Annotated in this window: 103 protein-coding genes, 1 pseudogene and 1 riboswitch (1 of these 105 only partly in view); of the genes and pseudogenes, 46 read left to right on the top strand and 58 right to left on the bottom strand. The window is 69.6% G+C overall.

Annotated features, from left to right (window positions below; all coding sequences use genetic code 11):
• The 8 genes from OC490_RS00585 to OC490_RS00550 all read right to left on the bottom strand — a co-directional run.
• Positions 1-341, bottom strand: partial view of a ribonucleotide-diphosphate reductase subunit beta gene (locus tag OC490_RS00585; protein WP_262055759.1) — the start only. It extends 673 nt beyond the left edge of the window; the window shows 341 of its 1,014 coding nt (coding positions 1-341); the start codon lies at positions 339-341; its stop codon lies beyond the left edge, outside the window.
• Entirely contained in the window at positions 341-2,749 is a 2,409-nt protein-coding gene (locus OC490_RS00580; RefSeq protein WP_410098450.1) for a ribonucleoside-diphosphate reductase subunit alpha, read from the bottom strand. Before OC490_RS00580 ends, OC490_RS00585 begins: the two co-directional genes overlap by 1 nt.
• Before the next feature lie 144 nt (positions 2,750-2,893).
• Positions 2,894-2,971, bottom strand: a riboswitch (cobalamin riboswitch).
• A 77-nt stretch (positions 2,972-3,048) separates the two neighbouring features.
• Complete coding sequence (locus OC490_RS00575) at positions 3,049-3,555, bottom strand: GNAT family N-acetyltransferase (RefSeq protein WP_262055758.1); 507 nt, start codon at positions 3,553-3,555, stop codon at positions 3,049-3,051.
• 132 nt (positions 3,556-3,687) lie between these two features.
• On the bottom strand, positions 3,688-5,289 hold the full coding sequence (gene mctP / locus OC490_RS00570; protein WP_262055757.1) for a monocarboxylate uptake permease MctP: 1,602 nt from the start codon (positions 5,287-5,289) through the stop codon (positions 3,688-3,690).
• Entirely contained in the window at positions 5,286-5,549 is a 264-nt protein-coding gene (locus tag OC490_RS00565) for a DUF3311 domain-containing protein (protein ID WP_262055756.1), read from the bottom strand. The genes mctP and OC490_RS00565 overlap by 4 nt, the downstream gene beginning before the upstream one ends.
• 148 nt (positions 5,550-5,697) lie before the next feature.
• Positions 5,698-5,901 carry a YbdD/YjiX family protein gene (locus OC490_RS00560; RefSeq protein WP_262056277.1) on the bottom strand — a complete coding sequence of 68 codons (204 nt, stop codon included), beginning with the start codon at positions 5,899-5,901 and terminating at the stop codon, positions 5,698-5,700.
• On the bottom strand, positions 5,870-8,020 hold the full coding sequence (locus OC490_RS00555) for a carbon starvation CstA family protein (RefSeq protein ID WP_262055755.1): 2,151 nt from the start codon (positions 8,018-8,020) through the stop codon (positions 5,870-5,872). The genes OC490_RS00560 and OC490_RS00555 overlap by 32 nt, the downstream gene beginning before the upstream one ends.
• A gap of 68 nt (positions 8,021-8,088) precedes the next feature.
• Entirely contained in the window at positions 8,089-8,853 is a 765-nt protein-coding gene (locus OC490_RS00550; protein ID WP_019072168.1) for a GntR family transcriptional regulator, read from the bottom strand.
• Between the two features lie 309 nt (positions 8,854-9,162).
• Between OC490_RS00550 and OC490_RS00545 the strand changes: the two genes are divergently transcribed.
• From OC490_RS00545 to OC490_RS00530, 4 genes are all read left to right on the top strand, one after another.
• Positions 9,163-10,449, top strand: a complete 1,287-nt coding sequence (locus OC490_RS00545) for an extracellular solute-binding protein (protein ID WP_262055754.1) — start codon at positions 9,163-9,165, stop codon at positions 10,447-10,449.
• 99 nt (positions 10,450-10,548) lie between these two features.
• Positions 10,549-11,532: a carbohydrate ABC transporter permease gene (locus OC490_RS00540; RefSeq protein ID WP_262055753.1), complete on the top strand. Its 984-nt coding sequence runs from the start codon at positions 10,549-10,551 to the stop codon at positions 11,530-11,532.
• A complete protein-coding gene (locus OC490_RS00535; protein ID WP_262055752.1) occupies positions 11,529-12,392 on the top strand; it encodes a carbohydrate ABC transporter permease in 864 nt (287 codons plus the stop codon). The genes OC490_RS00540 and OC490_RS00535 overlap by 4 nt, the downstream gene beginning before the upstream one ends.
• A gap of 9 nt (positions 12,393-12,401) precedes the next feature.
• Positions 12,402-13,910, top strand: coding sequence for a glycoside hydrolase family 3 protein (locus OC490_RS00530; RefSeq protein ID WP_262055751.1), 1,509 nt, complete (start codon positions 12,402-12,404; stop codon positions 13,908-13,910).
• 90 nt (positions 13,911-14,000) lie between these two features.
• Here the strand turns inward: OC490_RS00530 and nagB are convergent, their stop codons facing one another.
• Positions 14,001-14,786 (bottom strand): glucosamine-6-phosphate deaminase, encoded by a 786-nt coding sequence (gene nagB, locus OC490_RS00525; protein ID WP_262055750.1) that lies wholly within the window; start codon positions 14,784-14,786, stop codon positions 14,001-14,003.
• Positions 14,787-14,974: 188 nt separating this feature from the next.
• On the opposite strand from nagB, the gene OC490_RS00520 reads away from it, so the two are divergent.
• Together OC490_RS00520 and OC490_RS00515 are read left to right on the top strand one after the other, a co-directional pair.
• Entirely contained in the window at positions 14,975-16,045 is a 1,071-nt protein-coding gene (locus tag OC490_RS00520; RefSeq protein WP_262055749.1) for an SIS domain-containing protein, read from the top strand.
• Between the two features lie 357 nt (positions 16,046-16,402).
• Positions 16,403-17,869 (top strand): sensor histidine kinase, encoded by a 1,467-nt coding sequence (locus OC490_RS00515; protein WP_262056276.1) that lies wholly within the window; start codon positions 16,403-16,405, stop codon positions 17,867-17,869.
• Between the two features lie 221 nt (positions 17,870-18,090).
• Here OC490_RS00515 and OC490_RS00510 read toward each other — a convergent pair whose 3' ends face one another.
• Both OC490_RS00510 and OC490_RS00505 read right to left on the bottom strand, forming a co-directional pair.
• Positions 18,091-18,348: a WhiB family transcriptional regulator gene (locus OC490_RS00510; protein WP_006142322.1), complete on the bottom strand. Its 258-nt coding sequence runs from the start codon at positions 18,346-18,348 to the stop codon at positions 18,091-18,093.
• 319 nt (positions 18,349-18,667) lie between these two features.
• The gene (locus OC490_RS00505) at positions 18,668-19,636 is read right to left on the bottom strand and encodes a diacylglycerol/lipid kinase family protein (protein WP_262055748.1); all 969 of its coding nucleotides are present in this window, start codon (positions 19,634-19,636) and stop codon (positions 18,668-18,670) included.
• Positions 19,637-19,752: 116 nt separating this feature from the next.
• Here OC490_RS00505 and OC490_RS00500 point away from each other — a divergent pair, with 116 nt between their 5' ends.
• Positions 19,753-20,211: a hypothetical protein gene (locus OC490_RS00500; protein ID WP_262055747.1), complete on the top strand. Its 459-nt coding sequence runs from the start codon at positions 19,753-19,755 to the stop codon at positions 20,209-20,211.
• Between the two features lie 14 nt (positions 20,212-20,225).
• Here the strand turns inward: OC490_RS00500 and OC490_RS00495 are convergent, their stop codons facing one another.
• From OC490_RS00495 to OC490_RS00485, 3 genes are all read right to left on the bottom strand, one after another.
• Entirely contained in the window at positions 20,226-21,368 is a 1,143-nt protein-coding gene (locus OC490_RS00495) for an RNA polymerase sigma factor SigF (protein WP_262055746.1), read from the bottom strand.
• Positions 21,365-21,778, bottom strand: a complete 414-nt coding sequence (locus OC490_RS00490) for an anti-sigma regulatory factor (protein WP_019058277.1) — start codon at positions 21,776-21,778, stop codon at positions 21,365-21,367. Before OC490_RS00490 ends, OC490_RS00495 begins: the two co-directional genes overlap by 4 nt.
• Before the next feature lie 266 nt (positions 21,779-22,044).
• A complete protein-coding gene (locus OC490_RS00485; protein ID WP_262055745.1) occupies positions 22,045-22,305 on the bottom strand; it encodes a UBP-type zinc finger domain-containing protein in 261 nt (86 codons plus the stop codon).
• A 62-nt stretch (positions 22,306-22,367) separates the two neighbouring features.
• Here OC490_RS00485 and OC490_RS00480 point away from each other — a divergent pair, with 62 nt between their 5' ends.
• The gene (locus tag OC490_RS00480; protein ID WP_262055744.1) at positions 22,368-23,963 is read left to right on the top strand and encodes a Na+/H+ antiporter; all 1,596 of its coding nucleotides are present in this window, start codon (positions 22,368-22,370) and stop codon (positions 23,961-23,963) included.
• Between the two features lie 4 nt (positions 23,964-23,967).
• On the opposite strand, the gene OC490_RS00475 is transcribed toward OC490_RS00480, so the two are convergent.
• Both OC490_RS00475 and OC490_RS00470 read right to left on the bottom strand, forming a co-directional pair.
• A complete protein-coding gene (locus OC490_RS00475; protein WP_262055743.1) occupies positions 23,968-24,873 on the bottom strand; it encodes a 1-aminocyclopropane-1-carboxylate deaminase/D-cysteine desulfhydrase in 906 nt (301 codons plus the stop codon).
• A gap of 48 nt (positions 24,874-24,921) precedes the next feature.
• Positions 24,922-25,512: an N-acetylmuramoyl-L-alanine amidase gene (locus tag OC490_RS00470; RefSeq protein WP_262055742.1), complete on the bottom strand. Its 591-nt coding sequence runs from the start codon at positions 25,510-25,512 to the stop codon at positions 24,922-24,924.
• A gap of 297 nt (positions 25,513-25,809) precedes the next feature.
• Here OC490_RS00470 and OC490_RS00465 point away from each other — a divergent pair, with 297 nt between their 5' ends.
• The 4 genes from OC490_RS00465 (at position 25,810) to OC490_RS00450 (ending at position 29,719) form a co-directional block, all read left to right on the top strand.
• On the top strand, positions 25,810-27,216 hold the full coding sequence (locus OC490_RS00465) for a family 2B encapsulin nanocompartment shell protein (RefSeq protein WP_262055741.1): 1,407 nt from the start codon (positions 25,810-25,812) through the stop codon (positions 27,214-27,216).
• Between the two features lie 113 nt (positions 27,217-27,329).
• Positions 27,330-28,469: a family 2 encapsulin nanocompartment cargo protein polyprenyl transferase gene (locus OC490_RS00460; protein ID WP_262055740.1), complete on the top strand. Its 1,140-nt coding sequence runs from the start codon at positions 27,330-27,332 to the stop codon at positions 28,467-28,469.
• A gap of 295 nt (positions 28,470-28,764) precedes the next feature.
• Entirely contained in the window at positions 28,765-29,361 is a 597-nt protein-coding gene (locus OC490_RS00455; RefSeq protein ID WP_262055739.1) for a GNAT family N-acetyltransferase, read from the top strand.
• 10 nt (positions 29,362-29,371) lie between these two features.
• Complete coding sequence (locus tag OC490_RS00450; RefSeq protein ID WP_262055738.1) at positions 29,372-29,719, top strand: DUF952 domain-containing protein; 348 nt, start codon at positions 29,372-29,374, stop codon at positions 29,717-29,719.
• Positions 29,720-29,723: 4 nt separating this feature from the next.
• Here the strand turns inward: OC490_RS00450 and OC490_RS00445 are convergent, their stop codons facing one another.
• The 12 genes from OC490_RS00445 to OC490_RS00390 form a co-directional block, all read right to left on the bottom strand.
• Positions 29,724-30,488: a VOC family protein gene (locus OC490_RS00445; RefSeq protein ID WP_262055737.1), complete on the bottom strand. Its 765-nt coding sequence runs from the start codon at positions 30,486-30,488 to the stop codon at positions 29,724-29,726.
• 44 nt (positions 30,489-30,532) lie between these two features.
• Positions 30,533-30,949 carry a VOC family protein gene (locus OC490_RS00440; protein ID WP_262055736.1) on the bottom strand — a complete coding sequence of 139 codons (417 nt, stop codon included), beginning with the start codon at positions 30,947-30,949 and terminating at the stop codon, positions 30,533-30,535.
• Positions 30,950-30,959: 10 nt separating this feature from the next.
• Positions 30,960-31,370: a helix-turn-helix transcriptional regulator gene (locus OC490_RS00435; protein ID WP_019072194.1), complete on the bottom strand. Its 411-nt coding sequence runs from the start codon at positions 31,368-31,370 to the stop codon at positions 30,960-30,962.
• Positions 31,371-31,991: 621 nt separating this feature from the next.
• The gene (locus OC490_RS00430; RefSeq protein ID WP_262055735.1) at positions 31,992-32,819 is read right to left on the bottom strand and encodes an enoyl-CoA hydratase/isomerase family protein; all 828 of its coding nucleotides are present in this window, start codon (positions 32,817-32,819) and stop codon (positions 31,992-31,994) included.
• A gap of 28 nt (positions 32,820-32,847) precedes the next feature.
• Positions 32,848-33,588, bottom strand: coding sequence for an SDR family oxidoreductase (locus OC490_RS00425; protein ID WP_315986644.1), 741 nt, complete (start codon positions 33,586-33,588; stop codon positions 32,848-32,850).
• Positions 33,589-33,801: 213 nt separating this feature from the next.
• Positions 33,802-34,239 (bottom strand): VOC family protein, encoded by a 438-nt coding sequence (locus OC490_RS00420; protein ID WP_262055733.1) that lies wholly within the window; start codon positions 34,237-34,239, stop codon positions 33,802-33,804.
• A gap of 351 nt (positions 34,240-34,590) precedes the next feature.
• Positions 34,591-35,523, bottom strand: coding sequence for a bestrophin family protein (locus OC490_RS00415; RefSeq protein ID WP_262055732.1), 933 nt, complete (start codon positions 35,521-35,523; stop codon positions 34,591-34,593).
• A gap of 98 nt (positions 35,524-35,621) precedes the next feature.
• On the bottom strand, positions 35,622-35,750 hold the full coding sequence (locus OC490_RS00410) for a hypothetical protein (protein WP_262055731.1): 129 nt from the start codon (positions 35,748-35,750) through the stop codon (positions 35,622-35,624).
• Positions 35,751-35,964: 214 nt separating this feature from the next.
• On the bottom strand, positions 35,965-37,647 hold the full coding sequence (locus OC490_RS00405) for a relaxase/mobilization nuclease domain-containing protein (protein WP_262055730.1): 1,683 nt from the start codon (positions 37,645-37,647) through the stop codon (positions 35,965-35,967).
• Positions 37,637-38,218, bottom strand: a complete 582-nt coding sequence (locus OC490_RS00400; protein WP_262056275.1) for a MobC family plasmid mobilization relaxosome protein — start codon at positions 38,216-38,218, stop codon at positions 37,637-37,639. Before OC490_RS00400 ends, OC490_RS00405 begins: the two co-directional genes overlap by 11 nt.
• Before the next feature lie 303 nt (positions 38,219-38,521).
• Positions 38,522-39,790, bottom strand: a complete 1,269-nt coding sequence (locus OC490_RS00395) for a DUF3631 domain-containing protein (RefSeq protein WP_410098446.1) — start codon at positions 39,788-39,790, stop codon at positions 38,522-38,524.
• A gap of 539 nt (positions 39,791-40,329) precedes the next feature.
• Positions 40,330-40,524, bottom strand: a complete 195-nt coding sequence (locus OC490_RS00390; RefSeq protein ID WP_262055729.1) for a helix-turn-helix transcriptional regulator — start codon at positions 40,522-40,524, stop codon at positions 40,330-40,332.
• Positions 40,525-40,644: 120 nt separating this feature from the next.
• Between OC490_RS00390 and OC490_RS00385 the strand changes: the two genes are divergently transcribed.
• Positions 40,645-41,148 (top strand): helix-turn-helix transcriptional regulator, encoded by a 504-nt coding sequence (locus tag OC490_RS00385; protein WP_262055728.1) that lies wholly within the window; start codon positions 40,645-40,647, stop codon positions 41,146-41,148.
• A gap of 21 nt (positions 41,149-41,169) precedes the next feature.
• The gene (locus OC490_RS00380) at positions 41,170-42,324 is read left to right on the top strand and encodes a tyrosine-type recombinase/integrase (protein ID WP_262055727.1); all 1,155 of its coding nucleotides are present in this window, start codon (positions 41,170-41,172) and stop codon (positions 42,322-42,324) included.
• Between the two features lie 7 nt (positions 42,325-42,331).
• On the opposite strand, the gene sodN is transcribed toward OC490_RS00380, so the two are convergent.
• Positions 42,332-42,727 carry a superoxide dismutase, Ni gene (gene sodN, locus OC490_RS00375; RefSeq protein WP_019058247.1) on the bottom strand — a complete coding sequence of 132 codons (396 nt, stop codon included), beginning with the start codon at positions 42,725-42,727 and terminating at the stop codon, positions 42,332-42,334.
• Positions 42,728-42,872: 145 nt separating this feature from the next.
• Here sodN and sodX point away from each other — a divergent pair, with 145 nt between their 5' ends.
• Positions 42,873-43,307 carry a nickel-type superoxide dismutase maturation protease gene (gene sodX, locus OC490_RS00370; protein ID WP_262055726.1) on the top strand — a complete coding sequence of 145 codons (435 nt, stop codon included), beginning with the start codon at positions 42,873-42,875 and terminating at the stop codon, positions 43,305-43,307.
• Here sodX and OC490_RS00365 read toward each other — a convergent pair.
• Entirely contained in the window at positions 43,211-43,840 is a 630-nt protein-coding gene (locus OC490_RS00365; protein WP_262055725.1) for a CGNR zinc finger domain-containing protein, read from the bottom strand. The genes sodX and OC490_RS00365 overlap by 97 nt on opposite strands.
• A gap of 114 nt (positions 43,841-43,954) precedes the next feature.
• Between OC490_RS00365 and OC490_RS00360 the strand changes: the two genes are divergently transcribed.
• On the top strand, positions 43,955-44,713 hold the full coding sequence (locus OC490_RS00360; RefSeq protein WP_262055724.1) for a class I SAM-dependent methyltransferase: 759 nt from the start codon (positions 43,955-43,957) through the stop codon (positions 44,711-44,713).
• 6 nt (positions 44,714-44,719) lie between these two features.
• On the opposite strand, the gene OC490_RS00355 is transcribed toward OC490_RS00360, so the two are convergent.
• The 5 genes from OC490_RS00355 to OC490_RS00335 form a co-directional block, all read right to left on the bottom strand.
• Positions 44,720-46,384, bottom strand: a complete 1,665-nt coding sequence (locus tag OC490_RS00355) for an AfsR/SARP family transcriptional regulator (protein WP_262055723.1) — start codon at positions 46,382-46,384, stop codon at positions 44,720-44,722.
• Positions 46,385-46,538: 154 nt separating this feature from the next.
• Positions 46,539-47,201, bottom strand: a complete 663-nt coding sequence (locus OC490_RS00350) for a hypothetical protein (protein WP_262055722.1) — start codon at positions 47,199-47,201, stop codon at positions 46,539-46,541.
• 133 nt (positions 47,202-47,334) lie between these two features.
• Entirely contained in the window at positions 47,335-48,135 is an 801-nt protein-coding gene (locus tag OC490_RS00345; RefSeq protein WP_315986643.1) for an amino acid ABC transporter ATP-binding protein, read from the bottom strand.
• Entirely contained in the window at positions 48,132-49,067 is a 936-nt protein-coding gene (locus tag OC490_RS00340) for an amino acid ABC transporter permease (protein ID WP_262055721.1), read from the bottom strand. Before OC490_RS00340 ends, OC490_RS00345 begins: the two co-directional genes overlap by 4 nt.
• Positions 49,068-49,095: 28 nt before the next feature.
• Positions 49,096-50,055: an ABC transporter substrate-binding protein gene (locus OC490_RS00335; protein WP_262055720.1), complete on the bottom strand. Its 960-nt coding sequence runs from the start codon at positions 50,053-50,055 to the stop codon at positions 49,096-49,098.
• 501 nt (positions 50,056-50,556) lie between these two features.
• On the opposite strand from OC490_RS00335, the gene OC490_RS00330 reads away from it, so the two are divergent.
• The 4 genes from OC490_RS00330 (at position 50,557) to OC490_RS00315 (ending at position 53,900) form a co-directional block, all read left to right on the top strand.
• Positions 50,557-51,780, top strand: coding sequence for an NADP-dependent malic enzyme (locus OC490_RS00330; protein ID WP_262055719.1), 1,224 nt, complete (start codon positions 50,557-50,559; stop codon positions 51,778-51,780).
• A gap of 242 nt (positions 51,781-52,022) precedes the next feature.
• Entirely contained in the window at positions 52,023-52,988 is a 966-nt protein-coding gene (locus OC490_RS00325) for a zinc-binding dehydrogenase (RefSeq protein ID WP_262055718.1), read from the top strand.
• A 133-nt stretch (positions 52,989-53,121) separates the two neighbouring features.
• Positions 53,122-53,331: a helix-turn-helix domain-containing protein gene (locus OC490_RS00320; RefSeq protein WP_019058236.1), complete on the top strand. Its 210-nt coding sequence runs from the start codon at positions 53,122-53,124 to the stop codon at positions 53,329-53,331.
• Positions 53,331-53,900, top strand: a complete 570-nt coding sequence (locus OC490_RS00315; protein WP_262055717.1) for a Clp protease N-terminal domain-containing protein — start codon at positions 53,331-53,333, stop codon at positions 53,898-53,900. The genes OC490_RS00320 and OC490_RS00315 overlap by 1 nt, the downstream gene beginning before the upstream one ends.
• Positions 53,901-54,050: 150 nt before the next feature.
• Here OC490_RS00315 and OC490_RS00310 read toward each other — a convergent pair whose 3' ends face one another.
• Positions 54,051-55,130: a PadR family transcriptional regulator gene (locus OC490_RS00310; RefSeq protein WP_262055716.1), complete on the bottom strand. Its 1,080-nt coding sequence runs from the start codon at positions 55,128-55,130 to the stop codon at positions 54,051-54,053.
• A gap of 1 nt (position 55,131) precedes the next feature.
• Positions 55,132-56,178 (bottom strand): DUF4097 family beta strand repeat-containing protein, encoded by a 1,047-nt coding sequence (locus tag OC490_RS00305; RefSeq protein WP_262055715.1) that lies wholly within the window; start codon positions 56,176-56,178, stop codon positions 55,132-55,134.
• A 204-nt stretch (positions 56,179-56,382) separates the two neighbouring features.
• On the opposite strand from OC490_RS00305, the pseudogene OC490_RS00300 reads away from it, so the two are divergent.
• Positions 56,383-57,227, top strand: a pseudogene (locus OC490_RS00300) (hypothetical protein).
• Between the two features lie 33 nt (positions 57,228-57,260).
• On the opposite strand, the gene OC490_RS00295 reads toward OC490_RS00300, so the two are convergent.
• The gene (locus OC490_RS00295) at positions 57,261-57,443 is read right to left on the bottom strand and encodes a DUF6104 family protein (protein WP_019075209.1); all 183 of its coding nucleotides are present in this window, start codon (positions 57,441-57,443) and stop codon (positions 57,261-57,263) included.
• Positions 57,444-57,658: 215 nt separating this feature from the next.
• Here OC490_RS00295 and fxsA point away from each other — a divergent pair, with 215 nt between their 5' ends.
• The 9 genes from fxsA to fxsT (OC490_RS00250) all read left to right on the top strand — a co-directional run bounded on the left by fxsA (position 57,659) and on the right by fxsT (OC490_RS00250) (position 72,014).
• The gene (gene fxsA / locus OC490_RS00290) at positions 57,659-57,865 is read left to right on the top strand and encodes an FxSxx-COOH cyclophane-containing RiPP peptide (RefSeq protein ID WP_262055714.1); all 207 of its coding nucleotides are present in this window, start codon (positions 57,659-57,661) and stop codon (positions 57,863-57,865) included.
• Positions 57,866-58,048: 183 nt separating this feature from the next.
• Complete coding sequence (locus tag OC490_RS00285; RefSeq protein ID WP_262055713.1) at positions 58,049-59,263, top strand: FxsB family cyclophane-forming radical SAM/SPASM peptide maturase; 1,215 nt, start codon at positions 58,049-58,051, stop codon at positions 59,261-59,263.
• Entirely contained in the window at positions 59,263-60,756 is a 1,494-nt protein-coding gene (locus OC490_RS00280) for an aKG-HExxH-type peptide beta-hydroxylase (RefSeq protein WP_262055712.1), read from the top strand. Before OC490_RS00285 ends, OC490_RS00280 begins: the two co-directional genes overlap by 1 nt.
• Positions 60,757-60,953: 197 nt before the next feature.
• Entirely contained in the window at positions 60,954-63,950 is a 2,997-nt protein-coding gene (gene fxsT, locus OC490_RS00275) for an FxSxx-COOH system tetratricopeptide repeat protein (RefSeq protein ID WP_262055711.1), read from the top strand.
• Between the two features lie 156 nt (positions 63,951-64,106).
• Positions 64,107-64,466 (top strand): CU044_2847 family protein, encoded by a 360-nt coding sequence (locus OC490_RS00270; protein WP_262055710.1) that lies wholly within the window; start codon positions 64,107-64,109, stop codon positions 64,464-64,466.
• Positions 64,463-65,407, top strand: a complete 945-nt coding sequence (locus tag OC490_RS00265; RefSeq protein WP_262055709.1) for an AAA family ATPase — start codon at positions 64,463-64,465, stop codon at positions 65,405-65,407. The genes OC490_RS00270 and OC490_RS00265 overlap by 4 nt, the downstream gene beginning before the upstream one ends.
• Before the next feature lie 7 nt (positions 65,408-65,414).
• Entirely contained in the window at positions 65,415-67,310 is a 1,896-nt protein-coding gene (locus OC490_RS00260; RefSeq protein WP_262055708.1) for a magnesium chelatase, read from the top strand.
• A complete protein-coding gene (locus OC490_RS00255) occupies positions 67,300-68,622 on the top strand; it encodes a CHAT domain-containing protein (protein ID WP_262055707.1) in 1,323 nt (440 codons plus the stop codon). Before OC490_RS00260 ends, OC490_RS00255 begins: the two co-directional genes overlap by 11 nt.
• Positions 68,616-72,014: an FxSxx-COOH system tetratricopeptide repeat protein gene (gene fxsT, locus OC490_RS00250; protein ID WP_262055706.1), complete on the top strand. Its 3,399-nt coding sequence runs from the start codon at positions 68,616-68,618 to the stop codon at positions 72,012-72,014. Before OC490_RS00255 ends, fxsT (OC490_RS00250) begins: the two co-directional genes overlap by 7 nt.
• A gap of 78 nt (positions 72,015-72,092) precedes the next feature.
• Here fxsT (OC490_RS00250) and OC490_RS00245 read toward each other — a convergent pair whose 3' ends face one another.
• The 4 genes from OC490_RS00245 to OC490_RS00230 all read right to left on the bottom strand — a co-directional run bounded on the left by OC490_RS00245 (position 72,093) and on the right by OC490_RS00230 (position 78,806).
• Positions 72,093-75,890 (bottom strand): multifunctional oxoglutarate decarboxylase/oxoglutarate dehydrogenase thiamine pyrophosphate-binding subunit/dihydrolipoyllysine-residue succinyltransferase subunit, encoded by a 3,798-nt coding sequence (locus OC490_RS00245; protein ID WP_262055705.1) that lies wholly within the window; start codon positions 75,888-75,890, stop codon positions 72,093-72,095.
• A 281-nt stretch (positions 75,891-76,171) separates the two neighbouring features.
• Positions 76,172-77,278, bottom strand: coding sequence for a sensor histidine kinase (locus tag OC490_RS00240; protein WP_262055704.1), 1,107 nt, complete (start codon positions 77,276-77,278; stop codon positions 76,172-76,174).
• Positions 77,275-78,015 carry a response regulator transcription factor gene (locus tag OC490_RS00235; RefSeq protein WP_262055703.1) on the bottom strand — a complete coding sequence of 247 codons (741 nt, stop codon included), beginning with the start codon at positions 78,013-78,015 and terminating at the stop codon, positions 77,275-77,277. Before OC490_RS00235 ends, OC490_RS00240 begins: the two co-directional genes overlap by 4 nt.
• A 113-nt stretch (positions 78,016-78,128) precedes the next feature.
• Positions 78,129-78,806 carry a spermidine synthase gene (locus OC490_RS00230; RefSeq protein ID WP_262055702.1) on the bottom strand — a complete coding sequence of 226 codons (678 nt, stop codon included), beginning with the start codon at positions 78,804-78,806 and terminating at the stop codon, positions 78,129-78,131.
• A 131-nt stretch (positions 78,807-78,937) separates the two neighbouring features.
• Here OC490_RS00230 and OC490_RS00225 point away from each other — a divergent pair, with 131 nt between their 5' ends.
• Positions 78,938-79,804: a rhomboid-like protein gene (locus tag OC490_RS00225; RefSeq protein ID WP_262055701.1), complete on the top strand. Its 867-nt coding sequence runs from the start codon at positions 78,938-78,940 to the stop codon at positions 79,802-79,804.
• Positions 79,805-79,965: 161 nt separating this feature from the next.
• Positions 79,966-80,550, top strand: coding sequence for a TIGR03086 family metal-binding protein (locus OC490_RS00220; RefSeq protein WP_262055700.1), 585 nt, complete (start codon positions 79,966-79,968; stop codon positions 80,548-80,550).
• Between the two features lie 161 nt (positions 80,551-80,711).
• Here the strand turns inward: OC490_RS00220 and OC490_RS00215 are convergent, their stop codons facing one another.
• On the bottom strand, positions 80,712-80,930 hold the full coding sequence (locus tag OC490_RS00215; protein ID WP_410098442.1) for a DUF4259 domain-containing protein: 219 nt from the start codon (positions 80,928-80,930) through the stop codon (positions 80,712-80,714).
• Between the two features lie 167 nt (positions 80,931-81,097).
• Here OC490_RS00215 and lon point away from each other — a divergent pair, with 167 nt between their 5' ends.
• Positions 81,098-83,518, top strand: coding sequence for an endopeptidase La (lon, locus tag OC490_RS00210; protein ID WP_262055699.1), 2,421 nt, complete (start codon positions 81,098-81,100; stop codon positions 83,516-83,518).
• Positions 83,519-83,646: 128 nt separating this feature from the next.
• Entirely contained in the window at positions 83,647-84,126 is a 480-nt protein-coding gene (locus OC490_RS00205) for a MarR family winged helix-turn-helix transcriptional regulator (RefSeq protein WP_262055698.1), read from the top strand.
• Positions 84,127-84,156: 30 nt separating this feature from the next.
• Here the strand turns inward: OC490_RS00205 and OC490_RS00200 are convergent, their stop codons facing one another.
• Positions 84,157-84,945: a protein phosphatase 2C domain-containing protein gene (locus OC490_RS00200; protein WP_262055697.1), complete on the bottom strand. Its 789-nt coding sequence runs from the start codon at positions 84,943-84,945 to the stop codon at positions 84,157-84,159.
• Positions 84,946-85,298: 353 nt separating this feature from the next.
• Here OC490_RS00200 and OC490_RS00195 point away from each other — a divergent pair, with 353 nt between their 5' ends.
• The 5 genes from OC490_RS00195 to OC490_RS00175 are packed head-to-tail and all read left to right on the top strand — an operon-like array spanning position 85,299 to position 90,837.
• Positions 85,299-87,986: a nitrate- and nitrite sensing domain-containing protein gene (locus tag OC490_RS00195; protein ID WP_262055696.1), complete on the top strand. Its 2,688-nt coding sequence runs from the start codon at positions 85,299-85,301 to the stop codon at positions 87,984-87,986.
• Complete coding sequence (locus OC490_RS00190) at positions 87,983-88,486, top strand: roadblock/LC7 domain-containing protein (RefSeq protein ID WP_262055695.1); 504 nt, start codon at positions 87,983-87,985, stop codon at positions 88,484-88,486. Before OC490_RS00195 ends, OC490_RS00190 begins: the two co-directional genes overlap by 4 nt.
• Positions 88,483-88,908: a DUF742 domain-containing protein gene (locus tag OC490_RS00185; protein ID WP_262055694.1), complete on the top strand. Its 426-nt coding sequence runs from the start codon at positions 88,483-88,485 to the stop codon at positions 88,906-88,908. Before OC490_RS00190 ends, OC490_RS00185 begins: the two co-directional genes overlap by 4 nt.
• A complete protein-coding gene (locus OC490_RS00180; RefSeq protein WP_262055693.1) occupies positions 88,889-89,530 on the top strand; it encodes a GTP-binding protein in 642 nt (213 codons plus the stop codon). The genes OC490_RS00185 and OC490_RS00180 overlap by 20 nt, the downstream gene beginning before the upstream one ends.
• A 53-nt stretch (positions 89,531-89,583) precedes the next feature.
• The gene (locus tag OC490_RS00175) at positions 89,584-90,837 is read left to right on the top strand and encodes a styrene monooxygenase/indole monooxygenase family protein (protein ID WP_262055692.1); all 1,254 of its coding nucleotides are present in this window, start codon (positions 89,584-89,586) and stop codon (positions 90,835-90,837) included.
• 72 nt (positions 90,838-90,909) lie between these two features.
• Here OC490_RS00175 and OC490_RS00170 read toward each other — a convergent pair whose 3' ends face one another.
• The 4 genes from OC490_RS00170 to OC490_RS00155 all read right to left on the bottom strand — a co-directional run bounded on the left by OC490_RS00170 (position 90,910) and on the right by OC490_RS00155 (position 94,029).
• The gene (locus OC490_RS00170; protein ID WP_262055691.1) at positions 90,910-91,959 is read right to left on the bottom strand and encodes a C40 family peptidase; all 1,050 of its coding nucleotides are present in this window, start codon (positions 91,957-91,959) and stop codon (positions 90,910-90,912) included.
• 103 nt (positions 91,960-92,062) lie between these two features.
• Entirely contained in the window at positions 92,063-92,377 is a 315-nt protein-coding gene (locus OC490_RS00165; RefSeq protein WP_262055690.1) for a hypothetical protein, read from the bottom strand.
• Positions 92,378-92,387: 10 nt separating this feature from the next.
• Entirely contained in the window at positions 92,388-93,035 is a 648-nt protein-coding gene (locus OC490_RS00160; RefSeq protein WP_262055689.1) for a TetR/AcrR family transcriptional regulator, read from the bottom strand.
• 55 nt (positions 93,036-93,090) lie between these two features.
• Positions 93,091-94,029, bottom strand: coding sequence for an AurF N-oxygenase family protein (locus OC490_RS00155; protein WP_262055688.1), 939 nt, complete (start codon positions 94,027-94,029; stop codon positions 93,091-93,093).
• 137 nt (positions 94,030-94,166) lie between these two features.
• Here OC490_RS00155 and OC490_RS00150 point away from each other — a divergent pair, with 137 nt between their 5' ends.
• A complete protein-coding gene (locus OC490_RS00150) occupies positions 94,167-94,994 on the top strand; it encodes a hypothetical protein (RefSeq protein WP_262056272.1) in 828 nt (275 codons plus the stop codon).
• Positions 94,991-95,878 (top strand): ADP-ribosylglycohydrolase family protein, encoded by an 888-nt coding sequence (locus OC490_RS00145; protein WP_262055687.1) that lies wholly within the window; start codon positions 94,991-94,993, stop codon positions 95,876-95,878. Before OC490_RS00150 ends, OC490_RS00145 begins: the two co-directional genes overlap by 4 nt.
• Here the strand turns inward: OC490_RS00145 and OC490_RS00140 are convergent.
• The 7 genes from OC490_RS00140 to OC490_RS00110 form a co-directional block, all read right to left on the bottom strand.
• Positions 95,875-96,393, bottom strand: a complete 519-nt coding sequence (locus OC490_RS00140; RefSeq protein ID WP_262055686.1) for a DUF3291 domain-containing protein — start codon at positions 96,391-96,393, stop codon at positions 95,875-95,877. The two genes, OC490_RS00145 and OC490_RS00140, sit on opposite strands and share 4 nt — an antisense overlap.
• Before the next feature lie 45 nt (positions 96,394-96,438).
• Positions 96,439-97,899, bottom strand: a complete 1,461-nt coding sequence (locus OC490_RS00135) for a penicillin-binding transpeptidase domain-containing protein (protein ID WP_262056271.1) — start codon at positions 97,897-97,899, stop codon at positions 96,439-96,441.
• Between the two features lie 8 nt (positions 97,900-97,907).
• Positions 97,908-99,266: an FtsW/RodA/SpoVE family cell cycle protein gene (locus OC490_RS00130; RefSeq protein WP_262055685.1), complete on the bottom strand. Its 1,359-nt coding sequence runs from the start codon at positions 99,264-99,266 to the stop codon at positions 97,908-97,910.
• A gap of 61 nt (positions 99,267-99,327) precedes the next feature.
• On the bottom strand, positions 99,328-99,837 hold the full coding sequence (locus OC490_RS00125; protein WP_262055684.1) for an SH3 domain-containing protein: 510 nt from the start codon (positions 99,835-99,837) through the stop codon (positions 99,328-99,330).
• Positions 99,838-99,969: 132 nt separating this feature from the next.
• A complete protein-coding gene (locus OC490_RS00120; RefSeq protein WP_262056270.1) occupies positions 99,970-101,139 on the bottom strand; it encodes a sensor histidine kinase in 1,170 nt (389 codons plus the stop codon).
• A gap of 65 nt (positions 101,140-101,204) precedes the next feature.
• Entirely contained in the window at positions 101,205-101,927 is a 723-nt protein-coding gene (locus OC490_RS00115) for a hypothetical protein (RefSeq protein WP_262055683.1), read from the bottom strand.
• Positions 101,928-102,022: 95 nt separating this feature from the next.
• Entirely contained in the window at positions 102,023-102,529 is a 507-nt protein-coding gene (locus OC490_RS00110) for a dual specificity protein phosphatase family protein (RefSeq protein WP_262055682.1), read from the bottom strand.
• Between the two features lie 96 nt (positions 102,530-102,625).
• On the opposite strand from OC490_RS00110, the gene OC490_RS00105 reads away from it, so the two are divergent.
• Positions 102,626-103,429: a nuclease-related domain-containing protein gene (locus OC490_RS00105; protein ID WP_262055681.1), complete on the top strand. Its 804-nt coding sequence runs from the start codon at positions 102,626-102,628 to the stop codon at positions 103,427-103,429.
• Positions 103,430-103,605: 176 nt separating this feature from the next.
• Here the strand turns inward: OC490_RS00105 and ligD are convergent, their stop codons facing one another.
• On the bottom strand, positions 103,606-104,487 hold the full coding sequence (ligD, locus tag OC490_RS00100; protein ID WP_262055680.1) for a non-homologous end-joining DNA ligase: 882 nt from the start codon (positions 104,485-104,487) through the stop codon (positions 103,606-103,608).
• Positions 104,488-104,566: 79 nt separating this feature from the next.
• Between ligD and OC490_RS00095 the strand changes: the two genes are divergently transcribed.
• Positions 104,567-105,595: a Ku protein gene (locus OC490_RS00095; protein ID WP_262055679.1), complete on the top strand. Its 1,029-nt coding sequence runs from the start codon at positions 104,567-104,569 to the stop codon at positions 105,593-105,595.
• A 124-nt stretch (positions 105,596-105,719) separates the two neighbouring features.
• Here OC490_RS00095 and OC490_RS00090 read toward each other — a convergent pair whose 3' ends face one another.
• Positions 105,720-107,483 carry a beta-ketoacyl-[acyl-carrier-protein] synthase family protein gene (locus tag OC490_RS00090; RefSeq protein ID WP_262055678.1) on the bottom strand — a complete coding sequence of 588 codons (1,764 nt, stop codon included), beginning with the start codon at positions 107,481-107,483 and terminating at the stop codon, positions 105,720-105,722.
• Positions 107,484-107,882: 399 nt separating this feature from the next.
• On the opposite strand from OC490_RS00090, the gene OC490_RS00085 reads away from it, so the two are divergent.
• Complete coding sequence (locus OC490_RS00085) at positions 107,883-110,264, top strand: endonuclease/exonuclease/phosphatase family protein (RefSeq protein WP_262056269.1); 2,382 nt, start codon at positions 107,883-107,885, stop codon at positions 110,262-110,264.
• A 221-nt stretch (positions 110,265-110,485) separates the two neighbouring features.
• Here the strand turns inward: OC490_RS00085 and OC490_RS00080 are convergent, their stop codons facing one another.
• Positions 110,486-111,880, bottom strand: a complete 1,395-nt coding sequence (locus OC490_RS00080) for an acyltransferase family protein (RefSeq protein WP_262055677.1) — start codon at positions 111,878-111,880, stop codon at positions 110,486-110,488.
• Between the two features lie 230 nt (positions 111,881-112,110).
• Between OC490_RS00080 and OC490_RS00075 the strand changes: the two genes are divergently transcribed.
• Together OC490_RS00075 and OC490_RS00070 are read left to right on the top strand one after the other, a co-directional pair.
• Positions 112,111-113,745: a chitinase gene (locus OC490_RS00075; RefSeq protein ID WP_262055676.1), complete on the top strand. Its 1,635-nt coding sequence runs from the start codon at positions 112,111-112,113 to the stop codon at positions 113,743-113,745.
• Positions 113,746-113,967: 222 nt separating this feature from the next.
• On the top strand, positions 113,968-115,343 hold a 1,376-nt coding region (locus OC490_RS00070; protein ID WP_262055675.1), incomplete at its 3' end, for a glycoside hydrolase family 16 protein.

Below are 115,343 nucleotides of genomic sequence, written 5' to 3'. Positions count from 1 at the left end.
AGCGTCAGGTAGAACTGGACGTGCACGGCCTCCTCGAAGAGCTGGCGGCTCAAGTAGAGCCGTGCCTCGGGGGAGTTGATGTGCTTGTACAGCGTCAGCACGAGGTTGTTCGCCACGATCGAGTCACCCGTCGCGAAGAACGCGACCAGCCGGCCGATCATGTGCTGCTCGCCCGGGGTGAGCTTCGCGAGGTCGGCGACGTCCGAGTGGAGGTCGACCTCCTCGACGGTCCAGGTGTTCTTGATCGCGTCCCGGTAGCGCTCGTAGAAGTCCGGGTAGCGCATGGGGCGGAGGGTCAGCTCGAAGCCCGGGTCGAGAAGGTTCTTGGCTTCGGTGGTCATTACTGGCAGGCCTCGCAGGACTCGGGGTTTTCCAGGGAGCAGGCGACCGCGTCTTCGTCGGGCGTCAACTGCTGTACGGGGACGGTGGGTTGGGCCTGGGCGGCGCGGGCGATGCGGGTCGCCGGGCGGGAGCGCAGGTAGTAGGTCGTCTTCAGGCCCTGCTTCCAGGCGTACGCGTACATCGAGGAGAGCTTGCCGATCGTCGGCGTCTCCAGGAACAGGTTCAGGGACTGGGACTGGTCCAGGAACGGGGTGCGGGCGGCGGCCATGTCGATCAGGCCGCGCTGCGGGATCTCCCAGGCCGTGCGGTACAGGGCACGGACCTCGGCCGGGATCCAAGTGAACGCCTGCACCGAGCCGTTGGCGTCGCGCAGCGCCTCACGGGTGCGGGCGTCCCACACGCCGAGCTGCTTCAGCTCGTTCACCAGGTACGAGTTGACCTGGAGGAACTCACCGGACAGCGTCTCGCGCTTGAAGAGGTTGGAGACCTGCGGCTCGATGCACTCGTACACGCCCGCGATGGACGCGATGGTGGCGGTGGGCGCGATGGCCAGCAACAGGCTGTTGCGCATACCGACTTGGGCGATACGTTCCCGCAGCGCGGCCCAGCGCTCCGGCCAGGTGAGTTCCACGCCGTAGTGGTCGGGGTGCAGAACGCCCCGGGCCGTACGGGTCTTCTCCCAGGCCGGGAGCGGGCCGTTGCGCTCGGCGAGGTCGGCGGAGGCCTCGTACGCGGCGAGCATGATGCGCTCCGCGATCCGGGTCGAAAGCGCCTGCGCCTGGGGGGAGTCGAAGGGGACGCGGAGTTTGAAGAAGACGTCCTGGAGGCCCATCGCGCCGAGGCCCACCGGGCGCCAGCGGGCGTTGGAGCGGCCCGCCTGCTCGGTCGGGTAGAAGTTGATGTCCACGACCCGGTCGAGGAAGGTGACGGCGGTGCGGACGGTCTCGTCCAGCCGCTCCCAGTCCAGCTCACCATTGGTGACGAACGCGCCGAGGTTCACCGAACCCAGGTTGCAGACCGCCGTCTCGCCGTCGTCCGTGACCTCCAGGATCTCCGTGCAGAGGTTGGAGGAGTGGACCGTGTGGCCCGGCTCGGCGGTCTGGTTGGCGGTGCGGTTGGCCGCGTCCTTGAAGGTCATCCAGCCGTTGCCGGTCTGCGCGAGGGTGCGCATCATGCGGCCGTAGAGGTCACGGGCCGGGATGGTCTTCTTGGCGAGTCCCGCCGCCTCCGCCTTGCGGTAGGCCGCGTCGAACTCGTCGCCCCAGAGGTCGACCAGCTCGGGCACGTCGGCGGGGGAGAAGAGCGACCAGGTGCCGTCCTCGTTCACCCGGCGCATGAACTCGTCCGGGATCCAGTGCGCCAGGTTCAGGTTGTGCGTACGGCGGGCGTCCTCACCGGTGTTGTCCCGCAGCTCCAGGAACTCCTCGATGTCGGAGTGCCAGGTCTCCAGGTAGACCGCGGCGGCACCCTTGCGCCGGCCGCCCTGGTTCACCGCGGCGACCGAGGCGTCCAGCGTCTTCAGGAACGGGACGATGCCGTTGGAGTGCCCGTTCGTGCCGCGGATCAGCGAACCGCGGCTGCGGATACGGGAGTACGAAAGACCGATGCCACCGGCGTGCTTGGAGAGGCGGGCGACCTGGTGGTAGCGGTCGTAGATGGAGTCCAGCTCGTCCAGCGGGGAGTCGAGGAGGTAGCAGGACGACATCTGGGGGTGGCGGGTACCGGAGTTGAAGAGCGTGGGGGAGGAGGGGAGGTAGTCCAGGCGGCTCATCAGGCGGTAGAGCGCGGCTACTTCGTCCAGGGCGCGGGTCGAGTCGTCCTCTGCGAGACCGGCGGCCACGCGCAGCATGAAGTGCTGGGGCGTCTCGATGACCTTGCGGGTGATCGGGTGCCGGAGGAGGTAGCGGCTGTGGAGGGTACGCAGGCCGAAGTAGCCGAAGCGGTCGTCGCCTTCCGTGTCGATCAGCGCGTCGAGGCGGCTCGCGTGCAGCGTCACGAACTCGGCGGTGCGGTCCGCGACGAGGCCCTCGCGGTGGCCCACGGCGACGGACTCGGTGAACGTCGTGACGCCCTGGGAGGCGGCCTCGGCGGCGATGCTGATCGTCAGCAGCCGGGCGGCGAGGCGGGAGTAGACGGGGTCCTCGGAGATGAGGCCGGCGGCGGCCTCCGTGGCCAGTTCGCGCAGTTCCGTCTCGTCCGCGTGCGCGGACCGGCCGCGCAGCGTGGCGGCGGCGACCCGGCCGGGGTCGGCGTCGGGAAGGTCGGCGGTCAGCTCGGTCAGGGTCCGCAGGATCGCGGCGCCGGGACCGTCGGCTCCGGGAACGGCGGTTCCCGGCATGTCGGTTCCGGTCGCGATCGCCTCGTTCGCCTGGGTCGCTGATGCCGGCTCTGCTGGCGCGATGGTCACGGTGGGGCTCTCCCTCGCTCGGCACGGGGCCTTGCGGAGGGCAGACGGCAGCTCACGAGCGCACGGGGCGTCGCGTCCACCGGCCCACTCCACGAGGCCCGGACGTCATGCGCCCTGACCGGGTGGCCGGGCGCGCCGTCGGCAGGTCCTCGGACTGACCAGGCGTGCATATGCACGCAAGTACACCGTTGCGGGACAGTTCCGGATTCGCACCGGATTCCCCTGCGGCGACAGCGAGCATGAGCATACATCTTGTGCCGGGCTGTCGTGGCACCCCCAGATGTTGTGTCGCGGCTGTTTCAGAGCGTCAACTCATAGGTGAGGAGAGTGATGTCGTCGAGCTCCGGCAGGGGATTCCAGTCGCGCTCCGGGGTGCGGGTGAAACCGAGGCGTTCGTAGATGCGGTGGGCGGCACGCATGGTGCGCTGGGTCGACAGGACTACGGCTGTGCAGCCCGCCGTGGCCCGGGCGCGGTCGACGCAGGCGCGGACCAGGGCCTCGCCGGCACCCTTGCCGCGGGCGTCGCGGGCGACCGCGAGCATCCGGATCTCGGCTTCGCCGGGTTGTGCGATGTCGGCCATGGGGCCGCCGGACGGGACGAAGGTCACTCCGCCGAGGAGGTGGACTCCGTCCACGGCTACGAGTACGTCGGCTGCGGCTGCTCGTTTCGCTACGGCTCTCAACTCGCCCAGGTATTCGTCGCTTTCGCCGAAGTCGAGGAGGCCGTCCTGGAGGTAGGCCTGGGCTGTGATCTCGCCGAGGTCGTCGTATTCGGTGGGGATCGCTCGCCGGATGAGGATGTCCATGCGGGTGAGTGTGTACGAAGAACGGGCCACCGAGGGGGGTGCTCTCGGTGGCCCGCTGCGGGTTCGTCGTGGCTGGTCGCGCCCACGCGGCGGAGCCGCAAATTGATACAGCCCCGCGCCCCTTAGGTGGGATCAGTGACTGGCGATCACAGGGAGCTCTTCCTTTACCCCCGGGTCGCCCGCGTCCGCCGTGTAGTCGGCCGGGCTTGTCTCGTCTACGCCCTCTGGTGCCTTCAGCGCCTTCAATGCGAACGTCAGCACCACCGTCACGACGACATTCAGGACGAACGCCGTCAGGCCGATGTAGCCGATCTCACCGATGCCGGGAATCTCCTTGGACGAGCCGCCGAAGTGGTCCTGGGTCGGCGAGGCCACCCCGTAGGCCGCGAGGGTGCCGTAGAGCATGCCCACCGCCCAGCCGGTCAGGAGGGCCCAGCGGTGGAACCAGCGGGTGAAGAGGCCGCCCACCAGGGACGGGAAGGTCTGGAGGATCCAGATGCCGCCCAGGAGTTGGAAGTTGATGGCGACTGTTTTGTCCATCGTCAGGACGAAGGCCAGGGCGCCGACCTTCACCAGGAGCGAGACGATCTTGGAGACCTTGGTCTCCTGGGCCGGGGTCGCGTCCGGCCTGATGAAGTCCTTGTAGATGTTGCGGGTGAAGAGGTTCGCCGCCGCGATGGACATGATGGCCGCGGGGACGAGCGCTCCGATGCCGATCGCCGCGAAGGCCACGCCCGCGAACCAGTCCGGGAACATGTTCTCGAAGAGCTGCGGGATGGCCAGTTGGCCGTTGGTGACCTTGACGCCCGCCGCGATCGCCATGAAGCCGAGCAGCGCGAGCAGGCCCAGCATCAGTGAATACAGGGGCAGGATCGTGGTGTTGCGGCGGATCACGTTGCGGCTCTTGGAGGAGAGGGTCGCGGTGATCGAGTGGGGGTACATGAAGAGGGCCAGTGCCGAGCCCAACGCCAGTGTGGCGTACGTCCATTGGCCGGCCGGGGCGGGTACGAGTCCGCCGGCCCCGGCCGCCTTGAACTTGGCGCCCGCCGCGCTGAAGATGTCGTGGAAGCCGCCGAGCTTGATCGGGATGTAGATGATCGCCACCGTGATCACGATGTAGATCAGCCCGTCCTTCACGAACGCGATCAGCGCCGGCGCGCGGAGGCCTGACGAGTAGGTGTACGCGGCCAGTACGGCGAACGCGATCAGCAGTGGCAGGTCCTTCACGAACCAGTTGGAGTCGGCGCTGCCGCCCACGCCCATGACGTCCAAGACTGCCTGGATGCCGACCAGTTGGAGTGCGATGTACGGCATGGTCGCGAGGATGCCGGTGATCGCCACCGCCAGCGAGAGGCTCTTGGAGCCGTAGCGTCCGCGCACGAAGTCGGACGTCGTCACGTATCCGTGCTTGTGCGACACCGACCAGAGGCGGGGCAGGAACGTGAAGATCAGGGGGTACACCAGGATCGTGTACGGCACCGCGAAGAAACCGGCCGCGCCCGCCGCGTAGACCGCCGCCGGGACCGCCACGAACGTATATGCCGTGTAGAGGTCGCCGCCGAGCAGGAACCAGGTGACCCAGGTGCCGAACGACCGTCCGCCCAGGCCCCATTCGTCGAGGCTGTGCTCGTTGTCGGCCCGGCGCCAGCGTGCGGCCAGGAAGCCCAGGACCGTGACGGCCAGGAAGAAGAAGATGAAGACGCCGAGAGCGACGCCGTTCACGCCGTCGTTCACCGGTTACCTCCGTGGCGGGCGAGCTGGTCGCGCTGCCAGAGCTTGTAGGCGGTCATCGTCAGCGCCGTCGAGATCAGCACCCAGAGCATCTGGTACCAGTAGAAGAACGGGATGCCGATGAACGCGGGATCCGTCTTGGCGTAGGAGCCGACCCAGAGCAGCGCCACGAAGGGCGCCAGCAGGCAGACCGCGATGGCGACGCGGACCGGGGTCACCACCGGTGCGGCCACTTCGGGCGGAACTTCAGGCACATCTGACATTTCGCGGCCGTCCCCTCACTGATCGCCTGTGTAACGCGCAGGCAATGTAGGTCACGGAATCACCGCAGCGAAAGACCCCGTCCGCATATCGTCATGTCGATTTAGTGAAAGCCTGACATCGGTGTCAAAAGCAGGGGTCGGGCAAGGGTCAGCAGCAGCGGAAACCCTGTCGCGGGTCGGCCTCCTGTCGGTCCGTCCGCATCCGTTCGAAGTCCCGCCGGCTCGGGACCTCCGCGTCCGGATGGTCCCGGCGCACGTGTGCGACATAGCGGTCGTAGGCTGATTCGTCGGTCAACTCGCGGACGTACCAGCGCACTCCGCTAGTCGCCCGCCTGAACGCCGACCACAACATCACGCGCCGCCGCCTCCTCTTCCTTCTCCTCCCGGGTCGGGATCAGCCCGGCCGGTGCCACGATCTTCGACTCGACATACGGCGTCTCGCTCAGTGTGGAGAGCGCCGGGCGGCGGACGTGCCGAACGCAGATCCGAAGGGCGTCCGCGATCACGACCACGACCAGCACCGCGAGAATGGCCGAAAGCACCCCGTCCACCGTGGAGTTGGTGACTACGGTGTGCATGTCGTCCATCGACTTGGCGGGTGGCAGTACCTTGCCCGCGTCGATCGCGTCCTGGAAGACGGATCGCTGCTTGAAGAAGCCGACCTTCGGGTCGCTGGAGAACACCTTCTGCCAGCTCGCGGTCAGGGTGACCGTCGCGTCCCAGGCCAGCGGAATCCCGGTGATCCAGGCCCACTTGAGGCGGCCGGACTTCACCAGGAGGGTGGTGCAGACGGCCAGGGCGACGGCGGCGAGCAGCTGGTTGGAGATGCCGAAGATCGGGAAGAGCTGGTTGATCCCGCCGAGGGGTTCGTGGACGCCGACCCAGAGGAAGTAGCCCCACAGCGCGCAGACCAGGGCACTCGTCAGGGCCAGGCCCGGCTTCCAACTCACGTTCTTGAAGGGGCGGTAGACGTTCCCCAGCATGTCCTGGAGCATGAACCGGCCCACCCGCGTGCCCGCGTCCAGCGCGGTCAGGATGAACAGCGCCTCGAACATGATCGCGAAGTGGTACCAGAAGGCGCGCAGACTTCCGCCGGTGACCTTGGCGAAGATCTCCGAGACACCGACCGCGAGGGTGGGCGCACCGCCGGTGCGGGACAGCAGGCTGGCCTCGTCGACGTTCTTCGCGGCCTGCGCGAGGTCGGCGGGTGAGATGTGATAGCCCCAACCGGTCACCACCTGCGAGGCGTTCTGCACGGTCGTGCCGATCGCGCCCGAGGGGGCGTTCATCGCGAAGTACAGCCCGGGGTCGATGATGCTCGCGGCGACCAGTGCCATGATCGCGACCGACGACTCCATCAGCATGGAGCCGTAGCCGATCATCCGGATCTGGGTCTCCTTCTGGATCATCTTCGGTGTCGTACCGCTCGATATGAGCGAGTGGAAGCCGGACAGGGCGCCGCAGGCGATCGTGATGAAGACGAAGGGGAAGAGGGAACCGGCGAAGACCGGGCCGTTGCCGTGCTTGGCGAAGTCGGTGACGGCGGGCATCCTCAGGTCGGGCAGGGCGACCACGACGCCGATCGCCAGCAGGGCGATGGTGCCGATCTTCATGAAGGTGGAGAGGTAGTCGCGCGGGGCGAGCAGGGTCCACACGGGCAGGATCGAGGCGATGAAGCCGTACGCCACCAGCCAGATCACCAGGGTCGAGGGCGCGAGGGTGAAGGTGCCGGCCCAGGACGACTCGGCCACCCAGCGGCCCGCGACCAGCGCGAGCAGCAGCAGGGCCACGCCGATGAGGGAGACCTCGGAGACGCGGCCGGGTCGAAGTACCCGTAGATAGAAGCCCATCAGCAGGGCGATCGGGATGGTCATGCCGATGGAGAAGGTGCCCCAGGGGGAGGAGGCCAGCGCGTTCACGACGACCAGGGCCAGCACCCCGAGCAGGATGATCATGATGGCGAAGGTGGCGAGCAGGGCCGCCGCGCCGCCGAAGGGGCCGATCTCCTCGCGGGCCATCTGGCCAAGGGACCTGCCGTCGCGGCGGGTTGAGAAGAACAGCACCACCATGTCCTGGACCGCGCCCGCGAAGATCACGCCGACGATGATCCAGATCGTGCCGGGCAAGTAGCCCATCTGCGCGGCCAGTACGGGTCCGACGAGGGGGCCGGCGCCGGCGATAGCGGCGAAGTGGTGGCCCAGCAGGACGCGGCGGTCGGTGGGGTGGTAGTCGATGCCGTTGTCGAGGCGTTCGGCCGGGGTGGCCCGGGTGGCGTCGACCTTCAGGACCTTGTACGCGATGAACTTCGCGTAGAAGCGGTAGGCGATGGCGTACGAGCCGAGCGCGGCGGCGACCATCCAGGCGGCCGACACGTTCTCGCCCCGCGCCAGCGCGAGCACGGACCAGCCCGCCGCGGCGACGAGCGCGACGAGGGTCCAGACGACGATGGTTCGGACGTTCGCGGTACGCACCGGGTTGTCCTCCCGTCCATGCGGCGACGGGAGGAACGTAGAGCAACCCGGGTAACTCCGTAAGTCCCCTAGTCCTGTGGGCGCTTGAGTCGCGCCACGAACTTGTACCGGTCCCCTCGGTACACCGACCGCACCCACTCCACCGGCTTGCCCTCCTTGTCGAGGGAGTGGCGGGACAGCATCAGCATGGGCAGGCCCACGTCGGTGCTGAGGAGGCCGGCCTCGCGCGGGGTGGCGAGCGAGGTCTCGATGGTCTCCTCGGCCTCGGCGAGATGGACGTCGTATACCTCGGCGAGCGCGGTGTAGAGGGAGGTGTACTTGACGAGGGACCTGCGCAGGGCGGGGAAGCGCTTCGCGCTGAGGTGGGTGGTCTCGATGGCCATCGGCTCGGCGTTGGCCATGCGGAGGCGCTCGATGCGCAGGACCCGGCCGCCGGTGGTGATGTCGAGCAGGTCGGCGAGGGTGTCGTCGGCCGTGATGTAGCCGATGTCCAGGAGCTGCGAGGTGGGTTCGAGGCCCTGGGCGCGCATGTCCTCGGTGTACGAGGTGAGTTGGAGCGCCTGCGAGACCTTCGGCTTGGCGACGAACGTGCCCTTGCCCTGGATGCGTTCGAGACGGCCCTCTACGACCAGCTCCTGCAAGGCCTGGCGGACCGTCGTGCGCGAGGTGTCGAACTCGGCGGCCAGGGTGCGTTCGGGCGGGACCGGAGTGCCGGGCGGCAACGTCTCCGTCATGTCCAGCAGGTGTTTCTTCAGCCGGTAGTACTTGGGCACACGCGCGGTGCGGACGGTAGCCCCACCCTCGTTCTCCGCACTGCTGACGTCGGTGCTCATGCTCCGCCTTTCCGGCTCCGGACAAGGGTCACTTCGTGATCCCTTCTGTATACCGTCGCGGTCGCTTTTGGTCTAGTCCACAAGGCCAAGTGGTCTAGTGGAGGAGAGTACTCCGGCACGGTTGTTTTCGCTGCCTTCTTACTTAAAGGTTCCTGCATATGTAGGTCCCATAACGGCTGGTCAGGGCGGTTTCGGGAACCCTTGACAGGCTCTGTGGTCTGGTCCAAGCTCCCGGTACTGGTCTACACCATTGGTTCAGGTCCCGGCCCATGGGCGGGAGGTGTGGCAGGCATCCCTGAGGAGGGTGGCGTGAAGCGCAAGCTGATAGCCGCGATCGGTATCGCGGGCATGATGGTCTCCATCGCGGCGTGCGGGGGCAACGACGACAAGAGCTCTTCGAACAGCGGCGCCGACGCCAAGGAGCTGACCGTCTGGCTCACCGTCGACGCGCAGAACAACTGGCCCCAGCTGGTGGCCGCAGCCGACGCGGCCGTGAAGAAGGCGCACCCGGGCGTCACGATCAAGCATGAGTACTACGGCTGGCCGGACAAGAACACCAAGCTCGACGCGGTCCTCGCCACCGACAAGGCCCCCGACGTGGTCGAGATGGGCAACACCGAGATGCTGAGCTACATGGTCAAGGGCGCCTTCGCGCCGGTCGACCCGTCCAAGTTCACCAACTCCTCCGCCTGGCTCGACGGCCTCAAGGCCTCGGTCACCTACGACGGCAAGACCTACGGCGTCCCGTATTACGCCGGTGGCCGCGTCGGCAACTGGCGTTCGGACATCGCCGCTTCGGTCGGCATCAAGACGCCCCCGAAGACGTACACCGAGCTGACCGCCGACCTGGACAAGATCCAGAAGAAGGAAGGCGACAAGTTCAGCGCCTGGTACCAGCCCACCCGTGACTGGTACGCGGCCATGTCCTTCGTCTACGACGCCGGCGGCTCCATCGCCGCGGAGTCCGGCGGCCAGTGGAAGGGCAACCTCTCCTCGCCGGAGTCCATCAAGGGCCTCACCGAGTTCAAGAACGTCATCGACAAGTACATGCACGGCGACAAGACCAAGGACGAGTCCGACCGTTACATCGTCTACGGCCAGGGCAAGGCGGCCATGATCTTCGGCGCCGCGTGGGAGGGCGCGAGCGCGGCCGACCCGAAGGCGGACAAGACCGGCGGCAAGCTGAAGACCAGCCTCGTCAACTTCGTGATGCCCGGCCCGTCCGGCAAGAACATGCCCGTGTTCCTGGGCGGTTCGGACCTGGCTGTCCCGGTCAAGTCCAAGGCGCAGGCGCTCGCCGCCGAGTGGATCAACGCCTTCACCGGTCCCTCCGGCCAGAAGGGCCTGATGGCCAAGGGCAACCTGCCCAACAACAAGACCGACCTCGCGACGCTGAAGAACGACCCCGCGACGGCGGTCCCGGCCACCGCGGCCGAGTCCAACTGGTTCGTCCCGATGGCACCGGGCTGGGGCCAGGTCGAGAAGGCGCAGGTCCTGCAGACCATGCTGCAGAACATCGGCACCGGCAAGCAGTCGGTCGAGGACGCAGCCAAGGCCGCGGACACCGCGATCGACAAGGTCATCAACACCAAGTGACCTGAGGGTGGGGCCCTGTTGGACACCTCAGGTGTCCTCGGGGCAGGGCCCCGCCTCACGTACGGCCGTACGACCTGAGGGACCGCTGAGGAGCGCGCGATGAGTGCCGACACAACCACCCCTGCCAAGGTGCCGCCGCCGCGGCAGGCGCCCCCACCGCGCGTCTCCGACGCACCCCGCAGACGGCGGACGGCGAACGGGGCCGGGATCCCCTGGCTGCTGCTCGCCCCCTGTCTGCTCATCCTCGGCCTGGTCATGGGCTATCCGCTGGTCCGCCTGGTCACACTGTCCTTCCAGTCCTTCGGACAGTCCCAGCTGTGGGGCTTCAAGCCCGCCGACTGGATCGGCTTCGACAACTTCTCCGGGATCCTCGGCGACGGCGAGTTCTGGGGCGTCGTCGTCCGCACCATCGTCTTCGCGGCCGGCTCGGTCGTCTTCACGATGGTCGCCGGTATGGCCCTCGCCCTGCTCCAGCAGAAGGTCTCCGGCTGGCTGAAGACGCTCATCAACATTGTCCTGGTGGCCAGTTGGGGCATGCCGGTCATCGTCGCGACCACCGTCTTCAAGTGGCTCTTCGACACGGACTACGGCGTCTTCAACGCCCTGCTCAGCAAGCTCCCCGGCGTCGACATGGTCGGCCACAACTGGTTCGCCAGCGGACCGCAGGGCCTCCTCGTCATCATGCTGCTGGTGGTCTGGGGCGCGGTGCCCTTCGTGGTGATCACCCTCAGCGCCGGACTGACCCAGGTCCCCCAGGAGCTGGAGGAGGCCGCCCGCCTCGACGGCGCCGGTGCCTGGGGCGTCTTCCGGTACGTCACCCTGCCCATCCTCAAGCCGATCATCGTGATGCTCACGACCCTCTCGGTGATCTGGGACATGGGCGTCTTCCCCCAGGTGTTCGTGATGCGCGGCGGCCACCCCGAGCCCGACTTCCAACTCCTGAGCACCTACTCGTACGACCGCGCCTTCGTCGTCAACGACTACGGACAGGGTTCCGCGATAGCCCTGGTCACGGTGGTGCTGCTGCTAGGAGTCGTCGCCGTCTACATGCGTCAGATGCTTCAGATCGGAGAGGTCGAATGAGCGCGCTCACGACCGACGCGCCCCGCAGGCCGACCGGGGGGCGCAAGAAGTCCAAGCTCGGCTGGAACCTCGTCGGCCTGCTCGTCTTCGTCGTCGTCGGCTTCCCCCTCTACTGGATGCTCGACACGGCGTTCAAACCGGCCAAGGACGCCATCGACCCGGACCCGAGCCTGCTGCCCACCGGCATCACGCTCGACAACTTCCGCCGGGCGCTGGACATCGCCGACTTCTGGGGCCCGGTCGGCCGCAGCCTCATCGTGTCCCTGTCGGTCGTCGTGATCGGCATCGTCGTCGGCCTGCTGGCCGCGCTCGCCATCTCCCGCTTCGCCTTCCGCGGCCGGAAGATCGTGATCGTCGGCATCCTCGCGGTCCAGATGGTCCCGCTGGTCTCGATGATCATCCCGGTCTTCCTGCTGCTGAACGACCTCGACCAGTACGACAAGCTCTCCGGCCTGATCATCACGTACCTGACCTTCATCCTCCCGTTCACGGTGTGGACCCTGCGCGGCTTCATCGTCAACATCCCGAAGGAACTGGAGGAGGCGGCCATGGTCGACGGCTGCTCCCGCACCGGCGCCTTCATCCGCGTGGTCTTCCCGCTCCTCGCCCCCGGCATGGTCGCCACCTCGGTCTACGGCTTCATCCAGGCCTGGAACGAGTACCTGTACGCCCTGATGCTGCTCAGCCAGGAGCACCAGACGGCGACCGTCTGGCTCGGCAACTTCACCACCAAGCACGGCACCGAATACGCCCCGATGATGGCCGGCGCCACGATGATGGCCGTGCCGATCGTCGTCCTCTTCCTCCTCGTCCAGCGCAAGATGGCCGCGGGTCTGACCGCCGGCGCTGTGAAGGGATAACGCCAACCGATGACGACATTCGCCAGCGGTACAGACACTCTGACGCGCGACGCCCTCACCGTCCTGCAACCAGGATTCCCCGGCACCACGGCCCCCGACTGGCTGCTGAGGCGCCTCGGCGAAGGCCTGGCCTCGGTGGGCCTGTTCGGCCGCAACATCGCGTCACCCGAGCAACTGTCCTCCCTGACCGCCCAGTTGAGGGCCGAACGGGACGACGTGCTGGTCGCGATCGACGAGGAGGGCGGCGACGTCACACGCCTTGAGGTGCGCACGGGCTCCTCCTTCCCCGGCAACCACGCACTCGGTGCGGTCGACGACGTGGACCTGACGAGGGAGGTGGCGTACGAACTGGGCCGCCGCCTCGCGGAATGCGGCGTGAACCTCAACTGGGCCCCGTCCGCCGACGTGAACTCCAACCCCTCCAACCCGGTCATCGGCGTCCGCTCCTTCGGCGCCGACCCCGAACTGGTCGCCCGCCACACCGCCGCCTACGTCACCGGCCTCCAGGCCGCGGGCGTCGCCGCCTGCACCAAGCACTTCCCGGGCCACGGCGACACGGCGGTCGACTCCCACCACGCGCTGCCACGCATCGACGCGGACCCCTCCGTCCTGGAGCGACGCGAACTCCTCCCGTTCCGCGCGGCCATCGCCGCCGGCACCCGCGCGGTGATGAGCGCCCACATCCTGGTCCCGACCCTGGACCCGGACCACCCGGCCACCCTCTCCCTCCGCGTCCTGACCGACCTCCTCCGCGGCGAACTCGGCTACGACGGCCTCATCGTCACCGACGGCATGGAGATGCAGGCCATCGCCGCCACCTACGGCATCGAACGCGGCAGCGTTCTCGCGATAGCCGCAGGCGCCGACGCGATCTGCGTGGGCGGCGGCCTCGCGGACGACGAGACGATACGACGCCTGCGAGACGCGCTGGTGAGGGCGGTCCGCGCGGGCGAACTCCCGGAGGAACGCCTGGCCGAAGCGGCGGAACGGGTACGGGGGTTGGCCCGCTGGGCGGCCTCGGCATCGGCCTCCGCTTCGGACGACGGTGTCGCTCCCGCAGCGGACGTGACGCGCGTCGACATCGGTCTCGTCGCCGCCCGCCGCGCCCTCACGGTCACCGGTGCCGAAGGCTTCACCCCCCTCACCGAACCGCCCTACGTCGCTCTCCTCGCCCCCGTCGCCAACATCGCCGTCGGCGACGAGACGCCCTGGGGCGTGGGTGTGGAGCTGACCCGGCTGCTGCCCGGTACCGAGACAGGGAGCTTCGCCGGGGAGGCCGCGGGGGACGCGGTGCTGGAGGCGGCGGGGGCGCGGCGGGTCGTGCTCGTGGTGCGGGACGAGCACCGGCATCCGTGGATGGCCGCTGCCCTCGACACCGTGCTGGCGGCCCGGCCCGACACCGTCGTGGTCGAGATGGGGGTACCGCAGGCCCCGCCCCGAGGCGCCCTCCACATCGCGACGCACGGCGCGGCCCGAGTCTGCGGCCGTGCGGCGGCGGAGGTCGTCGCGGGGGAGTGACCTCAGGTGATACGCCGGTGCCGGGCCCTCCACGAGGGAGCCCGGCACCGGTACGTACGCGCGAGGAACCCGCGCCTCAAGTTCCGCGTCTCAGATCCCCTGCCAGTCGGGCTTGTTGACGAACGTGTGCCGGAAATAGTCCGCGAGCTTCAGCTTGGACGCGGCCCCCTCGTCCACCACGACCGTCGCATGCCGGTGCAACTGCAGCGCCGACGCCGGGCACACCGCGGCGACCGGCCCCTCCACGGTCGCGGCGACCGCGTCCGCCTTGCCCTCGCCGGTCGCCAGCAGCACCAGGTGCCGCGCTTCCAGGATGGTGCCGATGCCCTGCGTGATGACGTGGTGCGGGACCTGACTCATGTCACCGTCGAAGAAACGCGCGTTGTCCACCCGCGTCTGCTCGGTCAGCGTCTTGATCCGGGTCCGCGAGGCCAGCGACGAGCACGGCTCGTTGAACCCGATGTGCCCGTCGGTCCCGATGCCCAGTATCTGCAGGTCGACCCCGCCGGCCTCGCCCAGCGCCCGGTCGTACGCCTCGCACGCCGCCTGTACGTCCTCGGCCGTTCCGTCCGGCCCGATGAACGAGTCCATCCCGACCCCGAGCGGCTCCAGCACCTCACGGCGCAGCACCGAGCGGTACGACTCCGGGTGCTCGGCGGGCAGCCCCACGTACTCGTCGAGCTGGGCGATCCGCGCCCGCGAGGTGTCCACGGCGCCGGCGCGGACCTTGGCCGCCAGCGCTTCGTAGATGGGCAGTGGCGTCGAGCCGGTGGCCACGCCCAGCAGGGCGTCCGGCTTGCGCCGGAGCAGCTGTGCCATGGCCTCGGCGATGAGCTCGCCGCCCGACTTGGCGTCCGGAACGATGACAACTTCCACGCTGGGCCTGCCGTTCTGAAGTGAGCCATGTGGTTTAGACCAATCGAGGCTCAATCTAACAGAATCGGGTCCGGCCGCCCAGGTGATCCCCGTCCCACCACCCCGCGCGGGCGGCCTCGTGGAAGAGGGAGTGAAATGGACCCGACGGACCGCCCTCGCCCTTCCCCGCGCACCTCCGGAGGACCCGCATGACCGCCACGACACCGACCCCCGAGAACGACGTACCGGGCCGGATCATGGCCCGCGAAACGGCCGAACAGCCGGCCGTCCTGCGCCGCATCCTGGAGGAGGGCGCCCCGCGCATCCGGCAGGTGGCCCAGGACGTGGCCGCCCGCAAGCCCCGTTTCGTGCTGCTCACCGCCCGCGGCACCTCCGACAACGCCGCCCTGTACGCCAAGTACCTCCTGGAGATCCGCCTCGGCCTGCCCTGCGGACTCACCTCGATGTCGACCACCACGGCCTACGGCGCCCGCCCCGATCTGACCGACGTCCTCGTCGTCACCGTCAGCCAGTCCGGCGGCTCCCCGGACCTGGTGGCCTCGACCCGCGCCGCCCGCGAGGCCGGCGCGATCACCGTCGCGGTGACCAACAACCCGGACTCGCCGCTGGCCGCCGTCTCCGAGTACCACATCGACATCATGGCCGGCCCGGAGAAGGCCCTCCCCGCGACCAAGACGTACACGGCCTCCCTTCTCGCGCTCTATCTCTTCGTCGAGGGCCTGCGCGGCGGCGACGGCGCCGCGGCCAAGGTGCTGCCCGACCTCGCCGAGCAACTGCTGGCCCGGCAGGACGAGGTCCGCACCCTCGCCTCCCGCTACCGCTTCGCCGAGCGCATGGTCATCACCTCGCGCGGCTACGGCTATCCCACCGCCAAGGAAGCCGCTCTCAAACTGATGGAGACCAGCTACATCCCCGCCCTCGCCTACTCCGGCGCCGACCTCCTGCACGGCCCGCTCGCCATGGTCGACAACGTCTCCCCGGTCATCGCGGTCGTGACCGACGGCAAGGGCGGCGCCGCCCTCCAGCCCGTGCTCGACCGGCTGCGCGGCCGGGGTGCCGACCTCGTCGTCATCGGCCCGGCCGGCCAGGTCGAACAGGCCTCGGCCGGTTTCGTCCTGCCCGTCGAGGGCGTCCCCGAGGAACTGCAGCCCATCCTGGAGATCCTCCCGCTCCAGCTCCTCGCCTACGAGGTCACCATCGCCCGAGGTCAGGACCCGGACGCGCCCCGCGCGCTGGCCAAGGTGACGGAGACGCGCTGAGCGCCCATGTACCGGCCATGGAAATTCCCATGACCAATCAGTCCCGCACAGGACCCGACACGGTTAGGCTTTCCAAAAGTCTTCAAGGCATGGACACCGAATGTGGTCTAGTCCACAATGTGTTACGGCGTAAGCCTCCGTCTTCCCCGCACAGGAAGGCGGACCGAGGAACCGGAGCTCTCTGCCCTGACTGCCCCGGGTCCTCATCCATCGGCCGATCGGGACCGCACACCCCGTGGCCGTTGCTGCTCCGGGCTGCGGTGCCGAGAGGGCTGAGGGTCCCTCTCAGGCGCCGCGGCCCGCGGGTGTTTTTAGGACAGGTACAGACCGGCGGGTACGCTCGCAGACGTGCCCTCCATGAACGAACTCGTACGCCAGCACACCGCACTCGACGACTCCGACCTCGAGTGGCTCCACCTGCTGGTCTCGGAGTGGCAGCTGCTCTCCGACCTCTCCTTCGCCGACCTGGTCCTGTGGGTCCCCACGCGCGACGGCACCCGCTATGTCTCCGTCGCCCAGATGCGGCCGAACACCGGCCCCACCTCGTACCAGGACGACATGGTCGGCCACCTCGTCCCGCGCGGCCGGCGCCCCATGCTGGACGCTGCCCTGGACGAGGGCCGGATCGTGCGCGAGGGCGACCCGGAGTGGCGCGAAGAGGTCCCTGTCCGCGTCGAGTCGATTCCGGTACGACGGGACGGGCGCGTCCTGGGAGTCATCGCCCGCAACACCAATCTGCTCACCGTGCGCACCCCGAGCCGCCTCGAACTCACCTATCTGCAGAGCGCGTCGGACCTGGCGCAGATGATCGCGGCCGGTTCCTTCCCGTTCCCGAACCAACTGGTCGACATGGACGCCTCGCCGCGCGTCGGCGACGGACTGATCCGGCTCGACGGCGACGGCATCGTGCAGTACGCCTCGCCCAACGCGCTGTCCGCCTACCACCGGATGGGTCTCGCCACCGACCTCGTCGGCCAGCACCTGGGCGTGACCACCGCCGAACTCGCCCCCACCCGGGGCCCGGTGGACGAGGCGCTCGCCAAGGTCGCCAGCGGCTGGGCGCCGCGCGAGTTCGAGATCGAGGCGCGTGACGGTGTGATCCAGTTCCGGGCGATCCCCCTCAAACCCAAGGGCACCCGCATCGGTTCACTGGTGCTGCTCCGGGACGTCACCGAACTGCGGCGCCGAGAGCGGGAGTTGATCACCAAGGACGCGACCATCCGGGAGATCCACCACCGGGTGAAGAACAACCTCCAGACGGTTGCCGCCCTGTTGCGTCTGCAGGCCCGCCGGATCGACTCCGAGCGCGGCCGGGAGGCGCTGGAGGAGGCCGTACGACGGGTCGGTTCGATCGCGATCGTGCACGAGACGCTGTCCCAGAACCTGGACGAGCGCGTGGAGTTCGACGAGATCGCCGACCGGGTGCTCGCGATGGTCGCCGAGATCTCGCCGGGCAAGGTCACGGGCCGGCGCAGCGGTCGCTTCGGAATACTGGATGCCGAGGTCGCCACCCCGCTCTCCATGGTGCTCACCGAGATCCTGCAGAACGCCCTGGAGCACGGCTTCCGCGAGGGCGAGACCGGCACGGTGGAGGTGTCGGCGGTCCGGGGCGGCACCTCGAAGGACGCCCGCCTTCTCGTCACGGTCCAGGACGACGGCGTGGGACTCCCCGAGGGATTCGACCCGCACACCTCGGGCAACCTGGGCCTGCAGATCGTACGGACCCTGGTGGAGGGCGAGTTGGGTGGCACGTTCGACATGGTGCCGGGGCCGGAGCGGGGGACCCGGGTGATCCTGGATGTGCCGGTGCAGGCGCACAAGTGACGTACGGGGACGGGGTGTTCGGAGACAGCTTCGGGGACAGCAAAGAGCCCCGGATCATCAACTGATCCGGGGCTGCTCGCTCGTTGCGATGGGGGTCCCCCCGGTTCGAGCGAAGTCGAGAAGTGGGGGAGCATCGGGGGTACTGCGCGCTGCGGCTCGGGGGCGGGAGATGCGTACTCGCTGTACGCGCCGCCAAGCTCAGGCTGTTAGCAGGGTGGATGTCAGGCGGAGGCCTGACGGGCCCGGTTGCGAGCGGCGCGGCGCTTCATGGCGCGGCGCTCGTCCTCGCTGAGACCACCCCAGACGCCGGAGTCCTGGCCGGACTCGAGCGCCCACTGCAGACACTGATCCATAACGGGGCAGCGACGGCAGACGGCCTTGGCTTCCTCGATCTGCAGCAGCGCAGGACCGGTGTTGCCGATGGGGAAGAAGAGCTCGGGGTCTTCCTCGCGGCAAACGGCGTTGTGACGCCAGTCCATGGCTGCTACCTCTCCTTGGTATTACGTGCGGGTTGCTTGTGAATGTGAACGCTTTCACGAATCCCTCAACAAGTGAAGGGCCGTACGCCAGGTTCACTGGCGGGGTCCTGTGGATTGAAGAGGGGTTCCGGTGATCCGTGGAGGCCGGTGTTGCGGGCCGTCTCGATCGCCACGTAGAGACTCGCAAACCTCAGCGGCGGATACAACCCCTTCTGGAAAGTTTTTTTTGATTCCTCGGTGTCGACTAGGTCACAGCCGTACTTCCATGGGGTGGATCCTGGTCTAAACGTTCGAGTGAAAGGACTTCAGCCCTTTCTGCTCACACAATCACACGCAGTGCACGGCGTACGCCTGTGAACGTCACGCTCGTACGCAGTCCGAGGTGGTCGCCGTCCATCTGGAGGGGCAACGGGGCCTTCGAATGCAAGGTGAACTCGCTCAGGTCGTGCAGAGCCGCAGCGTGCTTGCCATGGGGTCCGCGTTCGGGGGACGAAGTGAGCAACTGGGTGCCATACCGGGCAACCGCGGCGCTGGACAGACGGGTGAGACCGAGTACGTCGAGGCCTTTATCGAACGACGCCTTAGGTGACGTGTACATCGGGCGATTGCCGAGATACGTCCAGGGCGAGGTGTTCGAGACTATGGCCACCACGAGATCCGTGACCGGATCCTCCCCGGGCTGCTCCAGCGTGATCGTCCCGTGCCGGCGGTGCTGCTCCCCGAGGAACTGCCGGACCACCTGGCGCACGTACAGCGCGTGCGTGGACTTCTTGCCCTGTTCCCGCTGCTGTTCGACCCGTCCGACCACCCCCGCGTCGAACCCGAGCCCGGCGTTGAAGGTGAACCAGCGCGACGGCACGGACTCGTCCTCGGTACCGGGTGTGCCGGAGGTCAGCCCGAGCCCGACCGTGCGCTCACTGCCCTCGCGCAGGGCGTCGAGGATGGCGCCGGTGGCCTCCACGGCGTCGTTGGGCAGGCCCAGGGCGCGGGCGAAGACGTTGGTGGAGCCGCCGGGGACCACCGCGAGGCCGGGCAGGCGCTCCGGGTCGGGGCCGGTGTGCAGCAGGCCGTTGACGACCTCGTTGACGGTGCCGTCGCCGCCGAGGGCCACCACCAGGTCGACGTTCCCGCTCTCCGCCGCCTGCCGGGCGAGGTCGCGCGCATGGCCCCGGTACTCCGTGGTGACGGCCTCCAGCTTCATCTCGCTGGCGAGCGCGTGGAGCAGGACGTCGCGCGTACGTGCGCTTGTGGTGGTTGCCGCCGGATTGACCACGAGAAGTGCACGCATGAGTTGCAGCGTACCTACTGAGGGGTACTCGTCCCATACCGAGGTAGGGGTTGGGTAAGAGGAGACGGCGTGAGCCTGAACACCTGGGGCCGTTTTCCGAGGGCTACCCTTCTGGGGTGAGCGCTGAGCAGACCCCCGCCCCGGAGACCGACGGCCCCGACGGACCCCGTCCGCGCCGGCTGACCTACGCGGCGGTCCTCGTCGCGCTGGAGGGTCTCGCGCTGGCCGTCGGCGGTGTGTGGATGCTCGTCCTGGGGCTCACCGGCGACCCGGACGACCGGCAGCAGGCCATGACCGGAGGCGTGACCCTGGTGGTGCTCGCGCTGCTGCCGCTGCTCGCCGCGCGCGGACTGCTCGGCCGGCGCGGCTGGAGCCGGGGTCCCGCCGTGATCACGCAGATCATGGCGCTGCCCGTGGCCTTCAACCTGCTCAAGGCCGACAGTGTGGCCATCCCGGCCGGGATCGCGCTCGCGGTGGTCGCGGTCGCCTCGCTGGTGCTGCTGGTGAACCCGGCGACGACACAGGCCCTCGGAATCCGAGGGCCCGGTCGTCGTGCCGAAGAGCCGAAGAGCTAGCCTCCGGCCCGGTCCTACTCCTCGACGAGGAGCTTCTCCCGCAGCTGGGCCAGTGTCCGGGCCAGCAGCCGGGACACGTGCATCTGGGAGATGCCGACCTCCTGCGCGATCTGCGACTGCGTCATGTTGCCGAAGAAGCGCAGCAGCAGGATCCGCTTCTCGCGGGGCGGCAGGTCCTCCAGGAGCGGTTTGAGCGACTCGCGGTACTCGACGCCCTCCAGGGCCTCGTCGTAGGCGCCCAGGGTGTCCGCGACCGCCGGGGACTCGTCGTCCGTGTCCGGGACGTCCAGGGACAGCGTGGAGTAGGCGTTCGCCGACTCCAGGCCCTCCAGGACCTCCTCCTCCGAGATGCCCAGCTTCTCGGCCAGCTCGTGGACCGTGGGGGAGCGGCCGTGCCGCTGCGAGAGCTCCGCCGTCGCCGTGGTCAGCGACAGACGCAGTTCCTGGAGCCTGCGCGGGACGCGCACCGCCCAGCCCTTGTCACGGAAGTGCCGCTTGATCTCGCCGACGACCGTCGGGGTCGCGTACGTCGAGAACTCGACACCGCGCTCCGGGTCGAAGCGGTCGACCGACTTGATCAGGCCGATGGTGGCGACCTGGGTCAGGTCGTCCAGCGGCTCGCCGCGGTTGCGGAAGCGGCGCGCGAGGTGCTCGACGAGCGGCAGGTGCATACGGACCAGCCGGTTGCGCAGCTCCGCGTACTCGACGCTGCCGTCCCTGTACGTGCGCAGCTCGATGAAGAGCGCGCGCGCTCCGCTGCGGTCCTGGGGGTCGTGCCGGGTGCTCTGCACACTCTGCACGGCTTGCGCGCCCGCCACGTCGTCCCGCTCGTGCTCGCTCATCGCCTGGTCCGTCGCCCTTCCCCGAGCTTTCGCCTCCTCCCCCACGCTCGACTGAGTCGGAGCGGGGGAACCCCCGGCAACAGGGGAGACCCCACCAATACGCACGGCACCGTCCTGCTCACGTTGACCGTCGTCCATCACACCGGCCTCCGAGGGTTCGTCCTCCGGATGCGGCCGAGCCTGCTCGGGGATTCCGCCGCAGGGCACCAGGGGGCCGGCGTCCGCCGTACGGCTTGTTCCGCCCGTGCCGCCCTCGGCCGGCAGCTCCCGTGTGCCGCGCTCTTCGTCCCGCACCGGCCCGTCCCCGTTCCTCACGCCGGCCCGGGTCCCGCGCCGCGCTGTTTGTAGAGGCTGATCGAAACGGTCTTGTCCTCGTCGACTGCCGATGAGACCTTGCCCGCGAGGGCCGAGAGCACGGTCCAGGCGAAGGTGTCGCGTGCGGGGGCGTGACCGTCCGTCGTCGGGGCGGAGACGGTGACTTCGAGCGAGTCGTCCACAAGGCGGAAGACACAGCTGAGCACCGAGCCGGGCACGGCCTGCTGGAGCAGGATCGCGCAGGCCTCGTCCACCGCGATGCGGAGGTCCTCGATCTCGTCGAGGGTGAAGTCCAAACGGGCTGCGAGGCCGGCCGTGGCCGTACGCAGCACCGACAGGTAGGCACCCGCAGCCGGCAGCCGGACTTCCACGAAGTCCTGGGTCGCGGGCTCGCCTGCGATCTGGGACACCCTCACCTCCAAGGTGGTACAAGCTCTTTCGGGGGCCCAGGGGTCGCCCCCCGGGGTAACGCGATACTTGGTTCAGCGGTGACGCTACCGCGCTCTGAACTTTCCTGTCCCCGGGACCCCAACCCCATGCTGTCACTCATAGTAAACCTACGGATACGCTCCGTGGCTAGGGGTCCTGCGGGCCCAATTGGGAAGAGCGCGCGCCGGGTTGACGTACCCAGACGTCAGACGGTCGAACCGTCGAAACCGGCGGTCGGATTACGGGGTCACAGGAGTACGTGGTCGACGAAGCACCAACGCCAGCTTTCCCCGGGCTCGAACGTCCGCATCACCGGATGCCCGGATTCCTTGTGATGTGCTGTCGCGTGGCGCAGGGGCGAGGAGTCGCAGCAGGCGACATGGCCGCAGTAGAGGCAGAGTCGCAACTGCACGGGGTGGGTGCCGGCCGCCAGACACTCGAGGCAGGTCTCGCTCTGGGGCCCCGGTTCGGGGAGCGGCAGCGCGTCGGCGTGCGTGCACTGTTTCATGATTGCCAGATTACGACGGCTGTGCGGTTGGCCGCGCGGAAAAACGAGGGCGGGCGAGGACGATGGACGTGATGCCACTGCTGTTGCTGGTGGCGGGAAGTGCCGTGGTGGCCGCCGCGGCCCGGCGCACCCCCGTGCCGGCGCCGCTGCTGCTGGTCGCGGTCGGGCTGGCCGTCTCGTACGTCCCGGGGGTCCCGGACTACACCCTGGACCCGGACGTCGTACTGCCGCTGCTGCTGCCCCCGCTGCTGTACACGTCGGCCACCGACAGCTCGTACCTCGACCTGCGGGCCCAAGTGCGGCCCGTGGCGCTGCTGTCGGTGGGGTACGTGCTCTTCGCCACGTTCGTCGTCGGCTGGGCCGCGTACGTGATCGTGCCGGGGCTGCCGCTGACCGCGGCGCTGGTGCTCGGCGCGGTGGTGGCGCCGCCGGACGCGGTCGCCGCGACCGCGGTGGCCCGCCGGGTCGGACTGCCCTCGCGGATCACGACGATCCTCCAGGGCGAGTCCCTGCTGAACGACGCCACCGCGATCACCGCCTACAAGGTGGCCCTCGCGGCGGCGGTCGGCGAGGGCGCCACCTGGGCCGGCGGGATCGGGGAATTCCTGCTAGCGGCCGTCGGCGGTGTCGGTGTCGGGCTCCTGATGATGGTGCCGATCCACTGGCTCCGCACCCACCTCAAGGAGGCGCTGCTGCAGAACACGCTCTCCTTGTTGATCCCGTTCGTCGCCTACGCGGTCGCCGAGCAGGTGGGCGCCTCCGGAGTGCTCGCCGTCGTGGTCGTGGCGCTCTATCTGGGCCACCGCGCGTGGGAGGTCGATTTCGCGACCCGCCTCCAGGAGGAGGCGGTGTGGAAGATGGTCGCCTTCGTGCTGGAATCGGCGGTGTTCGCCCTGATCGGACTGCAACTGCCGGTGGTCCTCAAGGGACTTGGCGAGTACCGGGGCCTGGACGCCGCCCTGTACGCGATCGCCCTCTTCCTGGTGGTCGTAGCGACCCGCTTCGTGTGGGTGTATCCGGCGGCCTTCCTGCCGCGCATGTTCTCGGCGCGGATCAGGGAACGCGAGGACAATCCCACCTGGAAGGGGGCGATGACCACCGCGTGGGCCGGTATGCGGGGCGTGGTCTCGCTGGCCATCGCCTTCTCGATCCCGCTCACGGTGCACGGCGGCGACCCGTTCCCGCAGCGCAACATCATCCTGTTCCTGACCTTCACGACGGTGATCGGGACCCTGGTGGTGCAGGGCCTGAGCCTGCCCCCGATCATCCGGCTGCTGAAATTCCCCGGCCGCGATCCGCAGGCCGAGACGCTCGCCGAGGCCAATGCCCAGGCACAGGCCTCCCGGGTGGCCGAGAAACGCCTGAACGCCCTTCTGGAGGACGAGCGCAACGCCCTGCCGCCTCCACTGGCCGACCGGCTCCGCGAGGTCCTGGAGCGCCGCCGCAACGCCGTCTGGGAGCGCCTGGGCGCCACCAACCCCGTCACCGGCGAGACCGTCGACGACACCTACCGCCGTCTGTCCCGGGAAATGATCAGCGCCGAACGCTCGATGTTCGTGCGGCTGCGCGACGGCCGCTACATCGACGACGAGATGCTGCGCACCCTGCTGCGCCGCCTCGACCTGGAGGAGGCGGCGGCCTATCGGGAGGCGGCCTAGAAGATCACGGGAACGGCCGCCCGGTGACGACCGCCGTGATCGTCGTCCCGCGCGGGAAGGCCCCTTCGCCTGCCAGGACAACAAGTCCGTACAGCGACTTGGCGACATAGAGACGCTCGACGGGCAGACCGTGCCGGTCCTCGAAGTCCTCGGCGAAGGCGTCGAGTTCGGCCGGCACGCGCGCGTAGCCACCGAAATGGAAGCGCTCGTCCAGCGACCAGTCGCCACGCCGACCACCGAAGGCCCGCTCCTGGAGGGCTGTGATGTCGGCGTTCAGGAAGCCGCCCTTGAGGACCGGGATCCCCAACACCCGCTGGTCGGGGGCGAGTCCGGCGGCCAGCCCGGCCAGTGTGCCGCCGGTCCCGCAGGCGAGGGCGACCACATCGACGTCGGCACGCGCGCGCAGTTCCTCGCCCAGAGCCCGGCAGCCGCGCACGGCAAGGGAGTTGCTGCCACCCTCGGGGACGACGTACGCGTCCTCCGCGTCCACCTCGCGCAGGATGCCGGCCAGCGCCTCGGGCTCGCCCTTGCGCCGGTACGTCGACCTGTCGACGAAGCGTAGGCGCATCCCGTCGGCCGCGCACCGGGCCAGGGACGGGTTGAGCGGGCGGTCCGCCAGCTCCTGGCCGCGGACCACGCCTACCGTGCGCAGACCCAGGAGGCGGCCCGCGGCGGCGGTGGCGCGCAGGTGGTTGGAGTAGGCGCCGCCGAAGGTGACGACCGTACGGCCGGCCGCCGCCGCGAGATTGGGCGCGAGCTTGCGCCACTTGTTGCCGATCAGGTCCGGGTGGATCAGGTCGTCCCGCTTGAGCAGCAGCCGGATGCCGTGCCGGCCGAAGCGCCCGTCCGTGATCTCCTCCACCGGCGACGGCAGCCGCGGCCGTAGGGCGGCGAGGTCGGGGCTGGTCACGGCACCATTGTCACCCGGGTCGCCCGCGGCATGCGTGTCCCCCGGGGGTCACTTCAGCCGCTCGCCGACCCGATCGCGCAGCCAGTCCATCGTGAACCCGCGCGGGTCCACCTTTCCGGGCTGCCACTCCAGGTGCCCGATCACCGACCGCTCCGTCCAGCCGTGGTGGCGGCAGATCGCCGCGGCGACCTTCTCGATCGCGTCCAACTGCTCCTCGGGCCAGGGGTCCTCGCCGTCTCCGAGGTTCTCGCACTCGAAGCCGTAGAAGTGCCGGTTGCCGTCGGTGTTGGCCTCGTTGTCGTGCGGCAGCCTCTTCTCGGCGATCACCGCGCGCAGTACGTCGTCGTCTCCCAGGCCCGCGTGGTTGGCGCGGCCGTAGCCGACCAGGTGGACCCTGCCGTCCTTGGTGATGACTCCGTGGCAGAGCGGGCCGGGCAGGTCCTCGCGGCCCTCTCGGCACAGCTCCACCGTGTGTGCGCTGCCCTTGGTGACCGTGTGGTGGATCATCACGCCGTGGACGGGCCCCCACGGGCCCTTGTGGTTGCGGTTGTGGTGCTCCCAGTCGCCCACCTCGACGACCGTGACGCCCTCGTGTCGCAATGCGTCCAGGAACCTGCCCGCGGACATGGGTGGGGCCATGGCCCCTCCTTCGTGCTGTGCGACGGCCGACGTGCACGGCCGCCTGTTATCGCCGCTTGTACCGAAAAAATCCCGGTAAGCACGACTTGTTCGCACAGCGTGCGAGCCGATCCGGACAACGGCGGCCCCGGCCGCAACTCGAACAACATTCGACGTAAACAGCCCCCGTGCCCAGCACCTGAAGATCCATTCCCGCTCTTTCGGGTAATACCACCGGCACGCTGAGTGAGAAAGGCTGGTGCGCGAGAACGAATGCCGGGCGCACAGGCCCGGCATGAATGGGGAGGGCATTTCTCTATGTCGGTAGGCGAAGAGGTCCGCGCGGAGCAGAACAAGCCGCAGCAGAGCCTTGGCACGGCGGCTGCGCGGAACCTGGCCACCACCACGAAGTCCGCACCGCAGATGCAGGAGATCAGCTCCCGCTGGCTCCTGCGCACACTGCCGTGGGTGAACGTGCAGGGTGGCACATACCGGGTGAACCGACGGCTGAGTTACTCCGTGGGCGACGGCCGGGTGACATTCGTGAAGACCGGCGACCGCGTCGAGGTCATTCCCGCGGAACTCGGCGAACTGCCCGCGCTGCGGGACTACGAGGACGAGGAGGTGCTCTCGGAACTGGCCGTCCGCTGCCGGCAGCGCGAGTTCGCCCCGGGGGAGGCGATCGCGTCGTTCGGCAGCCAGGCCGACGAGGTGTACCTGCTGGCACACGGCAGGGTGGAGAAGGTCGGCACGGGCCCGTACGGCGACGACACGGTCCTCGGAGTCCTCGCCGACGGCGCCTACTTCGGCGACCAGGGACTCCTCGACCCGGCAGCCATCTGGGAGTACACGGCCCGCGCGGACACCGCCTGCACGGTGCTCGTGCTGGCCCGCGGGGACGTCGAGCAGGTCGCGGAGCGCTCTGACACCCTGCGCGACCACCTCACGCAGCTGCGCGCGATCCCCGAGCAGCGCACCAACAAGTACGGCGAGAAGGCGATCGACCTCGCCGCGGGCCACTCCGGTGAGCCGGACATCCCGCACACGTTCGTCGACTACGACGCCCGGCCGCGCGAGTACGAACTGAGCGTCGCCCAGACCGTCCTGCGCATCCACTCGCGTGTGGCCGATCTCTACAACCAGCCGATGAACCAGACGGAACAGCAACTCAGGCTCACCGTCGAGGCGTTGAAGGAGCGCCAGGAGCACGAGCTGATCAACAACCGCGAGTTCGGCCTGCTCAACAACTGCGAGTACGACCAGCGGCTCCAGCCGCACGACGGGGTACCCAGCCCGGACGACCTGGACGAGCTGCTCAGCAGGCGGCGCGGCACCAGGATGCTCCTCGCCCACCCGCGCGCGATCTCCGCGTTCGGCCGCGAGCTCAACAAGCGCGGACTGGTCCCGGAGTCCATCGAGATCGGCGGCAACCGCATCCCGACCTGGCGCGGAGTGCCGATCTACCCGTGCAACAAGATCCCGGTCAGCGACCGGCGGACCACCTCGATCATCGCCATGCGTACCGGCGAGGCCGACCAGGGCGTCATCGGCCTCCAGCAGGCCGGCATCCCGGACGAGATCGAGCCGAGTCTGTCGGTGCGCTTCATGGGCATCAACGAACAGGCGATCATCAAGTACCTCGTGACGGCCTACTACTCGGCGGCGGTCCTGGTGCCGGACGCCCTCGGCGTCCTGGAGAACGTCGAGATCGGCCGCTGGAGGTGACGTTTCAGCAGCTGGACGCGGTGTCCCCGCCCTTCGGGGCGGGTACACCCCGGTCACATGTGCCCAGCCGCAGTGGAAACGCCACCGTCCGCGGACTCTCCGAGGGGGACCCCATGGCCGAGTTCAGGGCGGAGACACAACAGCGCGCCGACGGGACGCAGTCGGCCGACGAGGCACAGCCGGTCGCGACGCAGCCGGATGACGGAACAGGGACGAGCACACCGCCGGCCGACGGGCACGAGGCGGCGGTGATCCTGGCGGAGGCCCGGACGACCGTCGATCCCGAACTGCGCTCGGCGATCGACTCGCTGCCCGGCTCCATGCGCCGGGTCGCGCTCTACCACTTCGGGTGGGAGCACGCGGACGGCACCCCGGCGGCGGGCAACGCCGGCAAGGCGATCCGCCCCGCCCTCGTCCTCACCGCCGCCACCGCACTCGGCGGCGAACGGGCACGGGCGGGCGCGCTGCGGGCCGCCGCGGCGGTCGAGCTGATCCACAACTTCACACTGCTGCACGACGACGTGATGGACCGGGACACCACCCGCAGACACCGGCCCACCGCGTGGACCGTGTTCGGCGACCCCGACGCGATCCTCGCCGGGGACGCGCTCCAGGCGCTGGCGCTCCGGCTGCTCGCCGAGGACCCGCACCCGGCGGCCTCGGCCGCCGCGGCCCGGCTCGCGGACTGCGTCGTCGAACTGTGCGCGGGCCAGCACGCGGACACCGCCATGGAGCAGCGCGCCCCCGGCGAGGTCACCCTCGACGAGGTGCTCGCCATGGCCGAGGCCAAGACCGGCGCGCTGCTCGGCTGCGCCTGCGCGGTGGGCGCGCTGTACGCGGGAGCGGATGCCGAGGACGTCGAGGCGCTGGACGCGTTCGGCCGCCAGGCAGGGCTCGCCTTCCAGCTGATCGACGACGTCATCGGCATATGGGGCGACCCCGGCCGCACCGGCAAACCCGCCGGCGCCGACCTCGCCGTACGCAAGAAGTCGCTGCCCGTGGTCGCCGCGCTCACCTCGGGCACCCCGGCCGCCGTGGAGCTCGCCGAACTGTACGGAATGCCGTACGAGGAAGGGGACTTGGAGCGCACCGTGCTCGCTGTGGAGCGGGCGGGCGGCCGGGACTGGGCGCAGGCCCAGGCGGCCGACCGGATGGCGCGGGCCGTGCAGGAGCTGGCCCGGGCGATCCCGGACCCGCAGGACGCGGGCGGTCTGCTCGCGCTGGCCGAGTTCGTGACCCGGCGCAGCAGTTGAAGACTCCGGAGCCCTCGGGAACCGTGCGGCCCTGACTCCGCACGGCCACCGGGCTCCGGACCGGCGGGTCCCGCGCATCCCCACGGTGCGCGGGGCCCGCGCACCCCTTTTTTGAGGCTCGGTTCGCCTCCGGGGCGCCAAAGCCTGTGTCGAGAGTCCGACCGTGCTCGACCCTTCGGGCCTCCGCGCGCTCGAACTCTCGACACAGGCGCGCCCCTTCGGCTCACTCGCCCGTGAGTACCGTTAGTCTCAACACCCGTTCAGGTGACGGTGGTTGAGAGCTAAGGGGCGGGACATGGGCGTGGCGATACGGGCGGCCGGCGAGGACGACCGGGAGCTGGTCGTCCGACTGCTGGACGACGCGTTCCAGGACGATCCGGTGAGCGGCTGGATCTTCCCCGACGCCGAGTACCGTCGTGCGACCCACCACAGACTGATGGCCGCTTTCACGGATGCCGTGTTCGCCGACGGCCGTATCGACCTGGCCGAGGACGGCGCGGCCTGCGCGCTGTGGCTGTCCATGCCGCCGGAGGCGCACGCGGCGGACGGCGAGGACGAGGCCGTGGCGCTGCGGGAGTTCGTGGATCCGGACAACGAGCGGGTCGAGACGATCGTCCGGCTCATGGAGGAGGGGCATCCCACCGGCCGGGCCCACGAGTACCTGTGGATGATCGCCGTGGCACCGGGCCGGCAGGGCGAGGGCCTCGGCGCCGCGCTGATCCGGCACGTCCTGGAGCGCTGCGACCGCGAGGGCCTGCCCGCGTACCTGGAGGCGAGCAGCGAGCGCAGCACCAAGCTGTACGAGCGGCTCGGCTACGCCTTCACCGACACCGCCCTCGATCTTCCGGACGGCCCGCGCATGTACCCGATGTGGCGCGAACCGAGGTCGTAGCGTGGGGCCCATGTCCGAAAACGAACCCACCGCCGTCACCGTCCTCCACATCACCGAGCGCGCCCTCTGGGACGCGGCCCGCGAGCGCGGCGCCTACGAGTGGTCGACCCGTGGCCGCACCCTCCAGGAGGAGGGCTTCATCCACTGCTCGACCCGCGCCCAACTCCCGCGCGTGGCAGCCTTCTTGTACGGCTCCTACGACGGCCCTGACGACCTGGTGGTCCTGGAGGTGGACCCGGAACGGCTCGGCGCACCGCTGAAGTACGAGGCGCCGGAGCCGGGCGGCGAGGAGTTCCCGCACATCTACGGGCCGATTCCGGTGGACGCGGTGGTCGGCGTGGAGGCGTGGGCGGGATGAGTCGCTAGGGGCGGCTGGGCAGCCCGCCGGTCTCCGGGTCGCGGCCGGTCAGGCAGTAGACACCGCCCGCCGGGTCGCGCATCACGGTCCAGTGCGTGCCGTGGGACACGGCGGTCGCGCCCAGCCGCTCGTGCCGTTCCTTCACCGTGTCGATGTCCGCGCAGGCCAGGTCGAGATGGGCGGAGGCGGGGCGCTCCTCGCCGAGACGCTGGAGCAGGATCCGGATCGGCAGGCCGGGCGGGGGCTTGAGCACATGGAACTCCGGGAGCGCACCGCGCAGCGACGCCCACTCGGGCAACAGGGCGCTCCAGAAGGCGACTTCGGCGTCGTAGGAGCCGGGTCCGATGTCGAGGGACACCTGGTCGAGGCGGCTGCCGTCCACGACGGGCGGCCGTACGGACTCGCCGTGCCAGGGGGCCGCGCAGAACAACTGCCCTGCGGGGGACCGGAGTACGGCCCAGCCGCCGTGCTCGTGCCCGTGCTCGGCGACGGTGTCCGCGCCGAGCGCCAGCGCGGACGCCACGAACGCCGGCACGTCCTCGACGGAGAAGTCGAGATGAGCCCCGCCCGGGCCCGACGCGACCCCCTGGACCTTCACGCAGGCGTCGGCCCCCTCCGCCACGAGGGTGACGAACTCCCCGTCCTCACCGCGCGGTTCGGACAGCCGGGTGTCCGTGACGGCCGTCCAGAAGTCGCGGGCGGGGTCGAGGAGCGCGAGCGGGCGGTCGACGAAGGCGTAGGTCCAGCGGATGCCGGCGGGGGTGCTCATGGCGTGATCGTAAGCCGGAGGGCGCGGTCGGCCCTCCGGGATATTCACTCCCCGCTTCGCTCCATGAACCGCAGCATGTTTCCGGCCGGGTCCCGGAACGCGCAGTCGCGGACACCGTACGGCTGGTCCGTCGGTTCCTGGACCACCTCGGCACCGGACTCCTGGACGCGGGCGTAGAGGGCGTCGCAGTCGGCGGTGGTGAAGTTGACCCCGCGCAGGGTGCCCTTGGCGAGCAGTTCGGCCATGGCCTGCTTGTCGGCGGGGGAGGCGTCCGGGTTCGCGGCCGGCGGCTCCAGCACGATCTCCACGTCCGGCTGCAGCGGCGACCCCACGGTCACCCACCGCATGCCCTCGAAACCGACGTCGTTACGGATTTCCAGCTCCAGCACGTCGCAGTAGAAGGCGAGGGCCTTGTCGTGGTCGTCGACGGCGATGAAGCACTGACGGAGTTTGAGATCCATGCAGCACAGGCTAGGGCCGGAGGGGCGGTCCCGCCCGGTTCGGGCGGGTGAAAGTGCGGGCCACGCAGGACGGGATCACCGCGCCGGCCTCGTGGGAGCGGGCGCGGTAGGCGCTGGGGGTCTCGCCGACCAGTTCGGTGAAGCGGGAGCTGAAGGAACCGAGCGAGGTACAGCCGACGGCCATGCACACCTCCGTCACGCTGAGGTCGCCGCGCCGCAGCAACGCCTTCGCCCGCTCGATCCGCCGGGTCATGAGATAGCTGTACGGCGTCTCCCCGTACGCGGCGCGGAAGCTCCGCTGGAAGTGGCCCGGCGACATCAGCGCGGTCCGCGCGATCGAGGCCATGTCGAGCGGCTCGGCGTACTCGCGGTTCATCCGGTCGCGGGCCTGGCGCAGCCGTACGAGGTCTTCGCGATTCACGGGGTCAAGGATGGCACGGCGGCGGCCGCCGGGGGCTGGTACGGCTACCGCGGGAAGAAGTCGAGCACCGGACGCCCGTGCGTGCGCATCAGTTCGATCACCTGTGCGTGCACGGCGTCGTCCTCGATGACAGCGGTCGGAAGTGCCGTACGAGGAAGGGGCCCCGCCGGCGAACCGGCAGAGCCCCTTCCTCGTGCCTATTGACCTGCGATGGTGCACCGATCGCCGGTCGGGCCGGGCCGACTGGGTGTCAGGCCTTCTTGGTCTCCTAGTAATGGGCCGGGTCGGTGACCTGCGAGGATCTTTCCTGTGGGGCGCTGACCTGGCCTTTTGGTGATTGGTGGCGATGGGGTGCGACGGTCTTTGGCGGGTGTCTTGCGGACTGTGTGCGGACCAGGGCTGATTCAAAGTCCTGGTGATCGTGCTGCGCTGCTGCTCAGGGGATCTGCAGGAGGTCCAGGGGCGCGTGAAGGGCTTGTAGGAAACGTGGCGGAGTCCGGCGGCGATGCTGTAGTGGCCGTGGTTCGCCGGGGGTGTTGATCGCCAGGTTGCGCAGGGCGGTCGTGTTCTCTGGTCCGCGTCCGGTGGCGGACCTTGGAGGCGTCCTCGCGGTAGGGGGTGTCACGGCTGCCGCAGCCGCCCGATCGCGGTGCCGAGGTCGGTCTCGATGCCGTCGGGCTGCTGCAGGCCGTTCTCCAGCAGGCGTTGGACGAATGGCCGGTGTTCCGGGCGGCCGGCGGTGGAGAAGTACGCCTGGAGGCCGGGCACGAATTCGCTGTCCTCGGGCAGGGTGGCCACATCGACCAGTTTCTTGATTCCGGTGATGGCCACCTTGTCGAAGGCTGCGATGCGGCGCGCGAACGTGTCGGTGAAGTCCTCGATCTCGGCATCCGGGATGAGGCGGTTGACGTAGCCGTACTGGGCGGCGAGGTCGGCGGGAATGTCGTCGCCGCCGAGCAGGATCTCCAGGGCGCGGCCCCGGCCGACCAGCCGTCCGAGTCGGGCCATAGGTCCGCCGCCGGGGACGGTACCGACACCGACCTCGAACTGGCCGAGGACCGCCTTCTCGGAAGCGAAGCGGATGTCGGTGGCGAGCACGAACTCGCTGCCCGCGCCGCGGGTACGGCCGCGGATCTCGGAGATCGTCGCCGCCGGAAGCTTGCTGAGCCGTACGAAGTTGTCCAGATACGGGTGCAGGCCGGTCGGTCCCGGACGCATCCCCGCCACCCGGGCGTTGTCGGCCTTGAAGTCCCAGTGGGCCATGAAGTAGCCGGGGGTGTCGCTGCGGAAGACGACCACGGTGAGGTGCGGGTTGGTCTCGATGCGTTCGACGAGCGCGCCGAGCTGGTCGAGCGTGTCCGGGTCCAGCAGGTTGACCGGGCCGTTGTCGAACGTCACGCGCCAATAGGAGGGGGAGACTTCGGTGACGTGAAACTGCTCTGCGGTCATGTCGGCTCCGTTGGTCTTGGTTTGTTCGTCAGGAGACGAACTGCTGCCCGCCGTCGATGTCGTATGTCGCGCCGGTCAACGCCGTATTGACCATGAGGTGGACGGCCAGCGCTGCAACGTCCGCCGGTCCGACGACGCGGCCGATCGGCAAGGTCGCGCGCAGCTCGGCGCGGCGTTCCTCGATCCGGTCGCCCAGCAGGGAGGCCGAGAGCGGAGTGTCGACGAATCCGGCCGCGACGAGGTTGACGCGTACCGGTGCGAGTTCGAGTGCGAGGGCTGCGGTGAACGGAGGCAGTGCGTTGGTGGCGGCGGAGGCGGCCCCGAGACCTCGGCCGACGCGCCGTGCTCCGGTGCCGCCCATGAACACCAGGCTGCCTCCGGGTCTCACCCGGCCGACGGCGTTGCGCGCGACTTCGAGTTCCAGCACTGCGTGATCACTGATCGCGTCCCGTACCTCTGCGGTGCTCATTTCGAGCAGCGGCCCGTAGCTCGGGGCGCCGGCCGTCACCATCACGTGGTCGACCGGGGCCGGCAGGTCTTGGAAGAACCTCGCCAAGGCCGTGGGATCGGTTGCGTCGAACGCCTCGGTGCGCTGCGTGCCGAGCTCTGTGGCCGCGCGCTCCAGTCGGCCGGGATCGCGGCCGACAAGGATGAGCTCGGCGCCCTCGGTCCGGGCACGCTTGGCCGTCTCCAGCCCGATGCCGGCGCTACCGCCGATGACAATGACGGTCTGGCCGAGCAGTTCGGGCTTGCGCGCTGGGATTGTCACTGCCGAACTCCTCCTATACATCCCGGTGTCGGGTGGCCGCTCGTGTCGGCAGCCTTTCGACGCCTCCCGCACCGCGCGGAGAACGCGCCACGCAGACCGCTTTAGGACCTGCACTGTGCCTTGGCCATGGTCCTGCGAGCTTCGACCGCCCGGCGCAGGGCCGCCACGCGATCGTCCGTGCAGTCGTATGTCGTGGGCATCGGCCTGTCCTTGTCAGCGGCCGGGCAGGCGCGTCTTGATCTCCTGGAGCAACCAGCCGTTGCCGTCCGGGTCACTGAACGACACGAAGGAACCGTAGTCCGCGTGCTCGGGAGCCGGTCCCTCCACGCGTCCCCGGGTCCCGGCGTGGTGGAAGACGCCCGTGATGTCGTGGAACACCTCGCTCACGTCCACTCCGCGTTCGACGAGATCCGCCCGGGCCGTGTCGATGTCGTACACGGAGAGCTGCAGTCCCTGTGCCGAGCCGGACGGGGCCGAGGTCACGCCCTCGCCGAAGATGATCGAGCACAGGGAACCCGGCGGGGTGAACTGCACCACCCGGTAGCCCGCTTCGACGGCCAGGTCGGCATCCAGGCGCCAGCCGAGCGATCCGTAGAACCGCGTGGCCCGGTCAACATCGGAGATCGGCAACATCACGACTTCTAGTCGCATCTCACCGGCTTGCACCGGAGGCGTTCCGGTGCTTCCGGCGGGTCCCGATTCCACGCTGCCCATCTCTACCTCCAGTGGTCGATGGCCACCCAGAACTCACGATTCCCAAGTTCTGCAGGAGACACTCCGTAGTCGCCGACACGCCTCCCCGGGACTGCGAACGCACCCCACACCATGAGAACCGCCCCCACCGGTGCCCGCAAGTCGGGGTCTGGATCGCCCCTCAGGGACCGGAATTGGGTTCTGCCGCGGTCCAGGGCCGGGAATGCGAGAGGTCCGAGACTGTGGGCGGCGTCTCCGGCCAGCGGCCGCATCCGGTGTGGGCCAGCAGGACCGAGCGGTGGTTCACCATCACCAGAGGTATCCGTCGACGGGCACGGCTTTGGCCGGGCGATCCGGGACGTCGACGAGCTCAAGCAGGTCACGTTCGAGGTTGATGGCCAGGGCCGTGATGGGAACATCCTGGACGCGGTTGGCGAACGGTTCCTCGTTGGCGGCGCCAACCCGTTCGATCAGCCGGAAGTACAAGGCGATCAGGAGCGTGGTGGGAATCACCAGCCACTGGTGGGCGGGTACGACGCTGATAGTCGCGAACGGGAAAACCACGACATAGCAGTGGACGAACACACGACTGAGGTAGTCGTGCGGCCGGGGGATCGGGGTTGCGCTCATGCGTTCCGCGAGTGCCTGCTGGACGGACAGTCCGGCCAAAGCGGTCTCCAACTGGAAGTTGTCCAGACCGGCGAGGATTCCGGCGGCATAGCCTCGGAAGATGGCCTGGCTCTGCAACCGGGCCAGGACGGCGGGCCCATTGTCGGCGGCGAGGACAAGGCCCGCCTCGTCAGCCGGCAGGAGGCGGGTGAGCTCGGCCGTGGCGTCCTGTTGGCGCAGCTTCCGGGCCAGGCTGTGAGCCCAGGCTGCCTGGCGGACGGCCAGGTCACGTTGCCAGGCGTGGACGGCGTCGGATGCGACGGACCCCTGGGCGACCTTGGCATCGGTGAGAGACCGGGCGACCCGGATCAGGGTGCGCGACAGACCAGTGATCTGGGCCCAGATGGTGCTTGCTTCCCACCAGCGCTGGTAGGCGGTATTGGCGCGGAACGCGAGCAGGATGGCCAGAGCGGTACCAAGAACAGTGGCGACCAAAGACGGCAGCGCGAGCCAGGAGATTTCGGCGACGTCGACCAGCAGGTACGCCGCAGTGGCGCTGATCGCGGCAAGCAGCAGATCGAATCGCACATACGGCACGGTCCGGCGGAAGTTGAACGATTCCTTCACGATCACCGAATCAGCCTACGCGCCTGAAGGTCAGGCCGCCCGAGGTCGGGCGTCGGTGATGTACAGGGCGTTACAAAGCCTCTTGGTCTTGTGAGCGTCGCTGGTCAGGCGATGCCCAGGAGGGCGAGCGGGCCGGTGAAGGGCTCGTAGGAGGTGTGGCGTAGGCCGGCAGCGTTGTTGCTGTGTCCGGCGTCGCGGAGCGTGTTGATCGCAAGGTTCCGCAGGGTAGCCAAGCCAATGACTGCCGGAGCGAGCCATTGACTGCAGGAGGAGAAAAGGTCGGCGACCGGGAGGGTAAAGGGCGGCCGCCGCATGTCGGCGATTACGACGGCCGCCCTGTGCGAGGACTCGCGTCTTCGGTCGGCGCGAGAGCCTCGCGAGGGACGGGCCTTCAAGGTCACTTGCCTCGGCGGCATCCTCGTCTGCCGCCGCTGAGGGCCGACTCCCTTATCGGTGTCGGCTGCGTTCCGTTGGCCGTTCGCTCACCGCCGTGGGTGTGGGCTGTGGTGCTGGCGTGGCTGGTCGGGTGCTTCGACTGCGTGCCGCCTGAGCTCGCTTGTTCGGCTGGACGGTGATGCGCCAGTTGAGAACTTCGGCGGGCTGTCCGGCGGTATCGAGTTCTCGTTGGGCAGCGACTTCGGCCAAGAGATGCCGAGGGTTGTGGCCGGCGGTCTCGGCGCGGGCGAGGGTCGTGGTCAGGGCCGGCCAGGCGGGGTCGGTGAGGATGCGGTCGGCGTGGTCGGGGAGGGCTGCGCGCAGGTCTTGCTCGAAGCGGCGGACGGTGACGGTGCGTGGGGCACGTCGGGTGAGATCCGCCAGTACCGGCTCGCCGGCCTGCTGGTAACCCGCCTGCAGATGACGGAAGGCTTCCTCGGCTGCTGCCGCCTGCTGCTCGTGCCCGCGTTGCTCGTGCCAATTGGCAGCGGCGCGCGCCAGATGGAGGGCGGCGAAGATCAAGGCGATGGCGAGTCCGCCAGGATCGTGTGTGGCGTAGGCGAGTTCCTTGGCGGCCTGGCGCAGCGCGCTGGCGGCCTGGTGGTCGGCCCGGATCGCCGAGCGTCGGGCGCGGTTGAACGCCCTTGCTGCGGCTCGTAGTTCGACCTGGTGCGGGCCGTGGGTGGCGAGGGCCAGGTTGTGGAGCGCGTCGCCGAACGCATCCAGGTGGCCCTGGGCCATGGCGTCGTCGCCCGAGGCGAGGGCGGCGTGGGTGTGGCGGATGGCGGTTTCGACGCGGTGCCATGGTTCGACCGGGTCCGCCACCAGCTGGGGGCGGTCGAACAGATCCTGGGTGGGGAGGCGTTCGCACAGGCGGTTGTAGGACAGGTCGGGGGCGAGGCTTGAGCCTCCGTACCAGATGGGTTGGCCTCCGGTGGTGTCGCCAGGGGCGGCGAGGCTGTACCCGGTCACCTCACCGGTCTCCGGGCCGATGCGCGGCCTGACCTGGATACCGAGAGAACGCAGCACGGTGAAGTACTCGTCGATGCTGCGTACGGCGGCGGCGACCGCGTACGCCTGCTCGCGCAGCCACTCGCGCGCGGTCTGCTCCCGGCCCTGGCGCTCGGCCTTGGCCCGCTCGGCGCCAGTGGGCGTGCGCGGTGCGGTGAGGTCGCCGGACTTGAGGCGGCGCAGCCCGAACTCGGCCTCGATCTTGCGGCATTCCCGCTGTGCCCGCCAGCCGTCGCGGTTCGTGCGGGGGCGGCGGCCGTCGGCGCGGATGGTTGTCGCCAGGATGTGGATGTGGTCGTCGGCGTGCCGGACCGCGATCCACCGGCACGCCTTCTCGTCGCCGTCAGGGGCGATGCCCGTGGCCGCGACGACACGGCGCGATACTTCGGCCCACTCGGTGTCGGTCAGGTAGCGGTCGCCGGGCGCGGTGCGTACGGGGCAGTGCCACACATGCTGCGGTGGCTTCCTACCGCCCAGCTCGCGCGTGCGCAGGTCCACGTGGTGGTCCAGGCGCCGGGCGAGCCGGGTGTAGGTGGCCTCGGGGTCGCGGCCGGGATCGGGGGCGCCGGCCATGTCCCAAGCAGCGACGATGTGCGGGTCGGTGTGCTCGTCGCGCCGCCCTTTGCTGAAGAGGTAGTTGATCAGGCCGAGCGTGCTGGAGCCGGTGGAGACGTCAGGCACCATCCGCAGTGCCCTCCGTCAGAAGCCGGTCGATCAGCCGGTAGCTGCTCTCGACCGTCCGCGCGACGCCGGCCAGAACGGCCTCGGCTTGCTCGGGAACGGCGCCTCGGTGGATGGCTTCGGTGATCTGGTTGAGGTTGTTGCCGACGCGGTTCAGCGCAGTGGTGTGCGCCTCGATGGCCTCGATGAGAGGGCGATCGGGATCGTCCTCCGGGCTGCCGACCAGGCCCGCCTTGCCCAGGGCGACGGCGAGGGCGGCATCGCCGACGAAGCCGGCGAACTTCTGCCCGCGTCGCTCGGCCTCCTCGGCGATGATGCGGACCGCGGTCGGTGTGAAGCGGATGGTCTTGTCCTGGTCGCGCTTCTCGGTAGTGCGCTTGCGGTTCAGCAGCACGGGCAGCGCAGGGGCGTCGGGTTCGCGCCAGGAGGGCTTCTCGATGACTGCTGGAGCATCGACGGGTGGCTCGTCGGGTGCGGATGCGGACGTGGAGTCGGCGATAGGCGCGGCATCGGGCGCGACGATCCCAGTCCCCAGCTCGGGTGCCCGCTGGCGCCCGGCCGCCTCCTCCGCCACCCCCGGGGCGGAGGCAAGCGCGGACGAAGCCTCGTTAGAGGCTCGTTCGCTCCAGCTTGCTGCTGGTCGACGGCCTAGGCCGAACAGGCCCCTGCGGCGGCTGTGGTTGTCGTGCATGGTCGTGCTCCGGGTGTGTGCGCGGGGCTGTGTCGTACTCCGTCGCGTCCGTCGCATGCCTGGTCAGCACAGGTACGGACACGGACGCAGGTACGGAGAGATCCGTATTGGCGAGGAAGTCCGTCCCCGCGCTGACCTGCGCGGGGACGGACGCGACGGAGTGCGACGAGCCCAGGGGAAGGTGGGTTAGCGAGCGAGCTTGGGGCCCGCGATGCCGCCGGGCGGGCCAACAGGCAGGGTTCCCCGCGGGACGGCGGGCGACTGGCCCTTGGCTGGAGGTGCCGGTGTGACCTCGTGCGTGGGCGTGGTGACCTGTTGGGTGGGGTCCGGGCAGTAGCGGGCCCAGGCGTCGAGGAACCGGTTACGCATGTACGCCTTGGCCTGCCTGCCCCCCTCGAAGCGGTAGTTGGCCGGGCTGATGTTGAAGTCCCGCAGCAGATTGGCCAGGTGGTAGGCGTTCAGGCCCTTGGTGCCGTACTCCGCCCACGGCGCCTCGGCGTCCACGGTGAGCTCCTGGACCAAGTCATGGGTACGCAGGGCCTCGGGGTTGTCCCGCTCGGCGAAGACACGGCGGATGTCGCGCAGCAGCCGTGTCTTGAGGGTGGTCTGCTCGTCCTGGACGACCTCGTTGCGGGTCATTGCCACACAGGCCGCCCGAGCACTCGTGGGCCAGTGACCGCCGGCCATGTCGGCGACGATGACCAGCGGCTCCCAGGTATCCGCGGCCCGGTCCTCGACCGGCATCCGTGGCACCAGGCGGGCAGCGGTGGCCTGCAGTGGGGTCAGCCACGCGGCCAGCTTGTCTCGCAGCGTATTCAATTCCGGTACGGCGTACCGTGACCGGAACGGGGTGACCTTCTCACCGGGCTTTCGCTTTTGCATGCGGAGCACGACTGCTCGGTCCGTGATCGTGTCGGGCAAGTCGCCGATCGCGGCCAGCGCGGCCATGGCGAAGGTCGGATACGGGGTCGGCTTGTGCTCCGGACCGGAGATGCGCCAGGCGGGCCGGTTGCGCTGATGTCCGGCGTTCAGCAGGCCGCGCAGTTCCTCGTTGTCGCCCGCCTTGCTGAAGATGGCGTCGGCCTCGTCCACCAGGAGCGTGCGCGGGTTCTTGCCGATGACGCGGAAGAGCACCGCCGTGGACATGTTCACCGTCATGATCGGCTGGTGGACGGTCTCGTGGAGCACGTCAAGGACGCGGGACTTGCCGCACCCCTTGGTCGGCCCGACCACCGCCAAGCGGGGAGCGTGCTGCAGCGCGGGCTGGATGTGGGTGGCCGCCACCCACAACGTCACCGCAATCAACGCCTCCTCGCTGGGCAGCACCGCGTACTTGGCGATCGCCGACCGCAACTCGTCAAGCAGTGCAGCACCGTCAGCAGCCGACTCGATGCCGGTGCTTTCGTGATCTCCGGTGCCCAGCCTGCCATCGGGGACCGCGATCTCCTGATGCACGGTCCCCTCGGTGGGACCGTCGGTCCCCGGCGGCCGACGGGGACCGCGATCACGGTCCCCATTGCGGTCCCCTGGTGTAACTCCCTCGTCTTGGGGACCGGTCCCTGTTTTCGCCCCGCTGGCCTGCAGGTTTCCAGCGGCTGTGGATATCGGGACCGTGGCTTGCGGGGACGGGGGCTCGGGCGCCTTGTGGGGACGGTCCCCAGCCGCTGCGTCAGCCGGGCGCTGGTCCCCGTGTGCTCCCGCGTCCGCCGATTGCTGTGTGGTCCCCGTAGCAGGTGACCGTGTGTCCGTCTGGTCCCCGCGGTGCCAGGGGATGCCTTCGCCGGGGACCGCGGTTGCGGGCCAGGCAGTTGGGGATGCGTTCGTGGCGGGGGACGTAGGGTCCTCCATGGACGTTCCTCTCAGGCGAGGGGAGGACGGGCAAGGTCCAGCCCCTCGCCGGCTTGTTCGTTCAGGGATGGGCGAAGTGCGGGGACTCTCCGGCCCTTGGCGTTGGCGCGCCGAGGGCCGTTTCCGTGTCCGGGGCTCTCGTCGGCTCAGGAGGCCAGACCCCACTCGCCCCGGCTGTCGTTCAGCGCGCGCTCGTAGCGCAGCAGCTCGGCCTCGGCGTACAGCACCCGCTTGCCGATCTTGATCCCGCGCGGGCCTTTCTCGATCTGGCGCCAGTAGCGGACGGTGCTCTCGGCTGTGCGGTAGCGCTCGGCGACCTCGGCGGTGGTCAGGTATCGCATGCGTTCCTAATCGACTAAGTGGCGTTCCTATCTGCATAAAGTGTGCCCGACGATCGCCGGTTAACCAAATCGGATAGCGTGCGTTACAATTGGGATAGTGATGATCGTGATGGAGGTTCGATGGCAGGCGACAAGGTCGACGGTGGTGAGGTGCCGCTGCTCTACAGCGAGGGCAACATCGCCGCTCGCGTGGCGCTGGAGCGCGAGGTCAGGGGATGGAGCACGACGGAGCTGGCGGACCGGGTGTCCAAGGCCGGCGTCAAGATGAACCAGACCGCGGTCTGGCGCATCGAGAACGGCACCCCGCGCCGCCGCATCAACGTCGACGAGGCGCTCGCCTTCGCCCGCGTCTTCGAGCTGCCCCTCGAAGAGCTGATGTCACCGTCGCTGGAAGGGCTTGATCTCGACAGCAGACGGCTCGTTCAGGAAGCCGTCGAGGCGTACTACGAGACACGCGACGCCGAAGACCGCCTGCACCACGCCGTCGTCGGCATCGCCGAGCACATTCAGGGTCACCCCGACAGCTCACGAGCCATCCATGAGCAGTGCCTTCGCCTGATGGGCGACGAGCGCGACGCGCGCACCCTCACCGAGCACATCGAGGGCGGCGGCAACTACCGGTAACCAACCCAAGGGAGAAGCCACTTGGCCAACATTCAAAAGCGCCCCAACGGCAAATGGCGGGCCCGCTACCGCGACCTTGACGGCAAGGAGCACGCCCGCCACTTCGACCGCAAACTCGACGCCCAGCGCTGGCTCGACGAGGTCACGGCCAGCGTGGTCACCGGCCTGTACGTCGACCCGCGCGCCGGCAAGATCTCATTCGAGAAGTACGCGACGAAGTGGGAGGGCGAGCAGATCGCCGGTGAGGCGGGCACCCGTATCACCGACAACGCCCTGCGGGTTCACCTGATACCCGCGCTCGGCTCCTACGCGATGGCGTCCTTGCGCCGCAGCCACATCCAGGCCCTCTTCAAGAAGCTCTCCGAGCAACTGGGTCCCGGCAGCGTACGCAACGTCTACGACGTCCTGGTCCGCGTCATGACGGCGGCCGTCGAGGACAAGGTCATCGCCGTGACCCCCTGCAAGCGGATCACGCTTCCGTCCATGCCCGACGAGGAGTTCACTCCGCTCACTGTCGCGCAGGTCGAGGCGATGCTCGGAGCGATGCCGCCGTACATCCGAACGGCGATCGTCGTCCTGGCCGGATCGGGCTTGCGGATAGGCGAGTTGCTCGGCCTCAAGCTCTCGGACGTCGACTTCAAGAGCGGCACGATCCGCGTCGAGCGCCAGCGTCTCCAGTCCGGCCTGATCGGTCCGCCGAAGACCGGCAAGTCCCGGCGTACGGTCCCGGTCGGCGAGGTCGTTACGGACGCGCTCCTCACGCACCTCGCCGCACGGCCCTCGAAGGAGTGGCTGTTCACGATGGAGGAGGGCGAGCCCCTCAACTACCGTCGCTGGAAGACCGAGTGGAACTGCGCCCGCAAGGCGCTCCAGGCGGCGGAGAACGAGGCAGCCGAGCGCGCGGGGCGCAAACCCGTCGAGCTGCCGCACATGGTGACCCACGACCTGCGCCACTTCTACGCCTCCGCCCTCATCGCCGGCGGAGCGAGCGTCAAGCAGGTCCAGCTCGTCCTCGGCCACGCGTCCGCCGTCATCACGCTGCGGATCTACGCCCACCTGTGGCCGGGCGAAGAAGACCGCACCCGGACCGTCATGGACGCCGTTCTCGGCGGCCTGCGGACCGGGTGCGGACTGGGAGACGCTGCAACGAAAGAAATCGCAGGTCAGAAGGCATGAGTAAAGATCAAGCCTTCTTGGTCTCCCAGAAAATCTTGTCGATCTGGGCGATGTAGTCCAGCGCCTTCTGGCCCGTCGCCGGGTCGGTGGACGCCTTGGCGGCCGAGAGGGCCTTCAGGGTGTCGTTGACCAGCTGGTGCAGCTCCGGGTACTTCTCGAAGTGCGGGGGCTTGAAGTAGTCGCTCCAGAGCACCGAGACGTGGTGCTTCGCGAGCTCGGCGCGCTGTTCCTTGATGACGATGGCGCGCGCTTGGAAGTGCGGGTCGTCGTTGGCGGCCATCTTGTCCTGGACGGCCTTCACCGACTCCGCCTCGATGCGGGCCTGGGCCGGGTCGTACACACCGCAGGGCAGGTCGCAGTGCGCGCTGACCTTCACCTTGGGGGCAAACAGGCGGGAAAGCATGGAGCGTTCCTTCCTCGTGATCGTCTTCTCAGGTGGGACATTACTCCCTGGAGAAGCTGATTTCGCGAGTGCCCCCATGGGCTTAGGACAAAAGTCCGGGGTCGGACTCAGACTGGTGGAGGATAGGACCGGGGAGGTGCCGGGGATGCCGGAGCTGTCGCAGGAGACCGAGCGCGGGAGGGCCGTACTGCCCTTCGGGACGGCCGAGGTGACCGGGCCGTCCATGGTGCCGACGCTGGTCCACGGGGACTTGCTGGTGGTGCAGTACGGGGCGCGGATCAGGCCCGGGGACATCGTCGTGCTGCGGCATCCGTTCCAGCAGGACCTGCTGGTCGTCAAGCGGGCCGTGGAGCGGCGGGACGGCGGGTGGTGGGTGCTCGGGGACAACGCGTTCGCCGGTGGGGACAGTACCGACTACGGCGCCGTGCCCGAGGATCTGGTGCTGGGCAGGGTGCGCTTCCGGTACCGGCCGCTCAAGCGGGATCAGCGTTCGCCGTTCGCGCTCGCGCGCTGGGTGCTCTCGGCCGCCAGGCCCGTCCTCTCCGACCGGTCGGCCTCCAGGCGCTTCCGGGCCCGGTAGGCGGCCACGTTGGCGCGGGTGGCGCAGCGGTCCGAGCAGTAGCGCCGGGAGCGGTTGGTCGAGGTGTCCAGGTAGGCGTTGCGGCACGGGGGCGCCTCGCACAGGCCCAGGCGGTCGACGCCGTACTCGGTGAGGTGGAAGGCCAGGCCCATCGCCGCGATGGCCGCGTAGCCGGCGGTCGCGTTCGACGGGTGGTCCGCGAGGTGCATGTGCCACAGCGGACGGCCGTCCTCGTCCCGGAAGTTGTGCCCGGAGATCTGCGGACTGACCGGGAACTCCAGGAGGAGTGAGTTCAGCAGGTTCACGGAGAGGGTCTCGTCGCCGTCGTCGGCCGCCTGGAAGACCGCCCGCAGCCGGCCCCGGACCGAACGGAAGCGTGTGACGTCGGCGTCGGTGGCGCGGCGGGCCGCCTCCTTGTTGGTGCCGAACAGGTCCCGTACGGCCTCGACCGAGGTCAGGACGTCCTTGCCCCGGGCCGGTTCCTCGGTGTTGACGAGGCGTACGGCGTAGTCCGAGTAATAGGCCAGTTCCACTTGTAGTCCTTACGGAGGCGCTCTATGGTCGTGGATGCGGTCGGGTAACAGCTGATCGTGCTTCCAGGGTATTACGGCAGTGGAATTGTGACAGCGCGTGGACAGGGGGTCCTCATGACGACCGGTGTCGGAACCGACTGGCAGTCCTGGCAGGAGAGCTGGGACCGGCAGCAGGAGTGGTACATGCCCGACCGGGAGGACCGCTTCCGGATCATGCTCGACATGGTCGAGGCGAGCGTCGGACCCGAGCCACGCGTCCTCGACCTCGCCTGCGGCACCGGCAGCATCACGGCCCGGCTGCTGGCCCGCTTCCCGAACGCCACCAGTACCGGCGTCGACCTCGATCCCGCCCTCCTCGCCATCGCCCGCGGCACCTTCGAGGGCGACGAGCGGGTCTCCTTCGTCACGGCCGACCTCAAGGACCCGCAGTGGACGAGGAAGCTGCCGTACGACTCGTACGACGCCGTCCTCACCGCCACGGCCCTGCACTGGCTGCACAGCGAACCCCTCGCCAACCTCTACGGCCAACTCGCCGAACTCGTCCGCTACGGCGGCGTGTTCATGAACGCCGACCACATGATCGACGACAGCACGCCGCGGATCAACGCGATCGAGCGCACCCGCAGCCGTGCCCGGATGGAACAGGCCCAGCGGAACGGCGCCCTCGACTGGGCCGAGTGGTGGCAACTCGCCGCCCAGGACCCCGTTCTCGCCGAACCGACCGCCCGCCGCTTCGAGATCTACGGCGCCCACGCGGACGGTGACATGCCCTCGGCCGCATGGCACGCGCGCGTGCTGTGCGAGCAGGGGTTCGGGGAGGCGCGGGCGGTGTGGTGCTCGCCGTCGGACACGTTGTTGCTGGCGCTGAAGTAGGTCTGCCTATCCCCTGGTCTCCAACTTCGGCCGCCGCGCGGTCAGATGCGCGACGAATGCCCGGGTCGGCGCCAGCAGCCGGAACCTTCGGCCGGCCGGCGTGTCCAGCGAGTGCACGAACGACTGCTCCACGAGCGCGGCCAGTGCCTGCAGCGCGCAGCCGGGGAGGAGATACGGTTCCGCCGCGGCCTCCACGTCGGACAGGCTGAACACCCCCTCCGTTTCGGCGAGAAGCCGCAGCAGTTGGCGCTCGTGCGAGCAGAGGCGGGCGTGATCCCGGCTGAGGGCGGACGTGAGGGTGTCCTGTCCGCGCGCGTCGGCGGTGTGGGGCAGCAGGCAGTCCAGGCCCGTGTCCAGCCGGTCGGCGAGCTCCGGGAGGGAGAACACGCGCAGCCGGGCCGCGGCGAGTTCGATGGCCAACGGCAGTCCGTCGAGGCGGCGGCAGATTCTCGCCACCAGCGCGGGGCGCGGCGCCGTGGTCCGGGAGCCGGCCGTCGCCTGTACGGCCCGCTGCACGAACAGCCGGGTGGCGGCCGTCTCCTCGCTCGCCTTCGGAGTGGGCAAGGGGCTCAACGGCCACGTCACCTCTCCGCTGATGCGCAGCGGAGAGCGCGAGGTCGCCACCACGGTGCTGCCGGGCCGGGAGAGCAGACCGCGGGCCAGGGCGGCGGCGTCGGGCAGGTCCTCGCAGTCGTCCAGCACGAACAGCGCGCGCGGCCCGGTGCCGGGACCGGGCGGTACGGCGGGGAGGGCCGTACCGGCCGCGACGGGGCTGACGACGGTCACCCCGCCCGGGAAACCGGCGGTCAGCGTGCGCGCGGTGTCCAGCGCCAGTGCCGACTTGCCGCAGCCACCGGGACCGGTGACGGTCACGAGCCCTCCGCGGAGGGCGAGTTCGCGGAGTTCGGCACGCTCGTGATCCCGGCCGACCACGGTGACATACGGCCGTACTCCCCTCCAGGGGGTTTCCACGGCCGTCGCGGCCCACCCCGTACCGGCATCGGCCGCCGCGAGGATGCCGCCGTGCAGCGCCCGCAGTTCCGCGCAGGGCCCGACCCCGAGTTCACCGTCGAGGAAGGTGTACAGCTCCTGGTACGCCTCCAGCGCCTCCTTGTCGCGACCGCACCTGTGGAGGGCCGTCATCAGCCGGCCCCACCGGCCTTCACGGAACGGTTCGGCCCGCACCAGCCGCCTGAACTCGGCGACGACGTGGGTGTGTTCACCGGCGTCGAGGTGCGCGTCCATGAGTTCGTCCTCCGCCGACAGGCGCAACTCCCGCAGCCCGGCGGTCGCGTCGTGCAGGGGCTCGGTCAGCTCCAGTGTCTCCAGGACGTCGCCCTGCCACAGGTCCAGTGCCGCCGTGAAGCAGCGCACTGCATCCCGCGGCCGACCCGTGCGCGCCGCCGTCCGGGCCTCGCCGACGAGCCGTTCGAAGACATCCGCGTCGAGGTCGTCCGGCTCGACGAGAAGGCGGTAGCCGTCATGTGTCGTGATGAGCCGGGAGGCGCCCAGGAGCACGCGCAGAGTCGAGACGTAGGCCTGCAGATTTGCCCGGGCCGACGGCGGTGGTGTGTCTCCCCACAGTGCCGCCGTCAGCTCGCGGGTGGAGACGGTACGGCCGTTGTGCAGCAGCATGGCCGCGAGCAGGAGACGGGGTTTGCGGCGTTGCAATGCAAGCCGTTCCCCTGTCTCCGTACACACGCGCAACTGTCCGAGTATCCGGTATCTCACCGTAGAACACCCCCGTGTTCAGCATCTTGTGCACACTAATACACAGGGGAGTCCGTCGTTCCGCCTTCTGGTTTACCAGTCGACGGATCCTTTGCTAACTGAAAACCTTCACGCAGACGTTGAGTGCTTTGCTGAACCCGTCGTCCTGGTTGCCGAGGACCACCCGGGCGGCCACGTCGTCCTTCAGGCAGATCTCCTTGTGCCCCGGGTAGGGCCTGGCGTCCAGGGTGCTTCCCGGCTTGAAGGCGACGGTGGAGTGCGTGTTGTTCTGGATGTAGTAGTGGCCCTTCCGGTGGAACGAGGACGAGGCCTTGGCCGCCTTGATACGGCCGCACGTCTTGGTCGGCGTCAGACCCACGGCGAACGGCGTGTTGACCGTGATGGCCGTGTGGACGTTGCACCCGTGGTCGTAGATGTACTGCGACATCGTGGCGCTGTCCACGTTCCGGTACGCCGCGTGGCCGCCGTCGCACTTGCCTCTGACGATCATCTTCAGCTGGGGGTTGCCGAGCTTGAGCTGGTCGATCCAGATGTCCTTGCGGCCGGTGTTCGGCTGTTTGAGCCACCAGCGGTACGACATCTTTCCGGTGATGGTGAGCGTGACGCACCGGCCCAGAGGCGAGGACCAGGCCGAGAAGCCGCCGCTGTACGTCTTGGTCGTCGTGTGCTTGGTCACCGCGTTCGCCTGGGTGTTCACGCCGACGACCATCGCCAGGGCCAGTGGTACGACTGCGAGGAACCTCTTCTTGACCTTCACGCGGGTCTCCTTCACGGAGAGAGGGCGGCTCTTTTCGGTCGCCGGGCGACAGCGATGGTCGCGCCGGAAACTACACACTCCGCCATGCGGATCTGCATGGCGGAGTGAAGGGCGCAGTCCCACTGCGTGAGGGTCAGAGCACCTTGGAGAGGAACGACTTGGTCCGCTCCTGCTGCGGGTTCATCAGGACCTCGCGCGGGTGGCCGGACTCGACCACCACGCCGTCGTCCATGAAGACCAGCGAGTCGCCGACCTCGCGGGCGAAGCCCATCTCGTGGGTGACGACGATCATCGTCATGCCGTCCGCCGCGAGGTCCCGCATCACGTCCAGCACCTCGCCGACCAGCTCCGGGTCGAGCGCCGAGGTCGGCTCGTCGAAGAGCATCAGTTTGGGCTGCATCGCCAGCGCCCGGGCGATCGCGACGCGCTGCTGCTGGCCGCCGGAGAGTTGGGAGGGGTAGTGGCCGGTGCGGTCGCCGAGACCCACGCGGTCCAGCAGCTGCTGCGCCCGTTCCCGCGCCACGGCCTTGGTCTCGCGCTTGACCTGGACCGGCGCCTCCATGACGTTCTCCAGCGCCGTCATGTGCGGGAAGAGGTTGAAGCGCTGGAACACCATGCCGATGTCCCGCCGCTGCGCGGAGACCTCCTTCTCCTTCAACTCGTAGAGCTTGTCGCCCTGTTGCCGGTAGCCGACGAGCCGGCCGTCGACGTACAGCCGCCCGGAATTGATCTTCTCCAGGTGGTTGATGCACCGCAGGAAGGTGGACTTGCCGGAGCCGGACGGGCCGACCAGGCAGAACACCTCGCGGGGGTTCACCTCCAGGTCGATGCCCTTGAGGACGTGCGACAGTCCGAACGACTTGTGCACGGCCTCGGCCCTGACCATCGGGTGGCCGCCGGTGCCCGGGGCGATGTCCTTGGCGAGACTGGTCATCGGGCCACCTCCGGGCGGCGGAACGAGCCGAACATGCGGAGGTACTTCCGCATCCGCTGCAGCGGGGTCGGCGGCAGACTGCGGCTCGAACCGCGGGCGTAACGGCGCTCGACGTAGTACTGCACGATGCTGAAGACCGTGGTCAGGAACAGGTACCAGATGCACGCCACGAAGTACATCTCGACGACCGCCAGCGAGGTGCTGGAGATGTCCGTGGCCTTCTTGATCAGCTCGGGGAGCTGGACGGCGTAGGCCAGGGACGAGGTCTTCAGCATGTTGATGAACTCGTTGCCGGTCGGCGGGATGATGACCCGCATCGCCTGCGGGAGGACCACCCGGCGCAGCGTCTTGCTCTGCGTCATACCCAGGGCGTGCGACGCCTCCGTCTGGCCCTCGTCGACCGACTGGATGCCGGCCCGGACGATCTCGGACATGTAGGCGGCCTCGTTCAGGCCGAGCCCGAGCAGCGCCGTCAGGACCGGCGTCATCACCTGGTTCATCTCGTCCTTGTAGAACCCGAGGTTCAGGACGGGGAAGACCAGCGCGATGTTGTACCAGAGCAGCAGCTGCACCAGGACCGGGGTACCGCGGAAGAACCAGATGTAGAACCAGGCCACGGTGCTGGTGACCGGGTTCGACGACAGCCGCATCACCGCGATGACGATGCCGAGCACGACGCCGAGGACCATTGCGAGCACGGAGATGTACAGCGTGGTCCAGGCGCCGGCCACGATGCCCGGGTCGAAGAGATAGTCGGGGATCACGCTGTAGTTGATCTTCGCGTTGGAGAACGCGATCCCGATCAGCACCAGCAGGCCGATGATCACGACCCCGGCCACCCAGCGGCCGTAGTGGCGGACCGGGATGGCCTTGATCTGCTCGGGCGGTACCGAGGGTGCGGGTGGCGGAACCCGGTCGGAAATCTCAGTCACGGTGACTGCCTTTCAGCGTCGCGCGGGATCAGGAGCCGCCGTTGATCTTGGCCTCGGTGACCGCGCCGTCCGTGACGTTCCACTTCTGCAGGATCTTGGTGTACTCGCCGTTCTTCATGATCGCGGCGAGCGCGGCCTGGAGGGCGTCGCGCAGCTGGGTGTTGGTCTTGCTGACGGCGATGCCGTACGGGCCCGCCTCGATCTGGTCGCCGACGACCTCGAAGTCCTTGCCGCCGCTGGAGGTCTTCGCGTTGTAGGCCGCCACCGGGAAGTCGTTCAGGTCGGCGACGGACGCGCCCTGCTTCAGACGCAGCAGCGCCTCGGGGTCGGTGTCGAAGGTCTGCAGGCTGATGGCCTTCTTGCCGTCGGTCGTACACTTCTTGCTCTGCGTCTTGGCGATGCCCTCGGACGTCGTGCCCTTCTGCAGGGCCACGACCTTGCCGCACAGGTCGTCGAGCGACTTGATGCCCTTCGGGTTGCCCTTCTGGACGAGGATCGACGTACCGGCGGTGAAGTAGTCGACGAAGTCGACGCCGTCGCCGACCTTCTTGCCGGTGTCCGAGTTGATGCCGTCCTGGCGGGCCTTGGTGTCGTTCATCGCCGACATGAGCACCTGGAAGCGCTTGGCCTGGAGGCCCACGATCAGGTTGTCGAACTTGCCGTTCTGGAACTCGAACTTCACGCCGAGCTGCTTGCCGAGCGCGTCCGCGATGTCCGGGTCGATACCGACGGCCTTGCCGTTGTCCATGTATTCGACCGGCGGGTATGCGATGTCCGAGCCGACCTGGATGACACCCGCCTTGCGGATGTCGGCGGGGAGCTTGCTCGCGAGCGGGGCCGAGGACGACGGCGACTCGGAGCTGCTGCTGCTCTTGTCCGTGTGGTCACCGCAGCCGGTGAGCAGCAGGGTGCCGGCGACCGCGATCGCACCGACCGCTGTGAGCCGGGTGTGCGCGGCGGTCGTACGACGGGTGAAGCGTGCGGTCATGGTGGGTTCCTCCGGCGGGATGGATGGCGGTGCCGACGGGTCGACGAGAACACACACCTTCGGGTGTCGCGACCTCGTGTGATTAGGGCATCTTGCCATTCGGACTGAACCATTCAGGGGACTACCCATGTCAAAATCGGATAACGGGTGAACCCCGAATCGCATCAGGTCGGTACATCAGGACGCCCTGATCGCGGACCATCTGCTGGAATCACTCCTTCCGGCCGGAAGATCTTCGGTATGTCTCACGATGTGATCGATCATCGTTCCGCCCTCGGCCGACGAGATGTGACCTTGCGCCTATTGGACTCGTCCTCGGTGCCGTCCGTCCGGTAAGAAGGTTCTTTACACCCCTCATCCGGGGCTCAGGGCGCGTGTGCGGCGCGCCCGTCGCGCAGGTGCTCGTACGCATCAACTCTCTGGGCCCTGCGCGGTGCCCGCCCACCCCTCACCAGGGAGTGGCCACCCTCAAATCAATGAAGACCTAAGGGGTAAGACAAAGTGGCAGCGGAGATCGTCAATCCTCGCAGCGACAGCAGTACGGATCAGGACGGCGGGGCCGAGCCCCTCGATTCCTTCGATCCTGCGTTCGCGCTGCACCGCGGCGGCAAGATGGCCGTGCAGGCCACCGTGCCGATCCGTGACAAGGACGACCTGTCCCTCGCATACACACCCGGCGTCGCGCGCGTGTGCACCGCCATCGCGGAGCAGCCGGAACTCGTCCACGACTACACCTGGAAGTCGTCCGTGGTCGCCGTCGTGACGGACGGTACGGCGGTGCTCGGACTCGGTGACATCGGTCCCGAGGCCTCCCTCCCCGTCATGGAGGGCAAGGCCATCCTGTTCAAGCAGTTCGGCGGCGTGGACGCGGTGCCGATCGCGCTGGCCTGCACCGGCGTCGACGAGATCATCGAGACCGTGGTGCGCCTCGCGCCCTCCTTCGGGGGCGTCAACCTGGAGGACATCTCGGCGCCGCGCTGCTTCGAGATCGAGCGCAGGCTCCAGGAGCGGCTCGACATCCCGGTCTTCCACGACGACCAGCACGGTACGGCGATCGTGACGCTCGCGGCCCTGCGGAACGCGGCGAAGCTGACCGGGCGCGAACTGGGCGACCTGCGGGCCGTCATCTCCGGCGCGGGCGCGGCCGGGGTGGCCATCGCCAAGTTCCTGCTGGAGGCCGGGCTCGGCGACGTCGCGGTCGCCGACCGCAAGGGCGTCGTCTCGCGTGACCGGGACGACCTCACGCCCGTCAAGCGGGAACTCGCCGAGCTCACCAACAAGGCGGGGCTCTCGGGGACGCTGGAAGCGGCGCTGGAAGGCGCCGACGTCTTCATCGGTGTCTCCGGCGGTACGGTCCCGGAGCCGGCGGTGGCTTCCATGGCCGAGGGCGCGTTCGTCTTCGCCATGGCCAACCCGGACCCCGAGGTGCACCCCGATGTGGCGCACAAGTACGCGGCGGTCGTCGCCACGGGCCGGTCCGACTTCCCGAACCAGATCAACAACGTGCTGGCGTTCCCGGGCATCTTCGCGGGCGCGCTGCAGGTGCGGGCGTCTCGGATCACCGAGGGGATGAAGATCGCGGCGGCCGAGGCGCTGGCCGGTGTCGTCGGCGACGATCTCGCCGCGGACTATGTGATTCCGTCACCGTTCGATGAGCGGGTCGCGCCTGCGGTTACGGCGGCTGTTGCCGCGGCGGCGCGGGCGGAGGGTGTTGCCCGCAGATAGGTGCGTTTGGCCCCGTCCACTTGGGCGGGGCCATTTTCTTTGCCCACCCGCCCGCCCGTTCGGGTGATTGAGGGGTGGGCGTTTCCTGTGGGTGGCTCGGGTTCGCCGACGGCTGCGGGTCGTGGCGGCTTGACCTCTTTTCCCGTCGCAGCCCCCGGGAACACGGCAACCTTGCGCAAGAGGGCATGTGTCACACCGCCCGGTAGTTCCCTGGCCAACCGGCGGAGCCTATGGTCAAGGTCATGTTCGCCGTCTACGCCGCCCGAATCGACCGCGACCAGCCGCTCTCCGGCCTTGAGTTGGGGGAGCGCCCCGCCCCCGAGGCCCGGCCGGGCTGGAGCACCATCGATGTCAGGGCCGCCTCCCTCAATCACCATGACCTGTGGTCCCTGCGCGGCGTGGGCCTCGCCGAGGACAAATTGCCGATGATCCTCGGCTGCGACGCCGCCGGCGTCGACGAGGACGGCAACGAGGTCGTCCTGCACTCCGTGATCGGCCAGACCGGCCACGGCGTCGGGCCCAGGGAACCCCGTTCCATCCTCACCGAGCACTACCAGGGCACCTTCGCCGAGCAGGTCGCCGTACCGACGTGGAACGTGCTGCCCAAGCCGAAGGAACTGTCCTTCGCCGAGGCCGCCTGTCTGCCCACGGCCTGGCTGACGGCGTACCGCATGCTCTTCACCAACTCCGGGGTACGACCCGGCGACTCGGTGCTCGTGCAGGGCGCGGGCGGCGGTGTCGCCACGGCCGCCATCGTGCTCGCGAAGGCGGCCGGGCTGCGGGTCTTCGCGACCAGCCGGGACGAGGCCAAGCGGAAGCGGGCGCTCGAACTGGGCGCCCTGGAAGCGGTGGAGCCGGGGGCTCGGCTGCCGCAGCGCGTGGACGCCGTCATCGAGACCGTCGGCGCGGCCACCTGGTCCCACTCGGTGAAGTCCCTCAAGCCCGGCGGCACGCTCGTCATCTCCGGTGCCACGAGCGGCGACCGCCCCTCGCACGCCGAACTGACCCGCATCTTCTTCCTCGAACTCAAGGTCGTCGGTTCGACCATGGGCACCAAGGACGAGCTGGAGGACCTGCTCGCCTTCTGCGCCGCGACGGGTGTCCGCCCGGTCATCGACGAGGTACTCCCGCTGGACCGGGCCCGCGAGGGCTTCGAACGCCTCGACTCCGGCGGCCAGTTCGGCAAGATCGTGCTCACGAACGGCTAGCGGGCTCCCTTTCCTTCGGTTCTGTTCCACGGCTTTGCGGCCGGTCCGGTTTCTCGGGCCGGCCGCAGGCGTTTACCGGCACTATCCGTCAACTTTGGTTGACATGCAGGGCGTGTCAACGTAGGTTGACATCATGACCGAAGCAACGGATCTCGCCGAGCGCGCGGGTGACCGTGATCCACGGGTCGGCCTCCGTGCCGTCTCCGCGCTCCGCAAGCTGGTGGAGCAACTGGAGGCGGTGCAGGTGCGCAGTGCGCGCAATCAGGGCTGGTCGTGGCAGGAGATCGCCGCGGAACTCGGAGTCAGCAGGCAGGCCGTGCACAAGAAGTACGGGAGGCAGTGATGTTCGAACGGTTCACGAAAGACGCCCGCGCCGTGGTGCAGAGCGCGGTGGAGCACTGCGAGCGGTCAGGGTCCGGTTCCGTCGAGGCCGCACACCTGCTGCTGGCACTCCTCGACCGCGAGGGCAGCCGGGCCTCCTTCACCCTGACCGCCCTCGGTCTCGCTCCCGAAGAACGCAAGGAGTCCGTACGGCAGGCTCTGGGCGACGCGCGCCGACGTGCCGGGCTCTCCCAGGCCGAGGCCGACGCGCTTGCCGGGCTCGGCATCGACGTCTCGGAGATCGTGGCCCGGGTCGAGGAGGTGCACGGTGTCGGGGCGATGTCCGGCGACCGCAAGGGTGGGGAAGGGTGGTCGGGCCGCCGTACCTTCGGCCGGGGCGCCAAGAACGTCTTGGAGAAGGCCCTGCGCATCGCCGCCGCCCACCACGACCGGCACATCGGCGACGAGCACTTCCTGCTCGCCCTGACCATCCTCCCCGGCGTGCCGGGCGAGGTGCTCGCAGCTCACGGCGTGACCCACGAGGCGGCGACGCGGGTCCTGTATGGCGGGGGAGAGGCGAAGGCGGGCTAAGGGGCGGAGACGGGCGGACGGTTAGCGGTTAGCGGTTAGCGGTTGGGGGCTGAGGGCTGAGGGCCGAGGGCAGGGTGGCGCGGAGCGGGGCGGGCGCCAGGGCCTTGTGCCCGGCGCCCTGCCGCAGTGCGGTGCGGTGCGACGGCCGGCTCAGGCCCGGTGGCTGCCGCGCAGTATCGCCCCGATGTGTGCCGCCGCCGCGGACAAGTGGCGGCGGGTGTCGCGGAGTTGGTCCTCGGTGACACCGCGGTCGCGGGCCGCGTCACGGATGTCGTCCCGGAAGCGGTCGAGGAGCCGGTCCAGATCGCGGGCCGGGTCGCCGGTGGACTCCTCGTGGGCCCAGACCGGTTCGTACTCCGCGGGGAAGTCCTCCGGAGTCCGGCTGTACTCCGGTGCCGACGCCCCCGGTGCCGGTGCCGGTGCCGACTTGCCCGTACCCGGCCGCCCCCCGAACCCGAAGTCCTTGCCGAACTCCTTCCCGAAGTCCCCGAACTCCTTTGCCAGTTCGGTCAGGCTCTCCCGTACGCCCGTGGGCCAGTCGCCGCGCGCGAAGTGGTCCTGCGCGTGCTCCTGGACCTGGCGGCCGATGCGCTGCATCTCCTCCTGGGCCTGTGCCCACGCCCGCGCCTGGGCCTCCTTGGCCTGGCGCCGAGCCTGCTGGGCCTCCTCGCGGGCCCGCCGGCTCTCGTCCTTGGCGCGCCGGGCCTGCTCCTTCCACTCCTGCTTGGCGCGGCGCATCTCCTCCTTGGCGGCGCGCCACGACTCCTTGTCGCCGAAGTCCGTGAAGTCCCCGGCGGCGCCTTCGTGTTCGCCGCTACGAGCCCGCGCGCTGCCGGTGCCCCGCCGGGCCTCGGAGGCCGCCGCGCGCATCTCGCGCCGCAGGTCGCCCGCAGCGCCCCGGACATCGGCCCGGATCTCGGCGGCCAACTCGGCGACGGACTCGCGGATCTCCAGCTCCAGGTCGGCCAACTCGCCGCTGCGGTCGGCCAGTTCGGCGCGGCCGGCGTCCGTGATGGCGTACACCTTCCGGCCGCCCTCGGTGGTGTGGGTGACCAGGCCCTCGACCTCCAGCTTGGCCAGGCGCGGGTAGACCGTGCCCGCCGACGGCGCGTACAGCCCCTGGAAGCGCTCCTCCAGGAGGCGGATCACCTCGTAGCCGTGACGGGGGGCCTCGTCCAGCAGCTTCAGCAGGTAGAGGCGGAGGCGGCCGTGGGCGAAGACGGGAGGCATGTCAGAGCACCTTCTTGTCGGTCGTACCGTCGGCCGCGGCGCTGCCGGAGGCATCGTCCGGGCCGGAAGCGGAATTGTCCCCCGAGTCGCCCTGAGCCCCGTCCACAGGGGCACCGGTCACGTCGTCCTCAGCGCTTTGTCCGATGGCCCGACCGCTGTCCTGCCTGCTGTCCTGCCCCTTGTCCTGCCCGCTGTCCTGGACGGTGTCTTGAAGGCTGCCCCGGAAGGTGTCCTCCTCTTCCTCCGCCGCCGGGCGGCGCAGCAGGGCGATCGAGCCGGAGACGGTCGTGGCGCGCAGCTTTCCGGTGCCCGCGCCGAGGCGGCCGGTGATCTTGTGGGCGCCCCACTGGCCGTGCACCCGCAGACCGTCGAAGGCGTTGGAGATGGAACCGCTCGCCGTGTTCGCCTCGACGTCCGCGTCCGCCGGATGGGGCAGGCGGATGGCGATCTCGCCCGAGACATTGGTCAGCCGGACCTCGGTCGGGCCGTCCGGGTCGAGGTCCACGATCATGGAGCCGCTCACCGAGTCGGCGCGCACGGAGGGCCCCGAGCCCTCGACGACGGTGAGGTCCCCGGAGACGGAGTGGAAGCGGAGGTCGCCGGTGACGGCTTGGGCCTCCAGGTTCCCCGAGACCGTCTCGGCGCGGACCGGGCCGGAGAGGCTGACGAGGGTGGTGTCGCCCGTGACGCCCCGCACCACGGAAGGCCCGCTGATCCCGGAGACGACGGCCGCTGCGCCGACCACCCCGACCTCGACGCGGGTGCTCGCCGGAACGGCCAGGGAGACCACCGCGCTGCGCCGCCAGCCCTTGCGGTCGAGCCACTTCAGGAAGCCCTTCCAGGGCAGGTCCTCGTACGCCACCGTCAAGGTGCCCTGCTGCTGGGTCACCACCAGGGGCGGCCCGTCGATCTCGGAGATTTCGAGGCGGGCGGAACCCTCGTCCGTCCCCACGACGTTCACCGTTCCGTTGACGATGCGTACATGGAGATCGCTCACGGGCTCGTCGAACGTGAGCTTCCTGGGCTCTGCGACGGACCACTCGGACATGATGCAGACCTCCTCGGTCGAACCGGACGGGACGGGATCGGACACAGACGGGATCGGATATGACGCGCCATATCGCGTCTTCCGTGAAACACGATATATCGTGGATGCGGAAAGTCAAGGCACTCGTTCGGGTGGCCGTCGGGGTGGCCATCGCCGGACGCCGAACAACCGGCGAAATTGGGCATATTGCCCTAGCGTGTGACCATGCCGACGGAGAAGCCCCAGGCCGGACACCGCACCGGTGCCACCCCGGGCGCCCTGCTGCTCTGCCGGGCCGAACCGGAGTCCGTCGCCCAGGCGGCCCACCCGCTCCACGAACGCATGCTGCTGACCCGCGCGGGCGACGACTGGAGCGTGCTCGTCCCCGAGGGCAAGCCCTGGCTGCACGGCGACGAACCGGTCGACCGCGTCCTCACCGGCTGGGCCGCCGCGCTCGCTGTCGGCGCGCCCTGGCCCGTGCTCGCCCTGTGGTGGGATGCCGACCACGCCGGTTACACCCTGGCCTCGGGCTTCCGCCGGCCCGTCGGCTATGTCTGGCTCGCCGACGGCACTCCCGCCGGTGAGGACGAGGCGATGCGTACCTTCGCCGCCCGCCTGGACCTGGACCCCGTACTGGATCTGCAGTCCCTCGACCACCTGACGAAACCGGACCCCAAGGCCGACGCCCGCACCCGTCTGCGCGGCCTGTTGGCTGTCCTCACGCGCGCGGGAGTGGCCCTTCCGGCGGGCCTCGTCCCCGGCGAACCGGCCGACCGCCTCCGCGAGATCGCCCGCATCCGCCCGGACGCCCGGCAGATCGAGCGGTCGGGCTGGCGGGAGGCGGTCCGCACAGAACTGGAAGCGGTCGACAACAGCCGCCTGGGCCCCTGGCTCCCCTGGTCCGGCACCCCCGCGGCACGCGCCATGTCCACGGCCCAGCTGACCGCGGGCCTCCCGCTCACGCCTGGGGCCTACGACGCCGTAGCGCGGGCTGGACCTTCGCGGGGGCACTGCTCCTGGCCCAGGGGGCGCTGGGCATCGCCTACGAGCTGGCCCGCCCGCGCGACTGACAGCGGGCGCGGAACCGGCCGTCGTAGGAACTACTACTCGTCGTCGTCCTCGTCGTCCAGCCGCGCCAACCAGGTCGCCAGGCGCTCCACCGGGACCTCGAAGTCGGGGTTGAGGTCGACGAACGTCCGCAGCTGCTCGGCGAGCCACTCGAAAGTGACCTCTTCCTCGCCGCGCCGCTTTTCGAGCTCTTCGATGCCTCGGTCGGTGAAGTACACGGGGGAATCTCCTGGAAGTGGGCCTCGGGCCACGGTTCGGTGGACCTCCAGGTTATGCGGGATCGGCGCGGCGGCCGACGGCCCCGCCGCATCCGGCGCGCAGGCAGCCCGCTGCCGGGGTATGCCCTATGCGAGGAAGGGACGGCGGGGGACCGGGTGCGCGCCGGCAAAGGCTGCCGAGCGGGACGCAGGCGACGAGGTGAGGGGGCAGGGTGATGGCGGAGTCAGAGGCCAGTACGCCGGACGGCGAGGAGCCGTCTCCGGGGCACCCACGGGACGCGGAACTGCCGGACCTTCTGGCAATGGGGCTCGCGGAGTTGAGGACTGTGCAGCACCCGATCCTGGCCGAGGTGCTGGCGGACCTCCGGGAGCGAGCGACGGATCCGGACGAGATGTTGTGGGGGTTCAACAACGCTTTCTGAGCGGTGAGCTGGGAGTGGCGAGCTGTGTGTGGAAGCGGGTTGTCCGGAGCCACGGTTGTCCCATGCCGGGTTCCGGCCGATCCACCGGCCGAATCGGACACCTTCGAAGGGGCCGGGTTATGTGCGGGAAGGCGCCGGGAAAGGCGTCTCGGGCGGCTTGCACTACGGCAATGGGGGGCCTGAGTGTCTGAACACGTGACTCTGGCGCGGGCTCCTTTCCCCTTCCGGCAGTTCGTGGTGAAAGTCCATGGCCGGTGCAACCTTTCCTGTCGCTACTGCTATCTCTATGAAGGCCCTGATCAGACTTGGCGCGACCGTCCCTCCGCGGCCCTTCCGGAGGTCCTCGATGCCACCGCGTCCCGTATCGCCGAGCACGCCGCACAACACCGGCTGCGGGCACTGTCCCTGGTGCTGCACGGCGGTGAGCCGCTGCTCGCGGGCGCGGAGAGGCTGGCCCGGTTCACCGAACGGGTGAGGACGGAGGCGCCGGGAGGGTGCACCGTTCATGCCACTGTCCAGACCAACGGCACGCTTCTGACCGCGCGACGTGTCGATGTACTCGCCCGGCACGGCATCCGCATCGGCCTCAGCCTCGACGGGGGTCTCGCCGCCCACAACGCGCGCCGCGTCGACGGTGCCGGACGGCCGTCGTGGCCCGCGGCGGTGCGCGGTGCGCGGCTGCTCGCCGAACGCTGCCCGGAGTCGTATGCGGGAATCCTGGCCGTGGTGGATCCGGTGACCGAACCCGTCGAGTGGTATGAATCCCTGCTCGCGTTACGTCCGCCGGTTCTCGACCTCCTGCTGCCGCACGGGAACTGGTCGGCTCCGCCGCCCCATCTCGGGCCGAAGACGACGGTTGCGGATCGGGTCACGACCCCCTACGGGGACTGGCTGTGCGCCGTTTTTGACCGCTGGTGGGGAGCGGGGCGCAGGGAGACGAAGGTGCGGCTCTTCGAGGAGTGCATCGCTCTGCTGCTGGGGCTGCGGGCGGGTACGGAGTCGTTGGGGCTGGCGCCTTTCGATGCCGTTGTCGTGGAGACGGATGGTTCGATCGAGCAGATCGATTCGCTCAAGTCGGCGTACGACGGGGCCGCTCGTACCGGTCTGGACGTCTTCCGGAACAGCTTCGACGACGCGCTCGGTCATCCTGGTGTTGTTGCGCGGCAGGCGGGGGCTGCTGCGCTGGGGGCGGAGTGCCGGGTGTGTCCGTTGTTGGAGGTCTGCGGGGGTGGGCACTACGCCCATCGCTATCGGGCCGGGTACGGCTTCGCGAATCCCTCGGTGTACTGCGTTGACCTGCAGCGGTTTATTCGGCATGTCGCCGGGCGGGTGGCTGGGGCGGCGACCGCGCCGAACGCGGTTCTCACCGGAACGTTCGTCCCACAAGGAGCCACCTGATGATCTCATCGGCGCTCTCCGAAGAAGCCCTGCGCGAACTGGGCCACACCGGGGGCGGCCCCGACACGCTCGCCCTGCTCGTCCGGGACCAGCACAATCGCCGGCTGCTCCTGCTGCGCACCGCACTGGACGCCGTCGAGACCGCCGACGCGACGGTCTGTCCGTCATCGGTTCGGGCCCGGCTGCGGGAGGACTGGGCTCGGCTGGAGGCGGCGGACGGGACGGGTGTGGGGGGCGGCGATGCGGAGACGTGGCCGGGGGCCGGCATCCGGGGCTCGGCCGCGCTGGACCGGCTGCTGTATCCACTGGTCGGGCCCTGGGCGCGGAGCTGCCTGCGTTTGCTGGACGGCACGGCGGTGGACGGCACGCGCACGCCGCCTGAGGAACGGGTACGGCTCCTGGGACGCGACCTGGCCCATTTCAGTGCCATTGCCGCCGCTGCGGCGGCCCGGGCCGGGGTGTCGTTCACGGTGCGCCTCACGGCGCGGGACGGGGTGCTGGCGCTGCCGTCTCTCGGGGCGTTGCGGACGGTCGAATCGGGAGATGCGTCCGTTGAACTCACTGTCCAGGAAGGGCGGATGACGCTTTGTCAGTCCAGGGCGGCGGATGTTGTCGTCCGTTGGGGACACGACAGCACGACCACGTGGTCCGATGCACTCGCCTGGAGCGCGGCGCGCACTCTGCCCGGTCTGTTGCCCGGGGGTGCTCCGGTGTCACTCGATGACTTCGATCCCTACCGCAGCTCCGGTCGTGAGCTGCGGCACCGTGATTTGAGCGGTCCGGTGGTCGTCGACGCGGCGCAGCGGGCGCGGTGGTTGCACTCGTGGTCTGGGACCGCCTCGTTGCTGCGGCTTGGGGGTGAGCGTCGGCTGGCGGAGGTCGTCGCGATGTTGCGATGTCTGGTACCACTCGCTGTTCCTGTTGCCTCGCGTACGACCTCGGTTTCGCAGACTGACGGACCCGGCAGTTGCAGCGGGACTCGCAGGGAGGCCTTTGGCGCCGTTCTCAGCAGCACCCCGCCCACTCCTGCAGCTCTCGCCGCGACCCTGGTGCATGAGATTCAGCATGCCAAGTTCGCCGCGCTCAGCGAGATGGTGCAGTTGCACCGCGCGGGTTCTGAGAAACGGTACTTCGCACCGTGGAGGTCTGACCCGCGGCCGTATGACGCGTTGTTGCACGGGGTGTACAGCCACTTGGCACTTGCGGACTTTTTCCAGCGATGTGCCCGGGCGGACACCGTCGCACCTGCGCAGCGAGACTCGGCGTGGGAGAGGCACGCGCGCCATCGAGAGCAGGTGAGAGCTGCCCTTCCCTCGATCGACGCATCCGACGCCCTCACTCCCCCCGGGCGCTTCCTGGTCGACATGATGATCGAAGAGTGGACGCGTCTGGACGCGGACCCGCCCCCGAAAGAAGCACGCGAGGAAGCCGAGAAGTATGTCGACCGGATGCGTAAGGCATGGGTACGGACGCACTCTCTGGTAAGTGGGTGACGCGGCGTGACAAAAGCAGCGCCGTCCTCGTTCCGCCGCATGGAAGATCAACAAGAACGACGGGGATGGACCAGAACGCTGTGGAGCCGTGCCGGTGCCGCACGACTCCACTGGTGCCGAAGGCGCCCTGTTCCACTGCCATGCCCGCCCCTACACTCACGCCCGGGTACCAGGTGCCCGACGGGGGAGGTCGCAACATGTCTGGGACTCGCACGCCAGTTGGACCGGTCGGCGGGCGTGCGGTCAAACAGACCGTCACGATCAGCTTCGCCGGATTCAACCGGGCTTGGGCTGCGTGGATCGGGGACCGGTTGGAGCGGCGTGGGCACCGTGTCGTGTTCGCGCGGTGGGATGCTCCGCCGGAGATTCCGCTCGTCGATCTGCTGGACTCCCTGAAGCTTGCCCCTGGGCGGGTTCTGATCGTCGTCAGCAAGTGGTACTTCCAACTGGGACCACGCACATACGAAGAGTGGAACGCTGCGCTCCGGCAGGTCGTGGCTCCTGATCCGGTGAAGTTCGCGGCGGTGTCGGTCAGCAATGATGCGATGCCCACCGCCACCGCTGTCCTCGCTGCCATGGACCTGAGCAACGTGGGGGCGGACGAGGCCGAACGGCGTCTGCTGGACCGGCTCGACATGCTCGGCGAACCGTTGATCGAGTCCGCCGATGGTGCGCGGCGCGGTCCACGTTTTCCGGCGGCGATGCCTGAGGTGTGGGGTGGGGTGCCGCGCCGCAACACCCGTTTCACGGGACGTGAGCCGCTGCTGAACGACGCGTATCACCTCTTGCGCGATGCCGAGCCGGGAGCGGGAGTGCTGGCCCTCTATGGCATGCCGGGCGTGGGCAAGACCCAGCTCGCGGCGGAGTACGTCTACCGCTTCGGGCCTGAATACGACGTGGTGTGGTGGGTCAACGCCGAGTCGCTGGCGGCCTATCGGCGTCGCCTCGCAGAACTTGCCCCGAGGCTTCGCCTCACCACGGGCGCCGACTACGGCGAGCGGTTGCGTGCAGTGAGGGACGCGTTGCGTCGGGGTGAGCCCTATAGCCGCTGGTTGTTGGTTCTGGACGGTGCGGACGAGCCCGGCCAGATCTCGAACCTGGTACCCACCGGGCCCGGCCACGTCCTGATCACCTCGCGGAACCAGGCGTGGAGTGAGCACAACAGTCAGTTGATCGAGGTGCCGGTCTATCTTCGTGACGAGTCGGTGGCCTTCATCCGCCGCAGGGCCCCGCGCCTGACGGACACCGATGCCAACCAACTCGCCGAGGCACTGGGGGACCTCCCTCTGTTGCTGGACCAGACGGCGGGTTGGCTCAATGACTCGGACTTGTCGGTCCCGGACTACATCGCGCAGTTCGAGAGCGGCTTGGCGGTCCGAGGGGACGCCCCGAGTCCTTTCCAGCGGGCCTGGGCGATCTTGCTTCAGAAATTGCGGCAAACCGTTCCCGAGTCCGTCGACCTGCTGCGGTTGTGCACGTTCTTCGCGCCGGGCTTCATTCCTGTGGGATTCCTTAGGGAAATGCCGCTGGAGGAGATTCCCGAGCGGTTTGCCGGCCTGCTCGGCGATCCCGCGCTGTGGACCAGAGCGATCGACCAGTTGCGCCAGTACTCGGTGATTCGCCTGGAGTCCCACGAGACAGCCATTGACGAGGATACTTTCCCCAGCCAGTCCCTGTACCTGCACAGGATGGTGCATCAGATCGTGCATCAGGGAATTTCCGACGAGGACAGCCGCCTCTTCGTCGACATGGTGCGACGGGCTCTGGTCGCGGCCGATCCCGGGCGTCCCGACGACACTCGGCTGTGGGACAAATACGCGGAGATCGCGCCACACCTCAAGGATGCGGATGTGCTCGCGAGCGAAGACCGTCAGGTCCAAAAACTTGTCCTGAACTGTCTCCGCTACATGTACAGCTCGGGTGAGTACACGGCAGGACTCAAGCTCGGCGAGCGTGCCATGGATGCCTGGCGGGAGCTATTGGGTGAGGGCCATCCTCGTTTCTGGGAATTGGCTCACCACTACGCCAACCTGCTTCGGGGGGTGGGCGATTACCAGAACGCGGAGGCGGTCGGGCGGGCGGTTATCGAAACGCTCAGAGGCCAGAACAGGGGCCAGGGGCTGGAGTATGTGCGCGCAGCCAATGGTATCGCGGCCGACCTGCGCGGTCTCGCTCGCTATCAGGAAGCTCTGGAGCTTTCTGAGTGGCTGGTCCTGGCATGGCGCGATCTTCTTGGCGAATCAGATCGGCAGACGCTGAATGCGCAGAATAATCTGGCGGTCTCACTGCGTCTTCTTGGCCGCTATGAAGCGGCCTTGGAGATGGATCGGAGAACGCTGGAATTGCGTCGTGAGGTCTTGCGAGCGGCGCATCCGGAAACGCTCTGGTCGGGAGTTAGCTACGCCACCGATCTTCGTCTCTTGGGTCAATACTCCGAAGCCCAATCCATCCTGACGGACAACCTGCGCGAATTGCGCAGAATTCTAGGAACTGACCATACTGTGACGCTGACGGGAGAGCACAGCCTGGCGATGTGCCTGTACCGAGGTGGCGATCGGGGCCAAGCGGGACAATTGCTCGGCCGGGTTTTGGAGCGTGCAGAGGTAGTGTTGGGAGAAACACACCCGTGGGCGCTGGTCTTCGCCGTCAGCCAGAGCTGCTTCACTCGCGAACACGGTGACATGGACAAGGCGCGAGAGGTCAGCGAATCAGTCTTGGCGCGCTATGAATTGGCGCATTCGGAAGGGCATCCCTTCATTGCGGGATGCCGGTCCAACCACTCCCTGATTCTCAGCAACGTCGGAGAGCGAGACCAGGCCCACTCGTTCGCCGAACAGGCCCTGGCAGAGATGACCGCAGCGGTGGGGGAACACCATCCCTGGACCTTGGGTTGCGCCATCAATGCCTCGTTCGTTCGGAACCTGTCCGGCGACCCGGAGTCGGCCGCAGAGTTGAGCAGGGCGACGGTCTCGCGAGCCATCGAAACGCTGGGCCGCACTCATCCCCTGACCCTGTCGGCCCGCGTCGCTCTCGCGGCCGATCTCCGTGATCTGAGGAACCGACAAGAGGCGGAAAAAATTGAACAGGAAGCGTTGTCGGATCTGTCGGGAACCCTTGGTTCTCAGCATGTTCACACGGTCGCGGCCCGTTCTCGGAAGCGCCCTTACTGGGACTTCGAGCCCTGGACAGTGTGAAAGCACCAAGGCATCCCCCGCCACGCATAACTCTTCGAGGGTCGGGGAATGACCCAGTTCTCTCTCAACTACCGCACGCAATAAGAGAGTTCGTCAGGGGGACGTGTGGTGATTCTGGTGGGGCCCGTTCCGGAAGGTGCTGACGGGCCCATTCCCGTGGAAGTTACGTCGGACCTTGTCGACGGGCCCCTCGACGGCCTCGACGCCATCTACGCCGACGAAAAGACCAGAGACGGTTCCGCCCGCCGAGTCGTCCAAGTCGCCCAGGACGCCTACACCGAAGGCCTGGATCTGGCCCGGCGGTGTGCCGCGCAGGCCGTCCGGCGGTTCGGGGAGATGGCGGACGATCTGCGGCCGGACGAGATCGAGTTGCAGTTGGCGATCAAAGTGGACGCAGGTGTCGTGGCGTTGGTCAGGAGCGGGGCCGAGGCGCAGCTCCAGGTCACCTTCAGGTGGCGGACTGCCGGCGCCTCCGGAGTGGCGTTACCGGGCAGCGGAGGGGGAGCCGACTCGTGAGCCGGGCAACAGAGGGCGTGCACATCCTGCCGTACAGCCGTGTCGTGGGGCAGGACGATCTCAAACTGGCGCTGGAACTCAACTACGTGGAACCCCGCATCGGCGGTGTGCTCATGGCCGGAGCACGCGGGACGGCCAAGTCGACCCTCGTACGGGCCTTCGCGCTCATGGTGCACGAGGAGTTACCGGTGACCCTCCCCATCAACGCGACCGACGACCGGGTCGTCGGCGGCTGGGAGTTGGACGCCCTGATGCGGGGCGAGGCCCGTCCGCAGCCGGGGTTGCTGGAAGAGGCCGCCGAGAAGGGGCTGCTCTACATCGACGAGGTGAACCTGCTCGACGATCACCTGGTCAACATCATTCTCGACGTCGTCTCGACGGGGGTGTTGTCCGTGCAGCGGGAGGGGCTGGCCACAGCCAAGCAGTTGTCCTTCGGTCTGGTGGGCACGATGAACCCCGAAGAGGGTGGTCTGCGGCCGCAGTTGCTGGACCGGTTCGGGCTCATGGTTGCTGCGAGTCAGTTGGACACGGACGCGCGCCACAGGACGATCCGGACCGTGCTCCACTTCGAGGAGGAGCTGACCCGGAAGGAATCCGTCTGGCGGGACGAGGCGGAACGGGACGACAGCACACGGCGGGACCGGCTGGAGGGGGCGAGGGCGCGGGTGTCCGGTACGCAAGTCCCGGACGAGGTCGTCCGGTTGTGCGCGCAGGCCGCCGAACGCGTGGCAGCCGTCGGCCAGCGCGGCGAGATCGTGGCGACCCTGGCGGCCCGTGCACTGGCCGCACTGGAGGAGGCGGAGGAGGTGTCGCCCGGTCATCTGTTACGGGTGCTGCCCATGGCCTTTCGGCACCGTCGGCCGGAGACCGCGCACGGCGGCACCTTCGAATGGGGGCCCGAGGACGAGTCCCGGGTCAAGGACCTCTTCGACGCGGCCTGAGGGCATCATGTCCACCGAGCCGTCCAACAGGACCGACGCGCCTGTCCAGAACGCTCCTGCACCACCGGAGGCCGACGAGCTCGCTCTGAGGCTGTGCCGTGCCCTCGTCTGCGCAGCCGTCGACCCGGCGCTGACCGGTGTGCTGCTGTTCGACCTGGAACCCCAGCTGCTCGACCCGGTGACGCGTCTCTTCGGCCGGATCCTGGCGGGTGCTGGGCAGCCGGCACGTCCCCCCGTCATGCTGGGGGCCACGAGCCGGGACGAGGACCTGTGGACGCGGCCCGTGCTGGTTCAGGAACCCGACGGCATCTCGTTCCGGATGGAGCCTGGCCCGCTGATCGAGGCCGACGGTCGCTCCGGGGTACCGCCGGTGGTCGCGGTTCCGGATCTGACCCGGCTGAGCGTGGCCGGGATGCGGGCAGCCGTTCAGTTGCTGGGGGCCGAGGTCGCTGTCGTCGAATACGCGGGACTGCGCCGCAGCGCCAGGCCGCGGGCCCGTTGGCTGGCCCTCTGCCGTTCTGCCGACGCCGGGCGACCCGCCGGTCATCTGCTCGACAGGTTCGCCATCAGACTGCCCGTCTCCGGACTGCGGCTGCCGGCGGACACCGGCCGGCTGCTCGCGGTGCTTCCCCCAGGCTGGTTGGACGCCGCCCGGGATGCCCAGGTGGCCCCGGTGGAGACCGCCGCGGTCGGCGACGATGCGCTGGCCCGCGTGTACGAGTTGCTCGGGCCGGAGGGGAACATCCGTAGGGAACTCTCCCTGGCCAGGCTCGCACGTGCCCTGGCCACGCTCGACGGTGAGCGGGTGGCCACCGTCGGCCACTGCGATGCGGCGGCCCGGCTCATGGGGCTGGCCGTGACTGAGGTGCCCGCGGAGCCGACCGGCGACGAAACGAGTTCGGAGCTTCCGCCGCCGCGCCCGGGCAGGCGGCCACAGGGAGACTCCGGAGAACGACGGCAGCCGGAACAGGACAAGAGGCACCGTCCCGAGGGCGGCCAGCCGCTGCTGGAGTCCGAACCCGCCGAGGGCGTCGGGGCGGGACGCGGCGGTACCCAAGCCGTCCTCGCCACCCCCTACCCCGAGGACGAGGCCGACGAGCTGCGCGAATTCGCGCCCCTGCGCAGCCCCTGGCAACGTACGGCGGGACCGGCCTCCCTGCGCGGAGTGGTGATCGGCACCCGGCGGGCCACGGACCTGAGCGACCTCGCGCATGTGCGTACCGTCCGGGAGGCGGCCGTACATCAGCGCATCCGTCGCACGGAGCGGTTCACGGTCTCGCCCGTGGACCTCCACAGCCACGTACGCTCCGGCTCGCCCGAGCACCTCCTCGTGCTGCTCCTCGACCACACCTGCCGGGCCGACGACTGGGACTGGCAGGACACCCTCACGCCGTTCCTGGACTGGGCGTACACCAGGCGCGCCGCGGTCCAGGTCGTCGAGGTGGGCAGCGCGGAGGCCGACGACGAACTGCGGGCGGAGTCCTTCGCCGCCCGCAGCGTTCTCGACCCGAGGATCGTGCCGGCCCTGCAGCGGTCGCCGGGCCGGGCCAGCCCGCTCGCGCACGGCGTCGAGCAGGCGTTGCAGGCACTGCGCCGGTCCTTCCGCCAGCACGACAGCAGCCTGTCCGAGGCCTGGCTCGTGGTGGTCACCGACGGCAGAGGCAACGTCCCACTGCACGTCAGCCGCACCGGACGCCTGACCGGCCCGGTGGGAGCGGAGGGCGTGGAGGACGCCCTGCGGGCAGCGGCCGGCGCCGGTGCCATGGACCGGACGAGGCTGCGCGTCGCTGTCATCGACGCGAGGCGGGAGCCCTACGGGGATCTGCCGTTCTCGCTGGCGGACGCGCTGGGCGGAACGGTGCTCGCGCCGGTGCACGGGGAAGGAGTTGCCGGTGAGCGGTGAGCCGCCGCGCGCCGCGCGCTGGCTTACGGGCACGGGGACCGCGATACGGCGGGCCGCGTTCCCCGGGCTGCAGGCGGCGGCGAGGCGTGAGTCGGCGGCCGTGCTGCAGTTCCGCCGCCCGTCCGGTCCGCCTTCGGGAACCGGCAGCGGTCAGGCCCGGCCCTACGAGCGTCTGGAGGACGGCTACGCGGTGCTCCGGGTCATCCGTACCGCGGGCTACGACAGCCAGGACGGATACCAACTCCAGGGCTGGTGCGGTGAGTTCACGGTGACCTGCCGGACCGGACCGACCCGCCTCGTGGCACCCGGCGTCACTCTCGCGACCATCAGGCAGACCGGGGAGTTCCCCTCGGAGACGCTGCGGGGCATCCAGCTCTGGTCCGGAAACCAGAGCGAACTCGCCGGCTGGATCAACCGCATCCGCGAGCGGCACGGCGACCGGTTGCGCCTCATCGTGTGGGACGACACCGGGTTCGAGCTGCCCTGGGAGTTGTTCTGGGTGCCCGCCGACGAACGGCACGGCCTGGCCGGCGGGTTGCTGGGAGCCCTGCTCGTCCTGGCGCGCTGGACCACCGTCCACGGTGTGTCAGAGAGCCTGCCCCAGGAAACGGGGGACTGCCACGGGCGAGTCCTCGCCTACCTGCACGAGGACATGACCGCCGACGGCGGGGTCTTCGTCCCCTACGCGCATCAGGTGCACGACACGATGACGCCGTTCCTTCAGGCCCTCGACCTCCCGCTGCCCGACGAGCGCACCGGTCTGGTCTACATGGGCTGCCACGGCACGTACGGCGAAGCCGTCATGCGGCTCAGCCTCGGCGACCGGACGTGGGCGGAGTTCAACACCCGGGACATGCACGTGCTGCGCGAGGACCGCGCGCTCGTCTGTCTCAACGCCTGCCACTCAGGTCGCTTCGTCCACAACCGGCTCCAGGGCGAGACCGCGCTGCGCGGTTTCGCCGAACTCTTCCTGCGGAAAGGCGCGGGCGGCTGCATCGTCACCGCCGGGGAGGTCGGGGACCAGGAGGCCAGGGGGATGGTCCGCCGGCTGCTGCACGAGGTCGCCGCCCACCCCGACCGTCCCGTCACGGAGACCCTGCGGGACTTCCGGGCCCGCGCGGTCGAGGACTTCGGCACCCTGGCGGCGATCCCGACGACGCGCAACGATGACGGGCAGGTCGACAAAGTCGGGCAGAAGCGAGTCCTACGGCTGCTTTATGCGTTCATGTTCCACTACTACGGGCATCCGCTCACCACACTGCGGCTCGTCGCCGGCAATGGGCACACTGCCTGGGGAGGGGGCCCATGGTGAACCTCGACGAGCACCCGCTGCTGATCGAACCGGTCGTGGCCTGGCCGCAGGTGGCCGAGACGGAGTGCGACTACCTCGTCACCGTCGATCTGCGCGGCCCGCTCCCGGAGACGCAGGACACCGCACCGAACTGGCCCTACCCGGAGGAGGAGTTCACCTTCACCGTCGCACTCGACGGCTCCCCGTACTTCGTGTGCACCGCACTGGACGAACCGAGCGTCGTCCTCCATCGGTTCGGCGGCACGTACGGCCCCGCGTACTTCAGGGTGTCGACCGGCCGGGCCACCGGCCACGGCGCACTCTGGCTCACCGTCAGCAACCAGTGGGGCGTGCCCGTGCGCAAGGCCGAACTGCGCTCCGAGATCAGGGAGCGCGATCCGGGGCGGGCACCCGCGGCACGACTGGCCGAGGTGGCGCGGGAACGGGCCGCCCTCGCCCGGGCGCCGGAGCGGTCCGGAGACATTCCATGGATTCAGGACCGACCGGGCGGCAAGCGCCCCGTCACCTTCCTCTCCGGCGCGCCACCGGCCGAAAACACGTCACCGGGTCCGGAACAACGGCCCCTGCGCACCGGACGGCAGACCATCACCATCAGCTTCACCCCCTTCGACCAGAGCTGGGCCAACTGGATCGGACACCGCCTCGAACGGCGCGGACACCGGGTCGTGCTCCAGCGCTGGGACCCGCCGCCGGACGCCTCCCTGGAGGAGTCACTGCGTGACCTGCTGCTGGCCCCCGGTCCGGTGCTGCTGCTCCTGAGCGACCAGTACCTCCGGTCCGGGGCGCACACCGGTGCGGAGTGGCACTGGGCCCTCCGCGAGGTCGTCGTCCCCGAGACCGAGCGCATCGCCGCCGTGTCGGTGGCTCCTTCTCTCCCGTCAATGGTGGCTCTCGACTCCGTCAGCCTGCACGACGTGAGTTCTGACGAGGCAGAACGCAGGCTCCTGAACCGGCTCGCACTGCCCGCCGACCCCGACCCGGCGTCCACGGCCGACACCGACGACGGTCCGCCCTTCCCCGTGCACACCCTTCGCGTGTGGGGCAGGATCCCGGAACGCAATGAGCGGTTCACCGGGCGGGCACCCCTGCTGAACACTGCCTACGAACGGATCCAGCGCGCGGGCAGGGTCACCCTCTGCGGCCTCTCCGGAGTCGGCAAGACACAGCTGGCCGCCGAGTACGCCTACCGTTTCGCGTACGGATACCACGTCGTGTGGTGGATCAACGCAGGCAGTCGCGCCGCCTTCCGACAGGGGCTCGCCGACCTGGCGCCGGCGCTCGGGCTGCCGACCGGGACCGACTACGGCGAGCGCCTGCGCGCGGTCCGCGAGGCCCTGCGCAGGGGAGATCCCTACCCGCGCTGGCTGATCGTCCTGGACGGTGCCGACGACCCGAACGAGGTCCAGGACCTGGTCCCGACCGGACCGGGCCATGTGCTCATCACGTCCTGCAACCAGGAGTGGGGTGCGCACAACAGCACGCTGGTGCAGGTGCCCGCCTACGACCGCTCAGAGTCGGTCGACTTCATCCGCCACCGCGCCCCACGGCTGACCGATGACGACGCCCGTCAGCTGGCTGAGGCGTTGGCCGACCTACCGCTGGTTCTCGACCAGACGGCCGGATGGCTGGACGAGTCCGGCATGCCGGTGGCGGAATATCTGGAACTCCTGGCCGGGGACTTCTCCGCGGACACCCGGGTCGCGGTCTCTCCGGACTTCCCGATGACTTTCCGGGCTGCCTGGACCGTCCTGCTGGAACGGCTCCGCGCGGCCTGCCCGGACTCTGTACTGCTGCTGCGGTTGTGCACCTTCTTCGCACCGGACGCCGTCCCCCTGCGGCTGCTGCGGGAGACTCCTGTCGACGATCTGCCACCCGTGGTGGTCAGGCTGCTCACGGACACGAGCCGTTGGGACAGTGCCGTCGAGCAACTCACCACCTACTCGGTGGTGCGCGTGGAACACCCCACGCAGGACCCGTCGAACGAGATCCTGTCCATGCACCGGATGGTGCACCAGACGGTCCGTGACGACATACCCCCCGAGGAGTACGGAGAACTCGCCGACGTGGCCTGGCGAACCCTCGCCGCCGCCGATCCGAGTTTCCCGGGCAAGGCACACGCATGGCCGCGGTACGCCGAGTTCGTCTCGAACCTGGAGTACGCGGACGTCCTGTCCCGAGATGCCCCCGCCGCACACCAACTGGCCCTCAACTGTCTGCGGTACTTGTACCTCTCAGGTGAGTACGAGACCGGCATCCGGTTGGCCGAGCGGGCTCTGTCCGTCTGGGAGCGATTCCAGGGCGAGCACCCGGACTTGCATTGGGAGCTCGGCCATCACTACGCCAACCTGCTGCGGGCCGTGGGCGACTACCGGAGCAGCGAGATCGTGAACCGGGCGGCGACGGAGCAGTTTCGCTCCGTGGGCATGGCGACGGATCCCCGGTACCTGCGTGCTGTCGGCGGTCTTGCGGCCGACCTGCGAGCGCTGGGCCGCTATGAGGAAGCCCTCGATCTGTCGGAGAAGGCGCGCGAGGGTTACCGAGAGCTTCGCGGTGAACTGCATCCCGTCACGCTGTCGGCCGACAACAACGTGGCGGTCTCGCTGCGGCTGCTCGGCCGCTACGGCGAGGCCGCCGCCATTGGTCGGGACGCGCTGCGGGCCCGCGAGCAGGTTCTCGGACGTGACCACCTCAGGACCCTGCATTCAGAACTCCAGTGCGCCACCGACCTGAGGCTCCTGGGCCACTACGAAGAAGCTGAACGCCTGCAGAGCACGAATGCGGCCCGCCACCAGCAGATCATGGGCGACGGCCACCCCCAGACGCTCGAAGCGCTCTACCACCTAGCGCAGTGCCAGTACCGGACTGGTGGCATCGAGCACGCGGGAGCGCGTTTCACCGAAGTGCTGCACAGAAGCGAACGTCTCAGCGGCAAGGACGCTCCCCTCACCCTGCTGCTTGCGGTCGCCCACTGCTGCCACGAACGTGAGCACGGCGACGTGGACCACGCCCGACGCCTGAGCGAGTCCATCGTCGACAGATACGAGACTCTGCTCGGTCCCGACCATCCATACGCGGCCGGAGCCCGGGCCAACCACGCCCTCATCCTCCGCAGGGTGGGTGAGCACAGGCAGGCACACGCCCTCGGGGAGCGGTCACTCGCCGACATGACCCGCGCCGTTGGACAGGCCCATCCCTGGACGCTCGGCTGCGCGGTGAATGTCGTAGCCGGCAGCCCGGACCGCGAGGAGATGCTCGCCGGACTCGGCCAGGAGACGGTGGCCAACGCAACCGCGAGTCTCGGCGCCGACCACCCGCTCACCCGCACGGCACAGGCAGCCCTCGACGGTTCCGACGACCACCCTCACTGGAATTTCGAGCCGCAGACCACCTGAGGGAGAAAAGCCCCGAAGGGCCGCCCCCGGATTTCTCCGGCGACGGCCCCTCGGCAGATGTCACTGCGATGTCGAGACCTAAGCCTCGAACACCTCCGTAACCAACTGCTCCTGCTCAGCCTGGTGCCGCTTCGCCGAGCCCACCGCCGGAGACGACGAGTGCGGGCGCGAGATCCGCCGCAGCCGCTCCCCGTGAGGAACATCCGCGCCGACCGCCAGGTCCAGGTGGTCGATCAGGTTGAGGGCGATGAACGGCCAGGCGCCCTGGTTGGCCGGCTCCTCCTGGGCCCACAGGTACTTCTCGACGTTCGGGTACTTGTTGACCTCCGCCTGGAGCTCGGCACCCGGCAGCGGGTACAGGCGCTCGACGCGGATGATCGCCACGTCCGTGGTGCCGCGCTTGGCGCGCTCGGCCTCCAGGTCGTAGTACAGCTTGCCGGTGACGAAGACGACCTTGCGGACGGACGCCGGGTCCGTCACCGTCTCGTCGCCGATGACCGGGCGGAACTGACCTGTCGTGAACTCCTCCGTCTTCGACGCGGCGGCCTTGAGGCGCAGCATCGACTTCGGGGTGAAGACGACCAGCGGCTTGTGGTGCGGGTTGTGCACCTGCCACCGCAGGAGGTGGAAGTAGTTCGACGGGAGGGTCGGCATCGCGACCGTCATGTTGTTCTGCGCGCACAGCTGGAGGAAGCGCTCGACGCGGGCCGAGGAGTGGTCCGGGCCCTGGCCCTCGTAGCCGTGGGGGAGGAGCAGGGTGACGCCGGACGTCTGGCCCCACTTCTGTTCCGCCGCCGAGATGTACTCGTCCACGACCGACTGGGCGCCGTTGACGAAGTCGCCGAACTGCGCCTCCCACATCACGAGCGCGTCGGGGCGGGCCAGCGAGTAGCCGTACTCGAAGCCCATGACCGCGTACTCGGAGAGGAGCGAGTCGTAGACGTTGTAGCGGGCCTGGTCCTCGGCGAGGTACTGGAGCGGGGTGTAGTCCTCGCCCGTCTGGCGGTCGATGAGGACCGCGTGACGCTGGCCGAACGTGCCTCGGCGCGAGTCCTGGCCGGAGAGGCGGACCGGGGTGCCCTCCAGCAGCAACGAACCGATCGCGAGCGTCTCGCCCATGCCCCAGTCGATCGTGCCGTCCTCGACCATCGTCGCCCGGCGCTGCAGCTGGGGCAGCAGACGCGGGTGGACGTGGAAGTTGTCCGGGATGTTGACCTGGGACTCGGCGATCCGCTTGACGACCTCCGAGGAGATGGCCGTGCTGACCGCGACGGGGAACTCCGCCTGCGGGTCCGACATCGGCGCCGCGCCCGGCTGGGCCGTCGCCTCGCGGACCTCGGTGAAGACCTTCTCCAGCTGGCCCTGGTAGTCCTGGAGGGCTTGTTCGGCTTCCTCAAGGGTGATGTCGCCGCGACCGATCAGGGACTCGGTGTACAGCTTGCGCACCGAGCGCTTCTTGTCGATCAGGTCGTACATCAGGGGCTGGGTGAAGGCGGGGTTGTCCGACTCGTTGTGACCGCGGCGGCGGTAGCAGATGAGGTCGATCACCACGTCCTTGTTGAACGCCTGACGGAACTCGAAGGCCAGGCGGGCCACACGGACCACGGCCTCCGGGTCGTCGCCGTTCACGTGGAAGATCGGGGCCTCGATCATGCGCGCCACGTCCGTCGCGTACATGGAGGAACGCGAGGACTCCGGGGCCGCCGTGAAGCCGACCTGGTTGTTGATGACGATGTGGATCGTGCCGCCGGTGCGGTAACCGCGCAGCTGCGACATGTTGAGGGTTTCCGCCACCACGCCCTGGCCCGCGAAGGCCGCGTCACCGTGCAGGGCGAGCGGGAGGACCGTGAAGTCCGTGCCACCCTTGTTGATGATGTCCTGGCGGGCGCGGACGATGCCCTCGATGATCGGGTCGACCGTCTCCAGGTGGGACGGGTTCGCCGCGAGGGTGACCTTGATCTGCTCGCCGTCCAGGCCGGTGAAGGTGCCCTTGGCGCCCAGGTGGTACTTCACGTCGCCGGAGCCGTGCATCGACTTCGGGTCGAGGTTGCCCTCGAACTCCCGGAAGATCTGGGCGTACGACTTGCCGACGATGTTCGCCAGGACGTTCAGACGGCCTCGGTGGGCCATGCCGATGACGACCTCGTCGAGGCGCGACTCGGCCGCGCTGTCGATGACCGCGTCGAGGAGCGGGATGACCGACTCGCCGCCTTCGAGCGAGAAGCGCTTCTGGCCGACGTACTTCGTCTGCAGGAAGGTCTCGAAGGCCTCCGCCGCGTTCAGGCGGCGCAGGATGCGCAGTTGCTCCTCGCGCTCCGGCTTGGAGTGCGAGCGCTCGATGCGGTCCTGGATCCACTTGCGCTGCTTGGGGTCCTGGATGTGCATGAACTCGATGCCGGTGGTGCGGCAGTAGGAGTCGCGCAGCACGCCCAGGATGTCGCGCAGCTTCATCAGGGACTTGCCGGCGAAGCCGCCGACCGCGAACTCCCGCTCCAGGTCCCACAGGGTGAGGCCGTGCTCGGTGATGTCCAGGTCGGGGTGCTTGCGCTGGCGGTACTCCAACGGGTCGGTGTCGGCCATGACGTGGCCGCGGACCCGGTAGGAGTGGATCAGCTCGAAGACGCGGGCGGCCTTCGTCACGTCGTTGTCGTGCGACGCGTCGATGTCCTTGAGCCAGCGGACCGGCTCGTACGGGATGCGCAGCGCCTCGAAGATCTCGTCGTAGAAGCCGCTCTCGCCGAGCAGGAGGTTGGCGACGATCCGCAGGAACTCGCCGGAGGCGGCGCCCTGGATGACCCGGTGGTCGTAGGTCGACGTGAGCGTCATGACCTTCGAGATGCCGAGCTTGTTGAGGGTGTCCTGGCTCGTGCCCTGGAACTCCGCCGGGTAGTCCATGGAGCCGACGCCCATGATGACCGACTGACCGGGCATCAGACGCGGCACCGAGTGGACGGTGCCGAGGCCGCCGGGGTTGGTCAGGGAGACGGTGACGCCGGTGAAGTCGTCCATCGTCAGCTTGCCGTCGCGGGCGCGGCGGACGATGTCCTCGTAGGCCTGCCAGAACTCGAAGAAGTTCAGCGTCTCGGCCTTCTTGATGCCGGCGACGACGAGCTGGCGGTCGCCGTTGGGCTTCACCAGGTCGATGGCGAGACCGAAGTTGATGTGCTCCGGCTTGACCAGGGTCGGCTTGCCGTCCTTCTCCTGGAAGGAGTGGTTCATCGACGGCATGGCCTTGATGGCCTGCACCATCGCGTAGCCGATGAGGTGGGTGAAGGAGATCTTCCCGCCCCGGGCGCGCTTCAGGTGGTTGTTGATGACGATGCGGTTGTCGAAGAGCAGCTTGACCGGGACCGCGCGCACGGACGTGGCCGTGGGCACCTCGATCGAGGCGTTCATGTTCTTCGCGACCGCGGCGGCGGGGCCGCGCAGCGTCACGTATTCGGGGCCACCGGGGGCCTCGGTCGCGGGCTCGGCCTTCTTCGGCTGGGCGGCCGGAGCCGGGGCTACGGCCTTCACGGGGGCCGGAGCAGCGACCGGAGCCGGAGCCGGTGCCGGGGCGGGAGCGACAGCTGCGGGCGCCGGCGCGGGAACCGCCGGGGCTGCGGGCGCCACCGGAGCGGCCGGGGTGGAGGTCCCTGCGGCCCCCGCGGCCGCAGTACCCGCCGAAGTCGAGGTCGGGGCGGCAGCCGCGCCCGGCTTGTAGTCGGCGAAGAAGTCCCACCAGGCTCGGTCTACCGAGTTCGGATCCTGGAGGTACTGCTGATAGATCTCGTCGACGAGCCACTCGTTCGGGCCGAACGCCGCCGCGGGATTCTTACCCGCGGCTTGGTCGGACTCTGTCGAGATGGTCGAGTTACTGGGGGACTGTGACGACACGGCGGCAACCGCCCTCTTCCGCTTCACAAGGTGATGGACAGCGGGAATTAAGGCTACGCCCCCATGACCACGAAGGTCAGGTCGGGCCGGTCCATCGTCGTGTAAGTCACACCGGAAAGTGTGTTTCGGGGGCCGAAATGGCGGGAAACAAGCGTGGTTCCGCTACAGAGGGGGCGTCTTGGTGCGGGCCGGGCGCGCGAACGGCGCGGGCCTCTGCCTGATCACACGTGTCCGTCAGCGCGGACCGCCGTGGATCTTGTGGCTCCGGGTCGAACTTTACGTCAACTCGGCACGGATGAGAGTCCCGGAAGGGTGACGATAATCCTGCAGCCACGGTCGGATTCGGCCACGCCGATCCGGCCGCCGTGCAGGTCCACCGCCCAGCGGGCGATCGCCAGGCCGAGGCCCGTACCGCCGTCGCTGCCGGGTCCGTGGGGCGCGCTCACCGCTCCCCGGTTGAACCGCTCGAAGATGTGCGCCCACTCCGCCTTCGGGATGCCGGGCCCCTCGTCCAGGACCTCCAGCTCCAGCGACTCCGGCAGCACCCCGCGCCGTGCCTTGACCGTCACGCGCCCGTGCGCCGGGCTGTGCTTCACCGCGTTGTCGATCAGGTTGGCGACGACCTGGTGGATGCGCTCCGGGTCTGCGAGCGCGGTCAGCTCCGGCGGGGACACGTCCAGGTGCAGATGCACGTCCGTGCGCGTGTGACTGCCCGAGCCGGACGCGATGCCGGCGCGCGCCGAGGCGACCATGTTGGCCTCCTTGAGCACGCCCGAAAGGTACGGCCACACCTCGAAGCGGCGCGTCTTCAGCGGTACGACGCCGTTGTCCAGGCGGGAGAGGTCCAGCAGCGTCTCGACGAGCCGCCCGAGCCGCTCGGTCTGCTTCAGGGCCGTCCGCATGGTCTCCGGGTCGGCGGCCGAGACGCCGTCGACGACGTTTTCCAGTACGGCGCGCAGACCCGCGATGGGGGTGCGCAGCTCGTGCGAGACGTTCGCGACGAGTTCCTTGCGCTGGCGCTCCTGGGCCTCCAGCTCGTCGGCCATGACGTTGATCGTCTCGGCCAGGTCGCCCAGTTCGTCGCGGCGGTTCTCACGCACCCGGCGGGTGTAGTCGCCGCGCGAGATGGACCGGGCGACCGTGTTCATCTCGTCCAGCGGCGCGGTGAGCGAATGGGCCACGAACTGCGTTATCAGCAGTGTGGCGATCATCGAGAAGACCGTGATGAAGCGCAGCTCCGTCGCCGTGCGCATGGCGATCATCATCAGCCCGGTGGTGATGAGCACCGAGATGACGACCAGTGCGCCCAGTTTGGTCTTGATCGAGAACGGGCGTACGCCGCCCCAGGGCTCCCCGGGGCTCCTCCGTGACGTCGGCCCGCCGCTCATGGCGTCGGAGTCTCCAGTGCGTAGCCGACACCGTGCACCGTGCGGATCCGCTCGGCGCCGATCTTCCGGCGCAGCGCCTTGATGTGGCTGTCGACGGTGCGGGTGCCGGAGGCGTCCGCCCAGTCCCACACCTCGGCGAGCAACTGCTCGCGGGAGAGCACGGCACGTGGGGTGTTCGCCAGGCACACCAGCAGGTCGAACTCGGTGGGCGTGAGATGCACGTCGTCGCTGCGCACCCGTACCCGGCGCTGCGCGTGGTCGATCTCCAGCTCGCCGAGGCGCAGGATGCCCGAGCGCGGGGTGGAGGCGGCCACCACGGCACGCTCGACGCGGCGCAGCAGGACGTGCACCCGCGCCGCCAACTCCCGCATGGAGAACGGCTTGGTCATGTAGTCGTCGGCGCCGACCCCGAGCCCGACCAGCATGTCGGTCTCGTCGTCGCGCGCGGTGAGCATCAGCACCGGCACCGGGCGGGCGGCCTGCACTCGGCGGCAGACCTCCAGGCCGTCGAAGCCGGGCAGCATGATGTCGAGGATCAGCAGATCGGGCTGCCAGGCCTCGGCGGTGTCGACGGCCGAGGGCCCGTCGCCCGCGGTTTGCACGAGGAATCCCTCGGCGCGCAAACGGGCCGCGATGGCGTCGACGATCGTCGCATCGTCCTCGACCACGAGCACCCGGCGCTGTGCGCCCGGCGTGGCCGTGGCCGTACCGTTGTGGGAGGTGTGTGTCTGCTCCATCGCCCGCCCCTGAAGTGTGCTTTCCGGAACCAGTGGGGTGATCCCATGACTGCGCTTGACGCTTGAATGATCCGCGTCAGGGAAGCAGGGTACGGGCAGTCACGGCGCCTTTGCTATCCAGGTCGGACGGCGAGGTGCACGACGTCGGGAACTCCTCGGGCAACGGGGATCTCTTCGGTACGCACCTGCTGGAACCCGGCATTCCGTAAGGTTCGCTCAAATTCCGGAGAGGGCTGTGCGGACCATACGGCGAGCACCCCGCCAGGCCTCAACACCCTTGCACAGCTTGCCAGTCCGGCCGGTGAGTACAGGTTGTCGTTGCTGTCGGTGACGGTCCAGCCGGGCCCGTTGTCGATGTCGAGGCAGAGCGCATCGAAAGTGGCGCAAGTCTCATTGACGAATGCGACCAGGTCCGTTTTCAGAATGTCGGTCCGCGGGTCGGCGAGAGCGGACGCGGAGAGCGCCGACAGCGGTCCGGAGCGGTGCCATTCGACGATCGCGGGCTCGCGCTCCACGACCGTGATCCGGCCCCAGCGGGGGTCGGCGGCGGCGTGCGCGAGCGAGAAACCCACGCCCAACCCGCCGATCAGCACGTCCGGTTGGGGGCGGCCGTCCAGCGCGGCGTACGCGGCGTCGACCAGCAGCCGCTCCGAGCGCCCGTCGGAAGTGTCCATCAGGAAGCACCCGTTGGCGATGATCTGCAGCAACTCCCCGTGCCGGCGCAGCACCACCTCGCCGTAGGGGCCCTCGCGACGGTCCAGGACAAGGGGAGTGTCGTACGCGGTGGTCATCCGCGCACGCTACCCGCGGACGCGTAAGAAAGCTTTCGGGTTGCTATGAATCGGCTCTCGCGTGGCGTCGGTCATAGACAGCGGCAGGTGGGACGGCGAAGGGTGGGGTGAAACGGAAGGAGCCCCTCACGGTGGAACGGACCGCGACGGCCGATACCCAGGTCTCCGCCACGCCTTCGGGCGCAACTTCGACCGAGGTGGACTCCCCTCTGCTGGACGCGATGCCGAGACAGCGGGAAGTGCTGGAAACGGCCTGGGAGTTGAGCTGCCCCGCGGTGTCCCTCTCGGCGTCCACCCCGGCCGTTCCCCGCGCACCGCGAGTCCCGGCCGCACTGCGCCTCCTCGCCCCCTGGCGGCTGCTGCCCACGCCCACCGGGACGCCGTTCACCTTCGGTTACGCGACGCTGCTCGTCGTCACCTCGCTCATCGCGCAGTACGCCGATCCCACGCTGGTGAGCCAGCTGCACCAGGCCTCCAGCACCGATGTCACCCACCTCCTCCGCGACCCGTTCCTCGTGCTGGTCGCCAGTGCGCTGTGGATCGTCGGCGGGGTGCTGTCGCCGTACGCGTTCCTCTTTCTGCTGGTGCTGACCGCGCTGGAGCGGCGGATCGGCGGAGTGCGGGCCGCCGGGGTGTTCCTGACCGGGCACATCCTGGCCACGCTCGCGACCGAAGGCACCGTGGGGCTGGCCGTGCTGGCGGGACATCTGCCCGACACCTCGCTGCACCGCCTCGACTACGGCATCAGCTTCGGCGTCGCCGCGAGCACGGGAGCGTTGGCCGGTCTGCTCAGGCCCTGGCTCGGGCTGCCGTTGCTCGCCCTGTTCGGCTGGACGCTGGTCACGGACCTGATGGCGTTCACCGACCCCATGACGAACTGGGGGCATCTGATCTCGCTCACGATAGGCGTCATGACCTGGCCGTTGATACGGCGCTGGCAGCGGGCCGAGCGGCTGGCTCGGTTCGGGATCGCCCGGGTCGGGGTTGCCCGGCTCTGACTCCCCGCCCGGCCGGCCGGCCGGGTCGAGGCGGGTGGGCGCGATGTCGACGTGACCGGTGGGACGGTCGTCGGAGGTGCCCCCTGTCGAAACAATGTCGTTGCGCGGGGTGTGGCAATGGTGTCGACAGCCGAGCGCGGTCCTGGACGGGGGAGGTCCCAGTGGCGGATACGGGTGCGGAGACGATCGCGGTACGGCGGATCGAGCGGGCGATCGCGGCAACCGGCCTTGTGGTGGCGGGAGTTGCCGAGGACCAGTGGGCGAACCCCACCCCGTGCGCGGAGTGGGACGCCCGAGCCGTCCTCAATCACACAGTGGGCGGGATGCGCATCTTCGCCGCCGAACTGAACGGCACCGATCCGGGCGCCGAGCACGAGTCCGACTGGCTGGGCGGGGATCCCCGGGGCGCGTACGCGGAGGCGTCCGAGACCGACCGCGCGGCCTGGAACCGCCCCGGCGCCCTCGACGCCACCGTCCACATCTCGCTCGGCGCGCTGCCCGGCCCGATGGCCGCGCTGATCCACTTCACGGAGGTCTGCGTCCACGGCGTGGACCTGGCGGTCGCGACGGGCCAACAGGCTGTGGTGGACGAGGAGTTGTGCGGGGAACTGCTCGCGGTGATGCACGGCCTGGGCGGCTTCGACGCGTACCGCGTGCCGGGCGTCTTCGGTCCCGAGGTCCAGCCCGCGCCCGGGGCGGCCCCGCACGGGCAGTTGCTGGCCTACTTGGGCCGCAAGCTCGCCTGATCCGGTCGGTACGTCTGAAGTGCGCGGATGAACATCTCCGCGGGAGAGCGCGGGAGGCAGGGGCGGGTGGTCGCCGGCCCACCCGGCCGGAGGGGACCCTCTCCGTAAAAGCGTGACACTTCCATTGTGGGTGTCACACTTTCGCGACTCGCCCTCCGTGTTCACCCCGGCTCGGTCAGAACGCGGTCGAGGGCCCGGAGGGCGAGGGCGCGCAGACCGGTGAGGTCGGGGACGGGCTCGTCCCGTCCGTAGTGGGGGTGAGCGCGCTCGCCGCCGGGGCATTGCCCGGCGACCGGGGCCGCTGCCGCGACGCCTTCGTCGCCGATGTCCGCGTCGAGGTGGTCGGTGGTGTCGGCCGCCCGGACGGGGGCGTCCCGCACCGAGCCCTGACGCGCGTCCGGGAAGCCCCCGCCCCGTTTCCGTGTTGACCTGCACTGAGGCGGGCCCGCTATCGCTGATCGCTCACGGCGAACAACCGGTGGGGAACAATCGAAGACGCCCAAGCATTGAGTCGGCATAGCTCAACTTGACTGCCTAAGGGGAGATCATGGCTTCGACGTCCACACCGCTCACCCTGCCCGTGCTGCCGCTCGACGACGAGGTCGTGCTGCCCGGAATGGTGGTTCCGCTGGACCTGAACGACACCGATGTACGCGCCGCTGTGGAGGCCGCCCAGGCCGCCGCCCGGTCCGAGCCCGGAAAGCCCAAGGTCCTGCTGGTGCCACGCATCGACGGGACTTACGCGAGCACGGGTGTGCTCGGCACGATCGAGCAGGTCGGCCGGCTGGCCGACGGCGACCCGGGCGCGCTGATCCGCGGCCGTAGCCGCGTGAAGATCGGCGCCGGGACCACCGGTCCCGGTGCCGCGCTCTGGGTCGAGGGCACCGCGCTCGACGAGAGCCTGCCCGAACCTGTACCCGGCTCGGTGACCGAGCTGGTGAAGGAGTACAAGGCGCTGGCCACGGCGTGGCTGCGCAAGCGGGGGGCCTGGCAGGTCGTCGACCGCGTGCAGGCCATTGACGACGTGTCCACGCTCGCCGACAACTCCGGTTACTCACCTTTCCTGACCACTGAACAGAAGATCGAGCTGCTGGAGACCGCCGACCCGGTGGCCCGCCTCAAGCTCGCCACCCAGCACCTGCGCGACCACCTCGCCGAGCAGGACGTTGCCGAGACCATCGCCAAGGACGTGCAGGAAGGCGTCGACAAGCAGCAGCGCGAGTTCCTGCTGCGCCGCCAGCTCGAAGCCGTCCGCAAGGAACTGCGCGAGCTGAACGGCGATTCGGCCAAGGACGGCGAGGAGTCCGACGACTACCGGGCCCGCGTCGAGGCCGCCGATCTCCCCGAGAAGGTCCGCGAGGCCGCGCTCAAGGAGGTCGAGAAGCTGGAGCGGTCCTCCGACCAGTCGCCCGAGGGGTCGTGGATCCGCACCTGGCTGGACACCGTCCTCGAACTGCCGTGGAACGAACGGACCCAGGACGAGTACGACATCCAGGGCGCCAAGGCGATCCTCGACGCCGAGCACGCCGGTCTGAACGACGTGAAGGAGCGCATCACCGAGTACCTGGCCGTGCGCAAGCGGCGCGCCGAGCGGGGCCTGGGTGTTGTGGGTGGCCGACGCGGCGGTGCCGTACTGGCCCTCGTCGGTCCGCCCGGTGTCGGCAAGACCTCGCTCGGCGAGTCCGTCGCGCACGCGATGGGCCGCAAGTTCGTGCGGGTCGCGCTCGGCGGTGTGCGGGACGAGGCGGAGATCCGCGGTCACCGGCGTACGTACGTCGGTGCGCTGCCCGGCCGTATCGTCCGCGCCATCAAGGAGGCCGGGTCCATGAACCCGGTGGTCCTGCTGGACGAGATCGACAAGGTGGGGTCCGACTACCGGGGCGACCCGGCCGCGGCCCTGCTCGAAGTCCTCGACCCCGCGCAGAACCACACCTTCCGCGACCACTACCTGGAGGTCGAACTCGACCTGAGCGATGTGGTGTTCCTGGCGACGGCCAACGTGCTCGAAGCCATCCCGGAGGCGCTGCTCGACCGGATGGAACTGGTCCGGCTGGACGGTTACACCGAGGACGAGAAGGTCGTCATCGCCCGTGACCACCTGCTCCCGCGCCAGCTGGAGCGGGCGGGGCTCAAGGACGACGAGGTCGTCATCGACGAGAGCGCGCTGCGCAAGCTCGCCGGTGAGTACACCCGTGAGGCGGGCGTCCGCACCCTGGAGAGGTCCGTCGCCCGGCTGCTGCGCAAGATCGCAGCGCAGCACGAACTGGGCGAGCGGAAGCTGCCGTTCACGGTGACCGACGCCGACCTGCGCGGGCTGATCGGCCGCCCGCACCACGTGCCCGAGTCCGCCCAGGACCCGGCGGAGCGCCGCACGGCGGTCCCCGGTGTCGCCACCGGCCTCGCGGTCACCGGCGCCGGCGGTGACGTCCTCTACGTCGAGGCGTCGCTGGCCGACCCGGAGACGGGCGCGGCGGGTCTGACCCTGACCGGTCAGCTCGGTGACGTGATGAAGGAGAGCGCGCAGATCGCCCTGTCGTTCCTGCGCTCGCACGGAGCCGAACTGGAGTTGCCCGTCGCCGACTTGAAGGACCGGGGCGTGCACATCCACTTCCCGGCGGGTTCGGTGCCGAAGGACGGCCCGAGCGCGGGTGTCACGATGACGACGGCCCTCGCGTCGCTGCTCAGCGGCCGGCTGGTCCGTACGGACGTGGCGATGACCGGTGAGGTCTCGCTGACCGGCCGGGTCCTCCCGATCGGCGGGGTGAAGCAGAAGCTGCTCGCCGCGCACCAGGCGGGGGTCACCACGGTGATCATCCCGAAGCGCAACGAGCCCGACCTGGACGACGTCCCGGCCGAGGTCCTGGACAAGCTCGACGTCCACGCGGTGACGGACGTCCGCCAGGTCCTGGAGCTGGCCCTGTCGCCCGCGACGAACGGCGCGACGTCGGAGGTTCCGGTGGCGGCGTGACGGACGCCACCGGTCAGGTGAAGGCCCGGGTCCCTTTCACGAGGGGCCCGGGCCTTCGTCGTACGTAGGTCCCACCCTGCGAAATACTGGCGAAACTGCGGCGACTTTCACGATCAGGAAAGCAGACCATGGGTGCTGATGTGCACAAGGACGAGGACAGAAGTGACAGCGGGATTCCGGATCCCGAATACCTGTCCCTGGAACGCGAGTTGACGTTCCTCTTGCGGCGGGCCCGGGCCAACCAGGGCGAGATGGCCCGTGAGGTCCACCCCGACCTGGAGTCCGCCGCGTACGGCCTGCTGGTCCGGCTGGAGGAGTACGGCCGGCAGCGGGCCACGGAACTGGCCGCCTACATCGGCGTCGGCAAGGCCACCATGTCCCGCCAGCTGCGCGCCCTGGAGGAGCTGGGCCTGATCGCCCGCGAGCCCGACCCGGCGGACGGCCGCGCCTGGCTGGTCGACCTCACCGACGAGGGTTGCCGCCGGGTCACCCATGTCCGCGAGGCCCGGCGCGAGCGCTACGTCAGCCAGCTCTCCCACTGGGACCGCCGCGAGGTCGCCGAACTCGCCCGGCTGCTCCACCGGTTGAACGGCGTCATGGAGAAGTGAGTCCCAAGCGGAAGCTGCGGAGGTAGCGGCTCACAGCTCGACGTACACGACCGTCGCGTCGTCGTGCGTCTTGCTCCGCCGCAGATACGTCCGCGTCTCCGCGTCGGCCCGCTCCAGCGCCCGCACCCGGCGCACCAGCTCCGCCGCCCCCTCCTTCTCCACGAGGGCGAAGCACTCCGCCCAGTCGCCCCGGCCGAACTTGTCCACCCACCTCGTCGCCCCGTCCGTCAGGGCGGCGAGGGCGCGGACCCCGGTGCGGGGAAGCGTGCCCGTCACCGCCCGTTCGGCGACCGAGGGATCGGCGGCGGCCGTGAAGAAGCCGCCCTCCTTGTTACGGAGCGTGGCGTCGATCAGCTCGTCCGTGGCCAGGGCGGCGCGCGGCAGCCGCGACAGACGGTCGTCCAGTACGGCGGTCACCTCGCCGGCCGGGGAGTCGACCAGCAGGGCGGAGTCCGAAAGGACCAGATATTCGATCTCACGCGGGGACCAGCGGGCCAGCACCACGGTTGCCTGAGGGGTGCGTGGGTGAGAAAGGTCACAGGTGGTGGAGTGGGCCTCGGATGTTCGGAGGATCGCCCGGGAGAGAATCTCCGCCAGCGTCAGATCCCGGCAGGAAACGGTCAGTTCGGTCAGCGCGCCGCCCAGCCGCGCGGTGTACCAGGGCACCGGATGCAGACAGCCCGTCTCCCCTCTCGGTGGGGTCACGCCATCCAGGACGATCAGCGAACCGCCCTGTCCCGAGGCCGGGAGGCCGACGCTCGCGAAGTCCTCGTCGGGGCGGTCCGGGTCGCCGGGTTCCGACACAAGTTCCGTACGCATTCGGCCAGTCTGCACGACCTCTTCACAGGCCCTGCCAAAGGTTGGCACTGGTTACCGAATCAGCGCAGTCATGCAGGTCAGACGCCTGGTTTGGGCTGGAATGGATCACTCCGGGAATGCGTGGCGGCGAATCCTGCCAAAGCCCGCCGCTCACGTCCAACCGGCGCTGCCCACAAGGCCGTAGGACGGGCCGACGGAACTTGCCCGCCAACTCCCCGACGGGGTTCACTCCTTCGGGTGGCGGCCCGGATGATGCGCGACCGCTGCCCACCGGCACTGGGAGGGTCGCCGTACCGGGATGACGGAGCGTCACCCGGCCCCATGGGTATCACGAGTCAGGAATGCGAGCACCGGTGCAGAAAAAGCGGCCTCGGCGCACTGCCAAGCAGACGGCCCCTCAGGGGGGCGCCACCGGTGCCGTCACACCCGACCCCGCGGGCAAGGGGCGCAGCACCCACGTCCGCAACCGGCTCATCGTCGCCGTGGCCGTCGTGGCCGCCGCCATCGCCGCGGCCGGTGTCCCCTCCCTCATCACCGCCTCCGGCCAACTCCACGACTCCCAGGACCTGGTGACGCTCGCCGAGCAGACCCAGGACGCCCTGTCGCTGGCCCACTCGCTCGCCGACGAGCGCGACGAGGTCACCTCGTACATCGCCGCCGGGCGCCCCAAGTCCCGGGCCCCCGACGAGGACCGCAGCGCCCGCGTCGACCGGCAGGTCGAGGAGCTGCGCGCCGACACCGACATCTCCGCCGCGCTCCGCTCGGACCTCGACGACGTCGCCGCCGTACGACGGGCCGCGCTCACCGGCCAGAGCAGCGCCCTGGAGGCGCACATCGCGTACTCCGGCGCCATCACCGAACTGCACCGGCTCGCCGAGCAGTTGGCCGAGCAGATGCCGCCGCGGGCCGGGTCCGGCGCCTACGCGCTCGCCGAACTCGACGCCGCCGTCCAGCAGGCCGCCGCCGCCCGCGGACTGCTGCTGGCCGCACTGAACGTGCCGACCAGCACCACGACGGTCATCAGCCCCATCACCGGTCTCCCGGTCACCGAGACCACCTCCACGAGCGCCCAGACCAAGCAGCGCGACGCCCTCAGCGCCGCCGCCCAGCAGGCCCGGCTGCGCTCCGACGCCGCCCTCGCCGACTTCCGCGACTCCGCGACGAAGACCGCCCTGGCGGGCTACGACTCCACGGTCACCGGACCCGAGGTCAACTCCGCCGAGAAGTACCTCGCCTCCCTCACCGACCAACCCACGCTGTCCGACAGCGAGTTGGACACCAGCACCAAGAAGCTCGACGCGGCGCTCTCCGCCCGCGTCGACCTGATGCGCGGCGAGGAGTCGGCCCTCTACGAGCGCCGCTCCAAGGACCTCGCCCAACTGCGCGACGACGACGTCAAGGCGCTGGAACTGCGCGTCGCGATCCTCGGCGCCCTCATGCTGCTCGCCGTCGGTATCGCCACCGCCATGGCCCGCACCCTCACCCGCCCGCTGTCGGTGCTGCGCCGCGGCTCGGCACGGCTGGCCGGCGCCGAGGACCCGGCGGCCGAGGAAGCCATCAAGTTCACCGGCCGCAACGACGAGTTCGCCCAGGTCGTCCGCTCGGTCAACTCCCTGCACGCACACGCCGTCGCCCTGCACGAGCGGATCGCCACCCTGGAGGCCGACCGCAAGCACCTGGTCGGCCAGCGCCAGCGGATGGCCGACGCCCGCGAGGAACTCCGGGCCGAAGTCACCGACTCCAGCGACCAGTTGGAGCGCCTGCGCACCAGCATCGGCGGCACCTTCGTCAACCTCGCGCTGCGCACCCTCGGCCTAGTGGAGCGCCAACTCGCCGTCATCGAGGGCCTGGAGGAGCGCGAGCAGGACCCCGACCGGCTCTCCACCCTCTTCAAGCTCGACCACTTCGCCACGGTCATGCGCCGGCACAGCGAGAACCTCCTCGTCCTCGCCGGCACCGAACACGTCCAGCAGCACGCGGGCCCGGTCCCGCTCGTCGACGTCGTCCGGGCGGCCGTCAGCGAGATCGAGCGCTACGAACGCGTCCGCATCTCGGCACTCCCGCCGCACGCGCACGTGGCGGGCTTCGCGGCGGACGACCTGAGCCACCTCCTGGCCGAACTCATGGAGAACGCCAGCTCGTTCTCCCCGCCGGACGCCCCCGTCGAGATCTCCGGCTGGCTCCTGGAGAACGGCGAGGTCATGCTCTCCGTCCAGGACGAGGGCATCGGCATGACCGACGACCGCATGACCCGCCTCAACACCCGCCTCACCGAGTTCGACCCGGACTCGCCCTACGACCAGGAGGGCGAGGAGGGTCTCGGCCTCGGCCTGTACGTCGTGGCCCGTCTGGCCCACCGCCACGGCGTCCGCGTCCAGCTCCGCGACCAGAAGCAGGGCGGCATCGCGGCGGTCGTGGTCCTGCCCGGCCCGCTCCTGGCGGCGGCCCCGATGACGGCCGTACCGACGTCCTCACCGGCCGCCGCGACCACGCACTCCTACTCCCTGCCCGGCGCAGCCGCCGAGGCCAACTCCAACGTCCTGCACGCCCGTTCGAAGCCGGACGAGGATCCGCTGGTCGCGCTGGCGGAGAAGGCGGTACGGGAGACCCCCGCCGAGACGACGATGGAACTCCTGCTGCCGCTGGCCGCCGACGGCGAAGGCGCCCCACAGGGGCCACCCGCGCCCGACGACGAGAGCCGCACGGGCGTTGCGGGTGGGAGCGAAAGCAAGGCCGACGGCGAAGCCGAGGCCGAGCACACGCGGGCCGACGAGGACCCCGTCACAGCCAAGGGCCTCCCCAAACGCACCCCCAAGATCACCCAACCCGAACAGGCCCCGCGCAAGCGGACCGGCACTGTGGACGCCGAAGCCCTGCGCCGCAGACTCGGCGGCTTCCGCGCCGGAGCCTCCGCCGGCTATCGGGACGTAGAAGCGGAGATCGCCGAACGGACCGGCCAGAACCCGGTCCCGGCACCCCGCGGCACGACCGCACCATCCGAAGAAGCCACGGGGGGCACCGTCGAGGAGGCAAGCAGTTGACCGCGCCCAGTACCTTCGGACTGAGCAGTGAAGCCCGCAACCTGCACTGGCTGCTGAGCAACCTGGTCGAGGAAGTGTCCGGCATCCAGTCGGTCGCGGTCGTCTCCTCCGACGGCCTGCTGCTCCTCTCCTCCGACCCCGACCGCAACGAGCAGGCCCGGGAGTCCCTCGAGGCCAGGCGCACCGGCCCGCGCGGCTCCTCCGCCGACCTCGCCACCATCGTCTCCGGCATCGGCAGCCTCACCATCGGCGCCTCCAAGCTGATGGACTCCGGCCCGGTGAAGCACACCATGGTCGCGATGGAGGAGGGCAGCCTGTTCGTCATGTCGATCAGCGACGGTTCGCTGCTCGGTGTGCACGGCTCCGCGGACTGCGACATGAGCGTCGTGTCGTACCACATGGCGCTCTTCGTCGGCCGCGCCGGACATGTGCTGACCCCCGAACTCCGCAGCGAACTGCGGAAATCCCTGGAAGACGCGTCCGCGGAGAGTGCCCGATGAACGGCGGCGGCAGCGGCAGTACGCCGAACAAGCTCCCCGTGCGCGGCGGCGACCGCAAACCCGCCCGGGTGCGCCCCTACTCGCTCACCGGGGGCCGTACCCGCTTCGGCCATGTCCTCCTGGTGGAGACCTTCGTGGCGGCGCTCGAAGCCCCCGAGGAACGCAAGGAGTTGACGAACGGTTCGCTCAACACCCGGGTCATGCCGGAGATGCGCGCCATCGTCGAACTCTGCCGCCGTATGCGCACGGTGGCCGAGATCGCCGCGCTGCTGAAGATGCCGCTCGGTGTGGTCCGCGTGCTCCTGAGCGATCTCGCGGACCAGGGAAAGATCCGTGTGTACGGAACCGGGACCGGTCACGGCCCGGGCCGTCCTGACCGCGCTCTGCTGGAAAGGGTGCTGAGTGGACTCCGTCGTCTCTGACGCCGCCGCCTACGGCGTCTCCCCGCTCCTCGACGACGAGGAGCAGCCGCGGGCCTGGCAGTTGGACCGCACCCGCGCACCGGTCGCCACGAAGATCGTGGTGGCCGGTGGTTTCGGCGCCGGCAAGACCACCATGGTCGGCGCCGTCTCCGAGATCCAGCCCCTCCAGACGGAGGCGCTGATGACCGAGGCCAGCGAGGACACCGACGACCTCACGGGCACCCCGGAGAAGACGACCACCACGGTCGCCATGGACTACGGCCGCCTCACCCTCGACGACGACCTGGTGCTCTACCTGTTCGGTACGCCGGGCCAGCAGCGGTTCTGGTTCATGTGGGACGACCTGGTGCGCGGCGCGATCGGTGCCGTCGTCCTTGCCGACACCCGCCGCCTCAAGGACTGCTTCCCCGCGCTGGACTACTTCGAGAGCTGCGGTCTGCCGTACGTCGTCGCGGTCAACCACTTCGTCGGCAGCGAGCGGTTCGACCCGGAGGATGTGCGGGAGGCATTGACGATTCCCGCGCACATACCTGTAATGATCATGGATGCGCGGCGGCGGATCTCGGCCATCGAGACCCTGCTCGCACTCGTCGCCCACGCGCTGGACGTCACCCCCGAGTAGCCGCCCGAGCAGTCCTCAAGCCGCCGAGACCCGACCAAGGAGCCACCACCCGTATGCGGAAGATACTCGTCGTCGGAGCCGGCCAGTCCGGGCTCCAACTCGCCCTCGGACTCCAGTCGCACGGGTACGAGGTCACCCTGATGTCCAACCGGACCGCGGACGAGATCCGCACCGGACGGGTCATGTCGACGCAGTGCATGTTCACCACGGCACTGGGGCACGAGCGCGATCTCCAGCTGAACTTCTGGGAGTCCCAGGCCCCGAAGATCGAAGGACTCGGCGTCTCGGTCGCCGCGCCCGGCTCGCACGACCCGGGGCCGACACAGCGCGTGATCGACTGGGTGGGCAGGCTCGACGGGTACGCGCAGTCGGTCGACCAGCGGGTCAAGATGGCCGGCTGGATGGAGACGTTTGCCCAGCGCGGCGGCCAACTGGTCATCCACGGCGCGGCGGTCGGCGACCTCGACTACTTCTCCCGTACGTACGACCTCGTCCTCGTCTCGGCGGGCAAGGGCGAGTTGGTGTCGATGTTCGGCCGCGACCCGGAGCGCTCCCCGTACACCGAACCGCAGCGCGCGCTCGCGGTCTCCTACGTCCACGGTCTGGGCCCGCGTCCGGAGCACCCGGAGTACGACGCCGTCCGCTGCAACCTGGTGCCCGGCGTGGGCGAGTTGTTCGTCATGCCGACGCTCACGACGTCCGGCCGCGCGGACATACTGTTCTGGGAAGGCATACCCGGCGGGCCGTTGGACGTCTTCAACGGCGTCAAGGACCCGGGCGAGCACCTCTCCCTGACCCTGGAACTCATGGAGAAGTTCACGCCCTGGGAGTACGACCGGGCGCGGAACGTCGAACTCACGGATGCCGGCGGCACGTTGGCCGGCCGCTACGCGCCCACTGTTCGTCATCCGGTGGGGCAGCTCCCTGGTGGTGGGCTGGTCCTGGGGGTGGCTGATGTCGTCGTCGCCAACGACCCGATCACCGGGCAGGGCTCCAACTCCGCGGCCAAGTGCGCCGCTTCGTATCTCGCGTCGATCCTCGAACACGGGGAGAAGGAATTCGACGGGGACTGGATGCACGCGACGTTCGAGCGGTACTGGGACACCGCGCAGCACGTCACCAAGTGGACCAACGCGATGTTGTCTCCGCCGCCGGAGCACATCCTCAACCTCATTGGTGCGGCTGGGCAGTTGCAGCCGGTGGCGGATCGGTTCGCCAACGCGTTCGACGATCCGGCGGACTTTGAGAACTTCTTCTATGAGCCGGAGAAGACGGGGGCGTACCTGGCTTCTGTGGCCGGGGCCTGATCGCCGTTCGGGGTGTGGTGAGTCGGCGGCTGCGGGTCCGTTGTGGCTGGTCGCACAGTTCCCCGCGCCCCTTCAGGGCGCCTGGTCCGGGCGTACGGCTCCCAGGATCGGGTAGCTCGCGATCGGCGATACCTGGACCTTTTCCCCTGTGCGCGGGGCCTGGACGATTTTTCCGTCGCCCAGGTACATCGCCACGTGCGTTGCCTCGGGGAAGTAGATGACCAGGTCGCCGGGGCGCAGTTCGGCGAGCGGGATTCTCGGCAGCTGCGCCCACTGCTCTTCGCTGGTCCTGGGGATCGGGGTGCCCGCGTGGCCCCATGCCTCCGACGTCAGGCCCGAGCAGTCGTACGTCTTGGGGCCCTCCGCTCCCCACTCGTACGGCTTGCCGATCTGTTGGACGGCGTAGCGGAGGGCTCGGTCGCCGGAGCGGGAGGGTTCGCGGTCGTCGGTGCCCAGGGCGCCCGAAGTGACCAGCTGCTGCTGCGCCTTGTCGACGTCGGTCTTCTCGAAGGCTGCCAGCGCGGTGAGTTGGTCGGGGGTGAGGGCGGTGAGGAGCTTCTCGACGTCGGCCAGACGGTTCCGTACGTCGTCGCGGTCCTTCTTCTGCCGTGCGGACAGGGTGAGTTGGGTGTCCAGGGCCTTGCGGGCCGCGCGGGCCAGGCCGTCGTTCTTCTTCTCGCTGCCGAGCAGCCGGCCCACCGTCTCGGCCCGCTCCCGCGCCAACTGGCCGATGACATGGCCCTCGTCGAGCGCGTGCTGCGGATCACGGGCGAGGAGCAGTCGTACGTACGGGGAGATGGCCGTGCTGTTCTGGTACTGCTCGCGGGCCAGCCGGCCGGCCGCGCCTCGGCTGTCGTGCAGGGTGAGGCGGGCGCGGGCCAGTTCGGAGTCGAGACGGTCGACCTCCGTGCGCTGCTTCGTCAGCTGCTCCTCGGTGGCGTTGTACGTCTCCGTGGCCTGCTCGGCGTCCCGGTACAGCGTCTGAAGGTCCGTCAGCAGCTCGGCCACGGGCCGCTGTCCGGGCGGCTGCGGATCGGGTACGGCCGCGGCGGGCAGCGGTGCGAGGACGGTGCCGGCCGCCACCGTCGCCGTACAGACCAGACGCAGAAGCCTTCCTGACACGTCATCACCTCCGGTGCGCGGCGGCACTTCCGCCCCGCATCGTGAGCATCAGACGGGGGCGCCGGGTCCGCGCGCCGGGTGTGCGCGGTTCGGCGCAACCTGGTCACCCGTGGGTGTCGTCCGGCTTGCCGCCCGGCGTGGCGTCTGGTGCGGGGTCCGGTTTGGACCAGGGCCAGCGCAGGCCGCTGCCGCGCTTCCCCTCCGGATCGAACTCGTACTTCCAGCCCTTGGGCAGACCGAGCCGCTTGCTGTGGGCGCGGGGGACCCGGCGGTAGACGAGGATCGTGGGCGGGCCACCGGCGTCGTCGGGGACCGGGATGCGGTAGGTCTTCGGCGGGTTCCCGGTGGGGCCGACCAGCACCGGCAGGGAACGCCCGTCCATGGGGCCGCCCTCGAACGGGGTTTCTTCGCTCTTCACGGGATCAGTGTCAGGCATCCGTCGCGAGGGCCCGGACAAGCTCGGCGGTCTGCGGGTCCCGTCGGGCCGTCACCGACAGCACCGCCGCGAACTGTTCGACCAGCCAGTCCCGCAGCTCGTCGGCGGGCGGCTGCTTGTCCTCGTCGAGCCAGATGAGGGAGGCCGCCTCGACGGCCGTGATCCACATCCGTACGGTCATCCGCAGCCGTGGGCCCGGTTCGGTGACGCCGAGATGGCTGAGGATGTGCACGGCGGCGGCCCGCCGGACCCCGTCCACGATGGCCGTCGTACGAGACGTCTCCACCACGCTCCCGCCCTGGAGCAGCGCGCTGAAACCGGCGTCGTGCTGGTCGACGAAGCCGAGGTAGCGGTCGAGGGCGCGGGAGAGACGGGGGAGGAGGGGGCCCTCGCGCGGTTCGTCGAAGCACTGCTGGAGTTCCTCGGCGGCGGAACGCAGGGCGGCCTCGTAGAGCTGCTGCTTGCCGCCCGGGAAGTACCGGTACACCAGGGGGCGCGAGACGCCGGCTGCCTCCGCCACGTCGTCGAGGGACACCTCTTCGGGCGCGCGGTGCGCGAAGAGGGTGAGGGCGGCTTCGAGGAGCTGGCTGCGGCGTTCCTCGACGGTGAGACGGCGGTAGGCGGGCGCGGCAGGGGGCATGGGTGCAGGGTAGTCGGGCGGGCGCGACCAGCCACGACGCACCCGCACTGTGAACTCAAGCGAGCAACCCCGAGGCTCTCCACAACCGTCGCCCAACACCCCGCAGCACTCCGATGTCGTCCAAGAAGTCGGTCAGCTTCTTCGACCCGTTCTGCATGACCTCCCGCCGATGCCCACTCGCCCGCACCTGCGCCACCGCCTCCCGCCGGTCGAGCCCCACGTTCGTGTACACCTCGGGATTCACGAAGGCGACGGAGAAGACACGGGCGAACTCACCGGACGTGACCCGCGTGAACTCCTGCGACCACCGCGGCGCGGTGACCATCTGCCGCCTCAACTCCTCCCGGGCGTACCGGACATGACGCGCCTCCTCCACCACATGGATGCGCGTCACCCCCCGCACCAACGTCTGCACCCGCTCGTCCGGAAACGTCAACCTCTGCATCCAGTCGAGGACTTCCTCCCCGAGCAGCGTCGCGGTGAAGGAACCGGGCGTGGTGGAGACCGTCTTGAACAGTCGCCCCAGGTTCTGGTGGGCCCGGCTCACCGGATACCAGGGCGCGTCCCCACGGGAGATCAGCCGCGCGAACATCTTCGAGTGCCGGCACTCGTCCTCGATCTCGGTGAGCGCGTAGCGCACATGCGCACTGGTCGCCGCCTTGTCGTAGATGTGCCGGACGAGCAGCTGCATCAGGATCAGCTCGAACCAGATACCGAGCGAGGCGAGCGCCGCGGCCTCGTGCTGTGAGAGCAGGATCCGCTGCTCCTCGCCCATCCGCTTCCACAGCGGGGTGTCGTACAGCGACACCAGTTCCGGCGGCCAGAACCACTTGCCGTCCTCGAAGGGCGCGTCCCAGTCGAGTTCCTTGTCGGGGTCGAAGGAGTGCCTGGCGGAGGAGGCGAGCAGCCGCTCGGCCACCTGCTCGCGGTCCTTGAGCAGGCCGAGCGCGTCGCGCAGCCCGTCGACCGCGTCGGCTTCGGTCAGGGTCGTCATGGTTCTGCCACCTCGCACGTCGGTGTGTTACCCGGGGTCACATCCTCCGAAGTCTTATGAGACTGCTTGTCAGCAAGCTCGTCAATCCCTCTGCTCGCAAGTTCTGCATATCCCGCATGTACGGTGCTGTCGTGTCCATGCCTCCGCCGCCGCAGCAGCCGCCGTATCCCCAACAGCCGCAACCCCAGCAGCCGTACCCGCAGCAGTACCCTCAACAGCCGTATCCCGCGCAGCAGTTCGGGCCGCCGCAGCAGCCCTACGGCCAGCCCCCGTACGGTCAACAGCCCTACGGCTGGGGTGCTCCTCCGCCCGCGTTCCCGCCGCCCGCGAAGAAGCGCGGGATCGGGTTCGTGCTGGGGATCGTCGGTGGGGGGCTCGGCGCGGCGGCGGTGGTCTTCATGGCCGTGGTGCTGACGGTCGGAAGCCAGTCCGCCACCCGGTTTCCCGAGGCCGACTTCGTGCTGACCCTGCCCAGGACGCTGGTCGACGGCCGTTTCGAGCTCGCGGACAACCTCTCGGACACCGAGGGGCGGAAGATCGAGCAGGAGGCGGACGGTTCCTGGGACGCCAAGGACACCGTGGGTGTCGTCGGCACCTACACCCTGAACGGCGACGCGACCAAGGGCACGTTGGTGCTGTCGGGGATGTACGGCCGGTTCAAGAACACGGACGAGGCCCGCGAGGGCATGTTGAAGGGCACCGGTGAGGTGGACGGGGTGACCGTCGCCGTACCGCCCAAGGACTTCACCGAGGGCGGGGTCACGATCTCCTGCGAGGTGGTCAGCCAGAAGAAGCTCAGCGTCACCGTCACCTATCCCGCCTGTGCCTGGGCCGACGGCAACACCGCCGCCGACGTCGCCTGGACCACTGCGGAGACCCTCACCCAGGACCCCTCCGACGTCGACCTGGCACTCTCCGCGAAGATGACCCTGCAGGTCCGTTCGGAGACGAGGAAGGCCAAGTGACCCCGGCCCGCCGCAGTTTGGAGGGTCTCGCCCTGGGCGACGCGTTCGGCGAACGCTGGTTCCCGATCTTCCGTGAACCCCGCCGGGCCTACGACGAGGTCCGCGCCCGGCGCACCCCCGAGGAACCGGCGTGGCACTGGACGGACGACACGGCGATGGCCCTCGGTATCCTCCGGGTGCTCGACGAGCACGGGGAGATCCGGCAGGAGCCCCTCGCCCGGGCCTTCGCGCTCGGCTACGACGCCGATCCGGCCCGGGGATACGGCTACGGCATGCACCAGTTGCTGCCCGTGCTGCTCCAGGAACCGCACCGCTGGCGGGAGTTGGCGCGCGAGCTGTTCGACGGCCAGGGCAGCCTCGGCAACGGTGCCGCGATGCGCGCCGCCCCGCTGGGCGCGTGGTTCCACGACGACCTCGACCGTGTCGTGACCCAGGCGACCCTGTCCGCCGAGGTCACCCACGCCCACCCGGAGGGCATCGCCGGCGCGGTCGCCGTGGCCGTCGCCGCCGCGCTCTCCGTGCGGCGGGAGCTGACCCTGGAGGCGGTGGCGGCGCGGACGCCCGACAGCGCCGTGAGGGATGGGCTTGTACGGGCCGTCGAGGTGCCGTTCGCCACCGAGCCGTGGCGGGCCGCCGACCTCCTCGGCAACGGTCAGCGCATCCGCGCCGACGACACCGTCCCCTTCGCCGTCTGGTCGGCCGCCGGGCACCCGGACGACCTGACCTCCGCCCTGTGGACCACCGCCGAGGGCTTCGGTGACGTCGACACCACCTGCGCCATCACCGGCGGCATCGTGGCGGCCCGGACGGGACTCGACGGCGTGCCGCAGGACTGGCTGCGCTGCCGCGAGCCCCTGCCCGGCCCCGGGATCCAGACCGACTAGACCGAACAGCCCAGCCCCTCAGGGATGTCGACCGGTGCGGTCGGCTCCGCGCCCTGGGGCGGGAACGACGTCCGCAGGGTGAACGCGTACGGGGTCGGGCCGTGGGCGCGGAGGTGCAGGACGCGTTCCTCCGCCTCCGCGACCGTGGGGCGGTGGCCCGCCGGGACCCACCACAGGGCGACCATCGCCTCCCGCATCCGCTCGAACCACTCGCGGCGGCGGGCCAGCAACTCCCGGTGCTGCCCTTGGTACATGAACGCGGTCAGGGTGTCCGTGTCGCGCCACACCGACATGTTGATGATCAGCCAGTCGTCGCCGAGTACGGGGACGTCGGTCGCGTTGCCGGAGTCGGACTGGAGGCGCCACACAAAACCCTCGGCCTTGTCGACGACGGCGTTCACGGGGTCGAGGGCGTCCACGAAGTCCTTCAACTCCGGGGAGTCCAGAGGGAATTGGAGTCTGCCGATGTTGACCTGGGCGAGTTCGTACGCGGGTACTGTCAACGGCTCAGTCATGAACCGAACGATAGGTCGGGCGCCCGTGCCGTGACACCCCCCGTCTCACAGGCCGAGCACCGCCTCCATCACCGCCTTCGCGATCGGCGCCGCGTCCCCGCCCCCGCTGATGTCCGAGCGGTCCGCCGACGCGTCCTCCACCACCACCGCGACCGCCACCTTCGGCTCCATGTCCCGCTCACCCTGCGCCCAGGACACGAACCAGGCATACGGCGTACCGGAGTTGCCGATGCCGTGCTGCGCGGTGCCGGTCTTGCCGCCGACCGTGGCACCGGGGATCGCCGCGTTCGTGCCGGTGCCCTCGGTGACCACGTCTTCCATGAGTTCCTTCATCTGTACGGCGGTTGCGGGATGCATGGCCTGGCGGACGGGGCGGGACGACCCGGCCGTCGACACCGTCTCGCCGCCCCGCCGTGTCGTGCGCTCCACGAGATACGGCTGCCGTACCTGCCCCCCGTTCGCGACAGCCGCCGCGACCATCGCCATCTGCAACGGCGTGGCCCGCGTGTTGTACTGGCCGATCGACGACAGTGCCAACTGGGCTTTGTCCACCGAGGTGTCGAAGGTGCTGGGGGAGACGGAGAACGGGATCCGCACGCCGGTGTCGTTGAAGCCGAACGCCTCCGCCGTGCCGCTCATGTTCCGCACGCCGACATCCACGCCCAGCTTCGCGAACACCGTGTTGCACGACCACTCGAAGGCGGAGCGCAGCGGCGCGTCCGCGCAGCCGTCGCCCTCGTTCGTGAGGGTCGTCGAGGTGCCGGGCAGCGTGTACGGGTCGGGGGACTTCGTCGCCGCGTCCAGGTCCGTGACCAACCCCGCGTCCAGCGCCGCCGCCGCGGTGACCACCTTGAACGTCGAACCCGGCGGATACGTCTGCCGTGCCGCCCGGTTGAGCATCGGCTTGGCCGGGTCGGCGTTCAGGCGGGCCCAACTACGGTTCGCGGTACGGCCGTTGCCCGACAGGGCCCCGGGATCGTAGGACGGGGTGGAGACCAGGGCGAGGACGCGGCCGGTGGACGGTTCGATCGCGGCCACCGCGCCCGTGCGGGTGCCGAGTCCGTCGTAGGCCGCCTTCTGCGCGGCCGGGTCGAGAGTGGTGACGACATCGCCGCCGGGGTTCTGGGCGCGGGTCAGGTCGTTCCACAGGGGGAACGGCGAGAGCATCTCGTCGGTGCCGGAGAGGATGCCGTCCTCGGAGTGCTCCAGGAACGTCGTGCCGTACTCCTGCGAGGCGAAGCCGGTGACCGGCGCGTACAACGGGCCCTCCTTGTACGTCCGTTCGTAGCGGAGCTGCTCGCCGGAGTCCCGGGAGCCGGTGACCGGCCGGCCGGCGACGAGGATGGCGCCGCGCGGCTGGTCGTAACGGGCGATCGTCTGGCGGCGGTTGGCCGGGTTGTCGTCGTAGGAGGGGGACCGGAAGACCTGGATGCGGGTGGCGTTCACCAGCAGGGCGAGCAGGAGCAGGGTGCAGAAGCCCGCGGCGAGGCGGATGTGGCGGGTCATGGCGTCGGTCACGCTGCCACCTCGATGTCGTACTGACGGCGGGCCGAGTCGCTGACCCGGATCAGCAGGGCCACGATCGCCCAGTTGGTGACGACCGAGGAGCCGCCCTGGGCGAGGAACGGCATCGCCATGCCGGTGAGCGGGATCAGGCCGGTCACCCCGCCCGCGATCACGAACACCTGGAGCGCGACGATCGAGGCGAGGCCGACCGCGAGCAGCCGGCCGAAGGGGTCGCGCAGCGCGAGGCCCGCCCGGTAGCCGCGCTCCACGAGCAGGCCGTAGAGGATGAAGATCGCGGAGAGGCCGGACAGGCCCAGTTCCTCGCCCGCCGTCGCCAGGATGAAGTCCGACTTCGCGGCGAAGCCGATGAGGATCGAGTGGCCGAGGCCCAGGCCCGTGCCGAGCATGCCGCCGGCCGCGAACGCGAAGAGGGACTGGGCGAGTTGGTTGGGTCCCTGGCCCGCGTCGATCGACGCGAAGGGGTGCAGCCAGTCCAGGACGCGGCTGTGGACGTGCGGTTCGAGGCGGCCGACCGCGACCGCGCCGAGGGCGGCGAGCAGCAGGCCGACCGCGATCCAGCCGGTGCGGCCGGTGGCGACGTAGAGCAGGGTCACGAACAGGCCGAAGAAGAGGAGCGAGGTGCCCAGGTCGCGTTCCAGGACCAGGACGCCGACGCTGATCAGCCAGATCGCGACGATCGGGCCGAGGACACGGCCGGTGGGGAGCTGGAGGCGCCAGACGCGGCGGCCGGCGTAGGCGAGCGCACTGCGGTTGGCCGCAAGGTACGCGGCGAAGAAGATCGCGAGCAGCACCTTCGCGAACTCGCCCGGCTGGATGGAGAATCCGGCGATCCGGATCCAGATCCGGGCACCGTTCACGGCCGGGAAGAAGACCGGGAGGGTGAGCAGCGCGAGCGCGGCGGCCACACAGACGTACGCGTAGCGCTGGAGCACGCGGTGGTCCCGGAGGGCGACGACCACGACGATGAAGAGCGTCACGCCCAGGGTGGACCACACGAGTTGGGTGGGGGCCGCCCGGTCGCCCGGGGTCTCCAGGTCGAGCCGGTAGATCAGGACCAGGCCGAGGCCGTTGAGGAGGACCCCGATCGGCAGGAGGAGGGGGTCGGCGTACGAGGCCCGCAGGCGCACCGCGAGGTGGGCCAGCAGGGCCAGTACGCCGAGCCCGGCGCCGTAGCCGGCGGCGCCGGGCGGGACCGTGCCGTTCTTGGCGATACCGACGGCGCAGTAGCCGTACACGGAGAGCAGCACGGCCACGACGATGAGGGTGAGTTCGATGCCACGGCGCCGGGGGAGGCGCACAGCGGGTGCGGGAAGGTCCGCTGTGACGGTGGTTCCGGCGTTGGTCATGTCCGGAACTTACCCAAATGGGACGTGTTGTGTGCCTTGGGTGACGAGTGTGTCTCGTCCGTCAGCTGCACCAGCGGGGGGCGGGGCCGATGTTGTCGATGTAGCGCGCCGAACCCCAGGCCCAGGTGCCGTCCGTGAGGAGGTACCAGAGGTGGTTGCCCTGGACGTTGGAGCCGCTGGTCTTGCAGAAGATCGACACGTGCTCGCCGCGGTAGGCGTACCGGATGATCCTGCTGCCGCGGTCCGGGCGGGAACGCAGGGCCAGTTCGCTCGCCGTCACGACGCCCCGGTACAGGCGCGGGTTGTGGTGCTCGCCGTGCTGGTTGTAGTCGCCGCGGCCGTCGTCGTCGCCACGGCCGTTGTCGTCGCCCTGCTGGTTGTGGTCGCCGCGACCGTCGGAGTCCTCGTCACCGCGCTGGTTCCAGTCGTCGTCGTCCTGGGGGCGGCTGACGCTCTGGTCCTGGTCGCCCCATTCGTCGTCGGCCACGGCGGGCGTGACGGCGGCGGCGGTGACGAGCGCACCGGCGGCGACCGCTATGCCGATACGGCGAAGGGAGAGGCTGAGGGACATGGGGGTACCTCCAGGAAGGGGGCGAAGCTGACTAATCGCTACATTAGGAGGAGATGAGAGGCATCGCTCGTCACGCTGGTCCACACGAGCAAGGGCCTGTCCTCAGGGGCGCGCAGCCACGAACAACCGCTCTCAACGCAACGTCAACGTGGCCGACGCCCCGCCGCCCTCCACGTTCGCGAACTCCAACCGCGCTCCCAACACCTCCGCCTGCCCCAGCGCAATGGTCAACCCCAGCCCGTGCCCGGTAGCACCCCCCTCCGTACGGAACCGCTGCGGCCCGTGCTCCAGGAGATAGCCCGGGTACCCGTCCCCGTGGTCCCGCACGGTCACCACCGCCCCGTCCACGGTCACCACCACCGGCCCCCGCCCGTGCCGGTGCGCGTTCGCGACGAGATTCCCGAGCACCCGCTCAAGCCGCCGCCGGTCCGTCTCCACCCACTCGTCCCGTACGACCCTGACCTCGGTGTCCGTCCCCGACGCCAGGACCACCCGCCCGGCCACCGCCCCCAACCGCTCGGTGCCCAGCTCCACCTTCTCCCGCCGGGTGTCGAGGCGGGAGATCTCCAGCAGGTCCTCGGTGAGCGTGCGCAACGCGGCCACCCGGTCCCGCACCAGCTCGGTCGGCCGCCCCGGCGGGAGCAGTTCGGCCGCCGCGTGCAGCCCGGTCAGCGGGGTGCGCAGCTCGTGCGCCACATCCGCCGTGAACCGCTGCTCGGTCAGCAGCTTGCCCTGCAACGAGGAGGCCATCGTGTCGAGCGCGGCGGCCACCGCGGCCACCTCGTCCTGCGGCCGGCTCGCGTCCTTCGTACGGGGATCGTCGACCCGCGCGTCCAGGTCACCGGCGCTGATCCGCCGGGCCACCTGCGCGGTGCCGTGCAGCCGCCGGGTCACCCGGGTCACCGCGAACGCGCCGACCAGCAGTGTGGCCCCGATCGCCAGCGCCGAGGACCACACGATCGCCCGGTCGAGCCCGGCGATGGTGTCCGCGCCCTGCGAGTAGTCGACCGCCACGGCCAGCACCCGCCCGCCGTCGGCCGGTCCCGCCGCCCACATCGTCGGGCGCCCCCAGTGCCTGCCGACCATCGTGCCCCGGTCGCCGTCCGCGGCCAGCCGCCGCAACGGCACGGGCAGGCTCGCGGGATCGACGCCGGCGCCGTGCAGGAGCGAGCCCCCGGCCTCGTACTGGGTCGTCGCCGTCCGCAGCCGCGCCAGCGCCAGTTCGCGGGCCTGGCCCACGGTCCGGTCGGTCACCGACACATGCACGAGCACGCCGAGCAGGGCGGCCAGCGCGCAGCACATCACCGTGATGAACGCGGCGGACTTGAAGGCGAGGGTCCCGGCCCACCGGGGCAGCGCGAGCCCCGTCACGAGGTCGCCGAGGGCGCGGGCGCGGGCGTCGCGCGGCGGACACCGTGCTTACGGCTGCCCGTGCGCAGGAACTCGTCGTGGGTCAGCAGCATCGCCTTCTGGTCGGCGTCCCAGGTCCACTGCACGCGGTACTCGTACCCCGCCAGCTCCGAAGGCGAGCGGATGATCACCGAATGCCCGGCCAGCTCGACCCCGCTCACCGCGTCGTCGTTGGCCATGACCTGCACGAGCCGGTGCTTCTCGACGGTGTAGACCCGCACGGCGGTCATCCTGGTCGGCAGCAGCCGGAAGCCGAGCGTCAGGTCGTCGTGTCCGTCACCGGTGAGGTCACGGTAGTACGGCTTCAGGACGGGACACTTGCTCCGGTCCCCGCCGCGCCCGCAGTCGCCGATCCGCTCGGCCGTTCCCCGGTACGGCGCCTTGGAGCCGCCGTAGTCGCTCGGGTTCGCGGCGATCTCGGCCCGTACGACGGCGATCGGATCCACCTTGCGGATGTCGTCCCCGGGGACGGTGACGCCCTGCACGGTCTCCGTGTCCGCCTCGTCGAAGTCGTAGGCAGGGGAGGCGGCGGGCGCCAGATTCGGCCAGAGTCTGGCGGGGCTGGTCGCCGTCGGGGTCGCGCCCGCGCCGCGCAGCGCGCCGGTGTCACCACAGGCCACCGCGGTCGCGAGCAGCAGGGCGACGACGGCGGTGGTGCGGGCGGGGCGACGGAACGGCACCCAGACACCCTATTCGTACGGAAGTCCTTTTTGTTCGCGCCCCTCAGTGGGCCGGGGAAACGATTACTCGGTTCTTCGACCACTTGGTTCTTCGACTACTCGGTCAGTTCCTCCAGCAGCCGGGCCGTGGACAGTCCCGCCCGCAGATACTCCACGAACAGTTCGTTGTGCAGCGCCCACGGCGAGCGGCGGGGGCGGATCAGCCGTATCGCCTCCTCGGTGGAGTACCCGCGCCGGACCAGCGCGTGCGCGACCACCAGCCCCGATCTGTTGTAGCCGTGATAGCAGCGGACGAGGACCTTCCGCCCGTCGTCCAGCGCGTCGCACGCGGCCCGGGCCAGCCGCATCACGCCCGCCAGCTGCGTCCCGTCCAGCGGCCCGTCCGGAATCGGCCACACATGGTGCTCGACGCCGGAGTCGGGCCCGTGCCCCGGCAGCCGCAGCAGCGTCTGCACGAGATCGAACTCGTCCCGCACCACCGCCAACTCCCGTTGCCCCGAGCGCCCCCTGAACTCGTGCCCGCCCATCCACAGACCGGTGACGATCTCGCTCCACGGAGTGTCCGGAGCGGGTACGTCGGGTTGCTTCCTGCGCGTCCGCAACGGCGCCTCCCCAAGCCCCAGCGACTGACCCAAAGGTAACCGGGTTCTTGCCCCTTGAGCACCCCGCCTGTTCCCATGGTCGAGGGGTGATGATGCATGAGCGGACTGCGCATCGTACCGACCTGGCGCCACGGTCAGGAACGGCTGTACGTCTGTCACACGGACGGAAGGAACGTCGCCTGGTACGACCGGGAGGCGGCCAGGATCAATCTGCTGAGCGAGGACCGTCGAGAGGACGTGCTGCACGCCCTCGGTCCCTTCCTCACCGGCCCGGTCACGATCGGCCCGCCACCGGTGCCGACACCCGCGGAACTCGCGCGGCTCTCCCTCCTCCCGGACGACGACCTGGCCCCCAACCGCCCCGGCGAGGCACTCCACGTGGCCCTCGACCGGGATCCGGGCCCCCAGCACCGGCTCCGCCCGGACCCGCGCCGCCACGCCCTGGCCGCGGAACAAGCGGTCGGCGAGGCCCTGGACGGCCTCGACGGCGCGGGCTGGCACGCCCTCCACTCCATCCCGCTGCCCGGCGGCGACCGCCTCCACCACCTGGCGATCGGCCCCGCCGGCCTCTTCGCCGTACACACGCTGTACGCCCGTAAACAACGGGTCCGGATCGCCGACCCCATGGTCACCCTGGGCCGCCGCGACCCGCTCCCCCTCCTCCGCCGGGTCCGCTCCGACGCCGACCGCGCGTCCTACGCCCTCACCGCCGAGGTCCACCCGGTCCTCGCCCTGGTCGGCCCGACCGACCTCACGGTGACGACCCCACTCCGCGAGGTCCGCGTACTCCAGGACACGGAACTGCCCGGACTGGCAAGGACGGGCGGGGTGTTGAAGCCGGCGGACGTGGAGGCACTGCACGCGATGGCAAGGGACCGGCATACGTGGGGGAAGGTGTGACGGGGCACGGCTGACGCCGGCTCCTTCACCGCGGACGGGCACAATCCAGCCGGTCCGGCGTTTGAGGACGAGGCCCCTTCAGGGCCGATCGGGGGTCTGGGGGCGGAGCCCCCAGGTGGGGCGGAAGGGGCGGCAGCCCCTGGTGACGGGACGGGTAGGGGCGGCGGGGGCGGAAATCAAGGCACAGCCCCCACCGACCCCCCATCGACCAACGGCGCCAACAAATCCCCGTACTCCCGCAGCCGTACCCCCATGTCCGTTGCGAGAAAGGTGAGTTGGCGCACGGACCGACACGCCTCCACCTCCTCCCACGTCACCGGCGCCGACACACTCGGCTCGGCGCGCGCCCGCAGCGTGTACGGCGTCGCCGTCGTCTTCCGCGCGGCGTTCTGGCTCCAGTCGACGAACACCTTCCCCGGCCGCAGACTCCGCGTCATCCGATGCACGACGAGCCGGGGCATGGCCTTCTCCGCCTCCACGGCCAGCGACTTCGCGTATTCGACGGCCCGCTCCGAAGGCACCGGCTCCACCCCCGCCAGCAGATGCAGCCCCTTCGCCCCGGACGTCTTCGCGTACGCCTCGATCCCGTCCGCGGCGAGCCGCCCCCGCAGCCACACCGCGACCTCGCAGCACTCGACGACCGTCGCCGGTGCCCCCGGATCGAGGTCGAAGACCAGCCGGTCGGCGATGCCCGGCGCCCCGATCACCCACTGCGGGGTGTGGAACTCGGTGACGAGGTTCGCCGCCCACATCAAGGACGCGAGGTCCTGCACCAGCACCATCCGGGCCGGCCCCTCCGACCTCGGCACCTCGGCCGTGGTGACCCACTCGGGCGTACCCGGCGGCACGTTCTTGGCGAAGAACACCTGACCGTCCGGCCCGTCCGGGTACCGCAGGAAGGACAGCGGCCGGTCCCGCAGATGGGGCAGCAGGGCCCCGGCGGTCGTGGCGTAGTAGTGCAGGACCTCGCCCTTGGTGAAGCCGTCCGCCGGGTACAGCACCTTCTCCAGGTTGCTGAGCGCGAGCCTTCGCCCCTCCACCTCTGTGATCGGCGTCATACGATGAGAATCCCACGAAAATGTGATGAACCGGACGCGGACCGGACGTGAGCCCGACGTGAGCCGGAACGGAAGGCGGGTGCGGCAGGTGCGATCCATATGGAACGGCGCCATCTCCTTCGGCCTGGTCAGCATCCCGATCAAGCTGGTGAACGCGACCGAGAGCCACTCCGTCTCCTTCCGTCAGATCCACACCGAGGACGGCGGACGCATCCGCTACCGCAAGGTCTGCGAACTGGAGGACCGCGAGGTCGCCCAGGCGGAGATCGGCAAGGCGTACGAGGACGCGGACGGCACGATGATCCCGATCACGGACGAGGACCTGGCCCAGTTGCCGATCCCGACGGCGAAGACGATCGAGATCGTGGCCTTCGTGCCGGCCGACCGGATCGATCCGCTCCAGATGGACGCGGCCTACTACCTCTCCGCGAACGGCGTCCCCGCCGCCAAGCCGTACACCCTGCTGCGCGAGGCGCTGAAGCGCAGCCGGAAAGTGGCCATCGCGAAGTACGCGCTGCGCGGCCGGGAACGCCTCGGCATGCTGCGCGTGGTCGACGACGTGATCGCCATGCACGGGCTGCTCTGGCCGGACGAGATCCGGGTCCCGGAGGGAGTCGCCCCCGACACGAGCGTCACCGTCAGCGACAAGGAACTCGACCTCGCGGACGCCCTGATGGACACGCTGGGCGAGGTCGACCTCGCCGACCTCCACGACGACTACCGCGAGGCCGTCGAGGAGATGATCACCGCCAAGGCCTCCGGCGAACGGCCCGCCGACTCCCCGTCCCCGGCCCCCAGCGGCAAGGTCCTCGACCTGATGGCGGCCCTGGAGAAGAGCGTCCGCGATGCGCAGGAGTCGCGCGGCACGGAACCGGCCGGCGCGCGGACGGCGGCGAAGGCCGAGGTGACACCCATCTCCTCGCGGGCGACCCCGAAGCAGACCACGGCCAGGAAGTCGACGTCCAAGACGACGAAGAAGACGGCCACCGCGAAGAAGACCGCGGCATCGACATCGTCGGCCAAGAAGTCGACGCAGAGCGCGAAGAAGACGGCGGCGAAGAAGGCGGCCCCGACGAAGAAGGCAACTCCCCGCAAGCGAACAGCCTGAGCCCCCGTTCCCCGCGCAGCGCTACCCCACCCGCCGCAGCGCCGGCACGGCGTTGTGCCCGCCGCCCCCGAGCCAGTTGCTCAATCGAACCGCCTTCCCCCGACTCCCCGCTCCCCGCGCAGCGTCACCCCCCCCGCCGTAGCGCCAACACCGCGTTGTGCCCCCCGAACCCGAACGAATTGCTCAACGCGAGATCCCCGCCCTCCGGCAGGTCCCGCGGCACCCTCACCACCACGTCCAGCCCCAACGCGTCGTCCAACTCCCCACCCCCCACGGTCGGCGGCACCACCCCGTGATGCAGCGTGAGCACCGTGGCCACGGCCTCGACCCCGCCGGCCGCCCCCTGCAGATGCCCGAGGTGTCCCTTGAGCGCGGTGACGGGCACGGCCCGCCGCCCGAACACGGCCCGCAGCGCCTCCGCCTCCGCGAGGTCGCCCTCCACCGTCGCCGTGGCATGAGCGTTCACATGGACGACGTCCACGACATGCCCGCCCGCGTCCCGCACCGCCCGTCGCACGGCGAGCGCGACCCCGGCCCCGGACGGATCCGGCGCCGCCATGTGGTGCGCGTCGGCCGACAGCCCCCACCCGGCGGCCTCGCAGTAGATCCGCGCCCCACGCGCGCGTGCGTGCTCCTCGGCCTCCAGGACGAGTACCCCCGCGCCCTCCCCGTTCACGAACCCGTCCCGATCCTTCCCGAAGGGCCGTGACGGAGACGAACCGTCGGCCGCCCCGTGCGTGGACAGGGCCCGCATCGCGGCGAACGACGCCATGATCGCCGGCGTGACGACCGCCTCGGCCCCGCCCGCGAGGGCGATGTCGACCCGGCCGTACCGTATGCGGTCGATGGCCGCCCCGATCGCCTCCGTGCCGGAGGCACACGCGGCGGTGACCGTGCGGGCCTCGCCGGTGATGTGCAGGTCGAGGGAGACCTGGGACGCGGCCTGCGAGGGCACGGTCATGGGGGTGGTGAGCGGGGAGACCGCGCGCGGCCCCTTGTCCCGCAGCTTGCGGTCGCCGCCGACGAGGACGGACGCGTCCCCGAGGATCGCCCCGAGACTGACCCCGACCCGCTCCGGATCGAGCCCGCTCTCCCGCGTGCCGCCCGCCACGAACCCGGCGTCACCCCACGCCTCCCGCGCGGCGAGCACGGCGAACTGCGCGGCCCGGTTCATCCGCCGCGCCGCCGCCCGCGGCAGCAGCCCCGCCGGATCGACGGGCACGGTCCCGGCCACCCGCACGGGCAGCTCCGCGAACTCCTCGCCGTCCAGTTCCCGGATCCCGTGCCGACCGTCGAGCAGCCCCCGCCACAGCTCGCCGACCCCGACCCCGAGCGGCGTCACGGCCCCGAGCCCCGTGACCACCACCCGCCGCGGCTCGTGCACGACCACGTCCCGCTCCGGCCGCGGACGATGCCGTACGACGGACTCCGCACCACCCCAGCCGCGCACCTCGTCATCGCTCGCGACCTCGTCCGTCGCCCCGTCGAGGTCCCGGTGCCACACACCCCAACGCCGTGCGTACGACACCTCGTCGGCGCGCGGATCGACCACCCGCAGGGTGGTCACCCGGTCGCCGTCGCGGAACTCGACCGCCCCGAGATCGTCGGAGTCGAGGCGGGGGATCGCCCCGACGTCCATCCGGTGGCAGGCGACGATGATGCGCAGGTTCCGCCCGAGCACCTCGTCCCGGTCGGCCCCGCCGAGCGGCGGACGCAGCGCCAGCCGGATCGTCTCCGGGGTCTCGGGCAGCGTGTGCATCACGACGTACCAGCAGTCGCGTTCGGCGTCGTCCGGGGTCAGAGCGATCAGATCGCCCGGGATGACCTCGGCGGCGCTCACCGGGTGAGGAGCGAACGGAATCTCCGACGAATGGGGTGAATTGGACATAGCTCTACACGCTCCCTGTGCTCAGAACGGACTTATGGTGCGCGGCAAACCATCCCGAGTGAACTGGACAAAACCGGAAAACGCCACGGTTGAATGGTTAACCTCTTATGGCTGGGGAGCTCTCAAGGTCCGCCGGAATGCCGCGAGTTGCCCGATTCGATCACCGGACTTATGTGTGGAAGGTCACTTTTGTGGCCGCGGTCGCCGTCCCCGCCCTCACTTGTTCCCTGGATTTAACGCGAGGGCCTCTGGCAACTCCCTTTCTACGCGCGTAACTTGAGCCGACTCCCCACAGGCACCGGTATCGGCAGCTACACGAAGTACGAGGAGACCGCCAGCGTGTCCAGACCTGAAGGGCGCAGACCCCGCGCCCGCCGCACCGCCCAAGCGATTGTCTCGGTGGGCGCGGCGGGAGCGTTCGCCTTCACCGCCCTGCCCGCCGCGCACGCCACCCCGTCGGCCTCGGCGGTGATCGCCGAGGTGTACGGCGGCGGAGGCAACTCGGGAGCCACCCTGACCCGGGACTTCGTGGAACTCGGCAACGCCGGTTCCACGGCCTACGACCTGTCGGGCTACAGCGTGCAGTACCTGCCCGGTACGCCGTCCTCCGGCTCCACTTGGCAGGTCACCGCGCTCACCGGTTCGGTCGCCCCCGGCGCCCGCTATCTGGTCGGCGAGGGCACCGGCAGCGGCGGCACGACCGCGCTGCCCACCACCGACGCCAGCGGCTCGATCGCCATGAGCGCCACCTCCGGCACGATCGCCCTGGTCTCCGGCACCACCGCGCTCACCTGCAAGACCGCCGCGGACTGCGCGGCCGACACCCGGATCGTCGACCTGACGGGCTACGGCACCGCGGTCGTCCGCGAGGGCAGCGGCCCGGCCACCGGCGCCTCCAACACGGCAGCGGTGGCCCGCGCCGACTCGCTCGCCGACACCGACGACAACGCGGCCGACTTCACCGCGGGCACCCCGTCACCGGTCAACTCGGCGGGCCAGACGCCCGGTTCGGGCGACGGCGGCGGTGGCGACGGCGGCTCGCCGACCGACCCCGGCACCGTCCGCGTCCACGACATCCAGGGCACGACCCGCCTCTCGCCGTACTCCGGCCAGACGGTCACCCGCGTCCCCGGCATCGTCACCGGCGTCCGCAGCAGCGGCTCCCTCGGCTACTGGATCCAGGACCCGACCCCCGACACCGACCCGCGCACCAGTGAGGCCGTCTTCGTCTACACCGGCTCCACCAAGCCCACGGTGGCGGTCGGCGACTCGGTCCTGGTCACCGGCAAGGTCAGCGAGTACTACCCGAGCAGCACCAGTCAGTCGAACACCGAGATCACCGGCCCGACGGCCACGGTCCTCTCCAGCGCCAACGCCCTCCCGGACGCCGTGACGCTCGACGCGACCTCGGTCCCCGACGCCTACATCCCGACCGCGTCCGGCGGCAGCATCGAGTCCCTCGCGCTCCAACCCACCGTCTACGCCCAGGACTTCTTCGAGTCCCTGGAGGGCATGCGGGTCACGTTCGCGGACGCCCGCGTGGTCGGCGCTTCGGATGCCTACGGCGAGCTGTGGGTCACGGTCAAGCCGGACGAGAACGCCACCGCCCGCGGCGGCACCCTGTACTCCTCCTACGACCAGCCCAACACGGGCCGTATCGAGGTGATGTCGCTCGACACGACGTCGAACTTCCCCGCGGCCAACGTCGGTGACGAACTGTCAGGTGTCACGACCGGCCCCCTCGACTACTCCACCTACGGTGGCTACAACGTCCAGGCCACCCAGCTCGGCACCCTCGTCGACAACGGCCTGAAGCAGGAAGTGACCCGTCGTCAGAAGAAGGACGAGCTGGCGGTCGCCACGTACAACGTGGAGAACCTGGACGCGCTCGACACCCAGGAGAAGTTCGACCGGCTCGCCGAGGGCGTCGCGGTCAACCTCAACTCCCCTGACATCGTGGCCCTGGAGGAGATCCAGGACGACAACGGCGCGACGAACGACGGCACGGTGACGGCCGAGGGCACCCTCAAGCGCTTCACGGACGCGGTCCGCGCGGCCGGCGGCCCGGTCTACAAGTGGCGCTACATCTCGCCGACCAACGACCAGGACGGCGGCGAGCCCGGCGGCAACATCCGCCAGGTCTTCCTCTTCAACCCCAAGCGGGTCTCCTTCACCGACCACCCCGGCGGCGACGCGACCACGGCCACGAGCGTGGTGAAGACCCGCAAGGGAGTCGAACTCACCTACTCCCCGGGCCGTATCGACCCGACCAACGCCGCCTGGGAAGACAGCCGCAAGCCCCTGGTCGGCGAGTTCACCTTCCAGGGCGAGCAGGTCTTCGTCGTCGCCAACCACTTCATCTCCAAGGGCGGTGACCAGCCGATCCACGGCCGCTACCAGCCCCCGGCCCGCAGCTCCGAGACCCAGCGTGCGGCCCAGGCGGCGGAGGTCAACACCTTCGTCAAGTCCCTGCTGGCGGCGGACAAGAACGCCAAGGCGATCGTCCTCGGCGACCTGAACGACTACGAGTTCTCCCAGACGGTGACCACGCTGACGGCCGACAAGGTCCTCAAGCCCCTGATCACCACCCTCCCCGCCGCCGAGCGCTACACCTACGTCTACGACGGCAACTCCCAGACCCTGGACCACATCCTGACCAGCCCCGCGGTGACGTCGTTCAACTACGACGTCGTGCACATCAACGCGGAGTTCGCGGACCAGGCGAGCGACCACGATCCGCAGATCGTGCGAATCGACCTCTCGAAGTGCGGTAGGCACTAAGCCCGTTGAGTGATGGTGGTGGGGCGGGACGGTGCACATGCACATCGTCCCGCCCCACTACCAGCCCCACTACCAGCCCCACCACCCGCCCCACCACCAGCCCCAGCGCGGCCAGCACCGGGAACCGCCCGTCGTACGCGAACCCGTGCCCGGCGAACCACGTGAGAGCACTCGCACTCGCCGCGAGCCCGACGCGCAACGCCCGTGGCCGGCGCGGGAGATCACCCGGCCGTGTCCGCTCCTGACTCGTGCTGAACCCGCGCTCCAGGGGTCGCAGCATCGCGAGGGTTGCGACCGGCACGACCGGAGAGTGGTGAGGCGGCCTGGTCCGCTGCACTCCGCCCCGTCGTCATGACCAGCCCGATCCCGACCACCAGCCCCAGCGCGGCCAGCACCGGGAACCGCCCGTCGTACGCGAACCCGTGCCCGGCGAACCAGATCAGCGTGCCCACACTCGCGGCCAGCCCGAGCCACAACGCCCAGGCCCGGGGCGGGTGATCGCCCGGCCGGGTCCGCTCATAGGTCAGCGCCAGCCCGCGCTCCAACGGCCGCAGCGCCCCAACGACCCCCACCAGCACGACCCCGAGAACGGTCAGCCACGGCACGCGCAGCGCCCACCAACTCCCCGACCCGTAGGCCGGTTCGGGCGCGAGGTCGGTGAGATAGAAGGCGCCGGCGACGATCAGGACCGGCAGCATGTGCCACAGGTAGAGCGTCATGCTGGCGCCGCCCAACGGCCGTACCAGCCGCCAGAGTTGCCCGCGCTCCAGCAACCGGCGCAGCGCGGGCGCGAGCAGCAGCGCCAGCCCGGCCTGACCAACTGCCCAGGCCAGCATGGCCGCCGACGGGGGATTGGTGTTGCTGGGGCTCTGCCCGGTGACGAGGATCAGACTCACCGGGAAGGGGCCGACCCAGACCAGCGCGGCGAAGGCGACCGCACCGCCCGCGGCCATGAACGCGGGGAGGGCGGACCGCTCGGTGAGGTGCTTGTCCCGCCAGCAGAAGCCCAGTTGATAGGCGACGCCCCACACGAGCACGTAGTTCAGCAGTCCCACGCCGGGCGCGTGCACGGTGACCACCAGCAGGTCGGCGACGAGCGCGACCGCTCCCATCACCACCGGCACCCGCAGCCCCCACCGCCGATGTGCCGCGTGCAGGGCGGGAGTTGCCGCGCTGAGCAGCAGATACACCGGCAGGAACCAGAACTGCATGGCCATGGCCCATCCGACGAGCGCGAGGGTGCCGGCGTCCACCCCGACCGCCACGCAGATCGCGACGGCCACCAGCACCAGCCCGCTGTACACCCCGGCGGGCAGGAGCAGCCGTAGCGCTCGCTGCCCCACCCAGCCGGTCGCGGTACGGCCCTCGGCCCGCGCCCGTGCCCAGGAACCTCCCGCCGCGTGTCCGCCGGCCAGGAAGAACAACGGCATGATCTGGAAGCCCAGGGTGAGCCACTGGGTCCAGGGCACGGTCGCGAGCAACTCCGGTGCGCCGATGGCCCCGTTGGGCTCCCGCACCAGCCCGGTGATCAGCCAGTGCCCGAACACCACCAGCACGATCGCCCACGCGCGCAGGAAGTCGACGCAGCGATCCCGGTCCCCGCTCGAATCCCCCATGGGACGCCATGGTGCCGTGGGAGTACGGCAGTTGGGGCGGACGTGCGCTCTCCCGCAACCAATCCGTGCCCGTCACGACACCCGCGCTCGCCCCCGTTTCTCTTGACCCGCCCTTGCCTTGACTCGCCCCTGTCAACGCTGCTTCCCTGGGCCCACACAGCGAATTGGTCTGCACCAATATCGCGCAGGGATTGAATCGATTCACCCCCCGTCCCCCGTGGAGGTCGCGCATGCGTACCCGATCGAGATCCCGTTCCCTTTTCTCCGCAGCCCTGCTGACCGGAGCCCTCGCGGTGACTGGCCTCACCTCGGCGGCTGCCCCCGCGTCGGCGGCCTCCGCCCCGAACGCCTGGCCCGCCCATGTCTTCGCCCCGTACTTCGACGCGGGCTCGGGAAACGTTTCCCTCACCGACGTGGCCAACAACTACGGCACCAAGTTCTTCACCGCCGCGTTCGTCGACGGCCCCGGCTGTCAGTGGCAGGTGCCGGGTCAGTCCGCCCTCCAGTCGCAGATCGACGGCATCCGCGGCCTCGGCGGCGACGTCTCCGTGTCCTTCGGCGGCTACACCTCCGACACCGCGCTCACCGAGATCGGCGACTCCTGTTCCAGCCCCGAGGCGGCGGCAGCGCAGATCGAGAGCGTCATCACCACCTTCAACCTCTCGCACGTCGACTTCGACATCGAGTCGGCCTCCCTCACCAACTCCGCCGGCATCGACCGCCGCGACAAGGCCCTTGCCCAGGTGCGCAGTTGGGCCGCCAACAACGGCCGCTCGCTGTCGATCTCGGTCACCCTCCCCGCCCTCCCCAGCGGCCTGTCGGGCGACGGAGTGAACGTGTTGAACAACGCCCGCTCCAACGGCTTCACCCCGGACGTCGTCAACCTGATGACCATGGACTACGGCTCCTCGGGCATCGACATGGGCAACGCGGCCAACACATCCGTGGACGCGGCGGCGGGCCAGGTCGCGAGCGCGTTCGGCATCTCCAGCTCCGCCGCCTACGCCAAGCTCGGCAACACCCCGATGATCGGCCAGAACGACAGCGCGGGCGAGGTCTTCACCCTCGACAACGCCCGCAGCGTGGAAGCCTTCGACGCCTCGCGGGGTATCGCCCTGACGTCGTACTGGTCGCAGAACCGCGACAACGGCGGCTGCGCGGGCTCGACTTCGGCCCAGAGCACATGCAGTGGCGTCAGCCAGAACTCCGGTGACTTCGCGCGCATCTTCCAGGCGTTCACCTCCGGCAGCAGCAGTGGCGGTGGCGGTACCGGCTCAACTGCGCAGTCCCTGCCCGGGACTTGGGCCCAGTGCGCGAGCGAGAACGGCACCTGCGCGGTCAGCGGCACGACGGCCGTGGCCTACGGTGCGAGCGGCCGGTTCAACTACGCGACGGAGACCGGCTCCACGCCCTGCACCAACGCGGTCTTCGGCGACCCGGTCTCCGGCACGGCCAAGTCCTGCTACGGCCAGGCGGCCCCACCCTCGACCAACGTCTGGACCTCCTGCGCATCCGAGGGCGGTACGTGCGCCTTCTCGGGTGTGATGACGGTGGCCTACGGCGCCGGCAGCTCGTTCAACTACGCGACCCTGCCCGGCGGTACGGCCTGCTCCAACGCCGTGTTCGGCGACCCGGCCTCCGGCACCGCGAAGTCCTGCTATCTGATCGGCGCCCCGCCGTCCTTCGCCACGTGGACCAACTGCGCGGCGGAGAACGGGACTTGCACCTTCTCCGGCACCCACGAGGTGGCGTACGGGGCGGCCGGGCGGTATGTGTACCGGTCCGTGTCCGGTGGGACCGGGTGCAGCAACGCGGTGTTCGGTGACCCGATCTCCGGTACCGCGAAGTCCTGCTACGTGCAGTAGTCCGCCAGTCGGCTCGGCTCTTCGAGGCCGGCGGATTGAACGTTTCAACCCGCCGGCCCTCGGGTTCCACCCGTTCCCGTTACGTCCAACAGCACTCATCCAGCAGTCATCTAGCACTCATCTCACGAGCCTCACGAGGAAGGCCGGACGATGTTCAGATCACGGACGATGTTCAGATCGAGGAGAACCGGCACGACCGGACGCCCGCCGCGCACGAGGCAAGTGATCTGGCTGGCGGCCCTGACCCCCATCGTGGCCCTGCTCTACGGCGTCACGACCGCCCAGCCCGCGACGGCAGCCGCCCCCGGAGCACCCTCCGGCTGGTCGACCGTCTTCAGCGACGACTTCAACGGGTCGGCGGGATCGGCCCCTTCGTCGGCCAACTGGAAGTTCGACACCGGCCCGGGTTCGAGCTTCGGCACCGGTGAGATCGAGACGATGACCGACTCGACCGCCAACACCCACCTCGACGGCAACGGCAACCTGGACATCACCGCGCTGGGCTCGGGCAGTTCGTGGACCTCGGGCCGGATCCAGACCCCGACCGCGAACGTGGGCGCACCCGCCGGCGGCAGGCTGGAGGTCACCGCGTCCATCCAACAGCCCAGCCCGGCAAGCGGGTTGGGCTACTGGCCGGCGTTCTGGATGCTGGGCCCCGGCCAGTGGCCGGAGAACGGCGAGATCGACATCATGGAGGACGTCAACGCCCTCTCCGACGTGGCCGGCACGATCCACTGCGGCACCTCCCCGGGCGGCCCCTGCAACGAGGGCACCGGAATCAGCAGCGGCCTGCGCGCCTGCCCCGGCTGCCAGAGCGGCTTCCACACGTACTCGATGATCCTCGACCGCACCAACACCGCGGCGGAGACGATCACCTTCTACCTGGACGGCAGTGCCTACTACACGGTCACCGAGGCCCAGGTGGGCACCGCCACCTGGCAGGCGGCCTTCGACCACAACCAGTCGATCATCCTCGACCTGGCCATGGGCGGCGCGTTCCCCAACGCGGCGTGCGGCTGCACCAGCCCGAGCGCCTCGACCTCCTCGGGCGGCACCCTGAGCGTCGACTACGTGGCCGCGTACACCACGACCGGCGGCTCCTCCACCGGCTCCACCACCCAAGCCCTGCCCGGCACTTGGACCCAGTGCGCGGCGGAGAACGGGACGTGCGCGGTCAACGGCACATCGGTCGTCGCCTTCGGCGCGAACGGCCGCTTCGACTACACGACGGCAACCGGCTCAACTCCCTGCACCACAGCGGTCTTCGGCGACCCGACGACCGGAGTGGTGAAGTCCTGCTACGCGGAGACGGCACCCCCGGCGACGAACATCTGGTCCCCGTGCGCGTCGGAGAACAACACCTGTTCCTTCTCCGGCGTGATGACGGTCGCGTACGGCGCCGCCGGTTCGTACCGCTACGCCACGCTCCCGGCCGGCACCCCTTGCACCAACGCCGTCTTCGGCGACCCGATCTCGGGCACCGCGAAGTCCTGCTATCTGATCGGCGCCCCGCCGTCCTTCGTCACCTGGACCAACTGCGCGGCGGAGAACGGGACTTGCACCTTCTCCGGCACCCACGAGGTGGCGTACGGGGCGGG

The sequence above is a fragment of the Streptomyces sp. STR69 genome (genome assembly GCF_024519455.1).
GTDB lineage: Bacteria > Actinomycetota > Actinomycetes > Streptomycetales > Streptomycetaceae > Streptomyces.
Note: the sequence above shows the minus strand (reverse complement) of the source record. Positions and strands in the feature narration are given on the sequence as shown.

Bases quoted from the DNA above. Each gene is read 5' to 3' on its own strand.
- OC490_RS00575 (WP_262055758.1), bottom strand. From the start codon at position 3,555: ATGGACATCCTCATCCGGCGAGCGATCCCCACCGAATACGACGACCTC.
- OC490_RS00565 (WP_262055756.1), bottom strand. From the start codon at position 5,549: ATGTCAGATGTGCCTGAAGTTCCGCCCGAAGTGGCCGCACCGGTGGTG.
- OC490_RS00560 (WP_262056277.1), bottom strand. From the start codon at position 5,901: ATGTTGTGGTCGGCGTTCAGGCGGGCGACTAGCGGAGTGCGCTGGTAC.
- OC490_RS00550 (WP_019072168.1), bottom strand. From the start codon at position 8,853: ATGAGCACCGACGTCAGCAGTGCGGAGAACGAGGGTGGGGCTACCGTC.
- OC490_RS00540 (WP_262055753.1), top strand. From the start codon at position 10,549: ATGAGTGCCGACACAACCACCCCTGCCAAGGTGCCGCCGCCGCGGCAG.
- OC490_RS00535 (WP_262055752.1), top strand. From the start codon at position 11,529: ATGAGCGCGCTCACGACCGACGCGCCCCGCAGGCCGACCGGGGGGCGC.
- OC490_RS00530 (WP_262055751.1), top strand. From the start codon at position 12,402: ATGACGACATTCGCCAGCGGTACAGACACTCTGACGCGCGACGCCCTC.
- OC490_RS00520 (WP_262055749.1), top strand. From the start codon at position 14,975: ATGACCGCCACGACACCGACCCCCGAGAACGACGTACCGGGCCGGATC.
- OC490_RS00515 (WP_262056276.1), top strand. From the start codon at position 16,403: ATGAACGAACTCGTACGCCAGCACACCGCACTCGACGACTCCGACCTC.
- OC490_RS00510 (WP_006142322.1), bottom strand. From the start codon at position 18,348: ATGGACTGGCGTCACAACGCCGTTTGCCGCGAGGAAGACCCCGAGCTC.
- OC490_RS00505 (WP_262055748.1), bottom strand. From the start codon at position 19,636: ATGCGTGCACTTCTCGTGGTCAATCCGGCGGCAACCACCACAAGCGCA.
- OC490_RS00485 (WP_262055745.1), bottom strand. From the start codon at position 22,305: ATGAAACAGTGCACGCACGCCGACGCGCTGCCGCTCCCCGAACCGGGG.
- OC490_RS00480 (WP_262055744.1), top strand. From the start codon at position 22,368: ATGGACGTGATGCCACTGCTGTTGCTGGTGGCGGGAAGTGCCGTGGTG.
- OC490_RS00470 (WP_262055742.1), bottom strand. From the start codon at position 25,512: ATGGCCCCACCCATGTCCGCGGGCAGGTTCCTGGACGCATTGCGACAC.
- OC490_RS00465 (WP_262055741.1), top strand. From the start codon at position 25,810: ATGTCGGTAGGCGAAGAGGTCCGCGCGGAGCAGAACAAGCCGCAGCAG.
- OC490_RS00460 (WP_262055740.1), top strand. From the start codon at position 27,330: ATGGCCGAGTTCAGGGCGGAGACACAACAGCGCGCCGACGGGACGCAG.
- OC490_RS00455 (WP_262055739.1), top strand. From the start codon at position 28,765: ATGGGCGTGGCGATACGGGCGGCCGGCGAGGACGACCGGGAGCTGGTC.
- OC490_RS00450 (WP_262055738.1), top strand. From the start codon at position 29,372: ATGTCCGAAAACGAACCCACCGCCGTCACCGTCCTCCACATCACCGAG.
- OC490_RS00445 (WP_262055737.1), bottom strand. From the start codon at position 30,488: ATGAGCACCCCCGCCGGCATCCGCTGGACCTACGCCTTCGTCGACCGC.
- OC490_RS00440 (WP_262055736.1), bottom strand. From the start codon at position 30,949: ATGGATCTCAAACTCCGTCAGTGCTTCATCGCCGTCGACGACCACGAC.
- OC490_RS00430 (WP_262055735.1), bottom strand. From the start codon at position 32,819: ATGACCGCAGAGCAGTTTCACGTCACCGAAGTCTCCCCCTCCTATTGG.
- OC490_RS00420 (WP_262055733.1), bottom strand. From the start codon at position 34,239: ATGCGACTAGAAGTCGTGATGTTGCCGATCTCCGATGTTGACCGGGCC.
- OC490_RS00405 (WP_262055730.1), bottom strand. From the start codon at position 37,647: ATGGTGCCTGACGTCTCCACCGGCTCCAGCACGCTCGGCCTGATCAAC.
- OC490_RS00390 (WP_262055729.1), bottom strand. From the start codon at position 40,524: ATGCGATACCTGACCACCGCCGAGGTCGCCGAGCGCTACCGCACAGCC.
- OC490_RS00385 (WP_262055728.1), top strand. From the start codon at position 40,645: ATGGCAGGCGACAAGGTCGACGGTGGTGAGGTGCCGCTGCTCTACAGC.
- sodN (WP_019058247.1), bottom strand. From the start codon at position 42,727: ATGCTTTCCCGCCTGTTTGCCCCCAAGGTGAAGGTCAGCGCGCACTGC.
- sodX (WP_262055726.1), top strand. From the start codon at position 42,873: ATGCCGGAGCTGTCGCAGGAGACCGAGCGCGGGAGGGCCGTACTGCCC.
- OC490_RS00360 (WP_262055724.1), top strand. From the start codon at position 43,955: ATGACGACCGGTGTCGGAACCGACTGGCAGTCCTGGCAGGAGAGCTGG.
- OC490_RS00345 (WP_315986643.1), bottom strand. From the start codon at position 48,135: ATGACCAGTCTCGCCAAGGACATCGCCCCGGGCACCGGCGGCCACCCG.
- OC490_RS00335 (WP_262055720.1), bottom strand. From the start codon at position 50,055: ATGACCGCACGCTTCACCCGTCGTACGACCGCCGCGCACACCCGGCTC.
- OC490_RS00325 (WP_262055718.1), top strand. From the start codon at position 52,023: ATGTTCGCCGTCTACGCCGCCCGAATCGACCGCGACCAGCCGCTCTCC.
- OC490_RS00320 (WP_019058236.1), top strand. From the start codon at position 53,122: ATGACCGAAGCAACGGATCTCGCCGAGCGCGCGGGTGACCGTGATCCA.
- OC490_RS00315 (WP_262055717.1), top strand. From the start codon at position 53,331: ATGTTCGAACGGTTCACGAAAGACGCCCGCGCCGTGGTGCAGAGCGCG.
- OC490_RS00310 (WP_262055716.1), bottom strand. From the start codon at position 55,130: ATGCCTCCCGTCTTCGCCCACGGCCGCCTCCGCCTCTACCTGCTGAAG.
- OC490_RS00305 (WP_262055715.1), bottom strand. From the start codon at position 56,178: ATGTCCGAGTGGTCCGTCGCAGAGCCCAGGAAGCTCACGTTCGACGAG.
- fxsA (WP_262055714.1), top strand. From the start codon at position 57,659: ATGGCGGAGTCAGAGGCCAGTACGCCGGACGGCGAGGAGCCGTCTCCG.
- OC490_RS00280 (WP_262055712.1), top strand. From the start codon at position 59,263: ATGATCTCATCGGCGCTCTCCGAAGAAGCCCTGCGCGAACTGGGCCAC.
- fxsT (WP_262055711.1), top strand. From the start codon at position 60,954: ATGTCTGGGACTCGCACGCCAGTTGGACCGGTCGGCGGGCGTGCGGTC.
- OC490_RS00260 (WP_262055708.1), top strand. From the start codon at position 65,415: ATGTCCACCGAGCCGTCCAACAGGACCGACGCGCCTGTCCAGAACGCT.
- fxsT (WP_262055706.1), top strand. From the start codon at position 68,616: ATGGTGAACCTCGACGAGCACCCGCTGCTGATCGAACCGGTCGTGGCC.
- OC490_RS00240 (WP_262055704.1), bottom strand. From the start codon at position 77,278: ATGAGCGGCGGGCCGACGTCACGGAGGAGCCCCGGGGAGCCCTGGGGC.
- OC490_RS00235 (WP_262055703.1), bottom strand. From the start codon at position 78,015: ATGGAGCAGACACACACCTCCCACAACGGTACGGCCACGGCCACGCCG.
- OC490_RS00230 (WP_262055702.1), bottom strand. From the start codon at position 78,806: ATGACCACCGCGTACGACACTCCCCTTGTCCTGGACCGTCGCGAGGGC.
- lon (WP_262055699.1), top strand. From the start codon at position 81,098: ATGGCTTCGACGTCCACACCGCTCACCCTGCCCGTGCTGCCGCTCGAC.
- OC490_RS00205 (WP_262055698.1), top strand. From the start codon at position 83,647: ATGGGTGCTGATGTGCACAAGGACGAGGACAGAAGTGACAGCGGGATT.
- OC490_RS00200 (WP_262055697.1), bottom strand. From the start codon at position 84,945: ATGCGTACGGAACTTGTGTCGGAACCCGGCGACCCGGACCGCCCCGAC.
- OC490_RS00185 (WP_262055694.1), top strand. From the start codon at position 88,483: ATGAACGGCGGCGGCAGCGGCAGTACGCCGAACAAGCTCCCCGTGCGC.
- OC490_RS00175 (WP_262055692.1), top strand. From the start codon at position 89,584: ATGCGGAAGATACTCGTCGTCGGAGCCGGCCAGTCCGGGCTCCAACTC.
- OC490_RS00160 (WP_262055689.1), bottom strand. From the start codon at position 93,035: ATGCCCCCTGCCGCGCCCGCCTACCGCCGTCTCACCGTCGAGGAACGC.
- OC490_RS00155 (WP_262055688.1), bottom strand. From the start codon at position 94,029: ATGACGACCCTGACCGAAGCCGACGCGGTCGACGGGCTGCGCGACGCG.
- OC490_RS00150 (WP_262056272.1), top strand. From the start codon at position 94,167: ATGCCTCCGCCGCCGCAGCAGCCGCCGTATCCCCAACAGCCGCAACCC.
- OC490_RS00140 (WP_262055686.1), bottom strand. From the start codon at position 96,393: ATGACTGAGCCGTTGACAGTACCCGCGTACGAACTCGCCCAGGTCAAC.
- OC490_RS00135 (WP_262056271.1), bottom strand. From the start codon at position 97,899: ATGACCCGCCACATCCGCCTCGCCGCGGGCTTCTGCACCCTGCTCCTG.
- OC490_RS00130 (WP_262055685.1), bottom strand. From the start codon at position 99,266: ATGACCAACGCCGGAACCACCGTCACAGCGGACCTTCCCGCACCCGCT.
- OC490_RS00125 (WP_262055684.1), bottom strand. From the start codon at position 99,837: ATGTCCCTCAGCCTCTCCCTTCGCCGTATCGGCATAGCGGTCGCCGCC.
- OC490_RS00120 (WP_262056270.1), bottom strand. From the start codon at position 101,139: ATGTGCTGCGCGCTGGCCGCCCTGCTCGGCGTGCTCGTGCATGTGTCG.
- OC490_RS00105 (WP_262055681.1), top strand. From the start codon at position 102,626: ATGAGCGGACTGCGCATCGTACCGACCTGGCGCCACGGTCAGGAACGG.
- ligD (WP_262055680.1), bottom strand. From the start codon at position 104,487: ATGACGCCGATCACAGAGGTGGAGGGGCGAAGGCTCGCGCTCAGCAAC.
- OC490_RS00090 (WP_262055678.1), bottom strand. From the start codon at position 107,483: ATGTCCAATTCACCCCATTCGTCGGAGATTCCGTTCGCTCCTCACCCG.
- OC490_RS00080 (WP_262055677.1), bottom strand. From the start codon at position 111,880: ATGGGGGATTCGAGCGGGGACCGGGATCGCTGCGTCGACTTCCTGCGC.
- OC490_RS00075 (WP_262055676.1), top strand. From the start codon at position 112,111: ATGCGTACCCGATCGAGATCCCGTTCCCTTTTCTCCGCAGCCCTGCTG.